The 113,803-nt window shown below is 61.6% G+C and carries 102 protein-coding genes, 2 tRNA genes and 2 pseudogenes (1 of these 106 cut by a window edge); 65 read left to right on the top strand and 41 right to left on the bottom strand.

The genetic code is table 11. From position 1 onward, the window contains the following. The 9 genes from MQW23_RS16400 to sthA all read left to right on the top strand — a co-directional run. Positions 1 to 197: the 3' portion of a glyceraldehyde-3-phosphate dehydrogenase gene (locus tag MQW23_RS16400; RefSeq protein WP_252109283.1), read on the top strand. The gene continues 1,261 nt to the left of window position 1, outside the view; the window shows 197 of its 1,458 coding nt (coding positions 1,262-1,458); its start codon lies off the left edge, out of view; it ends in the stop codon at positions 195 to 197. 280 nt (positions 198 to 477) lie between these two features. Then, positions 478 to 1,827: a Na(+)-translocating NADH-quinone reductase subunit A gene (locus tag MQW23_RS16395; protein ID WP_252109282.1), complete on the top strand. Its 1,350-nt coding sequence runs from the start codon at positions 478 to 480 to the stop codon at positions 1,825 to 1,827. Between the two features lies 1 nt (position 1,828). Beyond that, a complete protein-coding gene (locus MQW23_RS16390) occupies positions 1,829 to 3,052 on the top strand; it encodes an NADH:ubiquinone reductase (Na(+)-transporting) subunit B (protein WP_252109281.1) in 1,224 nt (407 codons plus the stop codon). Next, the gene (locus MQW23_RS16385) at positions 3,052 to 3,873 is read left to right on the top strand and encodes a Na(+)-translocating NADH-quinone reductase subunit C (RefSeq protein WP_252109280.1); all 822 of its coding nucleotides are present in this window, start codon (positions 3,052 to 3,054) and stop codon (positions 3,871 to 3,873) included. The genes MQW23_RS16390 and MQW23_RS16385 overlap by 1 nt, the downstream gene beginning before the upstream one ends. A gap of 2 nt (positions 3,874 to 3,875) precedes the next feature. Further along, on the top strand, positions 3,876 to 4,544 hold the full coding sequence (locus MQW23_RS16380) for an NADH:ubiquinone reductase (Na(+)-transporting) subunit D (protein WP_252109279.1): 669 nt from the start codon (positions 3,876 to 3,878) through the stop codon (positions 4,542 to 4,544). Between the two features lies 1 nt (position 4,545). Further along, a complete protein-coding gene (gene nqrE / locus MQW23_RS16375) occupies positions 4,546 to 5,163 on the top strand; it encodes an NADH:ubiquinone reductase (Na(+)-transporting) subunit E (protein WP_252109278.1) in 618 nt (205 codons plus the stop codon). 61 nt (positions 5,164 to 5,224) lie between these two features. After that, positions 5,225 to 6,457 (top strand): NADH:ubiquinone reductase (Na(+)-transporting) subunit F, encoded by a 1,233-nt coding sequence (gene nqrF / locus MQW23_RS16370; protein ID WP_252109277.1) that lies wholly within the window; start codon positions 5,225 to 5,227, stop codon positions 6,455 to 6,457. Between the two features lie 242 nt (positions 6,458 to 6,699). Beyond that, on the top strand, positions 6,700 to 6,954 hold the full coding sequence (nqrM, locus tag MQW23_RS16365) for a (Na+)-NQR maturation NqrM (RefSeq protein WP_252109276.1): 255 nt from the start codon (positions 6,700 to 6,702) through the stop codon (positions 6,952 to 6,954). A gap of 71 nt (positions 6,955 to 7,025) precedes the next feature. After that, the gene (gene sthA, locus MQW23_RS16360; protein ID WP_252109275.1) at positions 7,026 to 8,417 is read left to right on the top strand and encodes a Si-specific NAD(P)(+) transhydrogenase; all 1,392 of its coding nucleotides are present in this window, start codon (positions 7,026 to 7,028) and stop codon (positions 8,415 to 8,417) included. A 61-nt stretch (positions 8,418 to 8,478) separates the two neighbouring features. Here sthA and MQW23_RS16355 read toward each other — a convergent pair whose 3' ends face one another. The 5 genes from MQW23_RS16355 to leuS all read right to left on the bottom strand — a co-directional run bounded on the left by MQW23_RS16355 (position 8,479) and on the right by leuS (position 14,038). Continuing rightward, on the bottom strand, positions 8,479 to 9,405 hold the full coding sequence (locus MQW23_RS16355; RefSeq protein ID WP_252109274.1) for a PA2778 family cysteine peptidase: 927 nt from the start codon (positions 9,403 to 9,405) through the stop codon (positions 8,479 to 8,481). A gap of 7 nt (positions 9,406 to 9,412) precedes the next feature. Further along, a complete protein-coding gene (locus MQW23_RS16350; protein WP_252109273.1) occupies positions 9,413 to 9,811 on the bottom strand; it encodes a PA2779 family protein in 399 nt (132 codons plus the stop codon). 80 nt (positions 9,812 to 9,891) lie between these two features. Then, entirely contained in the window at positions 9,892 to 10,953 is a 1,062-nt protein-coding gene (gene holA, locus MQW23_RS16345) for a DNA polymerase III subunit delta (RefSeq protein ID WP_252109272.1), read from the bottom strand. Further along, positions 10,950 to 11,456, bottom strand: coding sequence for an LPS-assembly lipoprotein LptE (locus MQW23_RS16340; protein ID WP_252109271.1), 507 nt, complete (start codon positions 11,454 to 11,456; stop codon positions 10,950 to 10,952). The genes holA and MQW23_RS16340 overlap by 4 nt, the downstream gene beginning before the upstream one ends. Then, on the bottom strand, positions 11,453 to 14,038 hold the full coding sequence (gene leuS / locus MQW23_RS16335) for a leucine--tRNA ligase (RefSeq protein WP_252109270.1): 2,586 nt from the start codon (positions 14,036 to 14,038) through the stop codon (positions 11,453 to 11,455). Before leuS ends, MQW23_RS16340 begins: the two co-directional genes overlap by 4 nt. 183 nt (positions 14,039 to 14,221) lie before the next feature. On the opposite strand from leuS, the gene MQW23_RS16330 reads away from it, so the two are divergent. Beyond that, positions 14,222 to 14,740: a zinc ribbon-containing protein gene (locus tag MQW23_RS16330; protein ID WP_252109269.1), complete on the top strand. Its 519-nt coding sequence runs from the start codon at positions 14,222 to 14,224 to the stop codon at positions 14,738 to 14,740. Between the two features lie 21 nt (positions 14,741 to 14,761). Here MQW23_RS16330 and MQW23_RS16325 read toward each other — a convergent pair whose 3' ends face one another. Continuing rightward, positions 14,762 to 16,075, bottom strand: a complete 1,314-nt coding sequence (locus MQW23_RS16325) for a hypothetical protein (RefSeq protein ID WP_252109268.1) — start codon at positions 16,073 to 16,075, stop codon at positions 14,762 to 14,764. Between the two features lie 201 nt (positions 16,076 to 16,276). On the opposite strand from MQW23_RS16325, the gene MQW23_RS16320 reads away from it, so the two are divergent. Both MQW23_RS16320 and MQW23_RS16315 read left to right on the top strand, forming a co-directional pair. Then, a complete protein-coding gene (locus tag MQW23_RS16320; protein ID WP_252109267.1) occupies positions 16,277 to 16,693 on the top strand; it encodes a GFA family protein in 417 nt (138 codons plus the stop codon). 83 nt (positions 16,694 to 16,776) lie between these two features. After that, positions 16,777 to 17,235: a hypothetical protein gene (locus MQW23_RS16315; RefSeq protein WP_252109266.1), complete on the top strand. Its 459-nt coding sequence runs from the start codon at positions 16,777 to 16,779 to the stop codon at positions 17,233 to 17,235. Between the two features lie 147 nt (positions 17,236 to 17,382). Here MQW23_RS16315 and MQW23_RS16310 read toward each other — a convergent pair whose 3' ends face one another. The 5 genes from MQW23_RS16310 to MQW23_RS16290 all read right to left on the bottom strand — a co-directional run bounded on the left by MQW23_RS16310 (position 17,383) and on the right by MQW23_RS16290 (position 24,452). After that, positions 17,383 to 17,766 carry a PgaD family protein gene (locus tag MQW23_RS16310; RefSeq protein WP_252109265.1) on the bottom strand — a complete coding sequence of 128 codons (384 nt, stop codon included), beginning with the start codon at positions 17,764 to 17,766 and terminating at the stop codon, positions 17,383 to 17,385. After that, positions 17,732 to 19,006: a poly-beta-1,6-N-acetyl-D-glucosamine synthase gene (pgaC, locus tag MQW23_RS16305; protein WP_252109264.1), complete on the bottom strand. Its 1,275-nt coding sequence runs from the start codon at positions 19,004 to 19,006 to the stop codon at positions 17,732 to 17,734. The genes MQW23_RS16310 and pgaC overlap by 35 nt, the downstream gene beginning before the upstream one ends. After that, positions 19,003 to 20,955: a poly-beta-1,6-N-acetyl-D-glucosamine N-deacetylase PgaB gene (gene pgaB, locus MQW23_RS16300; protein ID WP_252109263.1), complete on the bottom strand. Its 1,953-nt coding sequence runs from the start codon at positions 20,953 to 20,955 to the stop codon at positions 19,003 to 19,005. Before pgaB ends, pgaC begins: the two co-directional genes overlap by 4 nt. Then, positions 20,955 to 23,381: a poly-beta-1,6 N-acetyl-D-glucosamine export porin PgaA gene (gene pgaA / locus MQW23_RS16295; protein WP_252109262.1), complete on the bottom strand. Its 2,427-nt coding sequence runs from the start codon at positions 23,379 to 23,381 to the stop codon at positions 20,955 to 20,957. The genes pgaB and pgaA overlap by 1 nt, the downstream gene beginning before the upstream one ends. 186 nt (positions 23,382 to 23,567) lie before the next feature. After that, positions 23,568 to 24,452, bottom strand: coding sequence for a LysR family transcriptional regulator (locus MQW23_RS16290; RefSeq protein WP_252109261.1), 885 nt, complete (start codon positions 24,450 to 24,452; stop codon positions 23,568 to 23,570). Positions 24,453 to 24,650: 198 nt separating this feature from the next. On the opposite strand from MQW23_RS16290, the gene leuC reads away from it, so the two are divergent. From leuC to MQW23_RS16200, 18 genes are all read left to right on the top strand, one after another. Further along, positions 24,651 to 26,120 (top strand): 3-isopropylmalate dehydratase large subunit, encoded by a 1,470-nt coding sequence (gene leuC / locus MQW23_RS16285; protein ID WP_252109260.1) that lies wholly within the window; start codon positions 24,651 to 24,653, stop codon positions 26,118 to 26,120. 3 nt (positions 26,121 to 26,123) lie between these two features. Continuing rightward, complete coding sequence (leuD, locus tag MQW23_RS16280; RefSeq protein WP_252109259.1) at positions 26,124 to 26,771, top strand: 3-isopropylmalate dehydratase small subunit; 648 nt, start codon at positions 26,124 to 26,126, stop codon at positions 26,769 to 26,771. A gap of 107 nt (positions 26,772 to 26,878) precedes the next feature. Beyond that, positions 26,879 to 27,961 carry a 3-isopropylmalate dehydrogenase gene (gene leuB, locus MQW23_RS16275; RefSeq protein ID WP_252109258.1) on the top strand — a complete coding sequence of 361 codons (1,083 nt, stop codon included), beginning with the start codon at positions 26,879 to 26,881 and terminating at the stop codon, positions 27,959 to 27,961. A gap of 101 nt (positions 27,962 to 28,062) precedes the next feature. Continuing rightward, positions 28,063 to 29,175 carry an aspartate-semialdehyde dehydrogenase gene (gene asd, locus MQW23_RS16270; protein WP_252109257.1) on the top strand — a complete coding sequence of 371 codons (1,113 nt, stop codon included), beginning with the start codon at positions 28,063 to 28,065 and terminating at the stop codon, positions 29,173 to 29,175. A gap of 175 nt (positions 29,176 to 29,350) precedes the next feature. Then, the gene (locus MQW23_RS16265; protein WP_252109256.1) at positions 29,351 to 31,507 is read left to right on the top strand and encodes a FimV/HubP family polar landmark protein; all 2,157 of its coding nucleotides are present in this window, start codon (positions 29,351 to 29,353) and stop codon (positions 31,505 to 31,507) included. Between the two features lie 33 nt (positions 31,508 to 31,540). Next, entirely contained in the window at positions 31,541 to 32,482 is a 942-nt protein-coding gene (gene truA / locus MQW23_RS16260; RefSeq protein WP_252109255.1) for a tRNA pseudouridine(38-40) synthase TruA, read from the top strand. A gap of 72 nt (positions 32,483 to 32,554) precedes the next feature. Beyond that, positions 32,555 to 33,184, top strand: a complete 630-nt coding sequence (locus tag MQW23_RS16255; protein WP_252109254.1) for a phosphoribosylanthranilate isomerase — start codon at positions 32,555 to 32,557, stop codon at positions 33,182 to 33,184. 145 nt (positions 33,185 to 33,329) lie between these two features. Then, on the top strand, positions 33,330 to 34,517 hold the full coding sequence (gene trpB / locus MQW23_RS16250; RefSeq protein ID WP_252109418.1) for a tryptophan synthase subunit beta: 1,188 nt from the start codon (positions 33,330 to 33,332) through the stop codon (positions 34,515 to 34,517). 8 nt (positions 34,518 to 34,525) lie between these two features. Continuing rightward, positions 34,526 to 35,329, top strand: a complete 804-nt coding sequence (gene trpA / locus MQW23_RS16245; protein ID WP_252109253.1) for a tryptophan synthase subunit alpha — start codon at positions 34,526 to 34,528, stop codon at positions 35,327 to 35,329. A 99-nt stretch (positions 35,330 to 35,428) separates the two neighbouring features. Further along, the gene (gene accD, locus MQW23_RS16240; RefSeq protein WP_252109252.1) at positions 35,429 to 36,424 is read left to right on the top strand and encodes an acetyl-CoA carboxylase, carboxyltransferase subunit beta; all 996 of its coding nucleotides are present in this window, start codon (positions 35,429 to 35,431) and stop codon (positions 36,422 to 36,424) included. After that, positions 36,417 to 37,706, top strand: coding sequence for a bifunctional tetrahydrofolate synthase/dihydrofolate synthase (gene folC, locus MQW23_RS16235; RefSeq protein ID WP_252109251.1), 1,290 nt, complete (start codon positions 36,417 to 36,419; stop codon positions 37,704 to 37,706). Before accD ends, folC begins: the two co-directional genes overlap by 8 nt. 58 nt (positions 37,707 to 37,764) lie before the next feature. Next, positions 37,765 to 38,436 (top strand): SPOR domain-containing protein, encoded by a 672-nt coding sequence (locus tag MQW23_RS16230; protein ID WP_252109250.1) that lies wholly within the window; start codon positions 37,765 to 37,767, stop codon positions 38,434 to 38,436. 2 nt (positions 38,437 to 38,438) lie between these two features. Then, complete coding sequence (locus MQW23_RS16225; RefSeq protein WP_252109249.1) at positions 38,439 to 39,029, top strand: CvpA family protein; 591 nt, start codon at positions 38,439 to 38,441, stop codon at positions 39,027 to 39,029. Between the two features lie 99 nt (positions 39,030 to 39,128). Then, complete coding sequence (purF, locus tag MQW23_RS16220; protein ID WP_252109248.1) at positions 39,129 to 40,649, top strand: amidophosphoribosyltransferase; 1,521 nt, start codon at positions 39,129 to 39,131, stop codon at positions 40,647 to 40,649. Between the two features lie 28 nt (positions 40,650 to 40,677). Then, entirely contained in the window at positions 40,678 to 41,886 is a 1,209-nt protein-coding gene (locus MQW23_RS16215; protein ID WP_252109247.1) for an O-succinylhomoserine sulfhydrylase, read from the top strand. Positions 41,887 to 42,151: 265 nt separating this feature from the next. Further along, positions 42,152 to 42,709, top strand: a complete 558-nt coding sequence (locus tag MQW23_RS16210) for a cytochrome b (RefSeq protein ID WP_252109246.1) — start codon at positions 42,152 to 42,154, stop codon at positions 42,707 to 42,709. 61 nt (positions 42,710 to 42,770) lie between these two features. Next, the gene (locus tag MQW23_RS16205) at positions 42,771 to 43,355 is read left to right on the top strand and encodes a YceI family protein (RefSeq protein ID WP_252109245.1); all 585 of its coding nucleotides are present in this window, start codon (positions 42,771 to 42,773) and stop codon (positions 43,353 to 43,355) included. A 148-nt stretch (positions 43,356 to 43,503) separates the two neighbouring features. Next, positions 43,504 to 44,826: an MATE family efflux transporter gene (locus MQW23_RS16200; protein ID WP_252109417.1), complete on the top strand. Its 1,323-nt coding sequence runs from the start codon at positions 43,504 to 43,506 to the stop codon at positions 44,824 to 44,826. Here the strand turns inward: MQW23_RS16200 and MQW23_RS16195 are convergent. The 3 genes from MQW23_RS16195 to MQW23_RS16185 all read right to left on the bottom strand — a co-directional run bounded on the left by MQW23_RS16195 (position 44,789) and on the right by MQW23_RS16185 (position 48,576). Continuing rightward, the gene (locus MQW23_RS16195) at positions 44,789 to 46,270 is read right to left on the bottom strand and encodes an NCS2 family permease (RefSeq protein WP_252109244.1); all 1,482 of its coding nucleotides are present in this window, start codon (positions 46,268 to 46,270) and stop codon (positions 44,789 to 44,791) included. The two genes, MQW23_RS16200 and MQW23_RS16195, sit on opposite strands and share 38 nt — an antisense overlap. 90 nt (positions 46,271 to 46,360) lie before the next feature. Next, a complete protein-coding gene (locus MQW23_RS16190; RefSeq protein ID WP_252109243.1) occupies positions 46,361 to 47,551 on the bottom strand; it encodes an amino acid aminotransferase in 1,191 nt (396 codons plus the stop codon). Positions 47,552 to 47,676: 125 nt separating this feature from the next. Beyond that, positions 47,677 to 48,576 carry a GGDEF domain-containing protein gene (locus tag MQW23_RS16185; RefSeq protein WP_252109242.1) on the bottom strand — a complete coding sequence of 300 codons (900 nt, stop codon included), beginning with the start codon at positions 48,574 to 48,576 and terminating at the stop codon, positions 47,677 to 47,679. A 281-nt stretch (positions 48,577 to 48,857) separates the two neighbouring features. Here MQW23_RS16185 and MQW23_RS16180 point away from each other — a divergent pair, with 281 nt between their 5' ends. From MQW23_RS16180 to dcd, 3 genes and pseudogenes are all read left to right on the top strand, one after another. Then, on the top strand, positions 48,858 to 50,084 hold the full coding sequence (locus MQW23_RS16180) for a coiled-coil domain-containing protein (protein WP_252109241.1): 1,227 nt from the start codon (positions 48,858 to 48,860) through the stop codon (positions 50,082 to 50,084). A gap of 130 nt (positions 50,085 to 50,214) precedes the next feature. Then, positions 50,215 to 51,030 (top strand): annotated as a pseudogene (apbC, locus tag MQW23_RS16175) (iron-sulfur cluster carrier protein ApbC); the annotation flags it as partial. 9 nt (positions 51,031 to 51,039) lie between these two features. Continuing rightward, entirely contained in the window at positions 51,040 to 51,606 is a 567-nt protein-coding gene (dcd, locus tag MQW23_RS16170; RefSeq protein ID WP_252109239.1) for a dCTP deaminase, read from the top strand. Positions 51,607 to 51,683: 77 nt separating this feature from the next. Here the strand turns inward: dcd and purN are convergent, their stop codons facing one another. Further along, on the bottom strand, positions 51,684 to 52,418 hold the full coding sequence (purN, locus tag MQW23_RS16165) for a phosphoribosylglycinamide formyltransferase (RefSeq protein ID WP_252109238.1): 735 nt from the start codon (positions 52,416 to 52,418) through the stop codon (positions 51,684 to 51,686). Beyond that, on the bottom strand, positions 52,415 to 53,497 hold the full coding sequence (gene purM, locus MQW23_RS16160) for a phosphoribosylformylglycinamidine cyclo-ligase (RefSeq protein WP_252109237.1): 1,083 nt from the start codon (positions 53,495 to 53,497) through the stop codon (positions 52,415 to 52,417). Before purM ends, purN begins: the two co-directional genes overlap by 4 nt. Before the next feature lie 195 nt (positions 53,498 to 53,692). On the opposite strand from purM, the gene MQW23_RS16155 reads away from it, so the two are divergent. Next, entirely contained in the window at positions 53,693 to 54,799 is a 1,107-nt protein-coding gene (locus MQW23_RS16155) for an AI-2E family transporter (RefSeq protein WP_252109236.1), read from the top strand. Then, positions 54,796 to 55,500: a DnaA regulatory inactivator Hda gene (hda, locus tag MQW23_RS16150; protein ID WP_252109235.1), complete on the top strand. Its 705-nt coding sequence runs from the start codon at positions 54,796 to 54,798 to the stop codon at positions 55,498 to 55,500. Before MQW23_RS16155 ends, hda begins: the two co-directional genes overlap by 4 nt. Before the next feature lie 29 nt (positions 55,501 to 55,529). Here hda and MQW23_RS16145 read toward each other — a convergent pair whose 3' ends face one another. Beyond that, positions 55,530 to 55,904: a phasin family protein gene (locus tag MQW23_RS16145; RefSeq protein ID WP_252109234.1), complete on the bottom strand. Its 375-nt coding sequence runs from the start codon at positions 55,902 to 55,904 to the stop codon at positions 55,530 to 55,532. Positions 55,905 to 56,212: 308 nt separating this feature from the next. Here MQW23_RS16145 and MQW23_RS16140 point away from each other — a divergent pair, with 308 nt between their 5' ends. Next, complete coding sequence (locus MQW23_RS16140) at positions 56,213 to 57,589, top strand: class II fumarate hydratase (RefSeq protein WP_252109233.1); 1,377 nt, start codon at positions 56,213 to 56,215, stop codon at positions 57,587 to 57,589. A gap of 18 nt (positions 57,590 to 57,607) precedes the next feature. Here MQW23_RS16140 and MQW23_RS16135 read toward each other — a convergent pair whose 3' ends face one another. Beyond that, positions 57,608 to 58,678 carry an endonuclease/exonuclease/phosphatase family protein gene (locus MQW23_RS16135; RefSeq protein WP_252109232.1) on the bottom strand — a complete coding sequence of 357 codons (1,071 nt, stop codon included), beginning with the start codon at positions 58,676 to 58,678 and terminating at the stop codon, positions 57,608 to 57,610. Positions 58,679 to 58,845: 167 nt separating this feature from the next. Here MQW23_RS16135 and MQW23_RS16130 point away from each other — a divergent pair. Together MQW23_RS16130 and MQW23_RS16125 are read left to right on the top strand one after the other, a co-directional pair. Further along, positions 58,846 to 58,922 (top strand) — tRNA-Val (locus MQW23_RS16130). 33 nt (positions 58,923 to 58,955) lie between these two features. Further along, positions 58,956 to 59,032 (top strand) — tRNA-Val (locus tag MQW23_RS16125). A gap of 60 nt (positions 59,033 to 59,092) precedes the next feature. On the opposite strand, the gene msrC is transcribed toward MQW23_RS16125, so the two are convergent. The 4 genes from msrC to MQW23_RS16105 all read right to left on the bottom strand — a co-directional run bounded on the left by msrC (position 59,093) and on the right by MQW23_RS16105 (position 62,328). Next, complete coding sequence (msrC, locus tag MQW23_RS16120; RefSeq protein ID WP_252109416.1) at positions 59,093 to 59,572, bottom strand: free L-methionine (R)-S-oxide reductase MsrC; 480 nt, start codon at positions 59,570 to 59,572, stop codon at positions 59,093 to 59,095. A gap of 126 nt (positions 59,573 to 59,698) precedes the next feature. Beyond that, entirely contained in the window at positions 59,699 to 60,493 is a 795-nt protein-coding gene (locus tag MQW23_RS16115; protein ID WP_252109231.1) for a MetQ/NlpA family ABC transporter substrate-binding protein, read from the bottom strand. A 157-nt stretch (positions 60,494 to 60,650) separates the two neighbouring features. Continuing rightward, a complete protein-coding gene (locus tag MQW23_RS16110) occupies positions 60,651 to 61,304 on the bottom strand; it encodes a methionine ABC transporter permease (protein WP_252109230.1) in 654 nt (217 codons plus the stop codon). Next, positions 61,285 to 62,328, bottom strand: a complete 1,044-nt coding sequence (locus MQW23_RS16105; RefSeq protein ID WP_252109229.1) for a methionine ABC transporter ATP-binding protein — start codon at positions 62,326 to 62,328, stop codon at positions 61,285 to 61,287. Before MQW23_RS16105 ends, MQW23_RS16110 begins: the two co-directional genes overlap by 20 nt. A 411-nt stretch (positions 62,329 to 62,739) precedes the next feature. Between MQW23_RS16105 and MQW23_RS16100 the strand changes: the two genes are divergently transcribed. The 10 genes and pseudogenes from MQW23_RS16100 (at position 62,740) to moaE (ending at position 70,603) form a co-directional block, all read left to right on the top strand. Then, positions 62,740 to 63,360 (top strand): riboflavin synthase subunit alpha, encoded by a 621-nt coding sequence (locus tag MQW23_RS16100; protein WP_252109228.1) that lies wholly within the window; start codon positions 62,740 to 62,742, stop codon positions 63,358 to 63,360. A 218-nt stretch (positions 63,361 to 63,578) separates the two neighbouring features. Beyond that, a complete protein-coding gene (locus MQW23_RS16095; protein WP_252109227.1) occupies positions 63,579 to 64,877 on the top strand; it encodes an NCS2 family permease in 1,299 nt (432 codons plus the stop codon). Between the two features lie 38 nt (positions 64,878 to 64,915). Continuing rightward, positions 64,916 to 65,461, top strand: coding sequence for an adenine phosphoribosyltransferase (locus MQW23_RS16090; RefSeq protein WP_252109226.1), 546 nt, complete (start codon positions 64,916 to 64,918; stop codon positions 65,459 to 65,461). Between the two features lie 7 nt (positions 65,462 to 65,468). Beyond that, the gene (gene gpt, locus MQW23_RS16085; RefSeq protein ID WP_252109225.1) at positions 65,469 to 65,948 is read left to right on the top strand and encodes a xanthine phosphoribosyltransferase; all 480 of its coding nucleotides are present in this window, start codon (positions 65,469 to 65,471) and stop codon (positions 65,946 to 65,948) included. A 6-nt stretch (positions 65,949 to 65,954) separates the two neighbouring features. Beyond that, positions 65,955 to 66,638: a uracil-DNA glycosylase gene (ung, locus tag MQW23_RS16080; RefSeq protein ID WP_252109224.1), complete on the top strand. Its 684-nt coding sequence runs from the start codon at positions 65,955 to 65,957 to the stop codon at positions 66,636 to 66,638. Between the two features lie 80 nt (positions 66,639 to 66,718). Then, complete coding sequence (upp, locus tag MQW23_RS16075; protein WP_252109223.1) at positions 66,719 to 67,348, top strand: uracil phosphoribosyltransferase; 630 nt, start codon at positions 66,719 to 66,721, stop codon at positions 67,346 to 67,348. Between the two features lie 132 nt (positions 67,349 to 67,480). Next, positions 67,481 to 68,710: a uracil-xanthine permease family protein gene (locus MQW23_RS16070; protein ID WP_252109222.1), complete on the top strand. Its 1,230-nt coding sequence runs from the start codon at positions 67,481 to 67,483 to the stop codon at positions 68,708 to 68,710. 6 nt (positions 68,711 to 68,716) lie between these two features. Further along, positions 68,717 to 69,247: pseudogene (gene mobB / locus MQW23_RS16065) on the top strand (molybdopterin-guanine dinucleotide biosynthesis protein B); the annotation flags it as partial. A gap of 60 nt (positions 69,248 to 69,307) precedes the next feature. Beyond that, positions 69,308 to 70,102, top strand: coding sequence for a cyclic pyranopterin monophosphate synthase MoaC (gene moaC, locus MQW23_RS16060; protein WP_252109415.1), 795 nt, complete (start codon positions 69,308 to 69,310; stop codon positions 70,100 to 70,102). Then, a complete protein-coding gene (gene moaE, locus MQW23_RS16055; RefSeq protein ID WP_252109221.1) occupies positions 70,103 to 70,603 on the top strand; it encodes a molybdopterin synthase catalytic subunit MoaE in 501 nt (166 codons plus the stop codon). Positions 70,604 to 70,627: 24 nt separating this feature from the next. Here the strand turns inward: moaE and MQW23_RS16050 are convergent, their stop codons facing one another. Next, positions 70,628 to 72,211 (bottom strand): ribonuclease J, encoded by a 1,584-nt coding sequence (locus MQW23_RS16050; RefSeq protein ID WP_252109414.1) that lies wholly within the window; start codon positions 72,209 to 72,211, stop codon positions 70,628 to 70,630. A 259-nt stretch (positions 72,212 to 72,470) separates the two neighbouring features. On the opposite strand from MQW23_RS16050, the gene purU reads away from it, so the two are divergent. Continuing rightward, entirely contained in the window at positions 72,471 to 73,325 is an 855-nt protein-coding gene (gene purU / locus MQW23_RS16045; RefSeq protein ID WP_252109220.1) for a formyltetrahydrofolate deformylase, read from the top strand. A 185-nt stretch (positions 73,326 to 73,510) separates the two neighbouring features. Here purU and lexA read toward each other — a convergent pair whose 3' ends face one another. Then, entirely contained in the window at positions 73,511 to 74,185 is a 675-nt protein-coding gene (gene lexA, locus MQW23_RS16040) for a transcriptional repressor LexA (RefSeq protein WP_252109219.1), read from the bottom strand. Between the two features lie 218 nt (positions 74,186 to 74,403). Between lexA and MQW23_RS16035 the strand changes: the two genes are divergently transcribed. The 4 genes from MQW23_RS16035 (at position 74,404) to MQW23_RS16020 (ending at position 77,337) form a co-directional block, all read left to right on the top strand. Then, the gene (locus MQW23_RS16035) at positions 74,404 to 75,081 is read left to right on the top strand and encodes a TetR/AcrR family transcriptional regulator (RefSeq protein ID WP_252109218.1); all 678 of its coding nucleotides are present in this window, start codon (positions 74,404 to 74,406) and stop codon (positions 75,079 to 75,081) included. Beyond that, positions 75,059 to 75,577: a L,D-transpeptidase gene (locus MQW23_RS16030; RefSeq protein WP_252109217.1), complete on the top strand. Its 519-nt coding sequence runs from the start codon at positions 75,059 to 75,061 to the stop codon at positions 75,575 to 75,577. Before MQW23_RS16035 ends, MQW23_RS16030 begins: the two co-directional genes overlap by 23 nt. Positions 75,578 to 75,650: 73 nt before the next feature. After that, positions 75,651 to 76,661, top strand: coding sequence for a beta-N-acetylhexosaminidase (nagZ, locus tag MQW23_RS16025; RefSeq protein WP_252109216.1), 1,011 nt, complete (start codon positions 75,651 to 75,653; stop codon positions 76,659 to 76,661). 97 nt (positions 76,662 to 76,758) lie between these two features. Continuing rightward, on the top strand, positions 76,759 to 77,337 hold the full coding sequence (locus MQW23_RS16020; protein ID WP_252109215.1) for a hypoxanthine-guanine phosphoribosyltransferase: 579 nt from the start codon (positions 76,759 to 76,761) through the stop codon (positions 77,335 to 77,337). A 20-nt stretch (positions 77,338 to 77,357) separates the two neighbouring features. Here the strand turns inward: MQW23_RS16020 and ppsR are convergent, their stop codons facing one another. Then, complete coding sequence (gene ppsR, locus MQW23_RS16015) at positions 77,358 to 78,191, bottom strand: posphoenolpyruvate synthetase regulatory kinase/phosphorylase PpsR (protein WP_252109214.1); 834 nt, start codon at positions 78,189 to 78,191, stop codon at positions 77,358 to 77,360. A gap of 294 nt (positions 78,192 to 78,485) precedes the next feature. On the opposite strand from ppsR, the gene ppsA reads away from it, so the two are divergent. Next, the gene (gene ppsA / locus MQW23_RS16010) at positions 78,486 to 80,864 is read left to right on the top strand and encodes a phosphoenolpyruvate synthase (protein ID WP_252109213.1); all 2,379 of its coding nucleotides are present in this window, start codon (positions 78,486 to 78,488) and stop codon (positions 80,862 to 80,864) included. A gap of 148 nt (positions 80,865 to 81,012) precedes the next feature. Further along, positions 81,013 to 82,803 carry a gamma-glutamyltransferase gene (ggt, locus tag MQW23_RS16005; RefSeq protein ID WP_252109212.1) on the top strand — a complete coding sequence of 597 codons (1,791 nt, stop codon included), beginning with the start codon at positions 81,013 to 81,015 and terminating at the stop codon, positions 82,801 to 82,803. A gap of 14 nt (positions 82,804 to 82,817) precedes the next feature. Here the strand turns inward: ggt and MQW23_RS16000 are convergent, their stop codons facing one another. The 3 genes from MQW23_RS16000 to acnB all read right to left on the bottom strand — a co-directional run bounded on the left by MQW23_RS16000 (position 82,818) and on the right by acnB (position 88,043). Beyond that, entirely contained in the window at positions 82,818 to 84,695 is a 1,878-nt protein-coding gene (locus MQW23_RS16000; RefSeq protein WP_252109211.1) for a glycerophosphodiester phosphodiesterase family protein, read from the bottom strand. 71 nt (positions 84,696 to 84,766) lie between these two features. After that, positions 84,767 to 85,273, bottom strand: coding sequence for a ribonuclease E activity regulator RraA (gene rraA / locus MQW23_RS15995; RefSeq protein ID WP_252109210.1), 507 nt, complete (start codon positions 85,271 to 85,273; stop codon positions 84,767 to 84,769). A gap of 166 nt (positions 85,274 to 85,439) precedes the next feature. Continuing rightward, positions 85,440 to 88,043, bottom strand: coding sequence for a bifunctional aconitate hydratase 2/2-methylisocitrate dehydratase (gene acnB, locus MQW23_RS15990; protein ID WP_252109209.1), 2,604 nt, complete (start codon positions 88,041 to 88,043; stop codon positions 85,440 to 85,442). A gap of 518 nt (positions 88,044 to 88,561) precedes the next feature. Here acnB and MQW23_RS15985 point away from each other — a divergent pair. Continuing rightward, on the top strand, positions 88,562 to 89,218 hold the full coding sequence (locus MQW23_RS15985; RefSeq protein ID WP_252109208.1) for a MiaE family protein: 657 nt from the start codon (positions 88,562 to 88,564) through the stop codon (positions 89,216 to 89,218). Positions 89,219 to 89,248: 30 nt separating this feature from the next. Then, a complete protein-coding gene (locus MQW23_RS15980) occupies positions 89,249 to 93,148 on the top strand; it encodes an ATP-binding protein (RefSeq protein WP_252109207.1) in 3,900 nt (1,299 codons plus the stop codon). Between the two features lie 19 nt (positions 93,149 to 93,167). Here the strand turns inward: MQW23_RS15980 and MQW23_RS15975 are convergent, their stop codons facing one another. From MQW23_RS15975 to queC, 4 genes are read right to left on the bottom strand one after another with little or no spacing between them, the layout of a single operon-like run. Continuing rightward, positions 93,168 to 93,452 carry a YkgJ family cysteine cluster protein gene (locus tag MQW23_RS15975; protein ID WP_252109206.1) on the bottom strand — a complete coding sequence of 95 codons (285 nt, stop codon included), beginning with the start codon at positions 93,450 to 93,452 and terminating at the stop codon, positions 93,168 to 93,170. A 2-nt stretch (positions 93,453 to 93,454) separates the two neighbouring features. Further along, positions 93,455 to 94,291: a 6-carboxytetrahydropterin synthase gene (locus MQW23_RS15970; protein WP_252109205.1), complete on the bottom strand. Its 837-nt coding sequence runs from the start codon at positions 94,289 to 94,291 to the stop codon at positions 93,455 to 93,457. Continuing rightward, complete coding sequence (gene queE, locus MQW23_RS15965) at positions 94,291 to 94,935, bottom strand: 7-carboxy-7-deazaguanine synthase (RefSeq protein WP_252109204.1); 645 nt, start codon at positions 94,933 to 94,935, stop codon at positions 94,291 to 94,293. Before queE ends, MQW23_RS15970 begins: the two co-directional genes overlap by 1 nt. Further along, positions 94,922 to 95,638, bottom strand: coding sequence for a 7-cyano-7-deazaguanine synthase QueC (gene queC / locus MQW23_RS15960; protein WP_252109203.1), 717 nt, complete (start codon positions 95,636 to 95,638; stop codon positions 94,922 to 94,924). The genes queE and queC overlap by 14 nt, the downstream gene beginning before the upstream one ends. Before the next feature lie 200 nt (positions 95,639 to 95,838). Between queC and MQW23_RS15955 the strand changes: the two genes are divergently transcribed. Both MQW23_RS15955 and MQW23_RS15950 read left to right on the top strand, forming a co-directional pair. Further along, complete coding sequence (locus tag MQW23_RS15955; RefSeq protein WP_252109202.1) at positions 95,839 to 96,255, top strand: SRPBCC family protein; 417 nt, start codon at positions 95,839 to 95,841, stop codon at positions 96,253 to 96,255. Then, complete coding sequence (locus MQW23_RS15950; protein ID WP_252109201.1) at positions 96,248 to 96,916, top strand: VTT domain-containing protein; 669 nt, start codon at positions 96,248 to 96,250, stop codon at positions 96,914 to 96,916. Before MQW23_RS15955 ends, MQW23_RS15950 begins: the two co-directional genes overlap by 8 nt. A gap of 12 nt (positions 96,917 to 96,928) precedes the next feature. On the opposite strand, the gene MQW23_RS15945 is transcribed toward MQW23_RS15950, so the two are convergent. The 8 genes from MQW23_RS15945 to MQW23_RS15910 form a co-directional block, all read right to left on the bottom strand. After that, positions 96,929 to 97,168, bottom strand: a complete 240-nt coding sequence (locus MQW23_RS15945; RefSeq protein WP_252109413.1) for a DUF2789 domain-containing protein — start codon at positions 97,166 to 97,168, stop codon at positions 96,929 to 96,931. Between the two features lie 83 nt (positions 97,169 to 97,251). After that, a complete protein-coding gene (locus tag MQW23_RS15940; protein WP_252109200.1) occupies positions 97,252 to 98,328 on the bottom strand; it encodes an asparaginase in 1,077 nt (358 codons plus the stop codon). After that, positions 98,325 to 99,533, bottom strand: coding sequence for an MFS transporter (locus MQW23_RS15935; protein WP_252109199.1), 1,209 nt, complete (start codon positions 99,531 to 99,533; stop codon positions 98,325 to 98,327). Before MQW23_RS15935 ends, MQW23_RS15940 begins: the two co-directional genes overlap by 4 nt. A 2-nt stretch (positions 99,534 to 99,535) precedes the next feature. Further along, positions 99,536 to 100,039: a hypothetical protein gene (locus MQW23_RS15930; protein WP_252109412.1), complete on the bottom strand. Its 504-nt coding sequence runs from the start codon at positions 100,037 to 100,039 to the stop codon at positions 99,536 to 99,538. A gap of 80 nt (positions 100,040 to 100,119) precedes the next feature. Beyond that, on the bottom strand, positions 100,120 to 101,397 hold the full coding sequence (locus MQW23_RS15925; protein ID WP_252109198.1) for a DEAD/DEAH box helicase: 1,278 nt from the start codon (positions 101,395 to 101,397) through the stop codon (positions 100,120 to 100,122). A gap of 220 nt (positions 101,398 to 101,617) precedes the next feature. Beyond that, entirely contained in the window at positions 101,618 to 102,205 is a 588-nt protein-coding gene (locus tag MQW23_RS15920; RefSeq protein WP_252109197.1) for a PqiC family protein, read from the bottom strand. Positions 102,206 to 102,217: 12 nt separating this feature from the next. Next, positions 102,218 to 103,900: an intermembrane transport protein PqiB gene (pqiB, locus tag MQW23_RS15915; protein WP_252109196.1), complete on the bottom strand. Its 1,683-nt coding sequence runs from the start codon at positions 103,898 to 103,900 to the stop codon at positions 102,218 to 102,220. Further along, on the bottom strand, positions 103,893 to 105,275 hold the full coding sequence (locus MQW23_RS15910; RefSeq protein ID WP_252109195.1) for a paraquat-inducible protein A: 1,383 nt from the start codon (positions 105,273 to 105,275) through the stop codon (positions 103,893 to 103,895). Before MQW23_RS15910 ends, pqiB begins: the two co-directional genes overlap by 8 nt. Before the next feature lie 183 nt (positions 105,276 to 105,458). Between MQW23_RS15910 and MQW23_RS15905 the strand changes: the two genes are divergently transcribed. The 6 genes from MQW23_RS15905 to MQW23_RS15880 all read left to right on the top strand — a co-directional run bounded on the left by MQW23_RS15905 (position 105,459) and on the right by MQW23_RS15880 (position 113,465). Further along, the gene (locus MQW23_RS15905) at positions 105,459 to 106,433 is read left to right on the top strand and encodes a calcium/sodium antiporter (protein ID WP_252109194.1); all 975 of its coding nucleotides are present in this window, start codon (positions 105,459 to 105,461) and stop codon (positions 106,431 to 106,433) included. Between the two features lie 203 nt (positions 106,434 to 106,636). Then, positions 106,637 to 108,052 carry a cytochrome ubiquinol oxidase subunit I gene (locus tag MQW23_RS15900; protein WP_252109193.1) on the top strand — a complete coding sequence of 472 codons (1,416 nt, stop codon included), beginning with the start codon at positions 106,637 to 106,639 and terminating at the stop codon, positions 108,050 to 108,052. Between the two features lie 2 nt (positions 108,053 to 108,054). Beyond that, entirely contained in the window at positions 108,055 to 109,056 is a 1,002-nt protein-coding gene (gene cydB, locus MQW23_RS15895; protein ID WP_252109192.1) for a cytochrome d ubiquinol oxidase subunit II, read from the top strand. 4 nt (positions 109,057 to 109,060) lie between these two features. Then, on the top strand, positions 109,061 to 110,734 hold the full coding sequence (gene cydD / locus MQW23_RS15890; protein WP_252109191.1) for a thiol reductant ABC exporter subunit CydD: 1,674 nt from the start codon (positions 109,061 to 109,063) through the stop codon (positions 110,732 to 110,734). Continuing rightward, positions 110,731 to 112,440, top strand: a complete 1,710-nt coding sequence (gene cydC / locus MQW23_RS15885) for a thiol reductant ABC exporter subunit CydC (RefSeq protein WP_252109190.1) — start codon at positions 110,731 to 110,733, stop codon at positions 112,438 to 112,440. The genes cydD and cydC overlap by 4 nt, the downstream gene beginning before the upstream one ends. A gap of 26 nt (positions 112,441 to 112,466) precedes the next feature. Next, a complete protein-coding gene (locus MQW23_RS15880; RefSeq protein ID WP_252109189.1) occupies positions 112,467 to 113,465 on the top strand; it encodes an adenosine deaminase in 999 nt (332 codons plus the stop codon). Positions 113,466 to 113,605: 140 nt separating this feature from the next. Here MQW23_RS15880 and MQW23_RS15875 read toward each other — a convergent pair. Beyond that, on the bottom strand, positions 113,606 to 113,803 hold a 198-nt coding region (locus tag MQW23_RS15875), incomplete at its 5' end, for a hypothetical protein (protein ID WP_252109188.1).

Raw genomic sequence — 113,803 nt, 5'->3', positions numbered from 1 at the left:
ACTCGGCAGAGGTGGTGTCGTCGGATTTCGTGGGTAATCGCCACGCTGGTATCGTCGATGCCAAGGCGACCATCGCCAACGGCAACCACGCGGTGGTCTACATGTGGTACGACAACGAGTTCGGCTACAGCTGCCAGGTGATCCGCATTCTGCAGCACATGTCCAACGTCGAGTTTTTGAAACTGCCGCGCCACTAGCGCACTCGCAGCGCTCAACGCCTCAAACGCCGCCGTAAGGTGGCGTTTTTTTATGGGTAAATAAACCTGAATGTATATGTATATAGCACTTTAGGCGACAGTGGTGGATGTGGTCATTGGCCGCGCTTATCTTTATAATACGGTAGATTTTTCGGGGTGGTTCAAGCTTGCTTGGGCCTGACTGGTAACAATCTGCACAGCCAACAAAAAATCTCTATGCAGAAAAGAAGCATTCGAACCCCTTACCTTCGTATATCCGATCCATCAACTGGGCGAGACTATGATCGAAGTCAAAAAAGGCCTGGATCTTCCCATCACGGGAGCGCCTGAGCAGCGTATCGACGATGCGCAGCCAGTGCGCCATGTGGCCATCCTGGGTACTGACTACGTTGGCATGAAGCCAACCATGGAAGTTCAGGAAGGGGATAAGGTCAAACTGGGCCAGCTACTGTTCACCGACAAGAAAACGGAAGGGGTGCGCTTTACCGCTCCGGCCGGCGGTGAAGTGGTAGCCATTAACCGTGGCGAAAAAAGACGTTTACTCTCTGTGGTCATCAAGGTCGACGAAACCGAAGAAGCGATGACCTTCGCTTCTCACGATCGCGATTCACTGGCCACTCTCGACCGCCAGTTGGTCGTCGACCAACTGGTCGAAACGGGGCTTTGGACGGCGCTGCGTACGCGACCCTTCTCGCGCACGCCGGCGCTCGATGCGATCCCTTCCGACATCTTCGTCACCGCTGTGGATACCCATCCGCTTAGCGCTGACCCCGGTGTCATCATTAACGAAAATACCCAGGCATTCGAAGACGGCCTCAAGGTGCTAACCCGCCTGACCGAGGGCAACGTTTTTCTGTGCACGGGTGAAAACGCCTCCATTCCCGGTGGCGATATCGACGGTGTTAAGACCGAAAGTTTCAAGGGTCCGCACCCGGCGGGGCTGGTCGGCACGCACATTCATTACCTGTCACCGGTCGCGCTGCATAAGAGCGTGTGGCACATCGGCTATCAGGACGTGATCGCTTTCGGCAAGTTGTTCTCTGAAGGCAAGCTCGATGTTAGCCGGATCGTAGCCGTGGGCGGCCCGCGCTCTGAAAAGCCGCGTCTGGTTCGTACGCGCATTGGCGCGAACCTTGACGAGCTTTTCGAAGGCGAGGTGATCGAGCCGCACGGCACGCGGATCATTTCCGGCTCCGTGTTCTCAGGGTTTGCCGCCGAAGGCAAGCTGACCTATCTCGGCCGCTTTCACAATCAGGTGAGTCTACTCGAAGAGGGTAACAAGCGTACCTTCATGGGATGGCTTTCGCCCGGCACGAACCGCCACTCGGTCATGGGCATTTATCTGTCCAAGTTCAAGGGGCTTAACAACTTCGCGCCGACCACCTCCACCAATGGCTCCGAGCGGGCGATGGTGCCGGTGGGCAACTACGAGCGGGTTATGCCGTTGGACATGATGCCGACCCAGCTTCTGCGGTCGCTGATCGTGGGTGACATCGAATCTGCCATGGACCTTGGGTGCCTGGAGCTCGACGAGGAAGACCTCGCGCTTTGCACCTACGCGTGTCCCGGCAAGTACGAGTATGGCCCTATCCTGCGTGACAACCTCACCATGATCGAGAAAGAGGCCTGATATGGGTATTCGACAGACACTCGACACGCTCGAGCCGCACTTCCACAAGGGCGGCAAATACGAGAAGTTCTACCCGCTTTATGAAGCGGTCGACACCATTTTCTATTCGCCGCCGAGCGTGGCCAAGACCACCGCTCATATCCGCGACGGTATCGATCTCAAGCGGATCATGATCACCGTTTGGATGTGTACGTTCCCGGCCATGTTCTTTGGCATGTGGAACGCCGGCTGGCAGGCCAACGTGGCCATCGATGCAGGCTACGCTTCCATGGGCGGCTGGCGCGAAGCGATCATGATGGCGGTGGCCGGCGGTCACGACCCGGGCAGTTTCTGGGCGAACTTCGTGCTCGGCGCGACCTACTTTTTGCCGATTTATCTCGTAACGTTCGCCGTGGGCGGTTTCTGGGAAGTGCTGTTCGCGATCAAGCGCGGCCACGAGGTGAACGAAGGCTTCTTCGTGACCTCAGTGCTCTACGCCTTGATTTTGCCGGCCACCATCCCGCTTTGGCAGGTGGCGCTGGGTATCACCTTCGGCGTCGTCATCGGTAAGGAGATCTTCGGCGGTACGGGCAAGAACTTCCTCAACCCGGCGCTGACCGGCCGTGCGTTTTTGTACTTCGCCTACCCGGCGCAGATCTCCGGTGACAGCGTTTGGGTCGCCGCCGACGGCTATACCGGTGCGACCGCGCTCTCCATGGCGTATCAGGACGGTATGGATACGCTTGCCAACACCTTCAGCTGGACGGACGCCTTCCTTGGCTTCATCCCGGGGTCGGTGGGCGAGGTATCGACGCTTGCGATATTTATCGGCGCAGCGGTGCTGCTCTGGACCAAGATCGCGAACTGGCGAATCATGCTCGGGGTGTTCCTCGGCATGGTGATCACCAGCACGCTGTTCAACCTGATCGGCTCTGACTCCAACCCGATGTTCGCCATGCCCTGGTACTGGCATCTGGTCATCGGCGGCTTCGCTTTCGGCATGGTGTTCATGGCGACCGATCCGGTATCGGCTTCGATGACCAACCAGGGCCGCTTGGTCTTTGGTGCACTGATCGGTGTAATGACGGTATTGATCCGCGTGGTGAACCCGGCCTTTCCGGAAGGCATCATGCTGGCGATCCTGTTCTCTAACCTGTTCGCACCCTTGATCGATTACTTCTTCGTCCAGGCCAATGTCAAACGGCGCAAGAAGCGCGTCGGTGCACCGGCCGAGGAGACTGCCTAATGGCACAAGGTAATAACTCCATCAAGAAAATTCTGATCGTGGCGTTTTCGCTATGTATCGTCTGTTCGGTGATCGTGTCGACGGCCGCGGTGGCGCTTCGCCCCACCCAGCAGCTCAACCAGGAGCTCGACCGTAAAACCAACATCCTCAACGTGGCCAAGCTTTACGAGCCGGGGATGGATGTCGAAGAGGCATTCAACGAGCAGATCACCGGGCGCGTCGTCGAGCTCGAAACCGGTGAGTACACCGATAAGTATGACGCCGACGAGTACGACGGTTTCGAAGCCTCGCGTGACCCGGCCACTGGCCGCACGCTCTCTGGTGATCGTGACATCGCCGGTCTTTCGCGGGTCGAAAACTATTCGACCGTCTATCTTGTAGGTGATCCCGACAGCCCTGAGCAGATCGTGCTGCCGATTCGCGGCCAGGGCCTGTGGGGCCGTATGCGCGGCTTTTTGTCCGTGGAAGGCGACGGCAACACCATCGTGAGTATCACCTACTACGAGCACAGCGAAACGCCCGGGCTCGGCGCGGAAGTGAACAACCCGCGCTGGCAGGCCCAGTGGGAAGGTAAAAAGATCTATGACGACGAGGGTGACCTGTCGCCGGAGATCCACCTGACCAAGGGCGGCGCCAGCAGCGAGTACGAAGTGGATGCGCTGTCCGGCGCCACGCTAACCAGTAACGGCGTGACCAACATGCTGCAATTCTGGCTCAGCGAAGAGGGCTTTGGCCCGTATCTGGCGCGTTTTCGTGAAAACGCCGAGCCAGATGACGCCGAAGATACCGACACCAACTTCAACGACGTTGAGGGGGCTTGATCATGGCGGATGTAAATGCAAAGGGCGTGTTGACCGCGCCCATATTCCAGAACAACCCCATCGCACTGCAAATTCTGGGGATCTGCTCGGCGCTGGCGGTCACTACCAGCATGAGCGTATCGCTGGTCATGGCGTTGGCGGTTATCTTCGTTACCTCGCTTTCGAATCTGTTCGTCTCGCTGATTCGTAATCACATCCCCTCCGCGATCCGGATCATCGTGCAGATGACGATCATCGCGTCGCTGGTCATCGTGGTCGATCAGATCCTCAAAGCCTACGCCTACGAGATGTCCAAGCAGCTCTCGGTGTTCGTTGGTCTGATCATCACCAACTGCATCGTGATGGGCCGCGCCGAAGGCTTCGCCATGTCCAACACGCCGGGCATGTCGTTTCTCGACGGTATTGGTAATGGCTTGGGTTACGGCTTCGTGCTGATGGTCGTGGGTTTCTTCCGCGAGCTTCTGGGTGCTGGCAGCGTGTTCGGTTTCACCGTGTTGCCGACCGTACAAGATGGGGGCTGGTATATCGGTAACGGCTTGCTGCTGCTGCCGCCGTCCGCGTTCTTCATCATCGGTCTTTTGATCTGGGTACTGCGCTCGATCAACCCGGAGCAGGTCGAGGAGAACGAGTTCAAGATGAAGGAAAACACCAAGCCGAAGGAGGCCGTGTAACATGGAACACTATCTAAGCCTTTTCGTCGCTTCGGTGTTCGTCGAAAACATGGCACTCGCTTTCTTTTTGGGCATGTGTACGTTTTTGGCGGTTTCGAAGAAGGTCTCCTCGGCCATTGGTCTGGGTATTGCGGTCATCGTCGTACTGACCGTCACCGTGCCGGTCAACAATCTGGTCTACACCTACCTGCTTCAGGAAGGCGCGCTGACCTGGACCGGTATTAGCGGTGCCGAGAACATCGACCTGTCGTTTTTGGGTCTGCTCTCTTATATTGGCGTCATCGCCGCACTGGTTCAGATCATGGAGATGTTTCTGGACAAGTACGTACCGTCGCTCTACAACGCGCTGGGCGTTTTCCTGCCGCTGATTACCGTAAACTGCGCCATCCTCGGTGGCGTCCTGTTCATGGTCGAGCGTAACTACAACTTCGGTGAGGCCGTGGTGTATGGCTTCGGCGCCGGTACCGGCTGGGCGTTGGCGATCGCCGCGCTTGCGGGTATCCGCGAAAAGCTGAAGTACAGCGACGTTCCCGGCGGCCTGCAGGGTCTGGGTATTACGTTCATCACCGTTGGCTTGATGTCCCTGGGCTTCATGTCCTTCTCAGGCATTCAGCTTTAATCGGCCGGTGACCTCGGCGGCGCCTCGTCGTCGAGGTCACCCTCAGCAATAGGAAACCGACATGGTTGATACATCCATCATCTTGCTCGGTGTTGTCATGTTCACGGTCATCGTCATCAGCTTGACGGCGATCATTCTGGCAGCGCGCAGCAAGCTCGTGAGTAGCGGGGACGTGACGATTGAAGTCAACGACGACCCCGAGAACACCCTGAAGACCCAGGCCGGCGGCAAGCTTTTGAACACTCTGGCGGCCAACGGCATTTTCCTCTCTTCCGCCTGTGGCGGCGGCGGCTCCTGCGCGCAGTGCAAATGTCGCGTGGAAGAGGGCGGTGGCTCGATTCTGCCGACCGAAGAGTCGCACTTCACCATGCGCGAGAAGAAGGAAGGCTGGCGTTTGTCCTGCCAGGTGCCGGTCAAGCAGGACATGAAGATCGAAGTACCCGAGGAAGTGTTCGGCGTCAAGAAGTGGGAGTGCGAAGTCACCGCGAACCCCAACGTTGCGACCTTCATCAAGGAGCTGAACCTGAAGCTTCCCGAAGGCGAAGAAGTAGCCTTCCGCGCCGGTGGCTACGTGCAGTTGGTGGCTCCGCCTTACGATATCAAGTTCTCGGATTTCGATATCGAAGAGGAGTATCGCGGCGACTGGGAGCAGTTCAATCTGTTCGACGTTCGGCACAAGAACAACGAAGAGGTCATCCGCGCCTACTCGATGGCGAACTACCCGGAAGAGAAAGGCCTTCTCAAGTTCAACATCCGTATCGCGACGCCGCCGCCCAAATCGGACCACCCGCCGGGCTTGATGTCGACCTACGTCTTCAGCTTAAAAGAGGGCGATAAGGTGGAAGTCATGGGGCCGTTTGGTGAGTTCTTTGCCAAGGACACCGACGCCGAAATGATTTTCATCGGCGGCGGTGCCGGCATGGCGCCGATGCGCAGCCATATCTTCGATCAGCTGAAGCGTTTGAAGACCGATCGTAAAATTTCGTTTTGGTACGGCGCGCGCTCCTGGCGCGAAACGTTCTACAACGAGGAGTACGATCAGCTGGCCGAGGAGTTCCCGAACTTCGAATGGCACCTGGCGCTTTCCGATCCGCTACCGGAAGATAACTGGGAAGGGGCAACGGGCTTCATTCATAACGTGCTCTACGAAGAGTACCTGAAGGATCACCCGGCGCCGGAGGACTGCGAGTACTACATGTGCGGTCCGCCCATGATGAACGCCTCGGTTATCAAGCTTCTGCTCGATATGGGCGTCGAGCCTGAGAACATCATGCTGGACGACTTCGGCGGTTAATAAGTCGATGTACGCAGAGCGGGGCTGGCCATGGGCCGGCCCCGCTCATTTTGTACCGTCTACACGCCCGCTTCTATCAGCTAGGTTCAACCAAGTGTCAGTAAAAGGCCTACCGCCTGATCATACCCCGCATTTACGGTATAATGAGGCCGTACACCTTGAGTAACGACGAACTAAAGCCCTCGAGGCACTTTTGCTTATCGCAACTGTCTCGAGAGCAGGTAACGTCCCAGGAGGTTTCAATGGCTATTTGGCTACTGGTATTTGGTTTCATGGCGCTGATCATGACCGCGATGGCGGTTGGCGTGCTGGTTGGGCGCAAGCCCATTGCAGGCTCCTGCGGTGGCTTGAATCAGATCGGCATGAAGGACGGCTGCGATATTTGCGGCGGAAAGGACAAGGTTTGCGAGGAAGAGAACCGCAAGCGCGGTAGCTTACGTCGTGCAAGCGACGAGAGCCGCGGCGCGGATCTTGGCTACGACGCTACGCGGCGCTAAGCGATACGCAAGAGATATGATCGCACACGTGTTAGCGTGCGCGACAATGGGATCGAGGAGACGCAGACGGTATGGCGGTTCACAATTACGATGTCGTGGTGATCGGGACGGGCCCCGCAGGTGAGAGCGCGGCCATCAACGCGGCAAAGAACGATCAGCGCGTGGCCATCATCGAAAAGCAGCCCCAAGTTGGCGGAAACTGCACCCACTGGGGGACCATCCCCTCCAAGGCGCTGCGTCATCAGGTCAAGCAGATCATGGCGTTCAATACTAACCGCATGTTTCGCGACATCGGCGAGCCGCGCATGTTCTCCTACCCACGCGTCATGGAGCGCTCCCGCGATACCATCGATAAACAGGTCGAAATGCGTACCACCTTTTACGCGCGTAACCGCATCGACCTGATTCACGGCACCGCGCGCTTCAAGGATGAGCACACGCTCATCGTGCGCGACCGACAGGAAGGCGTCGAGGAACTGGTGGCGAAGAAGTTCGTGATCGCGACCGGCTCGCGCCCGTATCGCCCGGGTGACATCGACTTTAGCCATCCGCGCATCTACTGCTCCGACACTATTCTTGCCATGGCGCACACGCCGCGCACCATGGTGATTTTCGGCGCCGGCGTCATTGGCTGCGAGTACGCGTCGATCTTCTCCGGGCTCGGTATCAAGGTCGACCTGATCAACAGTCGCGATAGTTTGCTGTCGTTTTTGGACGACGAGATCAGCGATGCGCTGTCGTACCATCTGCGAAAGCACGGCGTGCTGATTCGTCATAACGAGGAGTACGACCGGGTCGAGCCCGACGAGTCCGGCGTCGTAGTGTACCTGAAATCTGGCAAGAAGATTCGCGCCGACGCGTTCTTGTGGGCCAACGGGCGCACCGGTAATACCGACTCGCTGGGCCTCGAGAATATCGGGCTACAACCCAACGGCCGCGGCCAGCTCAGTGTGGACGACCACTACCGCACCGAGCTTCCGCATATTCACGCCGCCGGGGATGTAATCGGCTGGCCGAGCCTGGCCAGTGCCGCCTACGATCAGGGCCTGAACTCGAGTAACGAGCTGCTCGACAAGGAGTATCGCTTCGTCACCGATATTCCGACCGGCATTTACACCATCCCTGAAATCAGCTCCTTTGGACCCAACGAGCGCGAGCTGACCGAGGCGAAGGTGCCCTACGAAGTGGGCAAGGCGTTTTTCAAGGACACCGCCCGGGCGCAGATTACCGGCGATACCGTCGGCATGCTCAAGATTTTGTTCCATCAGGATACGCTGGAGATTCTTGGCATTCACTGCTTCGGTGACCAGGCCTCGGAAATTCTTCACATCGGTCAGGCGATCATGCAACAGGACGGCGAGGCGAATACGCTGCGCTACTTCGTGAGCACGACCTTTAACTACCCGACCATGGCTGAAGCCTATCGGGTGGCGGCGCAAAACGGATTGAATCGGGTGTTTTGATTAAACGCCTGTTATCGAAAAGGGCCCGCTGGGCCCTTTTTCGTTTTGGTGGGTGGCGGCGTCAGTCGTTCAACAGCTCGCTGGCCCGCGCCTGCCAAGGGCCCTCCAACCGCGCGGCGCGGCGCAGCGCCGCTTGTGAGGCCTGGCTTTCGTTATCGAGCGCCAACAGCAGCCCGAGATTTAGCCACGCCGCGCCCAGCTCCGGGTCGGCGCGGGTGGCGGCATCAAACGCGTGCCGGGCGCTGCCCGATTCGCCTTCGGCGTAAAAGGCGTTACCCAGCGCGAACCAGGCTAGGCCACTTTCAGGATAGCGCTCGACCAGCGCCTGCCAGCTGGGAAGCGCCGCACCCGCGCCATTGAGTGCCTCGAACGCGCTAATGGCGTTCAGCGCGCCGCGCGCCGAGACATCGACGGGCAGCTCTCCCGGCGCCTTGACCACGAATCCCCAGCGCTCGCTGCGCGCCCAGGTCGCGTCGAAACGGCTGAAAGCGAGCGAATGACGCTCGAGTTCACCGCTTCGCAGAAGCATCCGCTCGTTGGACAGGTCATAGCCGATCGCGACCGCGTAGTGCCACAGCGGGTAAACAGGAAGCGCCAGGTTCTGCATCACCACTACCGGCTCATTCGCGTCCAGGTGGCGCAGTAGCGCATCCAGGGTCGGGCGGATCACATAGGGGATCAAGTCGTGACGGCGGACGCTGGCGAGCATTTCCGGCTGAAGGCTGCCTTCGCGGCCAGGCAAATACACCTCGCGAATCAGTGTCTCCATGCGTATGTCAACGCCCTGGTGGTTGAGCACCATGGCCAGACTCGCCGGGCCGCACTGGTAGTCGCTCTGGGCAAAGAAGGGCACATCGACAAGCTCGATGCGGGGCGTGATGTTTTGATACGTACTTTCGAGCAGCACCGGGCTTCTCGCGCAGCCAGCGAGCCAAAGAGCGAGTACAAAAACGCCCGCAGTGCGGGCGTAGTAAGCAAGACGTTGCATTAGAGGCTTAGCGCGTGAACGGATAGACGTCGGTGAGGCCGAGAATATCGGTGATCAACAGGATGATGAACACGGCAAACAGCGCGCCGACCACGCCGCTGGCGCCGGCAGGAAGCTCGTCCAAACGCTGAGCCATCTCTTTAGCTTCGCTGTCGCTAAGCGCGGCCACGCGGGCCTGAACCTCGACCGGATCGACGCCCTGGCTTACAAGAGCCTGCTGGACATCGGCGCGGGCGAGCACGTCGCTGATACGCTGACGCTCGGCGCCGGCTTCGTCGCTGGCGAGCACCGACTGCGTGGAGATCAGGGCGCGGTCAGAGGCGTCGACGGAGGCCATGACCGGAAGGCTGGTGACAACCAGCGCCAGAATCAGCAGGGCAGACAGCGTAGCACGCAGGGTTTTCATGTTCTTCGATCCTTTAACAGTAGCGTTGAGCGCTTTTTTTAATGATGTTCGGTGTGAAAGCGTCACGCGCAGGCGGCGGACTAAACCCCAATGCGGTAGGTCCACGGGGTTTCGGCGAGTATACCTTTCGCGCCGCCCATCGTCATCGCCAAATCGTGAAGGCCCGGCCACAGAGGCACGCCACTGGCACCCTTGACTGCAAGATCCAGCCGTTGGGCCATCAGCAGAAGCTTGTGCAGACGTTTCATCGGCAGGCGGCTAATCGCCTTTTGATAGGCTGGGCGGCGCTTGTCGAAAATCATCGGCTTTTGCGTTTTGCAGGCGTGCTCGAAACTTTGTCCCTGATCCAAGTGCTGGTGCAGTGATAAAAGCGTTCGAAGCTCACGGGTCAGTGCCCAAAGCACGATAGGCGCTTCTACGCCTTCGCTTTTGAGCCCGGTAACGATACGGGAGACGCGCTGAGGCTCGCCTTTTAGACACGCATCGGCCAAGTTGAAGACATCGAAGCGGGCGCTATCCTCGACGCCTACGGCGATGCTATCTACATTGAGCCGCGTATTCGGCGGGTGGATCAGCGCGAGCTTTTGAAGCTCCTGGTCGGCGGCGAGCAAGTTACCCTCGGTGCGCTCGCCAAGAAGGCGCGCGGCGTCCAAATCGATCTGCACGCCGTGAAGCCCGGCGCGGTCACGCAGCCAATAGCCAAGCCGGGAGGCGTCCACCGGCCACACCGGTACGAACAGGCCGTGCTTGTCGAGCGCCTTGAACCAGGCGCTTTTCTGCTGTTTGGCGTCGAGCTTGCCCATGCTGATCAGCAGGATATCGTCGCTTTGCTCCATCAGCTCGGCGTACTGGGCGAGCGCCTTCGCGCCCTCCTGGCCGAGCTTCTGATGGCCAAGGCGCAGCTCCAAAAGCTTGCTGGTGGCGAACAGCGACAGGTTGCTGGCGGTTTCTAGAAGCCGCCCCCAGGCAAAGTTGGGCTCGACATCAAGCACTTCGCGCTCTTCGATACCTGCGGCGCGCGCAGCCAAACGCACCGCGTCGCAAGCGTCACGGTGCTGAAGCGGCTCGTCGCCGGCGACGATCACCGCCCGAGGCAATTTTTTGGCGAGCTGGCCGCCAAGCTGGTCGGCAAAGACCTTCAAGGCGTCGCCTCGAGCGTCGCCAGGCGCTCGACAATGCGCTGGGCAAGCTGACGCGATAGCGTTTGTTTCGCCTCGTCCAGCAGCAATTCGCGGTTCAAAAGATCGTCCTCGTTGATGCGAAGGCGCGTGGCCGTCGAGACGCTATGGTTATTGAGCGCGTAGGCGCCGTTTTCACGCCGCTGCACCGAAAGCGTCACGCGCATGGTCAGCTCGTGGTCGCGGTTGGCGCGGCCTTCGCTTCCCAGCGCCCGGTTCTCGACCACCGGTGTGCCCAGGGTGACCCGCCAGGGGGCGTCGCGGGCCACGTCGGTGCCCTGACGGATGAGCAGGGTTTCGAGCTCGCGGGCAAGCGATGTGGACGTATCGCCTTCAAGACTCAGTGGCGGCAGGCTGGTCAATGTGCCTTCACGGCGCAGCCGAAAGCCGCAGCCTGCCAGTAGCGCCGCCGACGCGGCGACGCCCCCCAAAGCGAGTAAACGTCGGCGCGTATAAAGTGTGCTCATCCGCCCACCACGATGTTGACCAGCTTACCCGGGACCACGATGACTTTGCGCACCGTTTGGCCCTCGAGGTGGCGCTGTACGTTGTCATTCTCCATCGCCAGACGCTCGATGGAGGCTTTATCCGCATCCGCCGGTACCTCGAGACGGGCGCGCAATTTGCCGTTGACCTGCACCACGAGCTCGAGACTGTCGCGGGTCAGCGCCGCTTCGTCCACCGCGGGCCAGGTCGCCTCGATCGCCGGCTCCTGGTGGCCCAGCGCCTGCCAGAGCGTATGGCACAGGTGCGGGGTGATCGGCGAGAGAATCAGCACGCAGGCCTCGAGCGCTTCGCGCGCCACGGCCAAGCCTTGGCCTGCGGTTGCATCGAACTTGCCGACGGCGTTGGAAAGCTCCATCACCGCGGCGATGGCGGTGTTGAAGGTGGTGCGCCGGCCGATATCGTCGCTCGCCTTTTTGATTGTCTCGTGGATCTTACGCCGCAGGGCTTTCTCGTCGTCATTGAGCGAGCCCTTATCGAGCGGCTGGGGCTCGCCGGACTCCAAGTGCTCGCTGACCTGGCGCCAGATGCGCTTCAAAAAGCGGTGCGCGCCTTCGACGCCGGAGTCGGACCACTCGAGTGACTGCTCTGGCGGGGCGGCGAACATCATGAACAGACGCACCGTGTCGGCGCCGAAGCGGTCGATCATCGACTGCGGGTCGACGCCGTTGTTTTTCGACTTGGACATCTTCTCGATGCCGCCCATCTCGACCGGCTCGCCGTCGCTCATCAGCACCGCGCTGATCGGGCGGCCCTTGTCGTCGCGCGTCACCTCGACGTCCGCCGGGTTGAACCACTGCTTGCCGCCGTTATCGAGCGTGCGGTAGTAGGTCTCGGCGATCACCATGCCTTGGGTCAGAAGCTGCTGGAACGGCTCATCACTCTCGACCAAACCGAAATCGCGCATCAGTTTGTGGAAGAAGCGCGCGTAAAGCAGGTGCAAAATCGCGTGTTCGATGCCGCCAATGTAGAGATCCACCGGCAGCCAGTAGTTGGCGCGCTCGTCGAGCATCGCCTCATGGTTATCGGCACAGGCGAAGCGGGCGAAGTACCAGGAGGACTCCATGAAGGTGTCGAAGGTGTCGGTTTCCCGCGTCCAGCCATCGCCCAGGTCATAAAATTCCGGCATTTTCTTGAGCGGCGAGCCCGAAGCGTCGACGGTGACCTCCATGGGAAGCTCGACGGGTAGCTCATCGTCGGTAAGCGCCACGGTCTGGCCTTCAGGGCCGTACTTGACCGGAATCGGCGCGCCCCAGTAGCGCTGGCGGGCCACGCCCCAGTCGCGAATACGGAAGTTGGTTTTGGTCTCGCCGCGGCCAAGCTCGGCAAGTTTGCCGGCAATCGCGTCAAAAGCGGCCTCGAATTCGAGCCCGTCGAACTCGCCGGAGTTGATCAGCGTGCCGTGCTCGACAAAGGCTTGCTGGCTTAGATCCGGGGTGTTGCCGTTTTCATCGGCAATCACCGGCTTGATCTCGACACCGTATTTAGTGGCAAACTCCCAGTCGCGCTGGTCGTGGGCCGGTACGGCCATGACCGCGCCGGTACCGAACTCCATGAGCACGAAGTTGGCAACGAAAACTGGTACGCGCTCGCCGGTGATCGGGTGCACGGCCTGGTGGCCGGTGGCCATGCCGAGCTTCTCCTTGGTTGCCATCTCGGCTTCCGAGGTGCCGCCTTTGGCGCACTCCTCGCAAAACGTCGCAAGCTCCGCGTTGTTTGCGGCGGCCGCTTTGGCAAGCGGGTGGCCGGCGGCAACTGCCACGTAGGTCACGCCCATCAGCGTGTCCGGGCGGGTGGTGTAAACCGACAGCGGCTCACACGCCTCGCCGCCCTGGGCTTCGATATCGAAGCTAAGCTCGACGCCCCTGGACTTGCCGATCCAGTTGCGCTGCATGGTCTTGACCTGCTCGGGCCATTCGACCTTGTCCAAATCCGCCAGCAGTTCGTCGGCGTAGTCGGTGATCTTCAAAAACCACAGCGGAATTTCCTTACGCTCGACGAGCGCCCCGGAGCGCCAGCCGCGGCCTTCGATCACCTGCTCGTTGGCCAGCACCGTTTGATCGACCGGGTCCCAGTTGACCGTGGACATCTTCTTGTAGACCAGGCCCTTTTCGATCAGCTTGCCAAAGAACCACTGCTCCCAGCGGTAGTAGCTCGAGTCGCAGGTGGCGAATTCGCGGCTCCAGTCGTAGGCAAACCCAAGCGCCTTGAGCTGGGTGCGCATATAATCGATATTCTGGTAGGTCCATTCACCCGGCGGTACCTGGTTTTGAATGGCGGCGTTTTCCGCCGGCATGCCGAAGGCGTCCCAGCCCATGGGCTGCATGACGTTTTTGCCCTGCATCCGATGAAAGCGCGAGACCACATCGCCAATGGTGTAGTTGCGCACATGGCCCATGTGGAGCTTACCGCTAGGGTAGGGGAACATGGAAAGACAGTAGAACTTTTCGCGATTGGCGTCTTCTACCGCCTTGAAGCACTGGTTCTTGTCCCAGTACTGCTGGGCGTCACGTTCGATCTCGCGAGGGCTATAATGTGCATCCATCGGTTTTTTCAATGCCTTGGCGTAGTTCGCCCGACTCGGGCGCGGTATGAATGAGAATGACGGCTGTCAGATCAGTAGTGCCGATTGTATCCTATGCTGGTGTAACCTTGAACGGTTAGCCGGCGATAGCGGCCAGGCAGTCGAGCGCGGTATTTAAAGCGGTACCAAGAAAGGAGAACATCCATGGAACGAGATAACGACCACCGTTTACGCGAAGGCTACGAGCGTCTTTTAGAGCGCATGAAAAATGGCGCGGGCGAATTAACCTGGACGAACCTGCAAAAGGATCTGGACGACGCCGTCGCTTTCGAAGCCGAGTTCGAGGAGTACACCAAGGACGAGCTGGCGCTGTTGCGCGCCTGGGTCGAGCGCGACTTGAAAGACATGCGCAACTACATGGCGGACTCCGGCAAGCAGGTGGCCCAGTGGCTGGGGATCGACGTCGATACCCTATCGCGGCGAGTGGTGGAATCGCTTCTATCCATCGCCGATCGCAGCGTGGTCGAGCGCGAGCGCTTCGAGGATGACCTGGAAGCCGCCCGGGCGGACTACTGCGAAGGCGAAATGGCCGCGCCCGGGCTCATGGCCTGCGTGCACTGTGACACCCAAGTGATGCTCGAGCGCGTCTCGCGTATCGAACCTTGCCACCAGTGCGGCCACCGCTACTTCTACCGTTTCCCCACGAAAATCGTCGAAACCTGATACTCGGCTCGAAAGCCTGGCTCAGTGTCCTGATGCTCCAATGCCTGCGATCGCCGCAAGCGAAAGCAGGCTCATGACCGCCGCGTACGTCAGGTTATCGCGCATCATCTGATAGCCGCTGATCCCGTAACGCCCCTGAAGCGACAGATTGATGCCGGAAAGCGGCCCGACACTGGTGCCTACCGCCCAGCCGCTGAGCGCCACGAAGGCGAACAGCGTCTGCTCGTTGGCGTCGAGATTCAATACCGAGGCCAGTATCGACACGCCGATGATCGGGTGAAGCCCGATCAGTGCGCTTATCGTAATGGCAGCGAAACTGACCATCGCCTGAACGATCCCGAAGTGCTGGAAAAGCGTCCAGTCCTCACCCGCCGCTGCGCTGACCAGCGTCGAAAGCCCAATGGTCAAAAGCCCCGCCGCCAGAAATAGTGAAAGCTCGCCGCGCATCGCGGGTAAGCGATTGAAAGCGTGCTGGCGAATCCGCCTGGCCGTGAATACCGACCCTTCGCGTAGATTCGCCACCACCGCCACCGCGGGAATCAGAAAGGTAATAATGCTGACGATCGAAAGTGCCGGCGTTAGCACGAAGTGAAACAGCATGACGCCCAGGGCCATGCCCAGCGGCATGAACAGGCTTTTAGGCGACAGCGAGAACCCATCGACCTCGCGCAAATCGAAGCGCCGATTAAGCTCGATGGTAGTGATTACCCCGGAGAGCATCGCAATCGGAAAGCCCACCAGCGCGATCTGGCTATACTCGACCGCCGGTGCCAAGGCGATCACCACGCCCATCGAGGCGAAAAATGGCGACCAAAGTGCAGCGCTCGATAGACCGCGGTTCAGTGCCAGAAACTGAGGCGCGGTGAGCGGCGCACGCCGCGCGATCCGGTCGCCCACCATGAAAATCGTTGAGAGATTCAAAATCGTACCGAGAAAATGCACCCCAAGCCAAGTGCGCAGTACGCCCCCGCTGCCGGTGAGCCGCTTGCCCGCCGCGGGCCGGTTGCCCTGGCGCCCCACCAGCGAAATAAAGCTCACGCCGATCAGCATCGCGACCACGAATACGTTGCCTTCGAGCACGTGCGGCCAATCAATGGGTGCGTCATACACCAGGTGGGCGACCAAAAGCATCGAAGCGCCCGCCGCGATCAGCACGCCCGCCTGAATCCGCGAGCGGCGTGGAATATCGTTCCATAGCAGCACCACCGCCGCCCACAGCAGGTAGCTCACCAGCGGATGGGTATCGATCCAGGGCGTGAAGCCGGCGATTTGCGCCGCCAAACCCGAAAGCGCCAGCGTTCCTGCCAAGCGCCGCCGCGCGGTGGTTCTGTCCATGAAGACTCCTTTAAAACGTGACTCGCAGGCTAATCAAATCGGCCTGTAAAGACCAGCGCGGTCTGCCGCTTGGCAAAAAGGTGGCGCCCGCGTTTAACGGCTATCCTTTGATTATCGTTAAGAAACTTGCGTACCATCGAGTGTCGGTAACGGCTGGCTGTTTTAACAGCAATTTTTCAATAACAACGAAGGGAGAGTTTCATGGAAACATTGTCAGAGCATCAGGGCCGCTGCGTTTGCGGCGCCGTTAGCATCACCGCCTGTCCGGAAAGCCTGAACGTCGACGTGTGCCACTGCGCTACGTGCCGTCAGTGGAGCGGGGGGCCGCTGATGGTGGCCAGCTGCGGTACCCACGTCGATTTCAAAGGGGAAGAGCGGATCTCGACGTTCGCTTCTTCCGAGTGGGCGCAGCGCGGCTTCTGCAACGGCTGCGGTACGCACCTGTTCTTTCGCCTCAATGAGTCCGGCGAGTATCTGGTTCCGGTTGGGCTTTTACAGGACGGCGCCGCATGGCGGCTCAAAAGCCAGGTCTTCATCGACCAGAAGCCGGCGTTCTACTCGTTTTGTGAACGAACCCACGACCTGACCGGCGAAGAGCTTTTTGCCACTCACGCCTGAGGCAAGCGAGAAGATGCAAGGGTTGGTCGCTTTTCAGGATGGTTTTCTCGGGGCCGGGAAGCTCCATCAATGAGGGCGTTCTTGTGAACACGTTTCGCCCGCAACGTTTGAGCTCAGCTCAACGAATAGCCGGCGCGATCATTGCGCTGGTGGGGCTGATCACGCTTTTACTGGGTCTGCTGATGGGCTATGCGCTTATCGGTGAGCTGGGCAAGCCGCTTTCGGACGGGGCGCTGAACCTTGCCATATTCTTCGCCCTGTTGACCGGGCTCGGCACGATCGCGCTGGCCGCCGGCTGGGGGCTGGCGCGAGGAAAGCGCCAGAGGCCTTGCGAGGTGTGGGTGCCTTGGCAGGCGCTGATACTTGCCGGGGTGCTGATCACGGCCGCGATGCTTGACTTTATGGGCCACGCCCTTTGGCACGATAGCCCAATGGGGGGAGCCGCGGCCAAAGGGATTAGCATGTTGACGGGGCTGGGGCTTGCGTTTTTGGTGTCCGGTTTTTATCGGCGCAAAAAGCGCGGACGTAACCTGTTTCGTTAACTCACTGTCTGGAGGGGGCGCCTGGGTAAAACGCTTGAAAGCGGTACGTTCTCCCGATCAACGGAGCGTTGGCAATGGCCCTAAAGAAAAACGCCCGGACGATGCAAGTCGACCCGGACGTTTTACGTAGTACTTTTTTGAAAACGATTAGCGAACCGCTTCCTTCTCCGGCTTAAAGATCGTGCCCAGATCGGTCGAGAAGGGCGCGGCATACTCATTCTCGATTAACGGGGTAGCCGCGGCGCGCTCGGCGCGACGTAGAAGATTTTTGTAGAGGTAGCGGTTGTACATCGCCCAAAAGTGAAAGGTCAAAAACGTGACGATGAAGCCCACCGCCAGCAGCTTAAGCATCGTCGAGCTGTAGAGCTGTTCGATGATGGCGTCCTCAACGGTGTAGAACGTATGCAGCCTTGAAAGCACCACCAGCCACAAGCCGAGCGTTGCCAGCGCCATCACGGTATCGCGCGTGCGATACTGCCAGCATTTTTGGCAAGGGTTATCGATGATCACGGGCATCAGCTTGTTGCTCATTGAAGGGCTCTCCTCTGTCGGGGCTTTGCCAGGTGGCTAGCCGTCCTTTTTGGCGCGTCATCGCTTTGGGGAAGGCGATGATCACGGTGACCAGGTTGAGGATCCAGTACGCGAAGGGGTACCAGATGCTCCAGTAAACGCATTTGAGAATGTCGCGGTCGTAGCGGCTATCGATGTAAAAACTCACCGAAAACTGAATGAAGCTGATGAAGATCAGGATGCTGCTGAAGTAGGAGAGCACGCTGCCGGTCACCGGCCATTCACCCGGCGTCAGCGCCTTGCCGACCAACCATGCAACGATCAGTGCAAGCACCGAGTAGCACCACACGACACTGACGATGTATTCGAGCATCAAAATCCAGAAGCGGCGGTTCTTCCAGCGCATGGTCTGGGTGAAGTAGCGCAGAAACACTTCGCCACCGCCCTGGGCCCAGCGCAGGCGTTGCTTGAAAAGCCCACGCAGGGTTTCCGGCATCAGCACCCAGCACATGGCGCGGGGCTCGTAGCGTACCTGGCCGCCGTCGAGCTGAAGACGCCAGCTGACGTCGATGTCCTCGGTAATCATGTCGGTGCTCCAGCCGCCGATCTTCTCGATCGCTTGGCGGCGAAACGCGCAGATAACGCCAGAGATGGTGAACACCATGCCGTAGATGCGCTGGGCGCGTTTGATCAAGCCGATGATCGCCGAGAACTCGCCGGTTTGAATCTTGCCGATTGCCGTCGAGCGGGTTCTCACCCGGGGGTTGCCGGTGACGCCGCTCACCCGAGGGCTTGCGACGAAGTGGCTGACCATGAAGCCAACGGCGTCGTAATCGAGAATCGCGTCGCCATCGATACCCACGATGATGTCGCCGCTGGCGTGAGCCAGTCCGTTGTTCATGGCGCTGGCCTTGCCCTGGTTGAGCTGATCCAGCACCGTCAGTTTGGGGTAGCGCGCGGCGAGCGCCTGCAGGCGAGCCAGCGTATCGTCGCGGCTACCGTCGTTGATCGCCACGACGTCCATGTTCGGGTAGTTCTGCTTGAACAGGTGCTGCACCGTCTCGTCGACGTTCAAGCCCTCGTTGTAGCAGGGCAGCAGTACCGTCACCGCCGGCGCTGTTGGGTCGAACTGAAACGGGGTTGTCTTTGGCTGCTTGCGCTCCCAGTGCAGGTAGAAATAAACGCCGCCGCATATCCAGATGGTGGCCATGACGCTTGGATAGCCAAGCGTAAACGTCGCTAAAAGGTCGAGTAGGTTCATGGCAGTTTTCTAAAGCGTTGGCCCTGGGAAAAGTACGGTCTAATCACGTCGATGTTGGGATGGTTCTCATGGAAATCGTCCGGGTAGTAGCCAATGTGTTGGATACCTTCCTCTCGTAGAATGCGGATCCACTCGGCGATCTCTTCACTCGGGATCGGTGTCTGGGTACGCCAATCCTGGGTTTGAAGCTCGAACACCAACTGCTGGGCGCTAACGCTTGCAAGCGATCGCCGTGCAAGCTCTCTTAGCCAGCCGTCAGGGTCGTCGTCCGCCTCTTCCATGTAGGGCATCGCCATGACCGCCACGTAGTCGTAGGCGCGAGCGAAGCCCTCGGGGCTTTGCGAAAACCACTGCTGGCTTTCCGGGTTCATGATCGTGGTCGCGTAAATGTTGCGCGAGCTGGTGAACGCCTTGTTGTCCGACTGGCGGTAGTAGTTGGCCGAGTTAAAAAGATCCTGGGTGAAGTCCGCCAGGTACTGCTCCTTGAAGTCGGTCCAGCGGGTTATCAAAGCGTCCTGCTGGAGCGCGTCGATGTCACCGGGCAGGCCGGCGTTTTGATAGGCGCTAAGCGCTGCCGGACTTGCGTCTTCGTGGTCGGTCAGGAAAGCGTCGTCGTGGAAGAGCACGCCGTCGAACTTGGTCATGCGCCCCAGATCTTCGTAAATCTCGTTGATGATGCGACGGTTGTCGGCATCGAAAGGGGTAAGCCTGCGGTAGTGCTCCGGCGCCTCGCCCCCGGTACGGTCGTTGAGAACGTAGCGATGGTCGTCACCGAGGTCAAAGGAGAGTACCGGCATCCAGGCGTACACTTTCACACCGGCGCGCTTTTTGAGCTGCCAGGACACGCGGTTGAACAGATCGGCACGTACCGGCAGATGGCGGTTGGGAAAGTAAAGCTCGTTGGCGACGCCGTCACCGTCCGGGTCGGCGAAAGCCTGGAGGTAAACCGTGGTGATACCGTAGCTGTAGATACGCTGAATCAAGCGATCCAGGTTTTGCTCCTGCTGAGCCGGGTCCGGATCAAAAACGTAGTCCAGATCCACATGTACGATGCGCAGGGACTCTTTCTCCCACACGTTGTTGGCGAGAATCTCGCCCAGGGTTTCCAGGCTGGTCTCCTGATCGATCAGGTAGCGGTGAATGCTTGCAAGCGACTCGCCGGAGCGGTTGGGCGAGCTCAAAAGGCTGAAGGTGTAGCGCATGCCCACCTCGGCGGCCAGATCAAGAGACGCCTGGCTGTAGGCGCCGTAGGGCCAAACCATCATGCGCGGCTCGCGCTCCAAGTGCTCTTCGAACTGCTCATGGGTGCGGGCCATGTCTTCGCGAATGCGCGCGGTATAGGCGGCTTCGCTTTCGTATCCGGTCTGACGGTTCCAGATTGTGGTGACCGCCGCACCTTGTTCGTTTCCTTGGGGGTTGCCAATCACGCCCTGGTGAAGATCGAAGGTGTGCGAGGCGATCTCGACCAGCGGCGACTCGTCGAGCTCGCGCACTTGGTCCCAACTCAAAAAGCGGCTGCGGGGCAGGGTGATACTGCCGTAGGGCACCTGGCCGCCGGCGGGCACGTCGAGCCAGCTGCCCACCACGGCCTGCACGGCGGGGAAGCCGTAGAGTTTCAACAGCGGAAAGACGATGTCGTAAAAGCTTGAGTAACCGTCATCGAAAGTAAGCAGCACCGCCTTGTCTGGCAGCGGTTCGCCGCCGTTACGAGCATCGAGGATCTGCTGGAAGCTGACCGGCTGATAGCCTTCGGCATCGATCAAGTTGAAGTGCTCGACCAGCCGGGCGCGGGTGATGGTCTGGGGGTAGATCGGCAGATTCGGCGTGACCTGACGGTCGACCACGTCGTGATAGCTGATGACAACGAAATCGTCAGGGGTGCGTTCGGCGTGAGCCTGAACGCTCAACAAGAGCAACACCAGTCCGGTAATGAGCGTGCGCCAGTGCATTACAAGAATCTCCAGATAAAGCCAGCGGTGAAGGTGTTGTCGTATTCCGGAATGCCGTCATACACCGCGCGCTCGCGGGTGATGCCGTATTCGAGACTGAAGCTCGGTGCGAGCTCGAAGCGATGGCCGTAGCCGATCGACCAGGTGTTCTCGTCATCGAACGCTTTTTGCCAGTAGCGTCCGGCGCCGAGCGACAGCGTTTGAATGAAGCTTTGGCGGTAGTCCAGCGGGATTTCATAGTTAACCGACAGGACGCCGGCCAGGTTCGCGTCACGCTCGGGGTTGAAGTAGCTCGCCTCGACCTCGTCGTTGGCCGACGCCGCGATTTGGGCCTCGCCGTTCACCTGCCAGCGGTCCAGATGATAAAGCGTCTCGCGCCAGTAGCCGTAGGCCGAGCGGCGCAGGTTGCCGTCATCGAAATCCACCGCCGAGACGCCAAGCGCTCCAGCGCCACGCTCGTCACGGTAAAGGGCGATTTCGCCGCGGTAGCGGTCGGCGCTAACGCCGTCGTTGAGGGCGCGAAGCGGGGTATCGATGGTGTTGTGCTCCGCCGCGACGGTGGCCGTCACGTGATCGCTAACGGCGTATCTGAGCTCGGCCTGGGCCAGGAAGTCATTGCCCAGCTGAGCGCCGTGGCCTGCCGACAGCACGACCGTTACCGGGTGCAAATTGAGCTCGTAGCCTGCAACGGTGGTGGCTGCACGCAGATCCTGGTCGTCGAACTCGCCGTACTGATTGGTTTGAGTGATGAACGGGCGCGACCCTTGAGCATTGCGCGGGCCGTCCAGGCGCACTTCAGAGCGCCACTCTTTGGAGGCCTGGGTGCTCACGCCTTCGCCGCTACTACGAGTAAACGTGGCGCTTAGCTGCGGGGCACGGGCTTCGCGCCACTCGCGAGCCAGCTCATCGCGGGACGGGCTGGGGCGGGCCTGGGCCACCTCACGGGCGATTGCCTCTGTCGTTCCGGCCCACTGGCCGCGCTGAAGCCGTGCCAACAGCACGCCGTGCTCGGCCTGATAGCGCTGATCCGGCGCAAGCATGGGCTCGGCGCTTTGGTAAGTGGCCTCGGCTTGGCGCGGCAAGCCTCGAATACGCTCGAGATCGCCTTGGGTGATCGTCAGGTAGGGGTCGCCAGGCGCCTGGTCCTGATAGGCCGCCAGCCGCTCGCTTGCTTCCCCCATCCGACCGCGCCAGGCCGTCAGCAGCACCTCGAGCAGCAGCACCTTTTGGTAGTTGGCGTTGGGAAGTTGCGTGGTGCGGGTAAAGTCCCAGCGATACTCCGGCTCCTGAGTTAGCCAGCTCTGTAACAGCCGGTCGGCTTCCTTGAAGCGCTGCGCATCGGTGTAGCTAAAGAAAAGCCCTTCGTTGAGCGGGTCGTCCGGGTTGATCGCCATTGCCGGCGAGCGCGCGATGAGCCCACGATATAGCGTGGTGGCCTCATCGGGTTGGCCAAGACCGCCCAGTGCCTGGGCGCGGGCGCGCAGCACGTAGTCGGGCAGGGTGCCGTTTTGGAGCTCAAGGCGTTTGGATAGCGCTTCGGCTTCACTAAAATGTCGAAGCTCGGCAAGCGCTACTACCTTGTCGTACTCGGCCAGCGTCTTGAGCTGATCGGGAAGCTCGGCGTTAGCAAGCACGGTTTCGAGCTGCGTGAGTCCGCTTGCGGTACGTGACGGCGTGTCGGTATGAATCCCCAAGCGAATGTCGGTGACCGCTTCGTAGTAGGCCAGCCAAAGCCGGTCGCTGGCACTGAAGACGTCCGGATTCTGACTCATCAGATCGCGGGCCGCGCTACTCGCTCCCAAACCTACCGCCAATCGGTAAATCGCCTGCAGCTCGCTTGTATTGTTCGGGTCGCGCTCGATCAGCGACTGGCGCGCGGCGAGCTCCTGGGTGGCGTTTTGCGTGCGCGAGGCAAGATAGCCGCGCGCCTCCAACCCTTGTGCCGTCGTACCCGCGACCTGCTCGTAGTTCTCGAGGTTGATTTGGGCTTGGGGGTAGCGCTCCAGGTCGGTATTGACCAGCGCTTGGCCCAGATACCCTTGCCCGTTTTGCGGGTCGCGCCGCGCCAGCGTCTGATAGAATGCCAGCGCCTGCTCATAGGCCTGCACGCGCCGCGCCGCGCCGCCCAGGTTTTCGAGTTCATTGGGTCGGTACTGCTCCAAAGAGCAGCCGGCGCAAACGGCCAGCGCCTCGTCGAAGCGTTCGGCGCGTAGTAGAAGCGCGATCAAATCGGCGCGCACCCACTCATCGCCGGTCTGTCGATAGAGCGTTTCGAGGCCGCTGATCGAGGAGGTCAGATTGCCCTCCCGTGCGTCAAGAACCAGTGCTTCACGGGTGAGATCCGTGGTGCTTTGGGCATGAGCCGCTCCCGCCATCAGGCTTGCGAGCAGGCCAATGGGCCAAAAGCGGCGAAGAGGGCTTTGCATGGGGGTATCCTGCACAGGCTAAAGTGATCACATTTGTGTAAGTAAATGTAACTTTTAGTGTATAGGAGTTTACAAACAGTGAAATAAGAAAAAAAGATGAACGGCGTGATGGGTGGTGTCGTACTTGTCGAAATTTAATCTAATTCTTTTGCAAGAATGCATTGTGTTTATAGAGTACGAAGGTTTTCATTTCTTTTTTCGATAGTTTGTTATCAGGGCTTCGATCATTTGTCTCGCCGCATTGGAGAGCGTTCGGTCGGTATGAACCAAATAGCCCAGAGGACGCTCGATAAGCGGCGTTTGGACGTTTAGTTCTACGAGACTGTCGTCGAGCATTTTTTCTGGCAGTACGCTCCATCCAAGACCGACACTGCACATCATTTTGAGCGTCTCTAGATAGTTAGTCGCCATTCCAACGGACAGCGTAAGACCCGCGCCGATAAAGCGCGTTTCGATCAGCGTATGGGTGAAGGTTTTGAGCCCGGGCATGACGCAGGTAAAGGTGCTGAGCGTGTCGAGGGTGAGCGGCGTTTTCTGGCGCGCAAGCGGATGATCCGGCGCGCAGACGAAGCAAAGTCTGTCACGCCAGAGTTCGACTGTTTCGAGACGTTCAATCGGTGTCGGTGCCAGAGTGACCACGGCGATTTCGAGCGTGCCATCGATGACGCCCTGGTAGGCGAGCTCCGAGTCCTGAAAGCGAAGGTCCAGCGCCACGTCCGGGTGGCACTCGGTGTAGTGCTTCAAAATCGGTGGCAGACGATGAAGCCCGATGTGGTGGCTCGTGCCGAGCGTCAGCGTCCCGCCGACCTGCCCGGAAAGATTGGCCAGCGCCCGGCGACTATCCTCGACCGATTGCATGATATGCAGCGCGCGAGGGCGCAGCAGACGGCCCGCCTCGGTCAGCGAGATGCGCCGGCCGATGCGATCGAAAAGCCGCGCGCCCACTTGAGTCTCGAGCGTGGCGATGCGCTTGCTGATGGCCGGCTGGGTCAGATGCAGCTGCTCGGCGGCCCGCGAAAAGCTCTGTGTATCGGCCACTGCGATAAAGGCCTGCAGACTTTGAGTATCCATGGCGTTCTCACTCGCTGAGCTATTATTCCTATATGGAATTCATTGCATAAATAACATGAATTGCTTTTATGTGCGAGGCGCGTAACACTGGTGCTATTCATAACGATCAAAGCCATAACGGCTTAAGCCATAACGCCCGAAGAGGCGGCTTGAAAGAGCACCGGACCGAACCAGCAGGGCACCGCCCGGGAGAGCAGCATGTCAGATCAACACGCCACGTCAGGTCAAACCCTTTACGACAAACTCTGGAACCAGCATCTGGTCAAGCAGCGCGATGACGGTACCGCGCTCATTTACATCGACCGCCAGCTACTCCATGAAGTGACCTCGCCCCAGGCCTTCGAAGGCCTGCGCCTGGCCAAGCGCCGTCCTTGGCGATTGGACGCCAATTTGGCGACGCCGGATCACAACGTGCCGACCACGCTCAAGGAGCGCGCCGCCGGCAACAGCGGCATCGAGGACCCGGTGTCGCTGATCCAGGTACAGACACTCGATGACAACTGCGGCGAGTACGGCATCGAAGAGTTCAAGATCAACGACCCGCGCCAGGGCATCGTCCACGTGGTGGGTCCGGAGCAGGGCGCCACGCTTCCCGGCATGACCGTGGTATGCGGCGACTCCCATACCGCGACCCACGGCGCTTTCGCCGCGCTCGCCCACGGCATCGGCACCTCGGAAGTCGAGCACGTGTTGGCGACCCAGTGTCTGCTGGCGCAAAAAATGAAAAACATGCAGGTGCGCGTGGAAGGCGAGCTTGGCCTTGGCGTGACCGCCAAGGACGTGGTGCTGGCGATCATCGGTGAGATCGGCACCGCCGGCGGCACCGGCTACGCCATCGAGTTCGCCGGCAGCGCCATCGGTTCGCTGTCGATGGAAGGGCGCATGACCGTTTGCAACATGGCGATCGAAGCCGGCGCCCGAGTGGGTCTGATCGGCGTCGACGACACCACCATCGATTATCTGGCCAAGCGCCCCTTCGCCCCGACAGAAGCGCAGTGGGAAGCCGCGGTCGCCGACTGGCGCGCGCTGGTTTCCGATGCCGATGCCGAGTTCGACAAGGTCGTGACCCTCAAAGCCGAGGAGATCGAACCTCAGGTAAGCTGGGGCACGAGCCCTGAAATGGTTACTGGCATCACAGGCCAGGTGCCGGACCCGCTGGCCGCCGGCGATGAGACGCTCAAACGCAGCCACACCCGGGCGCTTGAGTACATGGGCCTGCAGGCGAACCAGAAGATCACCGATATCAAGCTCGACAAGGTGTTCATTGGCTCCTGCACTAACTCGCGCATCGAGGATCTCCGCGAAGCCGCGAAGGTCGCCAAGGGCAAGAAAGTGGCGGACTCGATCAAGCTCGCCATGGTGGTGCCGGGCTCCGGGCTCGTAAAGCGCCAGGCGGAAGCCGAAGGCCTCGACAGGATCTTTATCGACGCGGGCTTCGAGTGGCGTGAGCCCGGCTGCTCGATGTGTCTGGCTATGAACGCCGATAAGCTCGGCGCCGGCGAGCACTGCGCTTCGACGTCCAACCGTAACTTCGAGGGCCGCCAGGGGTACGGCGGGCGCACGCACCTGGTGAGCCCGGCGATGGCCGCCGCCGCCGCGATCGCCGGCCACTTCGTTGACGTACGCACGCTCCCCGCCAATGATGCCAACCACGCTCAGGAGGCCTAAGCCATGAAAAAGTTCGAACGCATCGAGGGCCTGGTGGCACCGCTGGACCGCGCCAACGTCGACACCGACTTGATCATTCCCAAGCAGTTTCTCAAATCCATCAAGCGCACCGGCTTTGGCGTGAATCTGTTCGACGAGCTGCGCTACCTCGACGAGGGCCAGCCCGGCCAGGACTGCTCTCAGCGCCCGCTCAACGACGGCTTCGTGCTCAACCAGCCGCGCTACCAGGGCGCCCAGGTGCTGCTCGCCCGGCGCAACTTCGGCTGCGGCAGCTCCCGCGAGCACGCTCCCTGGGCGCTGGAGGACTTCGGCTTTCGCGTGGTTATCGCACCGAGCTTCGCCGATATCTTCTACAACAACGCGTTCAAGAACGGCATTTTGCTGATCACTCTGCCGGAGGAGCAGGTCGAGCAGCTGTTTCAGGAAGTGGAGGCGCAGGAAGGCTATCGCCTCGACGTGGACCTGGAAAACCAGCGCGTGCTCACCCCCGGCGGCGATACGTTCACCTTCGACGTCGATGCTTTTCGCAAGCACTGCCTGTTAAACGGCCTGGACGATATCGGCATCACGCTCCAGGACGAAGACGCCATTCGCGCCTTCGAGCAAAAGCACAAGGCTGCTCGCCCCTGGCTTTTCCGTCAGTCCGCCTGAAAGCGTTCACCTCGCCGCCAAGCGTCGCAAGATACTCACTAGCGCGTTGCAATGGGGTTGCAACGCGCTGGCAGGCTTAACGCCAAAGAATATGCAAAGGATTTAAAATGACTCAGAAAGTGCTTCTGTTACCCGGCGACGGTATCGGCCCGGAAATTGCTGCCCAGGCGGCGCGCTTGTTAAAAGCCTGTCAGGACGCAGGGCTCGATATCGAGGTCGAAGAGGCGCTGGTAGGTGGCTCGGCGTTCGATGTTCACGGCGAGCCGCTGCCCGCCGAGACTCTCGAGAATGCCAAAGCGGCCAGCGCCATTCTGCTTGGCGCCGTTGGCGGGCCGAAGTGGGACAAGATCGAGGATCTCTCCAAGCGCCCGGAAAAGGGCCTTTTAGGGCTTCGCAAGAACCTCGGGCTTTTCGGCAACCTGCGCCCGGCGCTTTTGTACCCGCAGCTGGCCAGCGCCTCGAGTTTGAAGGCCGAGCTGGTGGCCGGGCTCGACATCATGATCGTGCGCGAGCTCACCGGCGGTATCTACTTCGGCCAGCCTCGCGGTATCGAAGAGCGGAACGGCGAGCGCGTGGGCTTCAACACCTACGTCTATTCGGAAAGCGAGATCGAGCGCATCGGTCGCGTGGCTTTCGAGATGGCCCAAAAGCGTGGCAAGAAACTCTGCTCGGTGGACAAGGCCAACGTGCTGGAAGTCACCATCCTGTGGCGTGAAGTCATGGAGCGCCTGGCGCCGGAGTATCCGGACGTCGAGCTTTCGCACATGTACGTGGATAACGCCGCCATGCAGCTGGTGCGCGCGCCCAAGCAGTTCGACGTGGTGGTTACCGGCAACATGTTCGGCGATATTTTGTCCGACGCCGCGGCCATGCTCACCGGCTCCATCGGCATGCTGCCCTCGGCCTCGCTCAACGAAACCGGCCAGGGTATGTATGAGCCCTGTCACGGCAGCGCCCCTGACATCGCCGGACAGAACATTGCCAACCCGCTGGCGATGATGCTGTCGGTGGCCATGATGCTGCGCTATTCGCTCAACGAAGCCGGTCTTGCCGAGCGCATCGAGACCGCGGTGGGCAACGTGCTCGACCAGGGCCTTCGCACCGCGGATATCGTGCAGGAAGGCGAGGTCAGCGTTTCCACCGTCGAGATGGGTGACGCGGTGATCGAGGCGTTCAACGCGTTGGCCTGAGTGTCGCTGCGTTTTCCCTCGCCGTCGGCCGCTGTACGCAGCGGCCGACGTCTTTTGTTATAGTGGGTGTTACAAGATTCTACTCTACGGGAGATCAAAGCATGTTGAAGGTCGGTTTTGTCGGTTGGCGGGGCATGGTGGGCTCGGTACTCATGAACCGCATGCAGGAAGACGGTGACTTCAACGGCATCGAGCCGGTGTTCTTCACCACGTCTCAAGTCGGCCAGTCAGGCCCCGACATCGGCGTCGACGTGCCCGCGCTTAAGGACGCTTTCGATAAGGAGGCGCTCAAGGCGCTGGACGTGATCATTACCTGCCAGGGCGGCGACTACACCAAAAAGGTGTACGGCGACCTGCGCAAAAGTGGCTGGAACGGCTACTGGATCGACGCCGCAAGCACCCTGCGCATGGAAGACGAAGCGACCATCGTACTCGACCCGGTCAACCGCCGCGTCATCGACGAGCAGCTGGCCAAGGGCGCCAAAACCTTCGTCGGCGGCAACTGTACCGTCAGCCTGATGTTGATGGGCCTCGGCGGGCTTTTCGAGGCCAACATGATCGAGTGGATGACCTCGATGACCTATCAGGCCGCCTCCGGCTCCGGCGCCAAGCACATGCGCGAGCTTCTGAACCAGATGGGCGATCTGCGTGAAAGCGTGGCGTCGGATCTTTCCGATCCGGCCAGCGCCATTCTTGAGATCGACCGCCAGGTGACCGCCAAAATGCGCGGTAGCGACTTCCCCACCGAGAACTTTACCGCGCCGCTCGCCGGCAGCCTTATTCCCTGGATCGACAGCAAGCTCGACAGCGGCCAGAGCCGGGAAGAGTGGAAGGGCTTCGTCGAGACCAACAAGATTCTGGGCCTTGGCGACAACCCGATTCCCATCGACGGACTTTGCGTGCGCATTGGCGCCATGCGCTCGCATAGCCAGGCCTTCACCATCAAGCTCAAGCAGGACGTGCCGCTAGATGAGATCGAGGACCGTATCGCCAAGCACAACGACTGGGTCAAGCTGATTCCCAACGATAAGGAAGCGACCATCGCCGGGCTGACCCCGACTGCGGTAACCGGGACGCTGGACGTACCGGTTGGGCGTCTACGCAAGCTCAACATGGGCGGCGAATACCTCTCCGCCTTTAGCGTGGGCGACCAGCTTCTGTGGGGCGCGGCGGAGCCGCTCAAGCGCATGCTGAAGATTCTGCGCGAGCACTGATCGCTCGCGCATTCATCGTTCGAAAAAGGGAGGCCCAGGCGGCCTCCCTTTTTATTTGCCCCGCTCAAAAACCGCTACACTCGCGTAGGAAGGTCGTACCAACTGAGGTATGGTCATAAAGCATGAAGTGGCGCCCGCGCAGTGGGCGCTGACTAATCAACCTCGAGGGGCCTGGATGAAAAAAACGCTCGCCGGGGGCGTCTGGTGCGCTCTTGCAACGCTCAGCCCAGCCGCGCTTGCCGTAGAGTTCGGGCCGGCCACTACGCTTTCGCCACTACAGGCACCGCTGGATGCTAGGGTCAGCCTTCTGGCTGCGGATAACGTTCGCGTCGAGGATATCAGCGCGGCCGTGGCCGAGCCCGACGCGTTTAGCGCCCTGGGCCTTGCCTGGTCGCCGCTGCTCTCCGGCGTTGACATCGTGCCAGTGCGACAGAACGGACGCACGTTCTTGCGCCTGAGCGGCGCCCGCGCCGTCGATACGCCCTGGCTCGATGTGCTGATTACGCTGACCACCCCGAGCGGTCGCCAGACGCAGATGGTCACGCTGCTGTTCGACCCGGTGGATTATCTGCCCGGCACGACGGACACTCGGCTTGCCGCCACGCCCGCGCCGGTTTCCTCACCTTCGCAACCGGCGCTGGCATCTGCCTTATCATCCAGCGCGCCGCGGCCAGCGCCTACGGCGTCTCAGCCAAACACGCTTTCAACAGCCGGCTCCTATGCCACGGTCGCCCGCGGCGATACGCTGTGGGACATCGCGCTTCGCACCCGTCCGCCCGGCGTCGACGTGCAGCAGATGATCATCGCACTGGCCGACGCCAACCCGGCGGCATTCGAAGATGGCGGCATCGACCGTCTCAGCGTGGGCCAGCGCCTCAAGGTGCCCGGGCGTGAGCAGGCGCTACGCCTGAGCCCGCAGCAGGCGGCGCTTGCCGTCACTGCGCGAAGCGCGGCAACGCCAGCCACCAATATCGAGGCCGACCCGACGGCATCCCGCCCGCAGCTGGCGCAAAACGCCTCGTCTGATGAACCCGCGAACCCCGCCGAGCCCTCACCTGCAGCCGACGCACCGCTGCTGGCAGAAAGCGCCGGAGAGGGCGGCGATGTCGCAGATGAATTGAGCGATGGCGGGGTGGTCGAGGCGCTAGCGCTGATGAACGATCTGGCCATTGAGGCGCCTGAACAAAGCGTCGAGATCACGCCACAAAGTATCGAAGCGGCGCTTGCGATCAGCGGCGAGCCGATTCCCGACGGCCGGGCCTGGGCCAACAGCCCGCTTTCCACCGACGTGCTGGGTCAGGTACTGGCGTCGCTTTCGCCCTTCGCTACGGTCGAGGCCGCCCCGACGGAGAGCGAGTATCGTGCGATGCTCGACGAGCAGGCGCGCCAGGCCGCCGAGATCGAGTCGCTCACGCTTGAAGTGGCCGAGTTACGTCAGGCACTCGACGAGGTACGCGCGCTGGCCGCGACCCCCGCCCAAGCGCCAACGACCCAAACGCTTCCCGTTACGGCGGCGCCCGAGGCGACGGCGCCCAGCACAGCTGGGCCGGGAAGTAGCGCACAAGACGCCTCTCCCGGGCCGCTGGCGCTGTTGCGCGAGCACTGGGTATGGCCGGTGGGGCTTGGGTTGGCGCTGTTGCTGGCCGCAATGGTGATCAGCCGTAAACGCCGCGAGCGCCAGTGGGAGCCCGCCCCGGCCGCCACGCCGCCGCCGCCCGCAAGCTCCAGCACGCCCACGCCGCCCGCTCGAGCCCGCACCAAAGCCGAACCTAGCGCCACGCCTGTCGCACCGGCCAGTGCTAAACCCGTAGAGACGCCCAAAGCACCTGCACCCGAAAGCGAGACCGCTCACACGCCCGAACCGCCCGCCGCGGTGCCGACCGCCCCGGTCGAGGAACCTGCGCCGACAAAAACACCGCTCGAGGAGCAAGAGCGCGCCCCACAGGCAGAAGAAACCCCGACGTTTCACGCCGTAACCGAGGCGCCCGCGCCGCAGACCCTGACGCTCGAGCGCCGCGCCCTGAGCGGCCAGACTCGCGTTCGCCCAGCGGCTGACGAGTGGGAAGAGCGCGAGCCCTTGATGGCGTCGAGCGTTGAGGAGCCTGCCCCCGCCCCGGCAGAGGAAGAACAAGCGCTGTCGCTGGCGTCCCAGAAGCCGGTCCGGCCGTCCAATTACACCATCGACTACCGGCCTGAAAGTCTAGCGGGTAACGATGCGGCACCGTCCATCTCGAGTGACTACTCGCCGCCCGTGATTGATATGCCGGCGTCGAGCCCGGAGTGGGAAATCGAGGAGGTAGCATTTAAACCGCGACGTCGGGATAATGGCTGACCCTTTTCTCTGATTTTCAATACGGCGTGGCTGATGACGCTTTTTTACCATTTCGATGAAACCACGCCGCTCGACGGGCGGCTGGCGCTCGGTATCGAATACGACGGCACGCGCTTTTGCGGCTTTCAACGCTTGAAGCACGCCGCCTCCGTTCAGGCGGCGGTGGAGGAGGCGCTGGCTAAAGTGGCCGGCGCGCCGGTGCAGATTCACGCAAGTGGTCGCACTGACTCCGGCGTCCATGCGACCCGCCAGATCGTTCACTTCGACCCGCCAGCGGCGCGCAGTGAAAAGGCCTGGATCTTTGGCACCAATACCAATTTGCCCAAGGATGTCGCCATTCGCTGGGTCAAACCGGTCGGCGACGATTTCCATTCTCGCTTGGGCGCGCTGGCACGGCGCTACCGCTATGTTTTTTTGAACCAGCCCAGCCGCCCGGTGCTCGAGCGCCATCAGGTCACCTGGTGTCGCGACCCGCTGGATGCGCCCGCCATGCACCGCGCCGCCCAAGCGTTGGTGGGCGAGCACGACTTCTCGAGCTTTCGTGCGGCGGGGTGCCAGTCCAAAACGCCCTGGCGGCAGATGCACTTTTGCGAAGTGAGCCGCCACGGGCAGCTGGTGGTGATCGACATTCAGGGCAACGCCTTTTTGCACCACATGATCCGTAACATCGCCGGCGCTCTGGCAAGCGTGGGGCGCGGCGCGCAGGACGAAAGCTACATCGCGGCGCTGCTGGCAAAGAAAAGCCGCCGGGACGGAGACGTTACCGCGCCGGCCTGCGGGCTTCACTTCGTCGACTCGGTCTTTGACGAGCGCTTCGCGCTTCCCCGGGAGCCGCTAGGCCCCCATCTTCTGGCGTTCACCGGCGAGTGGACCGGTGATCGAACGCTTCCGGAAAATCCGCGCATCGCCGCTCGCCGCAAGCTCTCTTTTGCCAAAAAAACACCTTCGCCTGTCGTTAAGAATCCAGTCGGCTAGAACCCTGCAGGCTGAGCCTTGCCGGCCAACGGCTTTGCAAGGCCGTCAAGCCTCACTACCCGGAGACGCGCCATGCGCACGCGCATCAAGTTTTGTGGAATGACCCGAGAAGCGGATATCGACGCTGCTGTGGGCCTTGGCGTTGACGCGCTGGGGTTTGTCATGTGGCCGGGCAGCAAGCGCGCCGTTTCTACGGAGAATCTCGAAGCGTTGAGCGCCCGAGTGCCGGCCTTCGTGACCCGGATCGGGCTCTTCGTCGACCAGCCGGCCGAGGTCATCGAGCGGTGTCTGCCGTATCTCGATCTTTTGCAGTTTCACGGCAGCGAACCGGCGGCGTTTTGCGAGCAGTTCGGGCGGTCCTGGATCAAGGCGCTGCGCATGCGTGACGACGTGGACCTTCACCGCGCCGCACGAGAGTATTCAGGTGCCCGGGCGCTGCTGCTGGACGCCTACCGCCCCGGCGTTCCCGGCGGAACCGGGGAGACTTTCGACTGGTCCAGAATTCCCGCAGATCTCGAAAAACCTGTTATCCTCGCCGGTGGACTGACCCCGGCTAACGCCTGCGATGCGGTGGCGCGCGTAGCGCCCTTTGCGTTGGATGTTTCCGGCGGAATCGAGGCGACGCCGGGCGTCAAGGACTCGGCCGCAATGAGTGATTTCGTGCGCCAAGTGGCACTCGGCGACGCGAAGAGTTTCCACTGAGTCGAGGCCGTCAGGTTTTATTCACTCAATAACCACGTTCATTTACCGTTTGCCTGCTCGGGCGATCTTGTGAGGTACCTCTGTGACTGTTTCAGCGACTGGTGATACCGAAACTGTGAAGACCCGGTTCAGCGATTTGACCAAAATGCCGGACGCGCGCGGCCACTACGGCCCTTACGGCGGTCGCTTCGTGTCTGAAACCCTGAGCTTCGCTCTGGAAGACCTGGAGAAGATCTACACCAGCCTGCGCGACGACCCGGACTTTCAGGCCGAATTCGATCATGACCTGGCCCACTACGTTGGCCGGCCATCGCCGCTTTATCATGCCAAGCGCTGGTCAGAGTCGCTCGGCGGGGCGCAAATCTGGCTCAAGCGCGAAGATTTGAACCACACCGGCGCGCACAAGGTGAACAACACCATCGGCCAGGCGCTGCTGGCGAAAAAGACCGGCAAACCCCGGGTGATCGCCGAAACCGGCGCCGGCCAGCACGGCGTGGCCACCGCCACGGTCGCGGCGCGGCTAGGGCTCGAGTGCGACGTATACATGGGCGCTCAGGACGTCGAGCGCCAAAAGCTCAACGTTTACCGCATGCACCTGCTCGGCGCGCGGGTCATTCCGGTCGAATCCGGCACCCGCACCCTGAAGGACGCCATGAACGAAGCGCTGCGTGACTGGGTCACCAACGTCGATAACACCTTCTACATCATCGGCACCGTGGCCGGGCCGCACCCGTACCCACAGCTGGTGCGCGATTTCAACGCCGTCACCGGACGCGAGGCACGCAGACAGTCGCTCGAGCAGATCGGCCGACTACCGGATGCGCTCGTCGCCTGCGTCGGCGGTGGCTCCAACGCCATCGGGCTGTTTTACCCGTTTTTGGAAGATGACGACGTCGCCATGTACGGCGTCGAAGCCGGCGGCGACGGCGTCGAAACCGGCCGCCACGCAGCCCCCCTGGCCTCCAATGCCCCACGAGGCGTGCTGCACGGCAACCGCACCTATTTGATGTCGGACGAAGCGGGACAGGTGTCGGACACCCACTCGATCTCCGCCGGACTCGACTACCCGGGCGTGGGCCCGGAGCACTCGCTCTGGAAGGACGCGGGGCGCGTTAACTACGTTGCCGCCAACGATAAAGAGGTGCTCGAGGCGTTTCGCGAGCTGACCCGCATGGAAGGCATCATGCCAGCGCTGGAGTCCGCCCACGCGCTGGCGCACGCCAAGGTGTTGGCGCCGACCATGCGTGCTGACCAGCACATCGTGGTGAACCTTTCGGGTCGTGGCGACAAGGACATCATGACCGTTGCCGACATTGATGGTCTCAAGTTTTAAGGGTAAGCATGAACCGTATCGATCAACGCTTCGACGAACTTAAACGCCAGGGCCGCAAGGCCTTGATCCCCTACATCACCGCCGGCGACCCGGGCCCCGAGCACACCGTGGGCTTCATGCACGCCCTCGTGGAGGCCGGCGCCGATGTGATCGAACTGGGCGTGCCGTTTTCGGACCCCATGGCCGATGGCCCGGTGATTCAAAAGGCCTGCGAGCGCGCGCTCTCCAAAGGCACCCGGTTGGTGGACCTTTTGGACATGGTCGCCGAGTTTCGCCAAACCGACAGCGAAACGCCGGTGGTGCTGATGGGCTACCTGAACCCGATCGAGCGCATTGGCTACGCAAATTTCGCCGACCGGGCGTCAAGCGTGGGCGTTGACGGCGTACTCGTCGTCGACATGCCGCCGGAAGAGGCCGAGGAGTTTGGGCCGCTGTTGAAAGCGCGTGATTTGGCGGCAATTTTCCTGGTTGCACCTACCACTTCCCGTACCCGAGCCGCTACAATATGCGCCCACGGTGAAGGGTACCTTTATTACGTGTCGCTCAAGGGCGTCACCGGCGCCGCCACGCTCAATGCCCAGGACGTGGCCGAGCATCTTGCGCCGCTGCGTGAAATGACAACGCTTCCGCTCTGTGTGGGCTTTGGCATTCGCGACGGCGTTACCGCCGCCGAGGTCTCGAAGGTCGCCGATGGCGTCATCGTCGGCAGCGCGCTTGTGAACCGCATTGCCGAGAACGTCGAGTCGCCGGAAGTGATCGCTGGCGAGCTTAGAAGCGTGCTTGGAGAAATGCGCGCCGCGATGGACGCCTGAATCCCTTCATCGTCTAAACTGTTTTAATGATGCACTTTGATCGACGACACTCACAGCCTGGCGAGGCCGGGCGTTGACGACTACGGAAGCCTTTTTGATATGAGCTGGTTAGACAAAATCGTACCCTCCATGGGCCGTATCCAGCGTAAGGACCGTCGTGCCAGCGTGCCCGACGGTCTTTGGCGTAAATGCCCCAAGTGTGAAGCGGTTCTCTACCTGCCGGAACTGGAAAAACACCAAAACGTTTGCCCCAAGTGCGACCACCACTTGAGGCTGACCGCGCGCAAACGCCTTGACTGGTTTTTGGACAAGCAAGGGCGCGAGGAGATCGCCGCCGATCTCGAACCCGTCGACCGGCTCAAGTTCAAGGACTCCAAAAAGTACAAGGATCGCTTAAGCGCCGCTCAAAAGGAGACCGGCGAGAAGGATGCGCTGATCGCCATGCGCGGTGAGCTTGACGGTCTGCCGATCGTCGCCGTTTCGTTTGAGTTCACCTTCATGGGTGGCTCGATGGGTGCGATCGTGGGTGAGAAATTCGTCCGCGCGGCGACCGTCGCCCTCGACGAGGGGATTCCGCTGGTCTGCTTTGGTGCCTCCGGCGGGGCGCGCATGCAGGAGGCGCTGTTCTCGCTCATGCAGATGGCGAAAACCTCCGCGGCGCTTGAAAAGCTCAAGCAGGCCGGCGTGCCCTATGTCTCCGTGCTGACCGACCCGGTCTTCGGCGGCGTGTCGGCGTCGCTTGCGATGCTTGGGGATCTCAATATCGCCGAGCCCAACGCGCTGATCGGCTTTGCCGGCCCGCGGGTCATCGAGCAGACGGTGCGCGAAACGCTGCCGGAAGGGTTCCAGCGCAGCGAGTTCTTGCTCGAGCATGGCACCGTCGACATGATCGTTCATCGCCACGAAATGCGCGACCGGGTCGGCGGCGTACTACGCAAGCTCACCCACCAGAGCGCGCGCCCTGTAGTACAGGAAAGCGTCGAGATGGCTGAGGTCAAAGAGCCGGTGGTTGACGAAGAGGCGCTGGCAAACGAGGCCGAAGCCAAAACGACCTCGACCGACTCCTCAAGCGATGAAGCCAACCGCAATGCCTGACACGTTAGCCGGCTGGCTCGAACACCTTGAAACCCTGCACCCGTTGGGTATCGACCTGGGGCTTGAGCGCGTCTCGAACGTGGCCGAGCGAATGGGTCTGTTGGAGCGCCCGGTCGCCACTCGTGTAGTCATGGTGGCAGGCACCAACGGCAAGGGCTCGACGCTTGCCATGATGGAAGCGGTAGCCCGTGCTCATGGCTACCGCACCGGCACCTATACCTCGCCACATCTGGTGCGCTATAACGAGCGCGTGACGGTCAACGGTCAGCTTGCAGGTGACGCCGAGCTGATCGAAGGCTTCGAGCGAGTCGAAAAGGCGCGCACCCAGGAGCCGGCGATCAGCCTGACCTATTTCGAGGCGGGAACGCTCTGTGCACTGTGGTGTCTTTCCCAGCAGGCGCTGGACTTGGCGTTTTTGGAAGTGGGATTGGGCGGGCGCTTGGATGCGGTCAATATTTTCGAGCCGGACGTGAGCGTCGTCACGACCGTCGCTCTCGATCACGCCGACTACCTAGGCACCGACATCGAACAGATCGGCCGCGAAAAAGCGGGTATTTTCCGGCCGCTGAAGCCCGCCGTATTAGGCAGCCGGTCGCTGCCGGTAAGCGTTGCGGAGACCGCCATCGAAATGGCCTCGACGCTTCACGCGCTGGGTGTGGCCTTCAAGCATAGCGCCGACGCGAAGGCGAGCAACGACCTGATCACCCGCTGGTGCTGGCACGGTTTGACCGATGAAGGCGATACCGTTTCCCTTGACGCGCTCATCGACCCGGGCCTTCCCATCGACAACGCCGCCACGGCGCTGCAGGCGTTGGCACTGGTCGGCGTGAGCTTCGATACCGCGCTGGTCAATCAGGCGTTTCGCTCGCTGATCGTAGCGGGGCGGATGCAGTGGATCGGGCAGTGGTGCCTGGACGTGGGCCACAACCCCCACGCCGCGCGCTACGTCGCGAGCCGTTTGCCAACGCTTGAAGAGGGCGCTCGCCAGTGGGGGCTAATAGGCATGCTCAAGGACAAGGATGCCGATGGCGTGCTGGAGGCCTTGATGCCGTGTATCAGTGACTGGGTATGCGTAAGCCTTGACGGCGAGCGCGGGCGGCCCGCCGCGGATCTTGCAGAGCGCATTAAAGCGAAGGGCGGGGTGGTTCGCGCCCTGGCCGATTCTCCCGAGCAGGGCGTTGATATCATTGGTGCCGAGTTCGACAGCCGTGATCGCGTCCTCGCCATGGGGTCGTTCAAAACCGTTGCCGCGCTTTTGGAGTACCCGCTGCCGCAGGCCTGACACAGCCAACGCGATACACCTGGCGCTCGAGCCGGCCTCACGCTGTAAGGAGAGGGATATGAAATACGGTAAAGCGGAACGCATTAGCGGAATCGTGATACTCCTGGCGCTGCTGGCGATTTTCGTGCCGTGGCTGATGGGCGACCCGGCTCCTCGTGAGGAGCGCCCTCAGCCGACGTTCGTCATCGAACAGCCCGAGAGCGTGGCGCGTCGTGACGTTCCCGAGCCTCAGGCACCGGCAAGCGTCGAGGCGCTGGCCAACGGTGAGTCGGCCCAGGGCGCCGGCGGCCAGGAGGGCGTCGACGCCGTGCCGGCCGAGCCTCGTGCGCCGCTTACCGATCGCGTCGCCGCCGCTCAGAGCGGCTCCAACGCCTCAGAAGCGCCAAGAGAGGCGCCGGGCCAGGCGGACCCGATCGCCGAGATCGTGGCGGCCAACACGGCAACGTCGAACACGTCATCGAGCGCGAACCAAACATCTTCGGCCCCCACGACCGCCGCGCAAGGCGAGTGGGCGGTTCAGGTGGGCAGTTTCGGCGATATCTCCAACGCCGAGCGCCTTTCCGAGCAGCTTTCGAATCAGGGCTTCAGCGCATTTCGTCGCGCGCGGGACAACAACCTCACCTCGGTCTATGTCGGCCCTTACGCCACCTCGGAAGAGGGCGAGTCGGCGATGACGCTGATCAAACAGCGTGCCAACGTTCAGGGGCTGCTGGTGCGGGTTAGAGATTGACGATGGCGCTAACGTGGCTCGACGCGCTGTTCTTGGCCGTGATGGCGCTGTCCATGATGATGGGGTTTTTGCGTGGCTTCGTCCGTGAAGCGCTGGGGCTGAGCGCCTGGATCGTGGCGCTCATGGTGGCTCGGGTGCTCGCCGACCCGGTCGCCGAGCTCTTGAGCGGCATGATCGACAGCTACGATGCGCGCTTGGTGGTGGCCTTTGCGCTAGTGATCTTTGCGGTGATTCTTCTTTGCGGCATCGTGATTCGGCTGGTACACGCCGCGGTCGTCTGGGTCGGTATGGGGCTTTTGAACCGCTTCGCCGGCGCCGCCTTCGGCTTGGCTCGCGGCGTGGTGGTGCTTCTTATCGCTACGGTGGTGATCACGCTTACGCCGCTTTCGGATCTCAATGCCTGGCAGCAGGCGAGCCTTCGTCCCACCTTCATCGAACTAAGAGACTGGGCCGTCAGCCAGCTTAATCAATGGGAGCGCGAGCTCCCCCGAGCGCCCGAATCGCTTCGCGATATCAGCCTGCCCGAGCTTCGCTCGATCCGGCCGTCGGACGACTCCTCGAGTGCGCCTTTGCCCTCCTCGAACGCGCGTTGACGCGGCGGGGGAAAAGGGATGGCGGACAAGTAACATTCAGGTTTGAACACGCTCGAGCTTGCCTTCGGGTAAGCCTCAGCACAAAGAGAGGTAACGGGAATGTGCGGTATTGTGGGCCTTCTGGCCGGGCAAGCGGTGAATCAGGGCATTTACGATGCGCTGACCGTACTTCAGCACCGAGGGCAGGACGCCGCGGGCATGATGACGTGGAGCGAGGGACGCTTTCTACTGCGCAAGAGCAACGGCCTGGTGCGCGATGTCTTCCACACCCGCCACATGGCGCGCTTGAAAGGCCATCTGGGTATCGGTCACGTGCGCTACCCCACGGCGGGCTCCTCGAGCGAAGCCGAATCCCAGCCGTTTTACGTCAACTCGCCCTACGGCATTGCGCTGGCGCACAACGGTAACCTGACCAACTCCGAGCAGTTGAAGCAGGAGCTTTTTTCGACCGACCTTCGCCACATCAATACGAGTTCCGACTCGGAAGTGCTGCTCAACGTGTTTGCCCATGAGCTTGGCAAGCAGGGCCTGCATTTGACCGCCGAGGACATTTTCGATGCGGTGCGCCGGGTGCATCGTCGCTGCAAGGGCGGCTACGCGGCGGTGGCGATCATCAACGGCTTCGGTATGGTCGCGTTTCGCGACCCGCACGGCATTCGCCCGGTGGTGTTCGGCACCCGTAAGGAGGGCGGCACTCAAGAGGTCATGATCGCTTCTGAATCCGTAGCGCTGGACGTCGGCGGCTTCGAGCTCGAGCGTGACCTGGGGCCTGGCGAGGCGATCTTCGTCGACATGCAGGGCAACTACCACACCCAGGTATGCGCGGACCGCCCCGAGCTTTACTCCTGCATTTTCGAGCACGTTTACCTTGCACGCCCGGACTCGCTGCTCGACGGCGCCTACGTTTACGGCACACGCATGCAGATGGGCCGCAAGCTGGGTGATCGCATTCTCAACGAGTGGCCGGATCACGATATCGACGTGGTCATCCCGATTCCGGATACCTCGCGCACCTCGGCGCTGGAGATGGCGCAGCACTTGGGCGTGACCTATCGCGAAGGGTTTATGAAGAACCGCTACATCGGGCGGACCTTCATCATGCCGGGCCAGACCCAGCGCAAAAAGTCCGTGCGGCAAAAGCTCAACGCGATCGACGTCGAGTTTCGCGGCAAGAACGTGCTGCTGGTGGACGACTCCATCGTGCGTGGTACGACCTGTAAGCAGATCATCCAGATGGCTCGTGACGCCGGCGCGCGCAACGTTTATTTCGCCTCCGCCGCGCCGCCGGTTCGCTACCCGAACGTCTACGGCATCGACATGCCGGTCGCCTCGGAGCTGATCGCTCACGGGCGAACGGAAGCGGAAGTGGGCGAACTGATCGGCGCCGATCGCATCTTCTACCAGGATCTTGACGACCTGAAAGAGGCGTGCCGCGAAGTGAACCCCGATATGAAAGAGTTCGACTGCTCGGTCTTCGACGGACAGTACGTGACCGGCGATATCGACGAGGCGTACCTGGCCGTACTGGAAACCAACCGCAACGACGCCGCCAAGGATCAAAGCGCCGGCGATCACGCGCTGGTCGACATGCACAACCAGGACGACGATCTGGACGACTAACACGCCCACGGAGTGCAAAGGTAGCCTTATGCAGGACGATTTCGATCATTCAAACGATGTGCCAGAGTACGCGCTGGACACGCTGGCCATTCGCGCCGGCCACCACCGCACCTTCGAGCAGGAGCACTCCGAGCCGATCTTTCCGACCTCGAGCTTCGTCTACGAAAGCGCCGCCGAGGCGGCGCGCAAGTTCGGCGGCAAGGAATCCGGCAACGTCTATTCCCGCTTTACCAATCCGACGGTGCATACTTTCGAGCGTCGCCTGGCCGCACTCGAAGGCGCCGAGCGCTGTGTAGCGACCAGCTCCGGCATGGCGGCAATTCTCTCGACGGCGCTGGCGCTGCTCTCCCAGGGTGATGAAATCGTCGCCTCGCGCTCGCTGTTTGGCTCCACGGTCAGCCTGTTCGACAAGTATCTAGGCAAGTTCGGTATTACCACGCGTTACGTCGAGCTGTCCGATCTCGACGCCTGGGAACGTGCGATTACCCCGGCCACCAAGCTGCTGTTTGCCGAAACGCCCTCGAACCCGCTGTCCGAGGTGGCGGATATCGCGGCACTTTCGAAGCTCGCTAAAGAGCACGGTGCTCTGCTCGCCATCGATAACTGCTTTTTGACCCCGGCGCTTCAGCAGCCCATCGCTTTGGGGGCGGATCTCGTGATCCACTCGGCGACCAAGTACCTTGACGGGCAGGGGCGCGCGATTGGCGGCGCCGTGGTCGGGCGCTTTGATCTGCTCGAAGAAGTGTTCGGCGTGGTGCGCACCTGCGGGCCTTGCCTGAGCCCCTTCAATGCCTGGATTTTCACCAAGGGGCTCGAAACGCTGTCGCTGCGCATGAAGGCTCACAGTGAAAATGCCTTAGCGCTGGCCAGGTGGCTCGCTGAGCACCGGGCGGTCGAGCGCGTGCACTACAGCGGCCTTGAGCACCACGCCCAGCACGCGCTTGCTAAAAAGCAGCAGCGCGGTTTTGGCGCCGTGCTGGGGGTCGAGGTCATCAACGGTCAGCAGGGCGCCTGGCAGGTGATCGACGCCACTCGACTGTTGTCGATTACCGGCAACCTGGGCGATGTCAAAACCACCATTACCCACCCGGGTACGACCACCCACGGCCGGCTGTCTGATGCCCAGCGCGAGGCGGCGGGGATTGCACCGGGGCTCATCCGCATCGCGGTGGGGCTGGAGGACCAGCAGGATATCCGTACTGACCTTGCACGTGGGCTCGATGCGCTGGCAGGCTAATGCCAAAGCACTTTCTGGCTTCTTCAAACCCCGCTCCGGCGGGGTTTTTTATGCTTGAGCGACGTGATTAAACGTTGTTGTTCGAAAATATTGGCGCCTATTTAAATGTTAGCGTGGTAATAAACGGTTTTTACGAACGAACTGTCTCGCTTTTTTCAGCGGTGCTCCAACCGGTAAACCGTTATGCTCTGCACACTTTCCAAATCAAAACCTTATCTACCGCTTAGGCGATAAAAGACGGTAGCTCTTCATCGGGGATTAGGGCATGTGGCGCAATACGAGAAGCGGTTGGGGGCTTGTCAGCATTTCGTTTCATTGGCTCAGCGCCTTGGCCGTGATCGGTCTTTTTATACTAGGCTGGTGGATGACCGGCCTTGGCTACTACGACCCCTGGTACAACCAGGGGCCCTGGGTACACCGCTCGATCGGTATCCTGCTGTTAATGGTCACCACCGCGCGTATTGTCTGGAGGCTTGTGCAACCTACTCCAAAGGGTGAGGGCAGCCGATTCGAGCGTCTTGCCGCCCATGTAGGGCATATCGGTCTGTACGTGCTGCTGCTTCTGGTCATGTTGAGCGGCTATCTGATTTCGACGGCGAACGGGCGAGGCGTAAGCGTCTTCGACTGGTTCGAGATGCCGGCGGTGCTTTCGAATCTTCCCAATCAGGCGTCCATAGCTGGCGACATTCACTGGTACAGCGCGGTGACGCTCATCGTCATTGCCGCAGGCCACGAGCTGGCCGCGCTCAAACATCACTTCGTCAGCCGTCACGCGACGCTTTCGCGGATGCTCAGCCCGGCTTATAGCCGCCGACGCGCTTAACGATTTCACCCGGGTCGCCCCAGCGCCCCGACTCTACCAAGGAAAGAAAGGAGACGTTTCGATGTTGAAAAAGAGCCTTGTTGCAACTGCGGTTGCCGCCGCTGCGCTGGTGCCGCTAAGCCAGGCCCAGGCCGCCGACTACGTGGTGGATACCGAAGGCCAGCACGCCTTCGTACAGTTCAAGATCAGCCACCTGGGCATGTCCTACATTCTGGGCAGCTTCGAGGAGTTCTCCGGCGAATTCACCTATGACGAAGACGATCTGGACGCGTCTTCCATCGAGATGGAAGTGCAGGTCGATAGCCTGAACTCCAACCACGCCGAGCGCGACCGTCATATCCTGAGCGAAGACTTCCTCAACGCCAGCGAATTCCCGACGGCCACGTTCACTTCGACCGGTTTCGAATCCGATGGCGACAATGAAGGCACGCTAACCGGCGAGCTGACGCTGCACGGCGAAACCCAGCAGCTTGAAATGCCGGTAACCCTGATCGGTGAAGGCGACGACCCTTGGGGCAACTACCGCGCCGGTTTCGAAGGTAGCACCATGATCACGCTGAGCGATTACGGTATCGACATGAGCGACTTCCCGGAAGCCATGCACGAGCTTGAGCTCTACGTGGTGTTCGAAGGTATCCGCCAGTAAGTCCGGCGTGTTAAAAAGCGCCATCGCCCCGGCCGGGGCGGTGGCGCTTTTGCGTTTTGAGTAGCAAAAAATTTTCGATAGGAGTTTCGACTTGGCCACTTCGCGTCAGCATACTCTGGGCGTCACCCTGTGGCGACAAACCTGGCCGATGGCCATCGGCGTTCTCGCGCTGCTGGGCTTTCAACTGGTCGATAGCGCCTTCATTGCGCGCTTGGGCACGGCGCCGCTGGCGGCGCAGTCGTTCACCTTTCCGCTCTCGTTTTTGATCATCGGCGTGCAGGTCGGCATGGGAATTGCCATCGCCGCGCTGGTCTCGCGGGCGCTGGGGGCGGGCGAAGAAGAGCGTGCACGGCGCTTGGGAAGTCTCGTACTGCTCGCCGGTGGCGGCGTCATCGGCGCGCTGTGCATTCTGCTTTGGCTCCTGCAGGCACCTATTTTTACGCTTCTGGGCGCCGATGATACTGCCCTTGGCTATATTCGAACCTACTGGGGCCCGCAGCTTTTCTCCGCCTGGTTGGCCGCGCTTTTATACTTCGTCTATAGCCTTTTTCGCGCCCACGGCGATACTTATCTGCCCGGCAAGATGATGGTGCTGAGCAGCGCGGTGAATTTGGCGCTCGACCCCCTGCTGATCTTTGGCGCGGGCGACTGGCCCGGGCTCGGGCTTCCCGGTGCGGCCTGGGCGAGCGTCGTCGCCTTTGGCGTTGGGCTTGCGGTAATTAGCCGCAAACTGGCACGCCATCGGTGGCTGGCGTTCGACGGCATTTATTCTGAAGCGCGAGCCTCCTGGCGACGTTTTATCGGTATCGCCGGGCCGGCGATGATCAGTCAGCTGATGCCGCCGCTGGCCGCGATGCTCGCGATCACCGCGGTCGCCGGGCTTGGCGACGTTCAGGTGGCGGCCTGGGGGTTGGCGAATCGGCTGGAAACCATGTCGCTGATGGTGATTCTCGCCATGACCATGTCGCTGCCGCCCTGGCTTGGCCGCTGCTATGGCGCGGGCGACTGGGGGCAGATCCATCGGCTGATGCGCCTGGCGCTTAAGGTGGCGCTGGTGTGGCAACTCGCTCTCGGCATCGTGCTGGCGCTCGTTGCGCCTTGGGTGGCAGCGGCGCTGGCGGGTAACCCGGAGGTGCGCGAGGCGCTGACGCTGTTGATCCGCTTCATGCTGCCAAGCTATGCGCTGCTCGGTGTATGCATGCTGGTCGTGTCGGCAGGCAACGCGCTGGGCTGGCCGCTTCGCGCGATGCTCTTGTCCAGCGCTCGGCTGTTCGTGTTCTACCTGCCGTCTTTATGGCTCGGGGCATTGCTCTTTGGCTGGGTGGGTCTGGCCGCCGGCGCTGCGATCGGCAACGTGATGGCCGGGCTTACCGCCTGGGTCGTGCTGCGGCGCATACTGTCGCGCCCGCACCGCCAGGCGGCCCCTGATGATGCTAGGGACGACGCGCTTTCTGAAACGCGAAGTAGCTGAACAGTAGCGCCATGGCGAGATAGCCCATGACGAAGTCCGGGGCGGCGTTGAGCGCAAGTTTCGGTGCGTGCATCAAGCCCACGAACGAGAAGCCCGCCGCGACCAGCGCGAAGACCGCCGCCTTGCGAAAACGGTGGTCGATGGCGCACACCGTCATCGCGCCGAGCAAAATGGCCATGAACATGGCGCCCTGACCCATCACCACGATGGCCGAGGAGATCCCGCTGACCACCTCTTCGGCGCCGCGGTTGAAGCGGGTCGACACGTAGTTGGCGAAATAAGGCAGCATGGCCAGCGCCACCGCCGGGTAATAGCGGGTATCGTTGGCTTGGAACGCGGTGGCAATCATCGAAATGCCCACAAAGACCAGTATGGGGGCGACCACGGAAACGGGAATGATCGCCGCGAGCGCGGCAATCAGCCCGAGCATGGTCGCCAAGCCATACACCGCGCCGTTGGCAATGCTATAGCCGCGCCCGGCGCCCATCCACTTGGCGCCGACCGTGGCGATGTACACCGTGGTGGGAAACACGCCGCCGAACAGCGCGCCGATCATGGTGCCCACACCGTCCACCGCCTGACACTCGCGCACATCGTATTTATCGCCGGCGGCCTCCATCGCCTCGACGTTGTTCATCGTCTCGATGGCGTTGTAGAGCGTGATCGGCAGCACCACGGTTAGCACCGCCAGCATACCGCCGAACAATAAGCCAAGCCCTTCCCACCAGGCCAGGTTCGGCAGCAGCGGATAAAAGCCGAGATGCGTGAAGGCGTCGCTAAAGCGCTCGCCGCCGGCATCACCGATCAGGTACGCCATCACCGTCCCCAGCACGATGGCAAATAGTGACGTGGGAAGCTTGAACGGCATACTCACCCGGGCGATCAGCCCAACGATGGTAATGCCCAGCACAAGAAGCCCGATGACTGGCATCTCCAACGTCTTGAACAGCATTTCGCCGGCGATGAACGTGAGCGCCACGCCCGCCACCGCGCCGAGCATGGCCGCCCGTGGCAAGTGGTGCTGCACGAAGCGCCCGACCAGGCTCACCAGCGCCTCTATGGCGCCGCTGATGAAGCAGGCCGCCACCGCCACCTTCCAGGCAAGCGTTGCGTCGCCGGTCAGCTGTTTGGCCGGCAGCAGCACGCCGAACAGAAAGACGAACATGACCGGCGTCGAGATGCCGTAGGAGAGCGCGGTCACGTCGCTTCGTTGCTCCCGATGGGCCAGGCGCGTCGCACTCCAGGCGTAGTAGAAATTGCCCGCCATGACCGCTACCGCAGCCCCAGGCAGCACCTGCCCGAAGACGATCTCCGCGGGAAAGTCCATACCCAGCATGGTGATCGCGATGATCACGAAGTTGGCGATGTTGTTTTGAAACAGCGCGAAAAACGCGTCGGTGTCTTCTTTTTTGTACCAGGGGTAGTGAAAGCCTTGGGCCGCCATGAAAGCCTCAAAATGTGACTGATCGATCAGTTTTGGTGGGCGAAAACAAAAGCGCCCAGACGATTGTCTGGGCGCTTTTAGAGGGTCATGTTACTCGTTGACGGCGGCGATCGCCTTGGCCAGATATGGCAGGTTTTCCTGGGAGAAACCGGCCACGTTGGCCCGGCCCGAGCGCACCATGTAGATGCCGAACTCGTCGCGCAGACGGTCGACCTGCTCCGGCGTCAGGCCGGTGTAGGAGAACATGCCGCGCTGCTCGGCAACGCAGGCGTACTTGTCAGCAAGGCCATAAGGCTTGAGCGCTTCGACGAAGTCGCGGCGCAGCGTATTGATGCGATCGCGCATTTCGGTCAGCTCTTCACGCCACATCGCCTTGAGCTCCGGGTCGTGGAGAATTTCGCTGACGATGGCGCCGCCGTGGGCCGGCGGATTGGAGTAGTTTTCCCGCGCGACAATGGCAACCTGGGAGCGCACGTTCTCCATCTGCTCTTCGTCCTTCGCCACCAGAATCAGGGCGCCGGTGCGCTCACAGTAGATGCCGAAGTTCTTGGAGCAGGAGCTGGTGATGATGACTTCGTCCAGGTTCTCTGCGAGAAGGCGTACGCCGTAAGCGTCTTCTTCCAGCCCTTCACCGAAGCCCTGGTAGGCGAAATCGACCAGCGGCAGAAGCTTGCGCTCTTTCAAAATCTCGAGCACTTCCTGCCACTGCGCTTGGGAGAGATCGAAGCCGGTCGGGTTGTGGCAGCAGGCGTGTAGCACGACCACATCACCTTCGGGAATCTTTTTGAGCGCGCTGACCATGCCCTCGAAGTCCAGACGGTTGTCCGGATCGACGTAGGGGTATTTATGAAGTTCGATGCCTGCCGAGGTGAAGATACCGTGGTGGTTCGGCCAGGTCGGGTCGCTGACCCAGATGCCCTTGCCCGGCATCTGACCGGCGATGAAGTCCGCCGCCAGGCGCAGCGCGCCGGTACCGCCGGGAGACTGGGTAGCGCTGGCACGTTTCTGGCTCAGTACGCTCGAGTTTTCACCCAGTACGATGGGCAGCACGGCCTCGCCGTAGGCGGGCGCGCCGTGAGAGCCAATATAGGTTTTGGTCGTTTCGTTATTGAGCAGACGAGCCTCTGCTTCCTTGACGGCGCGCATGATCGGCGTATTGCCGTTGGCATCGCGATAAACGCCGACGCCCAAATCCACTTTCTGTGGGTTGGTGTCTTTTTTGAAAGCGTCGATCAGTCCAAGAATGGCATCACCCGGGACCCGCTCAATATGCTCGAACATTGAAATGACTACCTCGTTAAGCGATGAATAATATGCAGCGCTTTATGATGCCATCGCGTTCAGGGAACTGCCACACCGCTGGCCGGGTAATCGCTAAAAGAGTCGCCGTCTTGAGGGTCTTGGCTTCACTGGATGGCGTAAACGCAGTCGCGCCCGGTATCCTTGGCGCGATAAAGCGCCTTGTCCGCGCGCTTTAAAAGCGTGGCGAGTATCTCCTGCGGTCGGTGCTCGGCGATTCCGATGCTGATGGTGACCTCCCCGGTGCCGGCGCCCAGGTCGAGCTTCGCGACACTGTCGCGCACGCGCTCGGCGACGCTGTAACAGTGGCCAAGCGTGGTGCGTGGCGCTACCGCCACGAACTCTTCACCACCGAGCCTTGCCAGCATGTCGCTGTCGCGAAGAAGTGCTCTGATGCGCTCGGCTAGCGCGCGCAGAATCTCATCGCCGTAGGCGTGGCCAAAACGGTCGTTGAAGCGTTTGAAGTGGTCGACATCGATCATCATGATCGAAAAGGGGGTCAAGTCGTGCTGGCTCACCATGCTTAAGCGGTTGAGCTCCAGCATCAGCTTGCGACGGTTGGGAAGCCCCGTCAGCACGTCGGTATGGCAGCGTTTCTCGAGACGCTGTTCATTCACCACCTGGCCTGTGATGTTCATCATCATGCCGTTGAAGCGAACGCCGTCGCCACAGCGCACTGGTGACGCGCTGACGCCGATCCAGTAAGCCTTGTGCGAGGGGTGGCAAAGCCGAAAACGGGTGGCCAGCGGGACGAGCCAGCGTGCAGAGCGCTCGATGGCGGCGCTCACCATCGGCCAGTGTTCGCCGGTGAGCTGTGCGATGCCCTTATTGGCGCTGTCGGCCAGCGCCGCGCGGTCAAGGTGATCGAGGATGTCGCGATCGCCTTCCAGATAGGTAAACCTTAGGGTGCCATTTGGCGAGCGGTCGAGCTGAAATATGACGCCCGGAAGATTGGGAAGAAGCGCCTCGGTGGTGGGCGCCGTCAAGGATGAATTGATTACGTGCATGCGGTGTACCACATGGTAAACGTTGAAAAAATGAAAAACGATCCGACAGGGTAGCGTGTTAACGACCGGGTTTCTGTAAGCCTTTGCTGACAGCGATCGTGGGTCTTTATATTTTATCTTCATAACCATGGCTGTTTTTAGTCACATGGTTGTTCAAAGGCTGGATAACGTTGACTGCGTTGAAACGATGTTCCGGGAGAATAACTGGCGGGTGTCGGGCAAGTTAACTACTGTTTTTAAATACCAACTTTGACTATCAACAGATTCTTCAGGGACGCACCATGGCAGATGACAACAAGCTGGACCAACAACCCACCGGTCAGCCTCACGGCCGTAAGCTCAGCACCAGCGAGCTGTTCAAACACAACCGCGTTCGGGCCATTGCCGGCATCGCCGCCGTGGCCGTCGTGTGGGCCATCATGGCGCAGTCTAACGCCAATACCCATCGCGATCGTATCGACGTGCTGGAAAACGATTTGGCGACGTCCGAGCAGCAAAATCAGCGTCTGAGCCAGCGCGTTAGCGAAATCGAACAGGCGGAAACCGATCTTGGCGCGATGCGTGAAGAGATCGCTTCGCTCGATCAGCGCCAGGCAGATGCTAAGCAAAACGTGCAGCAGGCCGAGGAAGAGGCCCAGACGATTCAGTCACGTCTGGAAGAGCTTCAAAACCAGCGCGATTCGCTGCAGCAGGAAGTCGAGGGCCTCGAGCAGGAGCTTCAAAACGCCCAGGACAACATGCAGTCGCTGCGCGACGAGCGTGACGAGATCACATCGACGCGGGACGAAGCGCAGTCGAATCTGGATCAGATCGAGCAGGCGCGTGAAAGCGCCGAAGAGGCCCGCCAGGAAGCGGAAACCGCTCGCCAGCAGGCCGAAGAGCAGCGCCAGGAGGTGCTCGACGCGCAAAACGAAGCCCAGCAGCAGCTCGAGGAGCTCGAAAGCCAGGTCAGCGACGCAGAAGAGCGCCTTGCATCGCTACAAGAAGAGATCGATAGCGCCCAGAAGGAGGTCGACCAGCTTGAAAGCGAGCGTGAAAGCGCCAGCAGCGAGCGAGATGATCTTCAGTCGGAAATCGATTCGCTCACTGAGCAGCGCGACGAGCAGGCGCAGAGCCTGACCCAGGTCCGCTCGGAAATGGACGATCTCATGGTGGCCCTCGATATGGGCCGCGAAGAACTCTCAAACGTCGAAAGCGATATTGAAACGCGTGAGCAGCAGCTCGAGCGGCTGGAAAGCCAGCTCAGCGACTGGCGCGAAGAGCTATCCGCGCTCGACGCTCGCTTGGAAGTCGATGACGCTAGTGAAGACGAGGTGCCCAACCTGGCTCCTAACGGCCAGCAGTCGAACCAGGCCGGCCAGGGCGAACAGAGCCAATCGTCTCAAGGGCAGTCCGGTCAAGGTCAGAACAATCAGAGTCAGAGTTCAAGCCCGTCCGGCCAATCCAACGGGGCATCCTCGCAAGATGAAGACGAGGAGGAGGTTGAGGAGCAGAGTAGCGCTCAGTAAAGCGTTTTCTCTTGAAAGGGCATCGCTGAGGATTCGTTACGCGGGTACGGCAAACGCCGTACCCGCTTTTTATCGTTTCGAGTTTATGAACCGGGCGCCAGCGCGTATGATTTAGCCACTTAAACGCTGTGCTAAGGAGCGTACAATGGATGGGATCAAGCACATCATTGCGGTGGCGTCCGGTAAAGGGGGCGTGGGTAAATCCACCGTCACCGTGAATTTGGCGCTGGCGCTGGCCGCCCAAGGGTATCGCGTCGGGGTGCTCGACGCCGATATCTATGGCCCAAGCCAGGCTCAAATGCTCGGTGTTGAAGAGGGGACGCGCCCCCAGCCCGCCGGCGAAAACGCATTTATGCCGCTTCAGGCCCACGGGCTCAAGGCGATGTCGATGGCGTTTCTGGTCAACTCGCGCGATGCGATGGTGTGGCGCGGGCCGATGGTCGTCGGCGCTTTTCAGCAGATGCTCAATCAGACCCAGTGGGGCGAGCTCGACTTTCTGCTGATCGATATGCCGCCAGGCACCGGCGACATCCAGTTGACACTTGCCCAGAAAGTGCCGGTATCTGGCGCGGTGATCGTCACGACTCCCCAGGACATCGCGCTGCTGGATGCGCGCAAGGGCATCGAGATGTTTCGCAAGGTCAACGTGCCGGTGGTTGGCGTGGTCGAGAACATGAGTCTTTACAAGTGCGAAAGCTGTGGCCACGAGGCGGCCATTTTCGGCACCGGCGGCGGCGAGCGCATCGCCCAAGAGTACGCCACGAAAGTGTTGGGGCGCCTGCCGCTGGCGATGTCCATTCGCGAGCTGGCGGACTCCGGCAAGCCCACGGTAGTCTCGAGCCCCGAAAGCGACGAGAGCCAAACCTTTGCCGAAATCGCCCGCCAGGTGGCGGATTCGGTGATGGGAACGCAACAAAGCGGCCCCACGATTTCCTTTAGCGAGTGATGAGCAGCAATGAGTATTCAGTCTGACAAGTGGATTCGCCGGATGGCGCAAAGTGACGCCATGATCGAGCCCTTCGAGCCCGGTCAGGTGCGCCACGTCAACGACCAGCGGGTCATCTCCTACGGCACCTCGAGCTACGGCTACGACGTGCGCTGCTCCGACGAGTTTAAGGTGTTTACTAACATCCACTCGGCGATCGTCGACCCCAAGGCTTTTGATGACAAGAGCTTCGTCGACGTGAAGGGCGATGTCTGCATCATTCCGCCCAACTCCTTTGCGCTGGCGCGCACCGTGGAGTACTTTCGTATTCCGCGTAACGTGCTCACCATTTGCCTGGGCAAATCGACCTACGCGCGCTGCGGTATCATCGTCAACGTCACGCCGCTGGAGCCGGAGTGGGAGGGCCACGTGACGCTGGAATTCTCCAACACCACGAATCTTCCGGCGAAGATTTACGCCCACGAAGGCGTGGCGCAGATGCTCTTTCTCGCCGCCGACGAGGAGTGTGAAACCTCCTACAAGGATCGGGGTGGTAAGTACATGGGCCAGCGCGGCGTGACGCTGCCACGTACCTGACCCCTTTGGTCATTGCATCGAAAGCCGTATAAAAAAGCGCGCCTGCAAAGGCGCGCTTTTTGCCGTCGAGGGAGCGGTCAAACGTCTTCGTCGAGCTCTTCGGCGGCGTCGTCGTGAGACAGCCGCATCCCCTGGGGCGGTAACGGCTGGCCGTCGATGGTGACCTTGTCGCTCGAGTAGTTGAGCCGGCCCTGCAAAAACCACTGCACGGCGATGGGCAGGATCAGGTGCTCGCGGGCGTGCACCTTCTCCTTCAGGCTCTGCTCGTCGTCGCCTTCGTCGATGCGACACTCGGCCTGGATCACGACCGGACCGCCGTCGAGCTCTTCGGTGACGAAGTGCACGCTACAGCCGTGCAGATTGCGACCATCGGCGAGCGCCCGGGCGTGGGTGTTGAGCCCCTGATAGTCCGGCAGAAGCGACGGGTGGATATTGAGCATCTTGCCCAGAAAGCGCTGGACGAAGCGCGACGTCAGGATGCGCATGAAGCCTGCCAGCACGATCAGGTCCGGCTCATGGCGCTCGATCACCTTGATCAGAGCGCCGTCGTAAGCCTCACGGCTTTCGTACTCGCGATGGGGCAGGGCAACGGCTTCGATGCCGGCTTCGTGAGCCCGCTTGAGCCCGAACGCGGCGGGCTCGTTGGAGATCACCGCGACGATGTCGCCGCCCAACCGGTCGTGGCTCTGAGCTTCGATCAGCGCGGCCAGGTTGCTGCCGCTGCCGGAAATCAGTACCACGATGCGGCGCTGATCGACCGGTTCCGGCGTCATGTCGTTGAGCGTGTCGCTGCCGTACTCGTTATCGCTCACTGCTGAGCCTCTCCCACGGCGAGGTTCTCGAGTACCACCGCTTGCTCTTCACGCGTGACGATCTCGCCGATGCGATAGACGGTTTCGCCCTGATCCTTTAGATAGCTCATGGCCTCATCGGCTTGCGCTTGGGGCACGACGACCACCATGCCAATGCCGCAGTTGAGCACTCGGTGCATCTCCACTTCGCTGACATTGCCCTTGGCCTGCAGCCAGTTGAAGACTTCCGGACGCTGCCAGCTGCTGACGTCGACGCGCGCGGCCAAGTGCTCCGGCAGCACGCGGGGAATGTTTTCCAGCAGGCCGCCGCCGGTGATGTGCGACAGCGCGTGAATCGAAAGCTCGCTGTCGCGCAGCATGGAAAGAAGCGGCTTGACGTAGATGCGCGTCGGCGCCATCAGCGCATCGCCCAGCGGCTGACCGTCCAGGGGCTCGTCGAGTGAAGCGCTGCTGACGTCCAGAATCTTGCGGATCAGCGAGTAGCCGTTGGAGTGGGGCCCGGATGAGGCCAGACCCAGCAGCACGTCGCCTTCACCGACCTTGCTTCCATCGAGAATCTCGGATTTTTCGACCACGCCGACACAGAAGCCAGCCAGGTCGTAGTCGTTGCCTTCGTACATGCCCGGCATTTCCGCGGTTTCACCGCCGACCAGTGCGCAGCCCGCCTGCTCGCAGCCGGCGCCGATGCCGGTCACCACGTCGGCGGCAATGTCGACATCGAGCTTGCCAGTGGCGTAGTAGTCGAGAAACAGAAACGGCTCGGCGCCGGCGACGACCAGGTCGTTGACGCACATGGCGACAAGATCGATGCCAATGGTGTCGTGCTTGCCAAGATCCATCGCCAGGCGCAGCTTGGTGCCCACGCCGTCGGTGCCGGTGACCAGCACCGGTTGACGGTAGCCCTCGGGGAGCTCGCAAAGCGCGCCGAAGCCCCCCAGACCGCCCATGACCTCGGGGCGCGTCGTGCGCTTGGCCACGTGCTTGATGCGCTCTACCAGGGCGTTGCCGGCATCGATATCGACTCCGGCATCCTTGTAGCTAAGTGACGGGGAAGCCTGAGGAGGGGTTGTCTGGGTCATGACAGGTCCTTTGGAGCCTATGGCAGTACGGGATAGGAAGGGTCTAGGCCGCAGGCGGCCGATAATTCGGCGGATTGTACCATTTGGCATCGATTGCCGCATTGTCCTGTCGAGTTATCGTGCAAGACACGTTATCTTACAACGATAACATGACGTTATGTCGCGACTGGCGACCCTCCAAGGAGCGATTCGAGTATGCGCCACTCTACCTGGGCCGCGGTGTTTATCCTGCTACTGGTGGGGCTTGTCTACCTGCTGGATTCGGTGCTCATGCCGTTCGTGGCAGGGATGATCCTCGCTTATCTGGTCGACCCCATCGCCAACAAGCTACAGCAGTGGGGCATGAAGCGCCCGCTGGCGGTGGCCAGCGTCTTCGTTGTGCTCTTTTTACTGCTGGCTGCGGCGCTGTTGATCCTGATTCCGCTGATCGTCTCGCAAATCAAGCAGCTTGGCGAGGTGCTGCCCGACATCTTCACTTGGGTCGAAAATCGCCTGGCGCCCCAGGTGCTTGAGTGGACCGGCTACGACGTGCGCGCCGAACTTGGCAACATGAAAACCACGCTGTTGGAGAACTGGCGCGACGCCGGCGGCTATCTGGCTCAGGCACTTACGAGCATCGGCCGTTCCAGCGCGGCGTTCGTCACCTGGATCACCTACGTCGCTCTGATTCCCGTGGTCACCTTCTATCTGCTGCTCGACTGGGACCGCCTGCTGGCCAACCTGGCGGATCTGGTGCCGCGCCACTACGCCCGTGATACGGCCAGACTCGCCAAGCGCTGCGATGCGGTGCTGGCTGCGTTCTTGAGAGGCCAGCTACTGGTCATGCTAAGTCTTGGCGTGATTTACGCCCTGGGGCTGACGCTGATCGGGCTCAATTTTGGGCTTTTGATCGGCGTGGTGTCGGGGCTTGTCAGCATCGTGCCTTTTTTGGGCTTCATCGTCGGGCTGGGGGTGGCGCTGGTGGTCGCGTTTTTCCAGTTCGAAAGCTGGTGGGGGCTGGTTGGGGTGCTGGGCGTGTTCAGCGTGGGGCAGGTGATGGAGAGCGTGGTGCTTCAGCCAAAGCTTCTGGGCGACAAGATTGGCCTGCACCCGGTGGCGGTGATTTTCGCCGTGCTGGCCGGGGGCAGTCTTTTTGGGTTGACTGGCGTACTATTGGCGCTACCCGCCGCCGCGGTCATCATGGTGCTTTTGCGCGAGGTGATCGAGCGGTATAAAAATAGCGAGCTGTACGGCGAGGCGAAGCTTACCGGCGCCGAGCCGCCTAACCGGCTCGATCACGACAGGGACAGGGAGATTCCATGAGCAGAGTGCCGGCTCAGCTGCCGCTGGGCGTCGGGCTTCGCGACGACGCCACCTTCGATAACTACTTCGCCTCCAGTGCCAACGCCTCGCTTTTGACCTCGCTTGGCCGCCAGCTCGAGCCGGACGCGGAGCCCTTCGTTTATCTATGGGGCTCGCCGGGCAGCGGGCGAAGCCACCTGTTGCAGGCCGCTTGCCATGCCGCTTCGGATCGTGACAAGCGCGCGCTCTATCTGCCGCTAGAGGATTTGGGCCACTTCCCGCCGCTGATGCTCGAGGATATCGAACGCCTCGACCTGGTGGCGATCGATGATCTTGAGTGCGTGATCGGACGCAAACGCTGGGAAGAGGCGCTTTTTCACGCCTTCAACCGGCTGCGTGACGCCAATAAAGGGCTGATCATCGCCGCCAGCGCACCGCCGCGCCAGCTCAACGTGGCGCTGTCGGATTTAGCCTCGCGGCTAAGCTTCGGGGTGACTTATCACCTGCATTCGCTGGACGACGCGGACCGTTTGCAGGCGTTGAAGCTGCGCGCCGGGGCAAGGGGAATGGAGCTTCCCGACGACGTGGCCCGCTATATTCTGCACCGCGGCCCGCGGGAGCTTGGTGAACTTTGCATGGCGATCGAAACCCTCGATCAGGCATCGCTATCGGCCAAGCGCAAACTGACCATTCCTTTCGTTAAATCGGCGCTTGGCTGGTAGCCGCCCGCGGGCGGCCGGGCGGTTTCCCGTTAGGCGGTTTGGCGCATTTTGCTGGCCAGCTGCTGCGCCTTTTGCACATTCTCTTCGGTCAGTTTTTGGCTTTGTCGAAAGAAGTCGCGCTGAATCGATGTCATCTGATCGGCATTGCCCTTGAGGCGCTCGGCCAGCGTTTTAGCCACGCGCTGCTGGCCTTCCATGTAATCGCGAAGCTCGGCGGTGTCCTTTACCTGCATTAAATGGCGCGCCTGCTCCAGTCCCAGGTCGACGTAGGCCTTATGCGCGTCGAGCTGGGCATTGACCAGTTTTTCAGACGTCTCCACGCCGAGCGACAAGAATGCCTGCAGGGGGCCGAGAAAAAGCGAATGGAACTGCTCGTTGGTCGGCGAGTGTTTGAATGTTGCCATGGTGTTTCTCCTTGAAGTCGAGTGACGAGAGCAAGCCCCGTCCTTGAGGCCGTGTCCTCGCTCGTATCGCATCAGGTTTTATCCCGCTGCCTGCCTTTTTGCTGCTATGCAGCATAGCAATCGTTTTTGTGCGCTGCAATATAGTGGCGTAGTGGGCAGCATGTGTACGGTTCATTTGAATGCTCGATTGGCGCTAAGGGGCGGCTCGACGTTGTCGATAGCCGATCCAGTGGCTAGGGTAAAGTGGGTAGTTTGCTAAACGCGTCAACGGCGGCCGAACGAGCGGCTCGCTTTAAAGGAGAAAACGTATGGAAACACGTATCGAGCGCGACAGCATGGGGGAGCTTGAGGTACCGGCAAGCGCGCTGTATGGCGCTCAGACCCAGCGGGCGATCAATAACTTTCCGGTATCGAATACGCCGATGCCCACCGCTTTCGTACATGCAGTGGCCCGCATCAAGCTTGCTGCGGCGCGCAGTAACCTGGCTCTAGGGCACCTCGACGAGCCGCGCGCCCGCGCCATCGAAAAAGCCGCCCAGGCGGTGATCGACGGCGAGCACGACGACCAGTTCCCGATCGATGTCTACCAGACCGGCTCCGGCACCTCGACCAACATGAACGTCAACGAAGTGCTCGCAACGCTTGCCTCGCGGGAAGGCGTCGAGGTCACTCCCAACGATCACGTCAACATGGGCCAGTCGAGCAACGACGTCATCCCCAGCGCCATCCACGTCGCCGCCGCAATCGCCGTCAAGGAGTCGCTTCGCCCGGCGCTTTTGACCCTGCGCGATGCGATCGACCAGCGCGCCGAGGAGCTCAAGGATGTCGTCAAGACCGGGCGCACCCATCTGATGGACGCGATGCCGCTGCGTATGGATCAAGAGCTTGGCGCGTGGTCGAGCCAGGTCGGTCAGGCCATCGAGCGTTTCGACAGCGCCATGACCCGCCTGCAGCGTCTGGCTCAGGGCGGTACCGCGGTAGGCACCGGAATCAACGCCCCTGAAGGGTTTGCCGAGAAGATGGCCGAAGAGCTCAGCCGCCAGACCGGGCTTTCATTCACGCCCAACGACAGCTTTTTCGCCAGCCTTTCGAGCCAGGACGCCGCCGTCGAACTCTCCGGCCAGCTCAAGGGGTTTGCCTGCGTGGTGATGAAGATCGCCAATGACCTTCGCTGGATGAACTCCGGGCCGCTGGCCGGGCTGGGTGAGATCGAGCTCGAGGCGCTGCAGCCGGGCAGCTCTATCATGCCGGGTAAGGTGAATCCGGTGATTCCCGAATCCGCCGCCCAGGCCGCCGCTCAGGTGATCGGCCTCGATAGCGCCATTACCGTGGCCGGGCAAAGCGGTAACTTCCAGCTCAACGTCATGTTGCCGCTGGTGGCTTCGAATCTTCTAAGCGCCATCACGCTGATGAGCAATACCGCCAGCCTTCTGGCCACCCGCGCTATCGCCACCTTCAAAGTGCGCGAGGATCATCTCCAGGAGCCGCTGGCGCGAAATCCTATCCTCGTAACCGCGCTCAACAGCACCATCGGCTACAACGCCGCCGCCGCGGTCGCCAAGAAGGCGTACCAGGCGGGGCGGCCGATCATCGATGTGGCTGAAGAAGAAACCGATCTGGATCGCGAAACGCTCGAGCGCCTTTTGGATCCTGCCGTGCTGACCAAGGGCGGCGTTCCGGAGTAAGCGAACGGGCAGGGCGGGTTACTTCTCCTGTTTCTCCGTCTTGCCCTCCTGGATCGTCTCGTTCGCCTCTTCACGCTCCTCTTCGCTTGCATCCGGTGTCGGCTGCTCGTCCTGACGCGAGGGGCGGTAGCAGAAGGTGGCGAGAATCGGGAAGTGATCCGAGCCAAACCCTTCTAGGCGATGCATGTCGACCAGGGTGAAGTGCTCGGTGACGAAAATATGATCCAGCGGCCAGCGCATAAACGGATAGTTGGCGTGGAAGGTGCTGAACATGCCGCGCCCGCGGCGTGGGTCGAGCATGCCGCCCACGCGGCAGAAGCGCCGCGTGGTACGCGACCAGGCCACGTCGTTGAGATCCCCCGCAACCAGAGAGGGTTTCGGGTCTTCGTGGATGTGTTTGCCAACCCATAAAAGCTCGGCATCGCGCCATAGCGACTTGTCACTTTCGCTGGGGGCCGGCGGGCGCGGGTGAACCGCGTAGAGACGTACTCGCGCGCCGCTGTCGAGCGTCACATAGGTGTGTACCGACGGGATATCGTCCTGTATGAGCCATTTGACTTCGGTGTCGGTCAATTCCAGGCGCGAATAAAGGTGCATGCCGTAAAGATTGTCCAGCGGTATGCGAACGCTGTGCGGCCACCTATCGTTGAGCGCGGCGTCGAGCTGATCGCCCCACCACTGATCCGACTCCAGCGTCAGCACGATGTCCGGCTGATTTGCCTCGATCATCTCGATCAAGCCCTTGGCATTGCGATTGGGCGTGAGCACGTTGGAGACCAAAAGCTTGAGGGTTTGATCTTCGGGCGGGTTTTGAGCGTTTTGAACCTCGATGGGCCAGAGCTTCGTCCAGGGCAGTATGTAGCCTACCTGCACGAACAGGGTGATTAGCGAGAAGATGCCGGCGACGGAGCGCCAGTGGCCGGGGTCGAGCAGGAAATAAACGGCCAGGGCGTTCAGTAGGGCGACAACGGCGATTTGAACACGGGGAAATTCGAAGCTGCGAACGAGCCACCAGCGAAGACGAATGTGCGGAACCGCCGTGACCAGCAGTAAGAGCAGCGAAATGCCGCCCAACAAGAGCTCAGGCAAATCAGTCTCCTTAACATGGGATAAACAATACACGACTAAGCTTAGCTGCCTCGCGAAAGACGTGTCGATGTAAAAGAGAACTTTCTTTTCAACACTCTATAAAAAAGCGTTCGACAAAAAAACGGTTGCAATTACGTCATGAAAAGATAGAATACGCACCGCACTGAAGGACCATAGCTCAGTTGGTTAGAGCGCCACGTTGACATCGTGGAGGTCGGCGGTTCAAATCCGCCTGGTCCTACCATTTGCTCTTAAGCAGTGGATCAGTGGCTATTGAAGGACCATAGCTCAGTTGGTTAGAGCGCCACGTTGACATCGTGGAGGTCGGCGGTTCAAATCCGCCTGGTCCTACCAGAATTCAAAAACGCCCCGGCCTTTAGGTCGGGGCGTTTTGCGTTGCGAGAAATAAATCCGTCAAGCCACGCCGCTGGGAAGGTGTAGGTCGGTGCGGGCAATGAACGTAGCGACCAGCGCCTCGATGCCAGCCTGATCCTCCTGGCTAAAGCGCGCGGGCTCAGGGCTGTCGATATCGAGTACGCCCCACACTTTGCCATCGACCACGATAGGGACGACCAGCTCCGCGTTCGAAGCCGCGTCGCAGGCGATATGATCGGCCACGGCGTGCACGTCGTCGACCCGTTGAGTCGTTTGAGTGCGCGCCGCCGCCCCGCATACGCCCTTGTCGAAAGGAATCGGATGACAGGCGGGTTTGCCCTGGAAAGCGCCCAGATGCAGTACCTGTGGCGAGCGCTGCTGGTAAAAGCCCACCCAGTTGAGAGAGGCGAGCGACTGCATGAGAAACGCGCTGGTTTGGGCGCTGTTGGTCAGCCAGTCGCGCGTATCGAGCAGCGCCTCGAGCTGGCGATTCAAAAGGGCGTAGTCGACGTTTGGCATGGTTCCAGCGTTTGGCGTTGCTTCAGCGTTAGACATGGTCACCTCGTAAGAACCAGAAACAGAAAAGCCGGCCATAGGGCCGGCCTGTCAGACCCGGCGATGTCGCCGGGCGCCTTGAGATAAGCGTTACTCGGTCCAGCCGGGTACCGCACCGCCCTGGAAGAGCTCCTCGGCTTTTTCGATCACTTCGTCGCGCTGGTAGGCATCGACGATCTGCTGGATCTCCTCGCGCTCTTCGTCGCCGCTGCGTACCGCGATCAGGTTGACGTAGGGCGACTCTGCGCCTTCACGCACTAGCGCGTCGTCCAGGTTAAGGCCTGCCGGCTGGGCGAACGTGTTGTTGATGAACGCCATGTCGACGTCCGGCAGGATGCGCGGCAGCTGGGCGGCTTCGATCTCGCGGAAGCGGAAGTCGCGCGGGTTTTCGGCGATGTCGATCGGCGTCGCTTCCAGGTTTTCCGGATCGTTGAGCGTGATCAGGCCTTCGTTATGCATCAGGATCAGCGCGCGACCTTCGTTGGTCGGATCGTTGGGCAGCGCGATCTGGGCACCGTCCGGCAGCTCGTCTAGGCTATCGTACTTCTCCGAGTAGGCGCCGATCGGGTAGACGAAGGTGTAGCCGGCGGCGACCAGATCGTAGCCGCGGTCGCTGTTCATCGTTTCCAGGTAGGGCTCGTGTTGGTAGGCGTTGGCGTCGAGGCTGCCATCGGCCAGCGCCACGTTCGGGGTGACGAAATCGGTGAACTCGACGATTTCGACGTCCAGGTTGTACTCTTCCTTGGCGATGCGCGCGGCGACCTGCATCACTTCGGTTTCCGGGCCGGCCACGGTACCCATCTTGATGCTTTTGGCTTCTTCTGCATGGGCAACGTTGATTGCCAGGGCCAGCGCGGTCAAACCGCCGAGTAGCTGCTTTTGCATGATGTCTCTCCTGTGAATGGTCGTATCGGTGTCGACGTGACCGGTATTATAGCAATAAAAAGCCGGCCCATAATGCTTTCGAGTTATATATGTGCCGCGCCGGCGGATTTCAAGGTGCTGTTTAAAAGTGCTGTTTCAAAGTGCTATTTACAGCCCGTTATTTACGGTCGCTCTTGCGCACCAGATAGTCGCCCAGACTCTGAAAGCCCTGCACCATGACCACCAGCACCACCACCGTGATCAGCATGATGGTGGGGTTGAAGCGATTGTAGCCGTAGCGAATGCCCAAATCCCCCAGCCCGCCGCCGCCGACCGCGCCGGCCATGGCGGAGTAGCTCACCAGCGTCACCACGGTAATGGTGAGACCAGTGATGATGCCGCCGCGCGCCTCGGGGATCAGCACCTTGCAGATGATCTGCCAGGGCGTGGCGCCCATCGCCTGGGCAGATTCGACCAGCCCAGGTGAGATTTCGTTGAGTGCGCCTTCGATCAGGCGTGCCACGAACGGGATCGCCGCGATGGTCAGCGGCACCGAGGCGGCGTTGATGCCGATCGAAGTGCCCACCAGCATCCGCGTGAAAGGAATGATGGCGACCATCAAAATGATGAATGGAATCGAGCGGCCGATGTTGGTGACAAGGCTCAACACCTGGTTGAGTACCGGCATTGCCAGTATCTGGCGCGGGCGGGTCACGTAGAGCAGCACGCCCAGCGGCAGGCCTAAAAGCGTGGCGATGACCCCGGAGACCGCGACCATATAGAGCGTATCGAGGGTGGCCTGCAGAACAAGATCAAACATCGCGCTGGACATAGCCTAGTACCTCTACCTGTAGTTGATGCGCCTGAAGATACGCCATGGCTTGCTGGGTCTGCTCGGGGCTTCCTAAAAGCTCGGCGATCATCAGCCCTAGCGTGCGCTCCTGAATGGATTCGACCTTGGCCTGCAGAATACTGACGTCGACGCTGCACTCGCGGGCGAGGCGTGAAATGAGCGGCGTGGAAACCGCATCACCCGAGAATGTCAGTCGCACGACCGGATGGCTCTGCGGCCCCTGGGTGTCGGAGAGCCTGGCGATCAGCTCCTTGGGTGGGCTGAGCTGCAAGAAGTCGTTGAGAAACTCGCGCCCGAGCTGGGTAGTTGGGGCGGTGAAGAAGTCGCCGACGTCGGCGTCCTCGACCAGCTCGCCGCCGGAAATCAGGCTGACCCGGTGGCAGATCGACTTCACCACCTCCATCTCGTGGGTGATCAGCAAAATCGTGATGCCGAGCGTTTGGTTGATGTCGCGCAGAAGCTCGAGAATCGAGCTGGTGGTTTGCGGGTCGAGCGCCGATGTCGCCTCGTCGCACAAAAGTACCTGGGGGTTGCTCGCAAGCGCTCGGGCGATCGCCACGCGCTGCTTCTGGCCGCCGGAGAGTTGGGCGGGGTACATGCGAGCCTTATCGGCCAGACCCACCATGTCCAAAAGCGGCGTCACGCGGGCTTTGATATCGGCGCGCTTTTGGCCCATCAGCTCCAGCGGCAAGGCGACGTTGTCGAAGACCGTGCGCGTGGTCAGCAGGTTGAAGTGCTGAAAAATCATGCCGATGCGGTGGCGGGTCCGGTTGAGCTCGCGCCGATTGAGCGTGGTAATCTCGCGGCCATCGAGCGAAACGCGGCCTTCGCTGGGGCGCTCGAGCAGGTTGACGCAGCGAATCAGCGTCGATTTGCCGGCGCCGGAAAGCCCGATCACGCCGTGAATGGCGCCCTTGGGAACGGTGAGATTGACGTTTTTGAGGGCGTGGACCGCGCGGGGTCCGCTGCCAAAGGTTTTACTGACGTTACTAAGTTCGATCATGGCGTCTGCCTTTACGTGAGGCCGAAGACGGGAAGGGGCGGGGCTAAAACAAAAAAGCCACCCCGGACGGGTGGCCATCAACGCTGGACACTCCCTTTTAGCTGCACTTCACCGCCGTTGGCTGGTGGACGCCCGCAATCCGGGTATAAATCGGCGTCTATCGTCGTTGCGGCGAAAGTCTAAATAGGCCCCGACAGGTTGTCAATGTAGACCGGGTACCGGGCGATGACCGACAAAATCGGTTGCGATCGACGCACCGACAAGCGTTTTGAGTGCCTTTATCGCGCATTCTGGAGAAAGGACGCTATCGCCAACAATCGATGCAATCGCACTTTGGCCTTGCCGGCTTAAAAAGCGATAATGACGCTTTGATCCCGACCCTTGATGGTCGGGCGCCAATCAGGGGGAGTGATGTTTACAGGTATCGTGCAGGGAGTCGCTCGCGTGGTCGAAGTGCGCGAGCTCGAGGAGTTTCGAACCCACGTGGTAACGCTCGAAGCGCCGCTCAATGAGGGGCTCGAACTCGGGGCATCGGTATCGCACAACGGCGTGTGTTTGACCGTGACCGCGATCGACGGCGAGCGGGTCAGCTTCGATCTGATGCGCGAGACGCTCAGGCTGACCAATCTTGGTGCGCTCGAGGTGGGCGACTGCGTTAATATAGAGCGCGCCGCGCGCTTTGGTGATGAGATTGGCGGTCATTCGATGTCCGGCCACATCATTAGCATGGCGGATGTGGTCGCCATCGATGAAGCGCCCAATAACCGCCGACTCTGGTTTTCGCTGCCCGTAGCGCTTGGCCGTTTCGTCTTCGAGAAGGGCTATATCGGCGTCGACGGTATCAGTCTCACCGTGGGCGACGTGCGTCCGGCCGGCGACCGCGTCGAGTTCAGCGTCAACCTGATTCCCGAAACCCTTGAGCGCACGGTATTGGGTGAGCGCCTGCCGGGGTCTTGGGTGAACATCGAAATCGACCCGCAAACCCAGGTGATCGTCGAAACCGTCGAGCGGGTGCTGGCAGCGCGGACGTAAGGCCGTAGTGGCTCAGGGCGCGCAATAGAGTGGTCGTATCGAAGGCCGGGTTTGACCGAACGGTTAATGGATGGCCTGAAGCTTGCTAGACAGTGAGTGACAACATAATGGCGGGCTTGCCCGCACTCATGAGCGGCGCACTACCGGCTCGCATCGGTTTGGGGCTTTCGGTAGACTGTGCGGCTTTTCTTGGCAAAGGGCGCAGGGAACATAACGATATGAAGGGTCTGGATAACTATTTCAAGCTCACTGAGCAAAACACCAGTGTCAAAACCGAGGTGATTGCGGGCATCACCACGTTTTTGACCATGGCCTACATTATCTTCGTCAACCCGAGCATTCTGTCGGAAGCGGGGATGGACTACGGCGCGGTGTTCGTGGCGACCTGTATTGCCGCTGCCATCGGCTGTTTCGTGATGGGGCTCTGGGCCAATTACCCCATTGCGCAAGCGCCGGGCATGGGCCTTAACGCCTTCTTTACCTACGGCGTGGTGCTGGGAATGGGCTACACCTGGGAGGCGGCGCTCGGCGCGGTGTTCCTGTCGGGCTTGACCTTCTTTTTGCTGAGTATCTTCAAAATTCGCGAGTGGATCATCAACTCCATTCCCATGTCGTTGCGCCTGGGCATCGCGGCGGGGATCGGGCTGTTTTTGGCCATGATCGCGCTGAAAAACGCTGGTATCGTCGTGGAGAACCCGGCAACGCTGGTGTCGCTGGGCGATTTGACTCAGCCGCCGGCCATTTACGCGATGGTGGGCTTTTTCGTCATCACCGCACTTGCGTACCGAAACGTCACCGGCGCGGTGATGATCGGTATTCTCGGCGTGACCGTGGTGTCGATGCTGCTGGGCCATAACCAGTACGGTGGGCTGATGTCGATGCCGCCGTCCATCGCGCCAACCTTTATGGCGATGGATCTTGCGGGCGCGCTGGACGTGGCGATGCTCAGCGTTATCTTCGCCTTTCTGTTCGTCGATTTGTTCGACACCTCCGGCACCTTGGTCGGCGTTGCCCACCGCGGCAAGCTGTTGGACAAGGACGGCAAGCTTCCGCGCATTGGACGCGCGATGATGGCGGACAGCACCGCCTCCATGTCCGGCGCTGTGCTCGGCACCTCGACCACCACGAGCTACATCGAATCCACCGCGGGCATCGCCTCCGGCGGGCGCACGGGCCTCACCGCCGTGGTGGTCGGCGTGCTGTTTTTGATCAGCCTGTTCTTCGCCCCGCTTGCTGGCTCCATTCCGGCCTATGCTACCGCTGGCGCGCTTTTGTACGTAGCGGTGCTGATGGCGGGAAGCCTGGCCCACGCCAACTGGGAAGACGCCACCGACGCCGCCCCGGTGCTGATCGCCGCGCTCGCCATGCCGCTGACGTTCTCCATCGCCGACGGGATCGCCCTTGGGTTCATCAGCTTCGTTGGCATCAAAACGCTCTCCGGGCGCTTTGCGGATCTCAATCCGGCGGTGGTCGTGCTGGGGCTTCTGTTCGCAGTTAAATTCTTCTTTTTCGGCTAGGCTCGCGCCTGGCCTTTTACCAACCCATGAGAGACGCGATGAGCATCTACGGCGACTACATCAAGTCCGTTATTCGCACGGTTCCCGACTGGCCTGAACAGGGCGTCAATTTTCGCGACATTACCCCTTTGCTGCAAAACAGCTCGGCCTTTCGTAAACTGATCGATAGCTTCGTACACCGCTATCAGGACATGGATCTGGATGCCATCGCGGCGATCGATGCGCGCGGCTTCATCATCGGCGCGCCGCTGGCCTACGAGCTTGGCTGCAGCTTCGTACCGGTGCGCAAGAAGGGCAAACTGCCGTTCAAGACCATTAGTGAAACCTACACGCTGGAGTACGGTCACTCCGAAGTAGAGCTTCACGCCGATGCCTTCGAACAGCAGGATCGCATTTTGCTGATGGACGATCTGATCGCCACCGGTGGCACCATGCTTGCCGCCGCCAATTTGATCCAAAGAAGCGGCGGTCAGGTCGTTGAAACCTCGACCATCATCGATCTGCCGGAGCTTGGCGGCTCGCAAAAGATTCGCGACGCGGGCTTTAGCGTGTTCGCAGTATGTTCCTTCAACGAAGACGAGTGACGCCCCCATGAGCAGCGAACGCTACCATCAGCATTTTACGGTGTCCTGGGATCAGCTTCACCGCGACGTGCGCGCCCTGTGCCACCAGCTCATCGAGCGCGACTTCAAGGGCATCGTTGCGATTACTCGGGGCGGGCTGATTCCGGCCGCGCTGATCGCCCGCGAGCTCAACATCCGACTGATCGATACGGTCTGCATCAAAAGCTATGACCACATGGATCAGGGCGGACTTGGCGTATTGAAAGGCGTCGATCATGACGGCGACGGCTGGCTTCTGGTCGACGACCTGGTCGATACCGGCAAGACCGCTCGCGCGGTGCGCGAAATGCTCCCCAAGGCGCACTTCGTCACCATTTACGCCAAGCCTGACGGACGCCCGCTGGTCGATCAATACCTGACCGAAGTCGGCCAAAACTGCTGGATCCAGTTTCCTTGGGACATGGGCGTTGCCTATGTCGAGCCGCTCGCCGACCAAATCAAAAAGTGAGATGAGATGACCGACCCTTTACCGAAAGAGTGGAGTCAGTGGCTGGGCCAGGAGTTCCAGGCCGATTACATGGCCTCGCTCAAGGCGTTTTTGGCCGAAGAGAAAGCGGCGAAAAAGGTGATCTACCCGCACTCGTCGAACTGGTTTCGCGCCTTCGAGCTTACGCCGCTTTCTCAGGTAAAGGTCGTCATTTTGGGTCAGGACCCGTATCACGGGCCCAACCAGGCCCACGGGCTCTGCTTTTCGGTCATGCCCGGGGTGCCGGCGCCGCCATCGCTGGTCAATATCTATAAAGAGCTTGAAAGCGATGTCGGCTTCACCCCGGTCAATCACGGGTTTCTCGAGGCCTGGGCCAAACAGGGCGTGCTGCTTTTGAACACTGCGCTGACCGTCGAGCGCGGAAACGCCGCCTCGCACCGCGGCAAGGGGTGGGAAGGCTTTACTGACGCGGCGATCAAAACGGTGAGTGAACACGCCGAGCCTTGCGTTTTCCTGCTGTGGGGTAGCCACGCGCGGCAGAAGAAAGCGCTGATAGATCAGTCGCGGCATTTGATTCTGGAATCGCCGCACCCGTCGCCGCTGTCGGCCCATCGTGGCTTTCTGGGTAATCGGCACTTTTCCCAAGCCAACCGTTTTCTGGAAGAGCAGGGGCGCGCGCCGATCACCTGGCAATTGCCCGCGACCCCTTAACCTTGTTCCCGGTTGCGGGTAGAATAGCGCGCAATTTTGCGCCGGCCGGGCGCTTTTAAACCCTGCAGTGAGGTAGTTCCATGAGTGTTTACGCCATTAATCATCCGCTCGTCCAGCACAAGTTGGGCCTCATGCGGGAAGGGGGTCTGAGCACCAAGAGCTTTCGCGAACTGGCAGGGGAAGTAGCCAAACTGCTGACCTACGAAGCGACCAAGGATCTCGAGATCGAGGACCACGAGATCGAGGGCTGGAACGGCGAGCGCATCAAGACCCAGCGCTTGAAAGGAAAGAAGGTCACCGTCGTGCCGATTCTTCGCGCAGGCCTTGGCATGCTCGAAGGCGTCACCGACCTGATCCCCAGCGCTCGTGTCAGCGTGGTCGGGCTTTATCGCGATGAAGAGACGCTCCAGCCGGTGCCCTATTTTTCCAAGTTCGCCAACGACATCGAAGAGCGCATGGCGATCGTCATCGACCCGATGCTCGCCACCGGCGGCTCGATGATCGCCACGCTCGACATGCTGCGCGAGCGCGGCTGTGAAAGCATGAAAGTGATCGTGCTGGTCGCTGCACCGGAAGGGATCGAGCGCGTGCGCGAGGCGCACCCGGATATCGATATCTACACCGCCTCCGTCGATGAGCGCCTGGACGAGAACGGCTATATCGTGCCTGGGCTGGGCGACGCCGGCGACAAGATCTTCGGAACGCGCTGATCGCGTTTCATACCATGCCCCTTGCGCTTTGCGCCGGGGGCTTTTTTTTGGATGGCGACCGCACGCCGCCCTACGCTGCACACGAAAACGCCGGTGCCCGTCGGGTGCCACGAGTACCTTAAGGAACGTGATATGAGTACCGCTTCATCCCGTGAGTCCTGGCCCAGAACGCTTCTGACCGGCGCGCAGATGCTCTTCGTTGCCTTTGGCGCGCTGGTGCTGGTGCCGCTTTTGACAGGCCTGGATCCGAGCGTGGCGCTGTTTACCGCTGGCGTCGGCACGCTGGTTTTTCACGGCGTGACCCGTCAAAGCGTGCCGGTATTTCTGGCGTCATCCTTTGCCTTCATTGCGCCGATTCAGGGCTCGATTGCCCACTTTGGCGTACCGGCGACGCTGGGGGGGCTGATTGCTGCGGGCCTGGTTTATACCGTTATCTCGCAAATCGTTCGATTAAAAGGGGTGGGGTGGCTGAATCGATTGCTGCCGCCGGTCGTGGTGGGGCCGGTAATCATGGTGATCGGCCTTGCTCTGGCGCCAACGGCGGTCAGTATGGCAGTGGGGGATACCAGCGATAACATTGGCTACGGTCAGGCGATCTTTCTCTCCATGGCGAGCCTTTTCGTCACCCTGATGCTGGCGGTATTCGGCCGCGGGCTTCTGCGCCTGGTGCCGATCATGGGCGGGGTCGTCACCGGCTATACGCTGGCGCTGATCATGGGTCTGGTCGATTTCACGCCCATCCGCGAGGCGGCTTGGCTGTCGGTGCCGGCCTTCACCGCGCCGAGCTTTCATTGGGCAGCGATTCTGTTCATGATTCCTGTCGCGATCGCCCCGGCGGTCGAGCATATCGGCGACATGGTGGCGATCGGCTCGGTCACGCGGCAAAACTATCTGGAAAAGCCCGGCCTGCACCGCACGCTATTGGGTGACGGCCTGGCCACCATGGTAGCAGCGCTGTTTGGTGGCCCGCCCAACACGACCTACTCGGAAGTCACCGGCGCCGTGACGCTCACCCGCGCGTTCAACCCGATCTACATGATCGTCGCCGCGGTGTTGGCGATTGTGCTGGCTTTCATCAGCAAGCTCGGCGCGCTGTTGCTGACCATTCCCGGCCCGGTCATGGGCGGTATAATGACGCTGCTGTTCGGCTCGATCGCGGTGGTGGGCATGAACACCCTGGTGCGCGCCGGGCAGTCGCTGACTGAGCCGCGCAATCTGGTCGTTGTGTCGTTGATCCTGGTCTTCGGCATCGGCGGTATGCAGTTTGGTGGCGGGCAGTTCACCCTTCAGGGCGTTAGCCTGGCCGCGCTGGTCGGCATCGTGCTCAACGCCATTCTTCCCCCGGAAAAAGAGCTCGCCTAGGCGGGCATGGAGAGGCTCTTGCAACCCAACGATGCGCCGTTTCCGGTGTTGGGCGTGGCGGCCTGGAGCGGAACGGGCAAGACGACGCTTCTGACCGAGCTCTTGCCGCGGCTCAAACAGGCCGGTTTGAGCGTGGGCGTGATCAAGCACGCCCATCACGCCTTCGATATCGACAAGCCCGGCAAGGATAGCTACCGGCTTCGCGAAGCCGGCGCCGCGCCGATGCTGGTGGCATCAAACCAGCGCTTCGCGCTGATGCAGGAGACGCCGGCGCAGGCACTAGACGACCAGGAGGGGCCGGATCTTGCCCACCTGCTGTCACTGATGGCGGCGCACGCCCCGGACCTGGTGATCGTCGAAGGCTTCAAGGCCTGGCCGCTTTCAAAGCTCGTGCTCTACCGCGATGGCATTGGCGAGTCGTCGATTTTGCAAAGCGATAACGTGGCGGCGGTGGCGCTCAAGGGCGAGGCCGACGGGGGCCTTGACGCTTCTATCCCGCGGCTAAACCTTGATAACATCGACGAGATCGCGCGCTGGGTGCTCGAATGGACCCGCGCGCACCGTGACGAGGGCACCGCAATGACCAAGGGTAACGACATGCAGCTGACGCATCTGAACGCCCAGGGCGAAGCCAATATGGTGGATATCGCCGATAAAGAGGAGTCCCGCCGGGAAGCGGTGGCGTCGGGGCGCATCGTCATGGCGCCGGCTACGCTCAAACTCTTGAGCGACGGCGAGCTTCCCAAGGGAGACGTGCTGGCCACGGCGCGCATTGCCGGTATTCAGGCGGCCAAGCGCACCGCTGAGCTGATTCCGCTGTGTCACTCGCTTTCGCTTAGCAAGGTGAGCGTCGACTTTTCGCTCGATTTCGAAAACGGTGCGGTCAACGTCGAGGCACTTTGCCGGCTCAGCGGGCGTACCGGTGTCGAAATGGAGGCGCTGACCGCCGTGTCGGTGGCGTGCCTGACGCTTTACGACATGTGCAAGGCGGTCGACAAGGAAATGCGCATCGAAGCAATCCAGCTCGAAAGCAAGCAGGGTGGGGTGCGCGGCGACTACCGGCGCCAGCAGGGGCCGATCGTCACCGGCGAGGGCAACCCGGGCGAGGTGAGCGTAGGCGAGCGCTGCGCCGTATCGCCCTGCGTGCGGGTCAAGTTTCTGGCCGAGCTGCGCGAGCAGGTCGGCGAAAGCGATCTATCGCTGTCGCTGACCGAGCTTGATAGCCGCGACGTGGACGGGCTCAAGGCGTACTTGAAGGCTCGCGATGCGCGGTTTTCCGCACTGGCGGACAAGCGCACGCTCTGCGCCGTCAATCAGGTGATGGCCAACGATAGCGCGCCGATCACCGATAAGGATGAGATCGCCTTTTTCCCGCCGGTCACCGGAGGCTGAATGCAGACGCCATCACGGGATCAAGCGCTAGCGCCAGGCCCGGAGACACCGCCTATTCACATTCGCGTGCAGCACGAGGCCTTCGCCCTCAATGAGGGCTACGAAGCGCTCATCGAGCATCGACAGGATGTGGGGGCGCTGGTGAGCTTCACCGGGCTCGTGCGCGACTTCAACGAAACGCCGGAGGTCACGGGGCTAACCCTGGAGCACTATCCGGGCATGACCGAACAAGCGCTCACCGATATCGCGGTGGAGGCCGCTTCGCGCTGGGTGCTCCAAGGCGTGGTAATCGTGCACCGGGTTGGGCAGCTGCTCCCGGGGGATCCGATCGTACGGGTGGTGGTTGCAAGCGCCCATCGGCGCGACGCCTTCAACGCCTGCGACTTCATTATGGATATTCTCAAGACTCGCGCGCCTTTCTGGAAAAAGGAGCATTCGCGCCAGGGCGATTACTGGGTGAAGGAGCGCACAAGCGACGTTGACGACGCCGCGCGCTGGTAGAAGGTGGAAGATGGGCTACCCGGCTCAGGCGCCGGGCGGCTCGGTCGCCATGATCTGAAGGTGCACCTCCGGCAGGTGCTGGCAGTGGTTGCCCAGCCAGTGAACCAGCCCCGGCGTCAGCGCTTCTCTGAGCTCGGCGAGGGTGTCGACTTCGATCTCGTCGAGCCGCTCGTCGAGCCAGTCGCTAAAGCTCTCTTCGTCGATGGGGCTGGCGCCGCTGGCGTCGAGCATCAAACGGCCGATACGCTGCCAGCCGGTCTCAGAAGCGCACACCGGTAGCGCCAGAAACAGCGTGCCGCGCCGCGCGCCGCTCGAGTGGCCATCCGCAAGGCCTGGGTGGGGCGTGACGCTGTTTTGATCCACCACCTGGGGCAGCTGCGGATGGCGCGCCTCGACGCGTAACCCTTCGTTGTCCAGGCACAGCATATCGCCGTTGACCGGCGCCAGCGGCGCCTTGATACCGAGCTCTTCCGCAAGCGCCTGGTGCGCCTGCTGGTGCACCGTTTCGCCGTGAACTGGCAAGAGTGCGGCGGGCCGGACCCAACGATAAAGCGTTTTGAGCTCCTCCTGGGCGGGGTGGCCGGTGGCGTGAAGCTCCGGGTGGTTGTTCTCGTCGAAAAGCTGTACGCCGAGCTGGGTGAAGCGCTTTTTGAGCGCCGCGATCGGGCGCTCGTTGCCGGGAATCGCCTTGGCGGAGAAAATCACGTTATCTCCAGCTTCCAGGTCCATGAACGGGTGGCGCCCCTGGGCCAAGCGCTGCAGCGCGGCGCGCGGCTCGCCCTGGCTACCGGTGGCGATCACCACGACTTCGTCTGGCGGCAGATAGCCCAGATCCTGAGGCGGCACCAGCGGCGGGAAGTCGTCGAGATAGCCAAGGCCGCGGGCCACGCCCACCATGCGCTCCATCGAGCGTCCCATCAGGCTCACCCGGCGCCCGCTTTGGGCCGCCGCTTGGCCGATCGCCCACACCCTGGCCAGGTTGCTGGCAAAGCAGGAGACCACCACACGCCCGCGGCACGCCTTTAGCGTTTGCGTCAGCGCGTTGGCGACCGCGCCTTCGCTGCCGGCACTTCCCGGAAGCGGCGCGTTGGTCGAATCACCCACCACCAGATCCAGCGGCGCCAGCGCCTGAAAGTGCGCCGGGTTGACGCTCGGGCCGATCAGCGGCGTCGGGTCGAGCTTCCAGTCGCCGGTGTGCAATACCCGGTAGCCGCCGGCGAGCATCATGATCGCGCAGCTCTCGGGAATCGAGTGGGTCATCAGCAGATAGCGTAGCGTGAACGGGCCTTCTTCCAGGGCATCGTTGGGCTCGATCACGCGAATCGCGGCGCTGGAAAGATTGTGTTCGGCAAACTTGTGGCGGAGTAACCCGGCGGCCAAGGGGGTGGCGTAGATCGGGCACTGCCATTTGGGCCAAAGCCAGGCGACCGCACCGATATGATCCTCGTGGCCGTGCGTAATGTAGAGCGCTTTAGGCGTAATCTCGAGTTCGGCCAACGTAGCGGTGCTGGGTACCTGCAGCGGGGCGCTGGGAAGGTCCTGGCGAATCATCATGCCGCAATCAATGGCGATCCAGTGACCATCGAAACCATAAAGCGTCAGGTTCATTCCTATTTCACCGCAGCCGCCAAGCGGCAAGATGCGCAGGGGCGGGCGGCGGCGGGGTCGAAGTTGAACGCGAGATGGATCCATTGATTTTGAACAGCCTGAAAAGTAAGACTTTAACTATACGGTAAGGCGGGGGCGGCTAACAATCCTGACAGTGTTCCCGATCGTCGCTTGCGCTACACTAACGCCCCCAAGGCCTAAACGGCCCTTGACGACCCCGTCGGGTCGCGTCTTCAAAACGCGTATCAAGAGTGTATTCATGTCGCATTATTACCGTTTAGTAGTTTCCTGCCCCGATCAGGTGGGCATCGTGGCGCGCGTATCGAGCTTCATCGCTCAGCACGGCGGCTCCATCACCGAGGCGAGCCAGCACTCGGATCTGCAAACGGGCCGGTTTTTCATGCGCTACGAAATTCTCGCCGACTCCATCGGCATGAGCGCGGTTGAGCTCGAACAGGCGTTTACGCCCATCGCCAACGCGTTTTCGATGCAGTGGGCGCTGGTCGATACCCAAAAGCGGCGCCGGGTCGTGATCATGGTATCGAAAGAGTCCCACTGCCTGGTCGATCTGCTTTACCGCTGGCAGGCCGGCGAGCTCGACTGCGACATCGTGGGAATCATCTCCAACCATCCGGACATGCGCGCGCTGAGCGAATGGTACGGCATCGATTACCATCACATTGCGGTCGACCCAAGCGACAAGCAGCCGGCGTTCGATGCGGTGCAGTGTCAGGTCGAGACGCTGGAAGCGGACTGCATCGTACTGGCGCGCTACATGCAGATTCTGCCGCCGGCGCTATGTAGCCACTACGCTGGGCAGATCATCAACATCCACCACAGCTTTCTGCCGTCGTTCGCGGGTGCCAAGCCTTACCATCAGGCCTTCGAGCGCGGCGTAAAGCTGATCGGCGCGACCTGCCACTACGTGACCGAAGAGCTAGACGCCGGCCCGATCATCGAGCAGGATATCCATCGCGTGAGTCACTGCCACACGCCGACGGATCTGGTGCGCTTTGGCCGCGACGTGGAGAAGTCCGTGCTCGCCCGAGGGCTCAGGTGGCATCTGGAGGATCGCGTTCTGATCGATGGCAACAAGACGGTCGTCTTCAACTAAAAAAACGGGGCACTAAAAGGTGCCCCGTTTTTTTGGCGAACGTGCGGCACGCCACCGCTACCGGCGTGTCGGGCAGCCCGTAGCGAGGGTCTTTCGCCAGGGAAGGCGAAAGTAGCGCCCAAGGATGGGTTTACAGCGCCCTCGCGTAGGGTTGCCCGACACAGCACAACAGCCTTAAGAACGTATCAGCCAAGCGCTTGGCCGCTTCCGCCACGAATCACGCCGACGCCGACGCCTTCGATATCGAGCTGCTGAGTGCGAAGGTCGATTTCGATCGGCGCGAAATCGCTGTTCTCGGCGTGCAGCGTGACTTGGTGGCCGTCGCGGCGAAAGCGCTTGACGGTGACTTCGTCTTCCAAACGCGCTACGACGATCTGGCCGTCGCGCACCCGCTCGGTGCGGTGTACCGCTAGCAGATCTCCTTCCAGAATGCCGATATCCTTCATCGATAGCCCGCGAACCCGCAGCAGGTAATCCGCCTTGGGCGTGAAGTACTCCGCCGGCAGCGGGCAGTAGCGGTCGATATGCTCGGCGGCCAGAATCGGGCTGCCCGCGGCGACTTCACCGATGATCGGAAGGCCCATGGTCGAGGATTCGATGCTTTCGCTGGCATAAGCGGTGGATTCCGGCGCCTCGACGCCTTCCTGATTGGGCAGGCGGATGCCGCGCGAGGTGTGGCGAATAATGCGGATGGCGCCCTTGCGCTCCAGCGCGCGCAGGTGCTCTTCGGCGGCGTTGGGCGAGCGAAAACCCAGCGCCTTGGCGATTTCAGCGCGGGTGGGTGGGTAGCCGTACTCGTTCATGGTCTTCACGATAAAATCGAATACGTGCTGCTGACGTACGGTAAGAGGACGAGGCATGGCTGACTCCGGGGTAAAAGGTAACTATGAAAAATGACTAAAATATATGTGTTTAAGTATACAGTATGTTCCTCTGTCCAGTATATGACTCAAGCCAAGGATTATAAAGCCGTTCGCCTTTAAAAGAGGGCATATCAGGGGTTTGGGCGATTGAGCCCGGGGTTTTAATGGCCTACTATTTCGCGATGTTTTAAACACTCGTTTTTCTGGAGGGCGCCATGGCGCAGTCTGATACCGTCACGCGTATTCTGGATACGGCGGAGGTGCTGTTCGCTGAGCGCGGCTTTGCGGAAACCTCTCTACGTAATATCACCAGCAAAGCGCGGGTGAACCTCGCCGCGGTGAACTACCACTTCGGCTCGAAAAAAGCGCTGATCCAGGCGGTATTCGCGCGCTATCTCGACCCCTTCAGCCAACGCTTTCACGAAGCGCTGGACGAGCTACACGCCCGCTACGGCGATGACGAGATTCCCCTCGAAGTGCTGCTCGAAACCATGGCTACAACTGTGTTGACCGTGCCGGCCGAGCGTAATAGCTTGAAAGTGTTCATGCGCTTGTTGGGGCTCGCTTACAGCCAGGCCCAGGGCCATCTTCGCCGCTATATCCATGAGCAGTACGGCGACGTTTTCACTCGCTTTGTCGAGCTCGTTCGCCGCGCAACGCCAGGTTTGCCCGATGCTGAGCGCTTTTGGCGGCTGCACTTCATGCTCGGCACGGTGATCTTTACGCTCTCCGGGCTCGATGCGCTGCGCGACATCGCCGCCAAGGAGTACAACGAGCAGGTGTCGGTGCGCGATCTGGTGCGCCGGCTGCGCCCGGTGGTCGTTTCCGCCATGAACGCGCCGTTGCCCCCGGCGCTCGAGGAGGCCCATCATGATCACGCCCATTCTGGCTGAGCTGCCGCCCGCAGAGGCGCCATGGCTTGAAATCGACCTCACCGAGCAGTGCCTTCGCGCCTGGCAGGGCACGTGCGTGGTGCACGAGTGCGCGGTGTCGACTGGCGAAAACGGCGTGGGGCAAAACGAGGGCAGCGGCCAAACGCCCGGCGGCTGGCACTACGTGCGCGCCTCGATTGGAGCGGGGCTTGCCGAGAACGCGGTGTTTCGCGGGCGCCGCTTTACCGGTGAAGTCTTCACGCCCGCTTTGGGCGAACAACACCCGGAGCGCGACTGGATTTTGACGCGTATTCTTTGGCTCTGTGGGCTCGAGCGCGGAGTCAACCGTGGCGGATCAGTCGACTCTCAGCGCCGCTATATCTATCTACACGGCACGCCGCCGGATGAGCCAATGGGCGTTGCGGCGTCCCACGGCTGCGTTCGCCTGAGAAATCGGGACCTGCTTTGGGTGTTTGACGTTGCCGTGCCGGGTACACCGGTTTGGCTCCATAGCTGAGACGCGAGCCGCCAGTTTTGTTTGAGCGCGGCGATCGACTAGAATGAGCGCCCGTTTTGCTGGATAGATGCCGATGACGCAACCGCTTGGCCCGGTCATGCTCGACCTCGAAGGGCCCTTTATCACGCGCGCCGAAAAAGCGCTTCTGGCCGATACCGCCGTTGGCGGGGTGATCCTGTTTGCACGCAACGTCGAAAGCGCCGAGCAGGTCCGCGCGTTGTGCCAGGACATCCGCCGCATTCGACCCGACCTGCTGCTGGGTATCGACCAGGAGGGCGGGCGCGTTCAGCGCATCAAAACCGGCGTGACGCGCCTGCCCGCCATGGCGCGCATCGGCGAGCTTTACGCCGAAGACCCGGAGCAGGGCGGGCAGCTGGCAAGCGACACCGGCTGGCTGTTGGGCATGGAGATGGCGGCCTGCGGGCTCGACGTGAGCTTCGCGCCGGTGCTCGATGTCGAAAGCGGGGTGTCGAGCGTGATTGGCGATCGCAGCTTCAGCATTGATCCCGAACACGTCGCCGCGCTCGGCGCCCGCTTCATCCAGGGGCTACACGAGGCGGGTATGGCTGCCATCGGCAAGCACTTTCCAGGCCACGGCGGTATCGAAGCCGACACCCACCTCACGCTTGCCGAAGATGCCCGCCCGCTCGCCGACCTCAAGGCCCGCGATCTGGTGCCGTTTACCCGCCTGGCGTCCCAGCTCGATGGCGTCATGCCTGCCCACGTGGTCTATTCGGCGTTCGATTCGCGCCCGGCCGGGTTCTCTCCCGCCTGGCTTGGGATGCTCAGAGAATCGCTCGGTTTCAAGGGCGCGATTTTTTCTGATGATCTCACCATGGCCGGGGCCCACGTAGCGGGCGGCCCCGTTGATCGCGCCCAAGCGGCGCTGGCGGCGGGCTGCGACATGCTGCTGGTATGTAATGATCGCGACGCTGCGCTCGAGGTGGTGGGCAATTGCCAGGCGCTCGAAAACAAGCGCATTGGTAAGCTGCGCTACGCGCGTGCACGACCGGATCTTCAGGCGCTCTCTGCGCTCAAGCGCTGGCGCCGCACCAATGCAAGGCTTGGCGAGCTCGTCGATTAACGCACTTCGCTCCAGATTCAACTTTTCCATTTAACTCTTGAAGCGCGGATGGCTGATCGCGCTTCGTTTTTTTGCTACCAATCGCCGGAGCCCCACGATGGCCAAACTCGATAAAGAAGCCCTCGAATCGCTGGATTCGATGCGCGAACTGATGGATAACGCCGACTGCCTGATCACCCAGGCGCAGGTCGAAGAAGCGCTGGACCGCATGGCAGAGGCCATCACTGCGGATCTGGGCGACAAGCTGCCGGTGTTTTACTGCGTGATGAACGGCGGACTGATCACCACCGGGCATCTGCTGACGCGGCTGGGCTTTCCGCTGGAAGTGGATTACCTGCACGCCACGCGCTATCGCAACGAGCTGCGCGGCGGTGAGCTTTTCTGGCGCGTCTCGCCGGAGGTGCCCATGGCCGGGCGCCACGTAGTGATCATCGACGACATTCTCGACGAAGGCGCCACGCTCGCCGCGATATTGAAGTATTGCGAAGAGGCCCAGGCGGCCAGCGTCACGACTGCGGTGCTGGTCGACAAGCAGCACGACCGCAAGGCCGCGCCCGGCCTCAAGGCCGACTACTGCGGCCTCGAAGTGGCGGATCGCTACGTGTTCGGCTTCGGCATGGACTACAAGGGCTACTGGCGCAATGCCCCGGGCATCTTTGCGCCCAAGGGGCTGTAGGGCGTTTTCGATCGCGCTGTTTAACGCGGTGAGAAGCGCCGCGCCAGCCCCGTTTCGGCGATCATGCGCGTCGAGATCTCCTCGATCGAGAAGCGCGTGGTGTCGATGAACGGAATGCTCATCGCCCGGTAGAGCGAGGCCGCCTGTTCGACTTCCTGCACACACTGATCGATCGAGCTATAGCGGCTGTTGGGGCGGCGCTCGTTGCGAATCGCCGAGAGCCGTCGCGGGTCGATGGTCAGCCCGAACAGCTTGTGGCGGTGCGGGGCGAGTACCTTGGGTAGCTTGAGGCTTCCGTCCTCGTCCAGGTCGTCTTCGGTCAGCGGGTAGTTAGCCGCACGGATGCCGAACTGCAGCGCCAAATAGAGCGACGTGGGGGTCTTGCCGCAGCGCGACACGCCCACAAGAATGACGTCCGCCTGATCATACTGGTGGGTGCGCGCGCCGTCGTCGTTATCGAGGGCAAAGTGCACCGAATGGATGCGATCCATGTAGACGTCGTCGCTGCCGATGGCGTGGGTGCGGCCCACGCTGTAGGAGGAGTGGGTCGCAAGCTCCTGCTCCAGCGGCTCGAGAAAGGTCGAAAAGACGTCGACCTTGAAGCCCTCAGCGCGGCGGATCACATCACGAATGTCCTGGTCGACGATGGTGTCGATGATGATCGGGCGCTGGCCGTCACGGTTGGCGGTGGCATCGATGATGTCCGCCAGCGCCTGGGCCTTCTCGATGGTATCGATATAGGGCTTGGTCAGCATCGTGATTTCGACGCCGCTGAACTGCGCCAGAAGGCTTCGCCCCAGACTCTCGGCGGTGATGCCCGTCCCGTCGGAAATGAAAAACGCCGTGCGTTTCATGTCGTTCTCCTGCCTGTGAAGTTAAACGCTATTCTTACCGCTTCACCGCGCCAGCACAACGTGTCGCAAACGCGAAGCCAAAGGCCGCTCGCAGGCGATCGACTACAGGAAAGCCCTTTAACGCCGGTATGTTGTAAAAAACCTTCAGTGACTTGTTACTTAGACTAATGGCGAATACGAGGGGCGGGTGATAGGGTGACACGCTCGATGACAGTGACCGACATGGCGGGGTTGCCCCGTCACCTGGTTCAAGGCGCGGTGGACATTCGCCGTTGACGAAAAAAGGGGTGTTGCGTGCAAGAGTACATTGTGTGGTTCGAGCAGTTGGGCATGAACGACGTCGAGCGCGTAGGCGGCAAGAACGCCTCGCTCGGCGAGATGATCTCCAACCTGGCGGAAGCCGGTGTCACCGTCCCCGGCGGCTTTGCCACCACCGCTCACGCCTATCGCGAATTTCTCGCCCATGAAGGCTTGAACGACCGTATCAACGCGCTGCTGGCGCGTCTGGACGTCGACGACGTCAAGGCGCTTGCCGAGGCGGGTAGCACCATCCGCCAGTGGATCATCGATACGCCGCTGCCGCCGAGCTTCGAAGCCGCGCTGCGCGATGCCTACTCGGCACTTCAGGAGCGCCATCCGAATCTCAAGGCCGCGGTGCGAAGCTCGGCCACCGCGGAAGACCTGCCGGACGCCTCTTTCGCGGGCCAGCAGGAGACCTTTCTCAACATCGAAGGGTTTGAGAACGTCAAGCGCGCTGTGCACGAAGTGTTCGCCTCATTGTTCAATGACCGCGCGATCTCCTATCGCGTACACCGCGGCTACGCCCACGAAAACGTCGCGCTCTCCGCCGGCGTGCAGAAAATGGTGCGCTCGGAAACCGGCGCTTCCGGCGTCATGTTCACCCTCGATACCGAGTCCGGCTACCGCGACGCGGTGTTCGTCACCGCCTCCTGGGGGCTGGGTGAAACCGTGGTGCAGGGCGCGGTCAACCCGGACGAGTTCTACGTTCACAAGCCGACGCTCGCGGCCGGTCGCCCGGCGGTACTGCGCCGCACGCTCGGCTCCAAGCTGATCAAAATGGTGTACGGCGAAAGCGCCAGTGCCGGCAAATCCGTGGCCACCGTTGACGTGCCGCTTGCCGATCGCGGGCGCTTTTGTATCAACGACGAGCAGGTCATGGATCTTGCCCGCCAGGCGATGATCATCGAGAAGCACTACCAGCGGCCGATGGACATCGAGTGGGCGCTGGACGGCGACGACGGCAAGCTCTACATCGTGCAGGCGCGTCCGGAAACCGTGGTCTCCCAGCAGGAAGGCGGCAAGCTCGAGCGCTTCCACCTCAAGGAGAAGGGCCGCAAGCTGATTACCGGGCGCGCCATCGGTCAGCGGATCGGCAGCGGTACGGTCAAGATCGTGATGACGCCGGACGAAATGGACAAGATCCAGGACGGCGACATCCTGGTGACCGACATGACCGACCCGGACTGGGAGCCGATCATGAAGCGCGCCTCGGCGATTGTCACCAATCGCGGCGGGCGCACCTGTCACGCGGCGATCATCGCCCGCGAACTCGGTATTCCAGCGGTCGTCGGCTGTGGCGATGCCACCACGGCGCTGCGCGAGGGCGTGGATGTCACGGTATCGTGCTCTGAAGGCGATACCGGCAACGTCTACGAAGGGCTGCTGGATTACGAGTGCAAGGTGTCGAGCGTCGATGCCATGCCGGAAATTCCGTTCAAGATCATGATGAACGTCGGTAACCCGGACCGCGCTTTTGGCTTTGCCGGGCTACCGAGCGCCGGTGTGGGCCTTGCGCGTCTCGAGTTCATCATCAACCGCATGATCGGTGTTCACCCCAAGGCACTCTTGGAGTACGACCGTCAGACGCCGGATCTCAAGCAGGTGATCGATGCGCGCACCGCCGGCTACGATGACCCGGTCAGCTTCTACGTCGATAAGCTCGTTGAAGGCATTTCGACGCTGGCGGCGGCGTTCTACCCGCAGCGGGTGATCGTGCGCCTGTCGGACTTCAAGTCCAACGAGTACGAGAACCTGATCGGCGGAAAGCTCTATGAGCCTGGCGAAGAGAACCCGATGCTTGGCTTCCGCGGCGCCTCGCGCTACGTATCCGAGTCGTTTCGGCCCTGCTTCGAGCTCGAGTGCAAAGCGCTCAAGCGGGTGCGCGACGAAATGGGGTTTTCCAACGTCGAAATCATGGTGCCCTTCGTGCGCACACCCGGCGAGGCGAAACAGGTCGTCGAGCTGCTCGCCGCCAACGGCCTCGAGCGCAGCGCCGGCGCGGACGGCCTGAAAGTGATCATGATGTGCGAGCTGCCCGCCAACGCGCTGCTGGCCGACGAGTTTCTGGAGTACTTCGACGGCTTCTCGATCGGCTCTAACGATTTGACCCAGCTCACCCTGGGGCTCGATCGCGACTCCGGTATCGTCGCGCACCTCTTCGACGAGCGTAACGAGGCAGTCAAAAAGCTGCTCTCCATGGCGATCCAGGCGTGCAAGGCGAAAGGCAAGTACGTCGGCATCTGCGGCCAGGGGCCCTCGGATCACCCGGAGCTTGCCAAGTGGCTGATGGAGCAGGGCATCGACTCGGTTTCGCTCAACCCGGACGCGGTGCTGGAAACCTGGTTCATGCTGGCCGGTGAAACCATCGCCTAAATCAATACGTTTTTTAGAGCCTCTATCCGCCCGGCCATTGTGCCGGGCGGATGCGTTTTATAGGCTATCTTGTTGAGTGAGTGTCGAACCCCGTTTTTTCCGTTCAGATGTGCCGGCGTTTACGCGTTGAGACGTCAAAGGAGTGATCATGCAGTTACTACGGGCAACGCTGCCCCTGACCGGCCTGCTGCTGGTACCGCTTTACAGCTTTGGCTTCACCTACGAAACGCCATCGGTGACGCCGGAAGTAGGGTCGGGCTATGAAGAAAAGCCCGGCTGGGCAAATGAGAAATTCGCCGTGGCTGCCGCCAACCCGCTGGCGACCGACGCGGGCTATCAAATCCTCAAGGCCGGCGGTAACGCCTTGGACGCCGCCATCGCGGTGCAGATGGTGCTAACCCTGGTCGAGCCGCAGTCCAGCGGCATCGGCGGCGGCGCGTTTTTGATGTATTACGACGGCGAAAACGTTAGCGCCTTCGATGGCCGCGAAACCGCACCGCAGGCGGTGGATGAAAACCTCTTCATGGATGATGGCGAGCCGATGGCCTTCATGGACGCGGTGGCAAGCGGACGCTCGGTGGGCGTACCCGGCACTCTACGGATGCTGGAAACCGCCCACGCCGCTCATGGCCAGCTCGACTGGGCCTCGCTGTTCGTGCCTGCGATCACACTGGCCGAAGAGGGATTCGAAGTCAGCCAGCGCCTGCACACGAGCCTGGCCGATGACCCGGCGCTGCGCGATGATCCGCTGGCGGCGCGCTTTTACTATGACGAGGCGGGCGAGGCGCTCGCGGTCGGCGAGACGCTGACCAACCCGGCGCTCGCCGCGGTGCTGCGCCGTATTGCCGATGAAGGCAGCCGCGCGTTTTACGAAGGCGATGTCGCCGAGGATCTGGTAACGCGCGTGCAAAACCACCCAAAGCGCCCCGGCGCGATCACGCTCGAGGATCTAAGCGGCTACGAAAGCGTCAACCGGGAGGCGATCTGTACGCCCTGGCAGCAGTGGCGTGTGTGCGGCTTCCCGCCGCCGTCCTCGGGGCATTTAACGGTGATGCAGATTCTCGGCATGCTCGAAAGCCAGCCGATGGTCGAAGCGCCGCTGGACAACGGGGCGGCCAGCAGCGGCTGGCTCCACCAGTTTCTCGAAGCGTCACGGCTCGCCTTTGCCGACCGTAATCGCTATATCGGCGACCCGGACTTCGTCGAGGCGCCGGGCGGCGACTGGACCACGATGCTGGCACCCGCCTATCTGGAAAGCCGCAGCCAGTTGATCGAAGAGTCGAGCATGGGTGAGAACGCCGAGCCCGGGAACCCCGGCGAGTTCGAGGTGAGCTACGCAAGCCAGCCGACCCAGCCCGAGTACGGCACCAGCCACATCAGCATCGTCGATGAAGAGGGCAACGCCCTGGCCATGACCACCACCATCGAGCAGGCGTTTGGCTCGCGCATCATGGCCGACGGCGGCACCGAGCTTGCCGGCGGTTATATGCTCAACAATGAATTGACCGATTTTTCGTTCACGCCCGAGGTCGACGGTGAGCCGGTGGCCAACCGGGTCGAGCCCGGCAAGCGCCCGCGCTCGAGCATGAGCCCGACGCTGGTGTTCGACCAGGAGAGCGGTGATTTCGTGGCGAGCCTGGGCTCCCCCGGCGGCGCCGCGATCATCTCTTACACCGCGCGTACGCTTTTGGCCATGCGCGATTGGGGGCTGAGCGCTCAGGAGGCGCTGAACCTGCCCCACGCGGTGACGCTGGGCGGCGACGTCTGGCTCGAAGAAGGGCGCTTTCCCGAGGCCACCATCGGCTCGCTCATGGAGCGCGGGCACAACGTTAGCGAGCGCGAGCTGACCAGCGGCCTTCAGGCGATTCGCCGGCTGGAAGACGGTACGCTCTTCGGCGGCGCCGATCCCCGTCGTGAAGGTGTCGTGATGGGCGAATAGCCTTTTACAGCTGGCTACTCGCGTAGCCAGTTGCGCAGCTTCACCAGCATCAGACCGCCATCGCTCAAGCGTTGGCGGTCTTTTTTGAGCGCGTTGAGCCGCTCCGGGTAGTCGGTGATGATCGCATCGACCCCCAAGTCGATCAGCGTCGACATCCGAGCGCGGTCGTTCACCGTCCATGCATGAATTTCGTAGCCGTAGCGCGCGGCGAGCTCGATCTCCTGGTGGGTGATGCGGTTGTGTCGAAGCCCCAGAGCGTCGAACTGGCGCCGGTCAAGGGTGCCCGGCAGGATGAGCTGAGCAAGCAGCGTCACTCTGAGTGACGGCGCCTGCTCCTTGATGAAGCGCGCAATCGCGGGGGTCATGGTTGCCACGCGCATCTCCAAAAGCGCGTTGGGAAAGCCGCATTCACTCATGGCGTTCAGCGCCCTTGGCTGACGCGCCCAGCAGCGATAGCGAATATCCGACTCCCGATGCAGCGCCGCCAGCACCGCCTCGGCCAAGCGCTGCTGGTTTTCCGGGGCGGCTTTCATATCGATCATCAGCCCCGCCCGCCCGCGCACCGTTTCCAGCGTCTCGTCGAGCCCGGCAATGGTCTCGCCAGCGAAGGCGTCGCCGAACCAGCTGCCCACATCGAAGCCGGAGAGCTCCTCGCGGGTCAGCTCATCGAAGTCGCGCGGGTCGCCGGTCAGGCGCGTAAGGCTTCGGTCGTGGTACAACAGCACCGCATCGTCGGCGGTGAGGCGCACGTCGAGCTCCACGTAGTCGGCGCGATCCTCCAGCGCTTGGCGCACCGCGGAGAGCGTATTCTCCGGCGCCACCATGGAGCTTCCGCGGTGGGCGATCACCTTGACGTTGTCGCCCAGCTCGAAGCTGTTGAGAATCCACCAGGCCTGCAGTCCGGCAAGTGACAGCACCGCAAGCTCCAGCGCCCAAGTGAAGCGGCCAGAACTCGCGCTGGGCGCAGGCGCCGGTTCGCCCCGACCAAGCTGCTGGTAAAGGCAGGCCGAGAGCAGCGCATTCAGCGCAATGCCGAGAAAGGTGATGGTCAGCGTGATCAGCACAAAGCCGGTGAGGTAGGCGAGCATCGCCGGAATCAGCACCACGCTTCGCTCCGGCAGCCACCAAAGAAGCGGAGTGACGACCAAGTCAAAAAGCCAGGTGACCAGCACCGGCAGCGCCACTATCAGCGCCAGCAGCGTAAGCACCACCACGCCGATCGAGCGGCGCCAGCCTCGCGTGAGCGGCACGCTCTGTTTGAGCGCCGATAAAGGCGAGCAGCGGGTGAGGGCGACCAAAGGGAGTGCCAGCATCCAGCGCAGATAAAGCCAAGCGGCCAAGCTCATCCAGGCAAGCACCAGCGGCAGCGCGCAGGCCAGAAAGTACCAGAGCACCGGCGGGCGAATGCGCTGAAGGTAGTAAAGGTCGATGCCGCCGAGCAGCGCGTCAAAAAGCCAGGCGAGCGCGACCATGAACGGCGCCAGCAGCAACAGGTGCGTGCCCACCTGAATGACGACCAGCCCGGCCAGTGAAGGCAGACGCCGGGTGCTTTGCCACAGCGCCTCGAAGGCCAGTTGGTAGTGGTTGTTGCGCGCCCGGGTCGCCACGACCAGCATGCCGGCCTGCTGCCAGTAGATCAGCAGAAAGGCGAACCAGAGCCCCACCGACAGCGTCAAAAGTCCAAGCGGGCTAAAGAGCAGTGCGGTCAGCGCCTCGGTGGTGATGACGGTGCGGTTGAGCGTTGCCAAAAGCCTCTGCGACAGCCAACCGATGGCCGGCAGCAAAAGCGCCGAGGCCAGTAGCGTATAGAGCAGATGAAAAGCGATCAGCGGTCTCAAGTGGTCCTTGAGCGTTCGGTAAAGGGCACGGCCCAGCGGTTTCAGCGGCTGCATGGCAAATACGTTCAAAGTGATGGGGCGCGCGGCGAGGGCGCCGCGCCCGTTCGTCGATGAGCGGACATCGACTAGTCCAGAGCAAGCTCGGTGTCGGAAACGAGGATGCCGTTGTTATCGGCGTAGAGCCACTGGCCGGGTTTAAGGGTCACGCCACCAAAAGAGACGGGAAGGTCGCGCTGGCCTTCGCCGTTTTTCTCGCTCCTACGCGGATGGCTGCCCAGCGCCATCACCCCGAGCGGCAGCGTGGCCAGAATATCTACGTCACGCACGCAGCCAAACATGACCACCCCCGCCCAGCCGTTTTCCGCCGCCTTGAGCGCCAGCATGTCGCCAAGCATCGCGCAGCGGTAGGAGCCGCCGGCATCGACCACCAGCACCGCGCCGTTGCCGGGTTCAGCCACCGCTTCCTTGACCCGCGAGTTGTCCTCGAAGCACTTGATCGTGCGCACGGGGCCGAAAAAGGCGTCGACGCCGCCCAGATTCACGAACAGCGGGTCGAGCACGGCTACCTCCGGGTGCGCATCGCATAAATCCGGGGTTACAAGGCCTGAGGGAGAGGCGGGCAGGGTCGTCATGGGGCAGCACTCCTTGGCAAAAAACGAAACGGGTGAAAGCGGGCGATAAAAAACGCCCCGCCCTCAAAAGAGGAGCGGGGCGTTCGGTCATCGACTCAGAGAGGAAAACGGATAACCCCTCTGCGATGGTGCGAGCATCGGCGATGGGTCGGTTACCAAAAAGCTGTTAGGCTTCCTGAGCAACCGGAATCACGTTCGAGGCGATCTTCTGATACTCCTCGATTTCGTGGAAGTTCATGTAACGATAGATCTCGCCGGCCATGGCGTCAAATTCGCCCATGTAGCGCTGATACTCTTCAACGCTTGGCAGGCGGCCTTCGACGGCGGCAACCGCCGCCAGCTCCGCCGAGGCGAGGTACACGTTGGCACCATCACCCAAGCGGTTCGGGAAGTTACGTGTAGACGTAGACACCACGGTGCTTTTCGCTTCGACGCGGGCCTGGTTACCCATACACAGTGAACATCCCGGCATCTCCATCCGCGCACCGGCGCGACCGTAGATGCCGTAGTACCCTTCTTCAGTCAGCTGATGCTGATCCATCTTGGTCGGCGGGGCCAGCCATAACCGCGTTTTCAGGCTGCCCGCCGGCTGTTTCTCGAGCAGTTTACCCGCCGCACGGAAGTGCCCGATGTTGGTCATGCACGAGCCGATGAAGACTTCATCGATCTTCTCACCGGCAACGTCGGACAGAAGCCGCGCATCGTCCGGGTCGTTCGGCGCACACAGCACCGGCTCCTTGATTTCTTCGAGATCGATTTCAATGATCTCGGCGTACTCGGCGTCCTTGTCCGCGCGCATCAAACTCGGGTTGGCAAGCCAGGCTTCCATCCCTTCGATGCGGCGGCTAATGGTGCGCTCATCACCGTATCCGTTGGCGATCATCCACTTCAAAAGCGTAATGTTCGACTTCAGGTATTCACTCACGCTCTCGTCGGACAGCGTGATGGTGCAGCCCGCCGCACTACGCTCGGCAGAGGCATCGGAAAGCTCGAAGGCCTGCTCGACGGTCAAATCCTCGAGACCTTCGATTTCGAGAATACGGCCGGAGAAAGCGTTCTTCTTGCCGGATTTGGCAACAGTCAGAAGGCCCTGCTTGATGCCGTAAAGCGGAATCGCGTGGACCAGATCGCGCAGCGTGACGCCGGGCTGGCGCTTGCCCTTGAAGCGCACTAGCACCGATTCCGGCATGTCCAGCGGCATGACGCCGGTGGCGGCGGCAAACGCGACCAGACCAGAGCCCGCCGGGAAGGAGATGCCCATCGGGAAGCGGGTGTGCGAGTCACCGCCGGTGCCGACGGTATCCGGCAGCAGCATGCGGTTGAGCCAGCTGTGGATGATGCCGTCACCCGGGCGCAGCGAGACGCCGCCGCGGTTCATGATGAAGTCGGGCAGGGTGTGGTGGGTGTCCACGTCCACCGGCTTGGGGTAGGCCGCGGTGTGGCAGAACGACTGCATCACCAGATCCGCCTGGAAGCCCAGGCACGCCAGGTCCTTGAGCTCGTCGCGCGTCATCGGGCCGGTGGTGTCTTGCGAGCCAACGGTGGTCATCTTCGGCTCGCAGTACATGCCCGGGCGCACGCCAGGAAGATCGCAGGCCTTGCCGACCATCTTCTGGGCCAGGGTAAAGCCCTTGCCGGTATCTTTGGGCTGCTCGGAGAGACGGAACACGTCGGAGGCTTCAAGTCCCAAGGACTCACGCGCCTTGCCGGTCAAACCGCGGCCGATGATCAGCGGAATACGGCCACCGGCGCGTACTTCGTCCAGAATCAGCTGGGTCTTTAGCTCAAAAGTGGTAAGGACGTCGTCGGTACCGTGCTTACACACCTTGCCTTCATACGGGTAGATATCGATTACATCGCCCATTTCGAGCTTCTCGACATCCATTTCGACGGGCAGGGCGCCTGAGTCTTCCATGGTGTTGAAGAAGATCGGCGCAATCTTGCCGCCAAAGCAGAAGCCGCCGGCGCGCTTGTTGGGAACAAAGGGAATGTCGTCACCGAAGAACCACAGCACCGAGTTGGTGGCAGATTTGCGCGAGGAGCCGGTACCCACGACGTCGCCCACGTAGGCGACCGGGAAGCCTTTTTCCTTGATCTCGTTGATCTGGTCGAGCGGGCCGCGGGTGCCGGGCACTTCGGGCTTGATGCCTTCGCGCTCGTTTTTGAGCATGGCGTTGGCGTGCAGCGGGATGTCCGGGCGCGACCAGGCGTCAGGGGCCGGGGAGAGGTCATCGGTGTTGGTTTCGCCGGGCACCTTGAACACGGTCAGGGTGATTTTTTCCTCGAGCGCGGGCTTGGAGAGGAACCACTCCGCCTCGGCCCAGGAGGTGATGACGTCTTTTGCCACGGCGTTGCCGTTTTTGGCACGCTCTTCCACGTCGTGGAAGGCATCGAACATCAGGATGGTGTGCTTGAGCTGCTCACCGGCTTCTTTAGCAAGCTCGTCGCTGTCGAGAAGCTCTACCAGTGAAACGATGTTGTAGCCGCCCTGCATGGTGCCCAGAAGCTTGACCGCATGCGTTTTGTCGACCAGCGGTGACTCGGTTTCGCCCTTGGCAACGGCGGTCAGAAAGCCGGCCTTGACGTAGGCGGCTTCGTCGACGCCCGGCGGGATGCGGTTGGTGAGCAGCTCTAGAACGAACTCCTCTTCTCCGGCCGGCGGATTTTTCAAAAGCTCGATCAAGGCCGCGGTCTGTTCGGCGTTCAGGGGCTTGGGTGGTACGCCCTCGGCGGCGCGTTCCTCGACATGTTGGCGATAAGCTTCAAGCACGTTGGGGCCCTCTCGTTTTCTTGATGGTACCCGGCCAGCCCGCACGGTTTCGGGCATGCCTGGGCACGTGATAGTCGCTTGATAGGCAGCGTCTAATGGATGGCGGCGATTCTACGTGAAACTGTCGACAATGTTAAGCGAGCAACCGTCACTGACCATTTAGCGGGCTATCCAGTGTGCCAAACGCTCGTTTAAACTGGCTTTTCTCGATACGTGGAGACCTCAACGCTGACGCGCACTCGCGTATCACGTTAAAAGCCGTTTGCAATCACACCGCTATAGACCATTTAATAATGTGAGCGTTAAAGGCGCGGGCCGCTGTCAACGCTTGAGATCTCAGGGCGGCTTTAAACCTTGCGCGAAGCTGAGCCAAAGTTGAGTTAAACACGTGTTATGGTGTTGACGTTATAGAGGGTATTGCCGTTAAAGGTTGCAAAAGGGCGATGCCCCCCAGGACACGGACGCCGCGCCAGGGCGTTGTACCGTATTTCATTAGTAAGGGCGCTTGGTAACCGTATATGTCGATAGAGTTAGCCGAATTGAAGTCACAGGATCACGCGCTTGGCGCCGAGGACCTGCTGCCGGAAAGCCTTAGCGCCTTTTTGGCATGCCCAACGCCGGATGCGTGGCTGGGCTGGGCGCTGGCCAACCCCGAAACGCTGCTGATCGATCACGCTCAGTGCGAGAAAAAGGCCGCCTCAACGGCGATGCATCTTCTGTATCGCCACGTCGATCAGCCGCTGCTGCTTGCCAAAATGTCGCAGCTCGCCCGCGAGGAGCTTCTCCATTTCGAGCAGGTGGTCGGGTTGATGGAGCGTCGCGGCGTCACCTATACCCACTTAAGCGCCTCGCGCTACGCCGAAGGACTCAGACAGCACCTGCGGCCCAACGAACCCGAGCGGCTGATCGATATCTTGATTATTGGCGCGTTGATCGAGGCGCGCAGCTGCGAGCGCTTCGCGCGGCTGATCCCCTACCTCGATGAAGAGCTTGCCCGGTTCTATCGCACGCTGGTCAAGTCGGAAGGGCGCCACTTCGAGGATTACTTGCTGCTGGCGCGGCAGCAAACGGCGGAGCCGATCGATGATCGCATCGCCTTTTTTGTAGCGCGTGAAGCCAAGCTGATTACTTCGCCCGATACAGCATTTCGTTTTCATAGCGGTGTGCCGGCCTAAGTCGAGCCCCGTCCAGCCAGGATGAGTCTCATGCGCGATGCCAAGCAGATCGACAAGCTGACCCTTTTTGGACACTTCTCTCTAACGCTTGGAGAGGACGTACTGACCCATTTCAGCTACGACAAAGTCAAGGCGCTGCTGATTTATTTGTGTCTGCATCGCCAGCCCGTCAATCGCGCCGCGCTCGCCGAGCTGCTTTGGCCGGATCAGGGACTCTCTTCCGGGCGCACCAACCTGCGCCACGCGCTTCACTGTCTGCGCCAGTCGCTTGGCGACAACGCCGACACGGTGCTCAACGTCTCGCGTCAGACCATCGCCTTCAACCTGCCGGCCCACTGGCAGGTTGATCTACACGAGCTGCAAACGCTGCTCGAAGGCCCGGCGGATCTCGACACGCTCGAGGCGGTGATGGCCTGCTATCAGGGCGATCTGGTCGAGGAACTACAGCTTGCCAACTGCAGCGAGTTCCAGCGCTGGCTGGTGCAGGCGCGCAACGAGTGGCGCCAGCGGGTGATCCGCTTTGCCGAGCAGGTGCTCGAGACGCAAAGTGACGTGCCGGACGCGGTGATCGAGGAGCTGGTCAGCAGCTTCTCTGGTTACGGCCCGTTTCACGAGCGGCTGGTGCGCCAGTTGGCTGAAAACAACCACATGGCCGCGGCCCACGAGCAGTACCAAAGCTACCTCCAGTTGCTGGCGCTCTCGGGTCAGCAGCCCGAGCCAGGCTTTCTACAGCTGGCAAGCTACTGGTCCGACGGCCAGGTCGACCCGCAGATCGTCAGCCCCCAGGGCGCCTACTCCCGGGCGCTGGCCGCCGACAGCAAACCGCTACGCGAGGATGAAATCGAGCTGCGCCAGCTCTCGGTCATGGCCATTCGCCTGACGCTCCAGGGCGACTGGCAGGAGCGCGGCGCCATGCGCCACTGCCTGACGCTCCAGCTCGAGCTCTTGCGCTGGCTCGAGCAGCAGTGCCATCACCTGGGCGGCTTTTGGCTGCCTGGCGCGACCGGCGGGGTGGGGCTTGCCTGCTTCGGCACCCACGGACCGGCCCATCAGCTCGCCGAGCTGGTGGCGCTGTTCGAACACTGCCGCCAGGCGCTGCCTCAGGAGATAACGCGGCGCTGGAGTATCGATCAGCAGGCGCCGAGTTTCGAGCTCGCCGCCGGACTCAACAGCGGCCGAGTCGTCTATCTGCCGGAGCGCCAGCTCGCCGATCCGCTGGGCCAAGTGGCTCAGCTGTCGCTATCGCTGATGAGCGCCGCCGAAGGCAGCGAGCTGGTGATCTCGCAAGAGGCGAGCCAGCACATGCCGCCGGCGCTCGATCTGCAGCCCAGGCTTTCGTCGCGGCTGGTGGCAAGCGATGGCCGCGTGCGCCTGCGCGCGCTGGTGCTGGGGCAGAACGAGGGCGGGCGCGATGCCACCCCGCCAAGTCTCATCGGCCGTGAAACCGCGCTTAGAACGCTGCGCGACGGCCAGGCCCGGGCGAGCATCGGGCTACGCCAGAGCATTCTGGTGCGCGGCGGCACGGGCATGGGTAAGTCCGCGCTGATGGTCGGCTTTCGCCAGCTCGAGCTCAGCCGCGACGCGGCGGTGTGCTGGCTGCCCACCACGCGCCTTTCGGTGCTGGAGCCCTACGGCGTCGCCCGCCAGCTGCTTGCCTGGCACTGCCAAAAAACGATTGATCTGGAGGCGCTTCACGCGCTGCAGCAAACCCTCGAGATCATGTCTCTTGATGACGGGCGCCAGGAGCTTTTGGAGCAGGCGCTGGGCGCGCGGGAGGTCGAGGATAGCGCCCAGCTCACCCAAAACGGCGACGCCGTAGAGCTGGTCGCGCGGCTTCTACACCGGCTGATCGAGCGCGAGGCGCAAAGCCGCACGCTGCTTCTGATGATCGATGATCTTCAGTGGCTCGATGAACCCTCTTTCAAGGTGCTGACCGGGCTACAGGCCAGGCTCCCCATCAACACCGCTTTCATGCTGGTGGCCAGTCACCACGGCCGCGAGTCGCTTCCGGTCAAGCTGCACTGGGACCAGCAGATAACGCTTGGCAAACTCGACGCTGGCCAGTCAGGGCGGCTTTTGACCCAGCTCGCCAAACGCTACCAGATCCACCTGAGCCCCAGACTCAAAAATCAGATCGTCGAGCGTTGCGACGGCGTGCCGCTCTACCTGCAAGAGATTTGCCGGCGCCTCGATTTGGATCGCCGCGAGGGGCGCAGCGTTCAGTTCAACGAGCTGCCCAAGGGGCTTTTGGGCCTTTTGACCAGCCGGGTCGACCAGCTCGAGCGCGACCGCGACATCGCTCACGTGGCGGCGGTGCTCGGCCGGCGTTTTCGCCTGGATATGCTGCTTGCCGCCACTCAGACCGACAAGGGCCGTCTCTTGAAGGCGCTAGAACACATGCGCCAGCTCGAAATCATCGATGCCTTCGAGCAGCCCGGCATTGAGAGCGAGTATCAGTTCAGCCATCAGCTTCTGCACGAAGCGGCGTACCTCTCTTGCCCGAAGGACGTGCGCACTGCGCTTCACCAGCAGGTCGTCACGCTGATCGAAGAGCGCTTTCCGATGTGGATCAGCCGCCACCCCGGCGACTTTGCCAATCACCTGCGCCGCAGCGGCCACCAAACCCGCGCCGCACGCTATTTCGAGCTCGCCGCCCGCGAGGCGCTCAAGGTCAGCGCCAACCGCACTGCACTCAAGATGGCGGATTTCGGCCTGGGCTGCCTGGGGGAGGCGGCGGAGCACCTCGAACGCGAAGTGAGTCTTCTCACCGTCAAGGGGCAGGCCGCCTTCGCCCTCGAAGGCCACGGCTCGCCGACCGCCCAGGAGTGTTTCGTCAGCGCCCGGGAGCTTTTGCGCAAGGCCGGGGGCGACCCGCTCGAGGATCCGGAGGACCTCGAGCAGATCTTTCTGGTCAAGTGGGGGCTCTGGCTCAGCCGCAGCCAGCGCTATGCCCACGCCGACGCCTTTGCGCTGGCCGCCACGCTTTCCAACATCGCCAAGCGACTGGACGACCCGCGCTATGGCCGGCTCGCCGACTACGCCGGCGCCCAGTGCGAGTACTGGGCCGGGCGTATCGCCCAGGCGTTCGACCACTTCAACGAGATCGACCCGCTCAACGCGCCGATGATGATCGAGTGGCTGCCGTTCTCGGAGCACCCCCAGGTGAGCGCGGCCTGCTTTCAGGGCTGGACGCTGTGCCTTCGCGGCGATTACCAGCGCGCCGAGCGCCATATCGCCGCGGCGATTCGTCTGGCCGAAAAAATTGGCCACCCGGGGACGCTGGCCATCGCCCTGATGTTCGCCACCGCGCTCTACCGTCAGCTCGGTCACGTTCATTTGGCCGCGCGCCACGCCGAACGCGCCGCGGCGATGACCGCCACGCCGGATCTGCAGCTATGGCAGATCTCCGCCCAAGGCGTGCTTGGCTGGCAGTTGGCTCTCAGCGGTGACCCTGCGGGGCTTTCAAGGCTCATGGAGAGCCTGGATCAAATGGCGGAGCTTAATGGCCGCGACCGCTTCCAGCGCCCGGTACTTTGGTACGCCGACGCCTGTATCGAGCTTGGGGAGCTCTCTTCCGCCGAGGAGTATCTGGATCAGTGCCTGACCATCGCCCGTGAGCGCAGCAGCCTGTTTTTACCGGAGATCGCCACCCAGCTTGCCAAAGTGCGCCACCTGCTGGGCTATTCGAAAAACGAGGTGACCGCACTGGCCGAACTTGCCATCGACCACGCTCGCGAGCAGGGCAATCGCCACCACGAGCTCGCTGCGCTCGAGTTCTGGCTGACCCATATTGCCCCGGAAGATAGAAAGACGCGCGAGCTCTTCCGCGAAAAGCTGGCAAGCGTTAGCCATAGCGATGCGCCGGTGCTGGTGCGCTGGATCAACCTGTTGGAGCGGCGCCTGCCGCAGCCTGCCGGGGTTGAAAGCTAGAAGGAGGGGGAGAGGCGAGTCAGGTGCTCGCCTCGAGCCAGGCCAGGGTGGCGAGCGCCTGGTCGCGGCGCTCGCCACATACGTCGTGATCGAACTCGAACCGCGCGCAGACCGCGGGCCGGGTCGGATCACCGAAAAGCCGGCACAGGTTGTCGTCATCGAGTTGCACGCAGCGAACGCCGGCGGGCTTGCCGCCGGGCATCCCCGGAATGGCGGAGCTGATTGACGGCGCAATACAGCACGCCCCGCAGCCGGCCCGGCAGCCAGGCTCGGTACTCTCTTGCTTGGCAATCAGCGCTGCCATGTTCACACTCCCTCGCTTTCGCCGGTCGCGCCCTTGTTGAAGCCCTCGAAGGCGTGCACCCGCGTCGGCGTACCCGTTTCGCTTGCGATCTCTTTGGCAAGCCAGCGGGCGATGTTCTCGACCGTGGTTGGGTAGGGCAGCACCGCGCAGCGCTCCAACGGCAGGGTAAGCGCGAACGCTCCTTCGCCGGCCACATAGCGACACGTCAGCTGCGCCTCGCCTTGCGTCTCGATATCGGCGCGCTCGAGCAGGTAGCGCTGGTCGAGCCAGCTTGCCCAGCGACGCTCGATTGCCGGTTGGCGCTCGCCGTGCTGGTAAATCTCGAGGCGTGAACGGTGGCCGTGGGCGATACGCTGGCAGTTACCGTCGTGGCGCTTGAGTCCGTGGCTGTAGCCGTAGGCCGCGCCGTCGATCGCCTCGTCAAAAAACGCAAGCGTCACCCGCTCGACGTTCTCCGGGCAGGTCCGGGTCAGCGTTTGGCTGATCGAGTCGGCGAGTGCGGCGCGCTCGACGGTGGCCGCATCGATCAGCGTAAAGGCTTGTTTTGGGCCGCGCACTTCAAACGCGTAGGGTGTGGTGGCGCGCACGCAAAGGCCCTCATCGCAGGGCTCGACGCTCACGCCCGGCGCCTGCATCGGTACCAGCAGGGTGTGGTCGACTCCGGCGTCGAGTGTCTTCTTGATGAAGGGTTTGACGCGGCCGAAATCGAACAGCATGCCGTCCTCGCCCAGCTCGCCTTCAAGCGTGGCGTCTACCCGCCAGCTCACGCCGGTCAGGCCGTTTTGCGGGCACCAGACCGAGACATCGATATGACTGAGTTCTTTAACGAAAAGGGCCATTAAGCGAATCCTGCGATCTTGTGCGTCTGAAGCGACAGCCGCCAGCGTGGGTGGGCCATACAATACGCGGTGGTGGCACGGATGCGGGCCTGGTTGTCCGCGGGCGTGCCCTGGTCCATCGGCTGAAGAAAGAAGTGGGTGAAGTCGAGCGCCTCGAAGCGCTCCGGGGCGGCCTCACGCTGCGGGTAGACGAGCTTTAACTCATCGCCTGCCAGCGCCTTGAGCGTAGTGGCCCCCTTGGGGCTGACGCAGAGCCAGTCGATGCCCGCGGGCACGCTGACGGTACCGTTAGTTTCCACTCCGATCTCGAAGCCTTGCGCCTTGATGGCCTCGATCAGCGCGGTATCGAGCTGTAAAAGCGGCTCGCCGCCGGTAAACACCACGTAGGGCACAGCAGTGCTGGCCGCGTCAGGCCACAGCGCCTTGAGATGCTCGGCAAGTGCTGCGGTATCGGTAAAGCGCCCGCCGCCTTCACCGTCCACACCGATAAAGTCGGTATCGCAGAAGGTGCATGCGGCAGTGGCGCGGTCTACTTCGCGGCCGGACCACAGATTGCAGCCGGTAAAGCGGCAAAAAACGCTGGCTCGGCCCGCCTGAGCACCTTCGCCCTGCAGGGTGTAGAACGCTTCCTTAACGTGATACATCGCTCGCCTCCGGCTCATTGGCGGCAGCGTACTCGATTGGGTCGGTCACACCGTTTTCGGCAAAGGCGGCCAGGCGCTCACGGCAGCTGCCGCAGCGCCCGCAGGCGAGTTCGCGGCCTTCGTAGCAGGTCCAGGTATCGCGGTAGTCGAGCCCCATGGCCAGGCCTTCGCGCAGAATCTCGGCCTTGGTGGCGCCAAGGTAGGGCGCGTGCACCTCGACGGGTTCGAAGTTGGCGATAGCGGCGGCGTGGCGCATCGCGTCGACGAACGCCGGACGGCAATCCGGGTAGAGCACGTGGTCGCCGCCGTGAGCGCCGTAGTCGACGCGCCCGGCGCCGATGTTCACCGCCTTGGCGATGGCCAGCGACAAAAGGATCATGTTGCGATTGGGCACCACCGTCGCCTGAAGATTCTCTTCGGCGTAGTCGGCATCGGGCATGGTCGCGGCGGCGTCAGTCAGCGCGGAGTTATCGATCAGCCCGTGGATGGCGCGAATGTCCACCACCTGGTGAGGAATTGCGAGCGTTTCACAAACCTTGCGAGCGGTGTCGAGCTCGCGGCGGTGGCGCTGGCCGTAGTCGAAGGAGAGCGCGTGTACGCTAAGCTCTTCTTTTAACGCGCGGTGTAGAACGGTAAAGGAGTCCATGCCGCCGGAGTAGATCACCACAGTGGCGGGGGAGTGTGTACAGGAAGGGGATGACATGCTAATACTCGCTGGCCGGAGAATTTATTGAGCCTTGACGGCAAGAGTCCGGGGTCCGGTCCGGAACGCAGCGCAGTTTACGCACTCAGGGCGCGCTTGGCTAGCGCCCACGTCCGGGCTACCCTGCGCCAGCGCTTGGGTTCGCTTGCGTCAGGCGGCGCGGCGCCCGGCACGTTCATTCAGCTTTTCGAGACGCACTCATGGCGACCATAGAACACAGCGAAATCGTCCACGCTCCGCCGGAGCAGGTATTTGAACTGCTCCGGCGCGTCGAGGATTTCGCCGACTACTCCGATATGATCCACTCGATCGACACGCTCGGGGATAACCGCTACCGCTGGCACGTCCGCGCCGTCGGCATGGACTGGGCCTTCGATGTAGAGGTCACCGAGATAGAGCCCCCGCATACGCTTGCCTGGGAGTCGCTTGACGGGGTAAAAAACCAGGGGCGCTACCGGCTCGAGCCAGTCGAGCAGGGCACTCGCGTTTCGCTCACCCTGACCTACGACATTCGCAACCGCTTGATGGAAAAAGCTGTCAACAAGGCCGCCAAACCCATGGTCGGCAAGGTGAGTCGGCAGATCCTCGAGCGGGTCGAAGCCCGGCTCAATGGCTAGGCACGGGCACGCCTGCTGGCGCTGGGTGGCCCTGTTTGCCCTGCTGGCAATGCTTGGCTACGTCTGGCTCTGGTACTCGCCGAACTTATCGGCCCTCAAGCGCTGGGCTGCCGAGACGTCCCATCACCCGGCCATCATCGCAAGCGTCATGCTGATCATGGCGGCCACGCTTGCCGTCGGGCTTCCCGGCAGTATCGGCCTTTGGCTGATCGCGCCGTTCTATCCGCCGCTCGCCGCGACCCTGATGCTCACTTTGAGTAGCGTCGCCGGTGCCTGGGCGGCCTACCTGCTGGCCGCGCGGTTTCGCACACGAATTAATCCCGGCGGACTTACCGCGCGCGTGATGCAAACGCTCGAGCGGCGAAGCGATCTGCTGACCCAGTGCGCGCTCAGGATTTTGCCGGGGTTTCCTCATTCGGTGATCAACTACGCCGCCGGTCTTGGCGGGCTTGCGCTTGGGCCTTACCTCGCCGCGGCGGCGCTGGGCCTTTCGATCAAGTGGGGCGTTTACAGTAGCGCGATTTATAAGACGCTCGAAGCGATCGAGCAGGAGAGCGCGCTGCAGTTCGACGTATTGCTGCCGCTTCTGGCGTTAACGCTTCTGCTGCTGGCCGGGGCCTGGTATCGGCGCCGCGTAGACGCGGCGCGCGAGGGGCATTGAAAAGCGGGGGTGTCAGTGCGGCTGGTGCATGGCGGCGTCGAGATGGCCTACGACTTCGGCCCAATCCGCATCATCGGCAATCGCTTCGCGCAAGAACGCGGCCTGAGCGTCGTTCCAGCAGCTCGCCTCGGCAATCGGCGTGGATGCGGGAAGCTCCCCGTGCTCTTCGATGAACGCCTCGATGGAGGCCTTGTCCGAGGCAAGCCCCAGCTGTTCGAAAAGATCGCTGAATTCGTGTACGGGTTGATCCATCATTTTCATCCTTTCCTTGGGTTGTCATCGACAAGGCGAAGCCTTGCCTTAAAAAAATAGTCCGAATATCGCACGGCGCCAGCCTAACCCTGGCGCTCACCAACCAGCGGCGTCAAAAAGCGCCGGCGGCGGTCCGCTTCAGCGATCGGCTGAGCCAACAGGTGCACGAGTTTGGTGAGCGCCGCCTCCGGCGTCATGTTCGCCCCCGAAAGCACGCCGGCATCGAAAAGCCCCGCGCCCGCGGCGTAGGTGCTGAAACGAACGCTTCCCTGGGGGCAGGTGCTCACCGCAGCTAGCAGCTTGCCCTCGCCGCAGGCCTTGGCCAGCACGGCTAAAAGCGCCGGGTCATTAGGCAGGTTGCCCGCTCCCCAAAGCTGAAGCAGCGCGCCTTTCACTCGCGCATCTCCCAGCAGCGCTTCCAACTGCCAAGCGCTGATGCCAGGCCACAGCGCGATGCGCGCCACCTCGCCCTGGGCGAGCGTCGCGTAGCTTGCAAGCTCGAAACGGGGCGCGCCGCGCTGGCTTCTACCGAGCCCGCGGCTTGGGTACTCGATGAAATCCTCGTCGACGCGCTCGCCTAGAAGCGGGTAGTTGGGGCTTTCGAACGCTTTGGGGGCTTCGCTGTGCTGTTTGACGCTTCGCACGCCGCGCAGAAGCGTTCCCGCGAAGTAGACCGCCACCTCCTTGAGGGTCGCGCTTGCGGCGTAGCGAAGCGCGCCATAGGCGTTGGCGAGTGCGTCGCTGTTGGGTGCTTCCAGCGGCTGCATGGCGCCGGTCACGACCACGGGCCGGTCGAGCCCCTGTAGCTGGTAGGCAAGGCTCGAGGCGGTGAGGCTCAGCGTATCGGTGCCGTGAAGTACCACGAAGCCCCGGTAATCGGCAAACCGCTCGGCGATTAGCGCGCCGATGCGCTGCCAAGTGAGCGGGGTGGCCGCGCTGGAATCGATCAGCGGCTCGAGGCTTTCGACCTCGAAGGCCGGAAGCTGGCTTTGCTGATCGATCGAGAGCGTTTCAAGCGCCCGCGCCAGACGTGTTTCGAACCCACTGCCGGGCGCCAAGCCAGCGGCACTGGCGTGCATGCCGATCGTGCCGCCGGTGTAGATCACGAGTACGCGCTCGCCGCTTTGGGCGTCGTCACGAAGCCTGGGAGCCCTATTCATGCCATGTCCTGTCGAGTAACGTGAAGCCTTCCGGCAGCGTCGTCGAGCTGGCGGTTGCGCCCGGCCAGGTGGGCGAAAACGAAGCAGACCCCGATTAGCGCCAACAAGAGCCAGGCAATGTGCTCGATACGCGCGCCCACCTGAAGCAGCAGGCCCACGCCAAAAGGCCCGGCGGCGGCGATGGTATAGCCGCCGCCCTGAACCAGCCCGGAGAGCTTTCCGGCAAGCCCCGCATTAGCGGTTCGCAGCACCAAAAGCCCGAGCGCCAGGCTGAAACAGCCGCCCTGGCCCACGCCGAGAGAAAGCGCCCCTAGCCAGCGCCAACCGAGCGGGGCGATCATCAAAAGGAAAAGCCCCAGGGCGGTCGCGGCGAGCATGATGAAAAGCGCCGGGCGCTGGTCACGACCGAGACGTGCAAGCCAGGGCGCGCAGAGCGCCGAACCAAGCTGACACACGATCGAAACCGCCATGATGAAGCCTGCCTCGCTCTCCCCGTAGCCCCGGTAAATCAAAAGCGACGGCAGCCAGCCAAAAACGATATAGGCCATGGAGGACTGAAGCCCCATGTAGAGCATGATCTGCCAGGTCAACGGCTGGCGCAAAAGCGCGGACAGCGACGCGCTGGCGGTGGCTGTCTGAACGCTCGCGGTTGGTTTGGGCGCAAAGGAGACCCATAGCATCAGCGAGATAAACGCAAGCAGTCCCCAGCTTGCCAGGCTCAAGGGCCAGCCGCCCAGCGCGTTGGCCAGGGGAACGGAGAGCCCAGCCCCCAGCGCGCCGCCAAGGCAGAGCGCCATGGTGTAAAGCCCGGTCAAAAGGTCCGCACTTTGAGGCAGCTCGCGTTTAACGAGCCCCGGAAGCAATGTGCCGGCGATGCCGATGGAGGCACCCGCTAGGGCGGTGGCGACGAACAGCACCCCATCGAGCGGCAAGGGGCGAAGCAGCAGCGCCGCGGTCAAAAGCGCTAAGGCCGCGCTCAGCGCCCGCTCGGCGCCCAGCCGGCGCGAGAGCAGAGGGGCCAAGGGCGCGGCAAGGCCTAGTGAGAGTACCGGCAGGGTGGTCAGCAGGCCCGCCGCCGCCGGGCTGAGCCCGGCGTTTTCCTGAAGGCGGTTTAGAAGCGGCGCCACCGATGAAAGCGCAGGACGCAGATTCAGTCCCACCACGAACATCAAGACGATAAACGATAGCGTTCGCTTCGAAGCCATGGCTATTTGAGATGCGGTCTCAGGTCGCCCCGAGCGACGTCCATCAGGGTGATGAAGTGATAATCTTCCGGCGTTTCCAGGCAGTCGACGCGAACGTCGGTACGCATACCCTTGTTGATGTCGAGCTTCTCGAAAATCTCGAGCGTGACCTTGCGCGCAGGCTTGTCGCCGGGCGAAAGAATTCCATCGTCGAGGGTGAAGATTTCCAGCAGCGTGGCGCGCACGCGGGTGGTGTTGCCTTCACTGAGTACGCGGCGAATGAACAGCCACCCTTCACACACCAGCGCCGAGGTTTCATCGCTTTCACGCATAAACAGCGTGCGGTAGCAGGCGCCTTCGGTGGCCGCCTTGTCCGCCATGCTGCGGTAGGCCTGAATAACCTGATTGGGCGTTACCTTCGCATCCTCGAGACGCTGAGCAATGCCCTGATGTTCACGGCTTAGCTGCTCCTGGCGTTGAAAGACCAGCCACTGCCGATAATCATTGATACGTTGAGACGCCATAATCACTCCCTGAACAGGTTCTGCTGGGCGCGAAAGGCGCGCGCCCGAAAACGCACGACTTTCGCATATTCACCGACGACGCGCTAGCGGCGGGCGCGCCGACGCGGCGCCTTGTCCGATTTCTCGCCCTGGCGCTGGTTCTGGCTCGAGCGTTGGCCCTGGCCGCGCCCACCGCCGGGTTGACGCTGGCCGCGACGGCCGTTTTCGATCGGCTGGGGCTTGGCGTTGGGGTCGGGCTCGAAGCCGGGCTCGATCTTTTTCGGCAGAGTTTGTTTGATCAACTTCTCGATGCCGGCCAGCAGCGCGTGCTCATCGACGCACACCAGCGATACCGCCTCGCCGTTGCTGCCGGCGCGGCCGGTACGCCCGATGCGGTGGACGTAATCCTCGGCGACGTTGGGCAAGTCGAAGTTGACCACGAAGGGCAGCTCGTCGATATCGAGCCCGCGGGCTGCGATATCGGTGGCCACCAGCACCTGCAAATCGCCGCTTTTGAACGCGCCCAGCGCCCGCGTACGCGCGCCTTGGCTCTTGTTGCCGTGGATCGCCATGGCCGGAATTTCCTGCTTGGATAGCTGCTCGGCCAGGCGGTTGGCGCCGTGTTTGGTACGGGTGAAAACTAGTACCTGGAACCAGCCGTGCTGGCTGATCAGGTGCGCCAAAAGCTCACGCTTTTTCTCACGATCGACGCGATACACGCTCTGCTCGATCTTTTCGGCGGTGGTGTTACGCGGAGCGACTTCAACCAGCGCCGGATTATCCAGCAGTTGGGTGGCCAGCGTCTGGATCTCGTTGGAGAAGGTAGCGGAGAAGAGCAGGTTTTGCCGCTTGTTCGGCAAAAGCTTCAAAATACGCTTGATGTCGTGAATGAAGCCCATATCGAGCATGCGGTCGGCTTCGTCGAGCACCAGGATTTCGACCTGGGAGAGGTCGACGTGGCCCTGCTGCTGCAGATCCATCAGCCGCCCCGGGGTGGCGATCAGAACGTCGAGGCCGTTCTTAAGCGCTTGGACCTGCGGGTTCTGGCCTACGCCGCCGAAAATAATGTGCGACTTGAGCGACAGATACTTGCCGTAATCGGTCACGCTTTCACCGACCTGAGCGGCCAGCTCGCGAGTGGGCGTCAGCACCAGCGCGCGCACCTGGCGCTTACCCGGGCGTTTGCCGTTGTTTAAAAGCTGTAAAAGCGGAAGCGTAAACCCGGCGGTCTTGCCCGTGCCGGTCTGGGCGCTGGCCAGCAAATCGCGCCCGGCCAATACCAGCGGAATGGCTTTTTGCTGGATGGGCGTTGGCTGGGTATAGCCCTGGGTGCTAATGGCGCGTAGTAAGTCGTCCTGCAGACCAAGTTCGGTAAAGCTCATGCGTTCTCCGCCATCGCACAGCGAAGGCGCTCGTGCGCGCTTGCTGGGCCAGGTTCGTAATGAATAAAAACGCGCGGGTAGCCCCGCGCGGCAGCGAAGTTTGCCAGATAGCGCGCCTGGCTGCGAGGGGCATTTGAGATCGACGCTTTTTTAGCGCCCCGCAAAGACCCCGCGCGCGGCGCAAAACACCGAGCGCGAGAGGGGCGTTGTGAGAAGGGGATTAGAAGTAGTTACCGGTACGAATTTCCAAAGCGATATCGCTTGCGACTTGATCCAGGCTCTGGCCTAGGGCGCGCACCAGCGCCGGGTAGCCGTCCTCTCGAAGCTCGGTTTCGGCGTGGAAGCTCTCGAAAGCCAAAAGTTCGTTGCCCGCGCCTCGAAGCTGCCACTGGCCGCTGGCAACGGCGTTGCCATCGTAGCGCCCTTGGAACTGATCCACTTCGAGCGAGAGCGTCAGCGCCTCGTTTTGGCGGCCCTGGGCACCCACCACCTGCACAAGCGGAAGCTCTTGAGAGAGCCGCGCGCGCAGGCCGCGCTCGAGTTGGCGGCCAAGCTCTTCCGCCCACTGGTGCTCGCGCGCCGCGTTAAGCGTAATGTCGTCGAGCTGCATGACGATGCCGTCGACGTCCAGGTAGTGCGAAATCCTGGGTGCGCCCACCTGCAGCGTATGCGTCGTTGCGGTGGCTGGCGTGGAGATCGGCGTGGCGGGCAGCATATAGCGCGCCGGCGGCGTCACGCTCGAGGCGCAGCCGCCGAGAAAAATGCCAAGCCCCATGATGGCGGCGAATGTCAGCGTTGGGTTGCGCATGGCGTCATCCTTTTATCGCGGGGCGCGCGGAATCGGGTCTTCCGCATCCAGATTATCGAAAAGCAGCGCTCGCGGATTCTCGTTGAGGGTGCGCGTCAGCGGCTGCAGATCGCGCATCAACCGGTCGAGGCGCTCGATGGCCGACGTCAGATCCTGATAGGCCGGCGACGAGGGTGAAAGCCCTTCGATCGTCGTGCGCAGCTCTTCGAGCGTGGCGTTGACGTTGCCGCCAAGTGACCGGGTGTCCGGGTCGCTTAGAATTGCGTTGAGCGACGAGCTCACTTCGCGCACCTCGTCGAGCACGCTTTCGGAGGCCTGCAGGTTGCGATCGAGCCCGGCCAGTAGCGGCTCCACTTCGAGCGCGTTGAGCTTGTCCAGAAGGCTCGTTACCTGGGCCTGAATCTGGGCGAAGCCGCCGGCGACGGTGGGGAAAATGGTGCGCTCGGAGAAGGTCTCGTTGACGTATTCACCGGCCAAGTCGCGCTGGAAATTGAGGTCGACGAACAGCGCCCCGGTCAACAGGCTGCCGTTTTTGAGCGAGGCGCGAAGCCCCAGATCGAACATGCGATTAAAGCGCGCCTCCCATTCGTCGAGGTCGATATCCTCGCTTTCGATGCCCAAACGTTGGGGTTCGATGCGGATCAGCACCGGAATAGCGAACTGTGCCCGGGAGTTGGGTTGCGGTGCGGTGAAGTTCCAGGGCACCGCGGCCACGGTGCCCATGCGTACGCCGCGAAACTCCACCGGCGCGCCGCGGGAAAGCCCGCGCACGGTGTCGTCCACCAGCAGCACGTACTCCAGATAGCGGTTGAATGTACCTTCCCGGGCGTCGTCCTCGTCGGCGTAGAGCGTAAAGCGGGCGTTGTTGGCCACCGGCCTTCCCATCGGCAGCTCCTCCGGCACGCCGAAGGTGACGCCGCCGCCTAAAAGCGCTTCGAGGGATTCTACGTTCACCCGCACGCCGTCGGCGTCGAGGCGAAAATCGATGCCGCTGGCGCTCCAAAAGCGCGTGCTGTCGGTGACGAGCTGCGCGTAGGGCTCCTCGATAAAGATCTGGTGCTGCATGGTGCGCGACTCCGCATCGAAGCGGTTGTCCTCGACGCGGCCTACGGTATACCCCTGGTAGGATACCGGGTCGCCTACACGTAGGGAGTTGCCAAGCTGGCTGACCAGGCTAATTTGTAGCCCCGCCTGGCCGGCCACCGCCACTGGCGGCACGTCGCTTAGCTCGAATTCGCGGCGCGGCTCTTCGGAGCGGCCGGGCTGAAGCTGGATGTAGGCGCCGGAAAGCACCGTGCCGAGCCCGCTGATGCCTTCGCGGCCGATACGCGGCTTGACCACCCAAAAGCGGCTGTCCTCGCGCAGCATCGCCTCGGCTTCGGGCTGGATGCGCGCGCTCATCACCGCGTGGGATAGGTCGTCGGAAAGCCGCACGCTCTGCACGATCCCGATCTCCACGTTGCGGCTTCGAATCAGAGTGCTGCCGGCCTCGATGCCTTCGGCATTGTTGGTGGTCAGGGTAATTAGCGTCCCGCGGCTGGTGTAGTTGTCGTAAACCAGCCAAAGCCCGATCACCAGCGCGACGATCGGCACGATCCAAATGGGCGACAGGCGTGTCTGACGAGATGATTTGGCCCGATGCTGCTCGTTCTCTTCGGGTGGGGGTGTATCGAGTTGCGGTGAATCCTCAGCCATCCACTGATTCCTTGGTCGCTAGTTTAAACCTGGTGTTGAGCCTGTGCCTGATAGGGCGCGGGGGTGGGGTGTCCCACAGAAGGCGCGGGTCGAAGGCCATCGCGGCGAGCATGGTTAGCACGACCACCGAGCCAAAGGCAAGCGCGGCGGGGCCTGGGGTGATCGACATCAGCGAGCCCGCGCGAATTAGCGCCACCAAAATGGCGACGACGAAGACATCGACCATCGACCAGCGGCCGATGAACTCGGTCAGCCGGTAGAGCCGGGTGCGGCTTTGCGCCTTGAGCTCGTCACTTCGCTTGGCAATCAGGCAAAGCCAGGCCAGCGCGAACAGCTTGCCCACCGGAACGATGACACTGGCAATGAAAATCACCGCCGCCACCGGCCAGGAGCCCATCTGAATGAGCTGCACTACGCCGCCGATAATGGTCGATGGCGAGCTCGAGCCGAGGCTGGTAGTAGTCATGATAGGGTAAAGGTTGGCAGGAATATACATGACCGTGGCGGCGAACAGCAGCGCCCAGGTGCGCTGCAAACTGTGCGGCACGCGCCGGTGAAGCGTCTCGTGACAGCGCTGGCAGCGCACCTTGCCTGTTGCGGGCAGGCGATTGATCAGCCCGCAGGTCGGGCAGCCCGTCACGCCCTGGACGGCGGCGGTCGTGCCGGTCAGCGTGCCTTCCGGGGCCAGCGGCTCGCCTTCCAGTGAAAACCACATCCAGTCGGCATCCAGCGACTGGCTGGTTTTAAGCAAAAGGATGGCGAAGATGCAAAAGGCCCAGAAGGAGATGCCCAAATGAATCTGGGCGAGCCCGGCGACCTTGATCAGGCTCACCAGCGCGCCGATGATGAAGACATCGGCCATCATCCAGGGAAGAAAGTGGGCGAGCGAGCGGGCGATATCGCGGCTATAAGGCATGTGGCGGCCGCGCAGAAGCCCGTACTGCAGCCACATGACGCCAAACAGGTAGAGCGCCGGCAGTACGGCGATGGTCATGATCACCGCGATGGCCACTAATGGCTGGTGAAAGTTGATCAGCGTGGTGGCGGTCTGGGTCAGCTCGATGCGGTTACTCACGCCGCTGACGTTGAAGCTAACGAAGGGAAACGACACCGCCACTAGTAGCGCCACGAACGCCGCGATCGCCAGCGCCATACTGCGCTGGGCAGGGTAGCGGTGGCGTTTGACTAAAGTGTGCAAGCAGCGCGGGCAGGAGGCTTTTTCACCGGAGCCCAGCGGCGGTAGGGCGCTGACCCAGTCGCATTCGTGGCAGGCGCGCAGGCGCCGGCGCGTCAGCCGCGTCTCCGGCGGCAGCGTATCGACTAGCGGCGGTAAAAGCGCCACGGTAGGCCGTTTCTTGAACTGGTAGTAGCGCAATTCGATCGTCTCGACAATGCTTTGGGTTCGATTAATACGTTGAGCGCTCAGGGCTGTCAAACGCCGCTGACCGCTTCCCAAACAAAATAGCTCAAACGGTCGATGTGCACTTGACCCGCGGCACTGGCTGAATAACGATGCGGGCGCTTTTGCCTCTTTTATACTCCTGACGAAGGACTTCGTATGCTGCTCGCTGCTTTGGCGGTCGTGATTGGTTTGGTGCTGCTCATTTGGAGCGCGGAAAAATTCATCGAGGGGGCCGCGGCGACCTCGCGCTGGCTCGGGCTTTCGCCGTTGTTGATCGGGATGCTGGTCATCGGGTTCGGCACCTCAGCCCCGGAAATGATGGTGTCGGTGCTGGCGGCGCTTCAGGGCAACCCGGGCCTTGCCGTCGGTAACGCCTACGGATCCAATATTGCCAACATCGGCCTGGTGCTGGGGTTCATTGCGCTGCTGGCGCCGTTGGCCGTGCATTCGAGCGTGATTCGCAAGGAGATGCCGCTGCTGGTCATCGTCATGGCGCTGACCGGCTACATGCTGTTCGACGGCTGGGTATCGCGGCTCGAGGCGGTGGTGTTGCTCGTGGCGCTGGTACTGTTCATCGGCTACAGCATCTGGCATTCACGCACTCAGCAGCAGGACCCGCTGGTAGAGGAGGTGACCCAAAACCTCGATGCCCAGCCCATGTCCAAAGGCAAGTCGGTGGCCTGGACGCTGATCGGGCTGGTGCTTTTGATCGCAAGCTCGCGGATGCTGGTGTGGGGTGCGGTCGAAATCGCCCAGGCTTTCGGTGTCAGCGATTTGATCATCGGCCTGACCGTGGTGGCGGTGGGTACTTCACTTCCCGAACTCGCCTCGTCGATCAGCGCGCTGCGCCGGCGCGAACACGACATGGTGCTGGGCAACGTCGTGGGCTCGAACCTTTTCAATAGCCTGGCGGTGGTGGGGCTTGCCGGCGTGATCACCCCGATCGAGGCCGGGCGCGAGGTGCTGGTGCGCGACTGGAGTGTAATGACCTGCATGACGCTTTTGATGGTGCTGTTCGCGTTTTCCTGGCGCGGACGCCCGCGGCGAATCAACCGGTTGGAAGGCGGCGTGCTGTTCGCGGCCTTTGTTGGCTACACCGCGTACATGGTCAGCGTAGTGGTCATGAGCTGAGCAATATCACGATAAATTGATGTGCGTCATTGCGACACATCATTGGCACCGAGCAGCCCGTGTAACCCGGGCGTTGACGCAGTAAGATGACAGCGTGAGTAAAAATTAGCCTGGCCAAGGCAACGGTCAACACCTTCCTGACACGACCAGGCTTTTGTTACCCATGGGCGCGCCTTACTTTTCCCCGGTTTCAGGAGAGTGTCATGGAACTCGACCCCTTGATGTTGTCGCGAATACAGTTCGCCTTCGTCGTCTGTTTTCACACGATCTTCCCCGTCTTCACCATAGGGCTTGCGTCCTACATTGCGCTGCTCCACGGACTCTTTTTCAAGACACAGAATCCGGCCTGGGATCGGCTGGCGCTGTTCTGGACAAGAGTCTTCGCCGTGGTGTTCGCCATGGGTGTGGTGTCGGGCATCGTGATGTCCTTTCAGTTTGGCACCAACTGGAGCAACTTCTCGCTGGCGGCGTCCAACTTCATCGGCCCGGTGCTGAGCTACGAAGTCGTGACCGCCTTCTTTCTCGAAGCGGCTTTTCTCGGCATTTTGCTCTTTGGGCGAGGCAAGGTGCCGGAGGGAGTTCACCTGTTTGCGGCCACGATGGTCGCGGTGGGCACCTTCATTTCCGCGTTCTGGATTCTCGCCGCCAATAGCTGGATGCATACGCCGGCCGGCGTGGAGTTGATCGATAACCGCTTCCACGTCACCTCCTGGAGCGCAGCGATCTTCAACCCCTCCTTCCCGTACCGCTTCGCCCATATGGCGGTGGCCTCGTTCATTACCGGTGGGTTCGTGGTGGCCGGCGTGAGCGCCTGGTTCCTGCTGCGCGGCCGTGACGTGACGGCGAACCGCCGGGCGCTTTCCATGTGTTTGTGGCTTTTGATGGTGCTAACGCCGGCTCAGGCGGTAATCGGTGATTACCACGGCCTCAACACCCTCGAGCACCAGCCGACCAAAGTGGCGGCGATGGAGGGGCACTGGGAAACTAGTGGCAACGTACCGCTGTTGCTGTTCGCGATCCCGGATCAGCAGGCCCAGGAAAACCACTTCGAAGTGGGTATTCCCAATCTTGCCAGCATGATTTTGACCCACACTCTCGACGGCGAGATCCCCGGCATCAGCGAAGTGTCGCCCGAGGAGCAGCCGCCGGTGGCGCTGGTGTTCTGGTCGTTTCGCGTGATGGTGGGCATTGGTCTTGTCATGATCGCCGTTGCCTTCGCCGGGCTGCTTCTGCGCCGTCGGGCCCGGGTCTATGAGAACACGCTTTATTTGAAAGTGCTGGTCGGCATGATCGCCACGCCGTTTCTCGCGGTGCTGGCTGGCTGGATCGTCACTGAATCTGGCCGTGCCCCTTGGCTCGTGTACGGCATGATGACCCACGCCGAAGGTCTGACGCCCTCGCTGACCGGCGGCATGGCGCTGTTCTCGCTCACCGGGTACGTGCTGGTCTACGCCATGGTGTTCTACGCCGGCATTTATTATCTCACCCGCGTGGTGCGCAACGGCATGCTGCCCCATGAGGCCCGTGCAGAGGTCGACCCGGACGCCGACCGTCCCAAGCGCCCGCTTTCTGCCGCGCATACCCCCTTTGACGACGACGTTGAGCCGGTCAGGAGCTAACCATGGAAATGTTCGATTTATCTATCATATGGGCTGTGATCATCGGGTTTGGCGTCATCATGTACGTGCTGATGGACGGCTTCGATCTGGGGATAGGCATTCTCTTTCCCTTCGCCCCGGACGAGGATGCCCGGGACGTCATGATGAACTCCGTTGCCCCGGTTTGGGACGGCAACGAAACCTGGCTGGTGCTGGGCGGGGCGGGGCTTTTAGGCGCCTTTCCGCTGGTCTACTCCGTCTTTTTGCCCGCGCTCTATATCGGCGTGTTCCTGCTACTGGCGGGGCTGATCTTCCGCGGTATCGCCTTTGAGTTTCGTTTCAAGTCGAGGCGCAACCGCCGCTGGTGGAACCGTGCGTTCTGCTGGGGCTCGGCGGTGGCGGCGTTCGCCCAGGGCGCGGTGGTCGGCGCCTATATTCAGGGCTTCTCAGTCGAGAATTTCGTCTACACCGGTGGTGCACTCGACTGGCTGACGCCGTTCTCCGTTCTCACCGGGCTTGGGCTGATGGCAGGCTATGCACTGTTGGGCGCGACCTGGCTGATCATGAAATCCGAAGGTTATATTCAAGAGTGGGCCTACAAGATCACGCCGATGCTGCTGGCGGCGGTTCTGATCGTATTCGCGATCATCAGCCTCTGGACACCGTTCATCGACGAACTCGTGTGGGAGCGCTGGTTCGGCCAGCTGCGCTTTATCTGGATCTTCCCGGCGCTGGCGCTGCTGTGCGCGTTCATCGTTTTTCGAAGTGTTCAGCACAAGCGCGAAGGCGTTCCGTTCGTGGCCACCGTAGGAATCTATGTGTTTACCTATCTTGGCCTGATTTTCAGCAAGTGGCCGGTGATCGTGCCGCCGAACTACACGCTGTGGGACGCCGCCTCGGCGCCGGAGTCGCAGCTTTTCTTGCTGATCGGCGTGCTCTTCGTCATTCCTGTCGTGCTGACCTACACTGCCTGGACCTACTGGGTGTTCCGCGGCAAGGTTCGCGTTGGCGAGGGGTATCACTAAACCCATGAGACCGGCACCCCATCCCCCTGCGACCCTGACGCCGCGCCAGTGGCTCAAGCAACTGGCACAGGTAGAGAAAAAAAGGCTTTTGGGCGCGGCGGTGTGCGGGGTGCTGGCCGGGGCCAGCACCACCGGCCTGCTGGTGGGGCTGGCTTGGCTCGTCGATCAGATCCTCGTACACGCCCGGCCGCTCTCAGAGCTTTCGGGCGTGTTTTTAATACTCTTAGCGTTAGTGGGCCTGCGCGCCGCACTCCAGTGGGGTCAGGAAGCACTGGCGTTCGAGGCGAGCCTTCGCATTCGCCAGCGAGTGAGAGTATCGCTTCTAGACAAGCTCGCCACGCTCGGCCCGCAGTGGTTGACACATCATCAAAGCGGGGCGCTGGCTACTCAGCTCGTCGAGCATGTCGACGCGCTTGAAGGCTATTTCGCGCGCTTTCACCCCCAACTTCGCATCGTACTGATACTGCCATTATTGATCGCGGCGGTCGTCGGTACGCTCGATTACGTCGTCGTCATCTTTTTGCTCTTGTCGGCCCCGCTGATTCCGCTGTTTATGGCGCTGGTAGGCATGGGCGCCGAACGGATGAATCGCGAGCAGTTCAGCGCCGTCTCCCGGCTCTCTGCCCACTTCGTCGACCGGGTACGCGGCATGAGTACGCTGCAGCTGTTCGGGCGCACGGCGAAAGCGCGCCGGGATGTCTGGTACGCCACCGACGAATATCGGCGGCTTTCGATGAAGACCCTGCGCCTGGCATTTCTCTCCTCGGCGGTGCTCGAGTTCTTTGCTTCTGTTGCCATCGCGGTGGTGGCGATGTACGTGGGCTTTGGGCTGCTTGGCTATCTCGATTTCGGCCCAGCGTCGTCGCTTTCGCTCTTTTCCGGGCTTGCCGTACTGCTGCTGGCGCCAGAGTTTTTCCAGCCGCTGCGCACGCTTTCTCAGCACTATCACGACCGAGCAACGGCGCTGGGCGCGGCGGAAAGCCTGGTGTTCATTCTCAACGAGCCCGATTGGATCGTCCATGAGCATTCCTCGCCTGAGCACTACCAGGCGCTTTGCGAGTTAAAGGGCGTGTCGATTGGCTACCCCCAGCGCGGAGCTATTTTATCCCACGTCGATCTAACGATTGCGCGAGGCGATATACTGGCGCTTACCGGCGCCTCCGGCAGTGGCAAGTCATCGCTTTTAGCGCTACTGGCGGGCTTCATGGCGCCGCAAAAGGGCGTGCGCTCGCGCCGCTCGGGACAGATTGCCTGGCTCGACCAAAGCCCTTGCCTGATTCAGGGAAGCCTTGCGGAGAATTTAAGGCTCGCCAACCCCGAGGCGAGTGAGGGGATGCTCCATCAAGCGCTCGCTCGGGCAGGCCTTGGTGAGCTCCTGGCCTCGCTGCCTTACGGGCTGGAAACGCCGCTTGGCGAGCGCGGCGTGGGGCTTTCCGGCGGGCAGGCGCAGCGGCTGGCGCTGGCACGGGTGTATCTAAGCGATGCGCCGCTGGTGCTGCTCGATGAGCCGACCTCGAATCTCGACGCCGCCACCGAGGCGCTGGTGATCGAGGCGCTCAACGCTTGGGCCAGGGATGGGCGCACGCTGGTGATCGCGACCCACCACCCTCAGGTGCTGACGATCGCTACCCGCCATCTTCACTGTGAAGGCGGCCGCGTTTTGGAGGTCACGCCATGAAAGAGCTCGTTTGTGCTTTCCGCCCCTGGATTTTTCTGCTGACAAGGCGTCGGCGCGTGTTTTTGATCGGCGCGGCGCTGGCACTAACCACGATAGTAGCAGGGCTTGCGCTGTTGGGGCTCTCGGGCTGGTTCATCACCGCCTGCGCCTTCGCCGGTATTGCGTTGGCGGCGGGGCTGCCTTCGACGCTGGATATCTACGTGCCCGGTGGCGGCATCCGTTTTTTTGCACTGCTTCGCACCGTTGCGCGCTACGTCGAGCGTCTTTATAACCACAACGCGGTGCTGACGCTGCTGGCGGATCTGCGCTTTAAGGTGTTCGGCTATCTCACCCACCTCGACCCGGCCACCTTGAGCCGGCGCCGGGCAGGCGACTGGCTGACTCGGCTGACCGCCGATATCGACATCCTCGATAACTTCTACCTGCGCTTGCTCATGCCGCCGCTAGTGGCACTATTGGCGATCGGTTTGCTTTCGCTTTTCATCGCGCTTTGGCTGCCGGGGCTTGCGGTGATTGTGGGGATTAGTCTTGGCGCGCTGTGGGCGGTGTTAACGCTTGGCTTCGCTTGGCTTGGATTTCGCCAGAGCTATCAACAGGTGCGCGATCAGAGCGCGCTGCGTAACCGGGTGCTCGACCAGATCCAGGCCAGCGCCGAGCTTGAAAGCTACCAAACCAGGCGTTGGCACCAGACGCATATCGAGGCGCTGGAGGCCCGTGCTGGCGCCAACCAGCGTCGGCTGGCGGCGAAGTCGGCGCTGGGTAACGCGCTGATCCTGCTCGTTACCGGCGTGCTTTTAATCGGGGCGCTCTGGCTTGTAAGTCAGGCCGCACTCGTCGGTGACATTACATCGCCGGTGGCAATCATGCTGCTACTGGTCGTGCTCGGCGCCGGTGAGCTTTTCACGGCGCTGCCGTCCGCGTTCATTAAACTCGGGGCGAGCTATGCAAGCGTTCAGCGCCTCAATCAGTTAACGCCGAAGGCCGTTTCTGACGAGCAGCTTTGCGCGGTATTTCCAGAAGGCGCTCCTGGTGTCAGCGTGACGCTGAATGACGCCGGCTATACCTATCCGGCCATGCTGGCGCCGGCGCTATCAGGAATTTCACTGGAAGTACCTGCCGGCGCGCGCGTGGCGATTACCGGCGTATCCGGGGCGGGCAAATCGACGCTCGCTCATCTGATTCTCGGGCGACTGGCGCCGAGTAGCGGGAGTGTGATGGTGGGGGTGCAAGCGCCTTACGCGCTTTCAAACGATGAGCGCGCCAACGGCTTCGCTTTTCTTTCCCAGCAGGTCGATCTTTTTGATGCCACTCTTGCCGATAATCTTCGTCTGGCCAATGAGTCCGCCGACGACGAAGCGCTTTGGCAGGCGCTCGAGCGCGTGGCGCTGGCCGACTGGGTGCGCCGCGAGCCCCAGGGGCTTCAAACGCCGGTAGGGGAGAAGGGGCGTAAGCTCTCCGGTGGGCAGGCCCGGCGCGTTGCGTTGGCACGCCTTTTTCTGCGCAACCCAAGCGTTGTCCTGCTGGATGAGCCTTTTGCCGGCGTGGATAGTGACACCGCGCGCCACTTGGCGGCGTCGCTCGATCAGTGGCTCGAGGGTCGAACGGCGATCTACTTCGTCCACCAGATCGACGATGTATCGCTGCTTCCCGGGCTCACGTATAGTCACTCTCTGCGCCACGGCCAGCTGGATTTGTCCAGCGTTTGATGCCGTATCTGTTAAAGGGAGAAACCATGCACGACTACCTGCGCCAACTGCCCAAAACCGAGCTTCACCTGCATATCGAGGGGTCGCTCGAGCCGGAGCTGATGTTTCGTCTCGCCCAACGCAACGGTATCGTGCTCGATTACGCGAGCGTCGAGGACGTCAAGGCGGCGTACCGGTTCGATAACCTGCAGGGGTTTCTGGATCTCTACTACCAGGGCATGAACGTGCTGCGCACTCGCGAGGATTTTTACGATCTCGCGATCGACTATTTCAAGCGCGCAAGCGATGAAGGCGTGGTGCATATCGATATGCACTTCGACCCCCAGGCGCACCTGGTTCGCGGCGTGGCGCTTTCCGAGGTAATGGAGGGGCTCTTTCGGGCGAAAGAGGAAGCCGAGACGTCGCTGGATCTTTCAGTCGGCATGATCATGGCGTTTCTGCGCGACCGCACCGAGGAGGAGGCGATCGATGTGTTCGAGCAGGCCGCTCCCTACTGGTCGCGGCTCGACGCCATTGGCCTCGATAGCGCCGAGCGGAACAATCCGCCGGTCAAGTTCAAGGCGCTGTTCGAGCGTGCCGCTAAAGAAGGGTTGGCGCTGGTCGCCCACGCCGGCGAAGAGGGGCCAGCAGACTACATCCGCCAGGCGCTCGACGAGCTTAAGATAACGCGAGTGGATCATGGTGTGCGCTGCCTGGAAGATAGCGAGCTGGTCGAGCGTCTGCGAAACGATCAAACCGTGCTGACCGTTTGCCCACTTTCGAACGTTTGCCTGAAAGTGATCGATGAGCTTGGGGAGCATCCGCTTCCCGCGCTCATCGAAAAGGGGCTGAAAGTCACCATCAGCTCGGATGACCCGGCCTATTTCGGCGGCGGTTTGCTGGCCAATCACATCGCCTGTCGCGATGCCTTTGGGTGGGATGAAAACGTGTTTACAGTGCTCAACCGTAACGCATTGGAAGAAGCCTTCATTGCCGAGCCGCGCCGTAAAGAGCTGCTCCAGCGCCTCGATTCAATGGGAAAGTGATAAAAGTTGCGCTATAGGGTTGACGTATAACCATAAGTGGGTAGAATACGCACCACATCGAACGGGCAGCGCCCTTCGGTAAGCTCTTTAACAATTTGATCAGGCAATTCATGTGGGCGTTTGCCGATGAGGGTGACAAGTCACCTTATATCAAGGCAGACGAACACAGCGATACCTTTCAAGGTATCACGGTAAATTCGTTTGAACCTTGAGCCAAGATTGATTCGCCTCTGCGTCACGTCTTCGTATGTGGGGCAGGCAAGAATCACACTGATTTTAAACTGAAGAGTTTGATCATGGCTCAGATTGAACGCTGGCGGCAGGCTTAACACATGCAA

The sequence above is a fragment of the Halomonas sp. S3-1-1 genome (genome assembly GCF_023757625.1).
Lineage (GTDB): Bacteria > Pseudomonadota > Gammaproteobacteria > Pseudomonadales > Halomonadaceae > Vreelandella.
This window is presented reverse-complemented; position numbering and strand designations above follow the sequence as displayed.

Bases quoted from the DNA above. Each gene is read 5' to 3' on its own strand.
- MQW23_RS16395 (WP_252109282.1), top strand. From the start codon at position 478: ATGATCGAAGTCAAAAAAGGCCTGGATCTTCCCATCACGGGAGCGCCT.
- MQW23_RS16390 (WP_252109281.1), top strand. From the start codon at position 1,829: ATGGGTATTCGACAGACACTCGACACGCTCGAGCCGCACTTCCACAAG.
- MQW23_RS16385 (WP_252109280.1), top strand. From the start codon at position 3,052: ATGGCACAAGGTAATAACTCCATCAAGAAAATTCTGATCGTGGCGTTT.
- MQW23_RS16380 (WP_252109279.1), top strand. From the start codon at position 3,876: ATGGCGGATGTAAATGCAAAGGGCGTGTTGACCGCGCCCATATTCCAG.
- nqrE (WP_252109278.1), top strand. From the start codon at position 4,546: ATGGAACACTATCTAAGCCTTTTCGTCGCTTCGGTGTTCGTCGAAAAC.
- nqrF (WP_252109277.1), top strand. From the start codon at position 5,225: ATGGTTGATACATCCATCATCTTGCTCGGTGTTGTCATGTTCACGGTC.
- nqrM (WP_252109276.1), top strand. From the start codon at position 6,700: ATGGCTATTTGGCTACTGGTATTTGGTTTCATGGCGCTGATCATGACC.
- sthA (WP_252109275.1), top strand. From the start codon at position 7,026: ATGGCGGTTCACAATTACGATGTCGTGGTGATCGGGACGGGCCCCGCA.
- MQW23_RS16355 (WP_252109274.1), bottom strand. From the start codon at position 9,405: ATGCAACGTCTTGCTTACTACGCCCGCACTGCGGGCGTTTTTGTACTC.
- MQW23_RS16350 (WP_252109273.1), bottom strand. From the start codon at position 9,811: ATGAAAACCCTGCGTGCTACGCTGTCTGCCCTGCTGATTCTGGCGCTG.
- MQW23_RS16340 (WP_252109271.1), bottom strand. From the start codon at position 11,456: ATGAGCACACTTTATACGCGCCGACGTTTACTCGCTTTGGGGGGCGTC.
- leuS (WP_252109270.1), bottom strand. From the start codon at position 14,038: ATGGATGCACATTATAGCCCTCGCGAGATCGAACGTGACGCCCAGCAG.
- MQW23_RS16330 (WP_252109269.1), top strand. From the start codon at position 14,222: ATGGAACGAGATAACGACCACCGTTTACGCGAAGGCTACGAGCGTCTT.
- MQW23_RS16325 (WP_252109268.1), bottom strand. From the start codon at position 16,075: ATGGACAGAACCACCGCGCGGCGGCGCTTGGCAGGAACGCTGGCGCTT.
- MQW23_RS16320 (WP_252109267.1), top strand. From the start codon at position 16,277: ATGGAAACATTGTCAGAGCATCAGGGCCGCTGCGTTTGCGGCGCCGTT.
- MQW23_RS16310 (WP_252109265.1), bottom strand. From the start codon at position 17,766: ATGAGCAACAAGCTGATGCCCGTGATCATCGATAACCCTTGCCAAAAA.
- pgaC (WP_252109264.1), bottom strand. From the start codon at position 19,006: ATGAACCTACTCGACCTTTTAGCGACGTTTACGCTTGGCTATCCAAGC.
- pgaB (WP_252109263.1), bottom strand. From the start codon at position 20,955: ATGCACTGGCGCACGCTCATTACCGGACTGGTGTTGCTCTTGTTGAGC.
- pgaA (WP_252109262.1), bottom strand. From the start codon at position 23,381: ATGCAAAGCCCTCTTCGCCGCTTTTGGCCCATTGGCCTGCTCGCAAGC.
- MQW23_RS16290 (WP_252109261.1), bottom strand. From the start codon at position 24,452: ATGGATACTCAAAGTCTGCAGGCCTTTATCGCAGTGGCCGATACACAG.
- leuC (WP_252109260.1), top strand. From the start codon at position 24,651: ATGTCAGATCAACACGCCACGTCAGGTCAAACCCTTTACGACAAACTC.
- leuD (WP_252109259.1), top strand. From the start codon at position 26,124: ATGAAAAAGTTCGAACGCATCGAGGGCCTGGTGGCACCGCTGGACCGC.
- leuB (WP_252109258.1), top strand. From the start codon at position 26,879: ATGACTCAGAAAGTGCTTCTGTTACCCGGCGACGGTATCGGCCCGGAA.
- asd (WP_252109257.1), top strand. From the start codon at position 28,063: ATGTTGAAGGTCGGTTTTGTCGGTTGGCGGGGCATGGTGGGCTCGGTA.
- MQW23_RS16265 (WP_252109256.1), top strand. From the start codon at position 29,351: ATGAAAAAAACGCTCGCCGGGGGCGTCTGGTGCGCTCTTGCAACGCTC.
- truA (WP_252109255.1), top strand. From the start codon at position 31,541: ATGACGCTTTTTTACCATTTCGATGAAACCACGCCGCTCGACGGGCGG.
- MQW23_RS16255 (WP_252109254.1), top strand. From the start codon at position 32,555: ATGCGCACGCGCATCAAGTTTTGTGGAATGACCCGAGAAGCGGATATC.
- trpB (WP_252109418.1), top strand. From the start codon at position 33,330: ATGCCGGACGCGCGCGGCCACTACGGCCCTTACGGCGGTCGCTTCGTG.
- trpA (WP_252109253.1), top strand. From the start codon at position 34,526: ATGAACCGTATCGATCAACGCTTCGACGAACTTAAACGCCAGGGCCGC.
- accD (WP_252109252.1), top strand. From the start codon at position 35,429: ATGAGCTGGTTAGACAAAATCGTACCCTCCATGGGCCGTATCCAGCGT.
- folC (WP_252109251.1), top strand. From the start codon at position 36,417: ATGCCTGACACGTTAGCCGGCTGGCTCGAACACCTTGAAACCCTGCAC.
- MQW23_RS16230 (WP_252109250.1), top strand. From the start codon at position 37,765: ATGAAATACGGTAAAGCGGAACGCATTAGCGGAATCGTGATACTCCTG.
- MQW23_RS16225 (WP_252109249.1), top strand. From the start codon at position 38,439: ATGGCGCTAACGTGGCTCGACGCGCTGTTCTTGGCCGTGATGGCGCTG.
- purF (WP_252109248.1), top strand. From the start codon at position 39,129: ATGTGCGGTATTGTGGGCCTTCTGGCCGGGCAAGCGGTGAATCAGGGC.
- MQW23_RS16215 (WP_252109247.1), top strand. From the start codon at position 40,678: ATGCAGGACGATTTCGATCATTCAAACGATGTGCCAGAGTACGCGCTG.
- MQW23_RS16210 (WP_252109246.1), top strand. From the start codon at position 42,152: ATGTGGCGCAATACGAGAAGCGGTTGGGGGCTTGTCAGCATTTCGTTT.
- MQW23_RS16205 (WP_252109245.1), top strand. From the start codon at position 42,771: ATGTTGAAAAAGAGCCTTGTTGCAACTGCGGTTGCCGCCGCTGCGCTG.
- MQW23_RS16200 (WP_252109417.1), top strand. From the start codon at position 43,504: ATGGCCATCGGCGTTCTCGCGCTGCTGGGCTTTCAACTGGTCGATAGC.
- MQW23_RS16195 (WP_252109244.1), bottom strand. From the start codon at position 46,270: ATGGCGGCCCAAGGCTTTCACTACCCCTGGTACAAAAAAGAAGACACC.
- MQW23_RS16190 (WP_252109243.1), bottom strand. From the start codon at position 47,551: ATGTTCGAGCATATTGAGCGGGTCCCGGGTGATGCCATTCTTGGACTG.
- MQW23_RS16185 (WP_252109242.1), bottom strand. From the start codon at position 48,576: ATGCACGTAATCAATTCATCCTTGACGGCGCCCACCACCGAGGCGCTT.
- MQW23_RS16180 (WP_252109241.1), top strand. From the start codon at position 48,858: ATGGCAGATGACAACAAGCTGGACCAACAACCCACCGGTCAGCCTCAC.
- dcd (WP_252109239.1), top strand. From the start codon at position 51,040: ATGAGTATTCAGTCTGACAAGTGGATTCGCCGGATGGCGCAAAGTGAC.
- purM (WP_252109237.1), bottom strand. From the start codon at position 53,497: ATGACCCAGACAACCCCTCCTCAGGCTTCCCCGTCACTTAGCTACAAG.
- MQW23_RS16155 (WP_252109236.1), top strand. From the start codon at position 53,693: ATGCGCCACTCTACCTGGGCCGCGGTGTTTATCCTGCTACTGGTGGGG.
- hda (WP_252109235.1), top strand. From the start codon at position 54,796: ATGAGCAGAGTGCCGGCTCAGCTGCCGCTGGGCGTCGGGCTTCGCGAC.
- MQW23_RS16145 (WP_252109234.1), bottom strand. From the start codon at position 55,904: ATGGCAACATTCAAACACTCGCCGACCAACGAGCAGTTCCATTCGCTT.
- MQW23_RS16140 (WP_252109233.1), top strand. From the start codon at position 56,213: ATGGAAACACGTATCGAGCGCGACAGCATGGGGGAGCTTGAGGTACCG.
- msrC (WP_252109416.1), bottom strand. From the start codon at position 59,572: ATGCCAAACGTCGACTACGCCCTTTTGAATCGCCAGCTCGAGGCGCTG.
- MQW23_RS16115 (WP_252109231.1), bottom strand. From the start codon at position 60,493: ATGCAAAAGCAGCTACTCGGCGGTTTGACCGCGCTGGCCCTGGCAATC.
- MQW23_RS16110 (WP_252109230.1), bottom strand. From the start codon at position 61,304: ATGTCCAGCGCGATGTTTGATCTTGTTCTGCAGGCCACCCTCGATACG.
- MQW23_RS16105 (WP_252109229.1), bottom strand. From the start codon at position 62,328: ATGATCGAACTTAGTAACGTCAGTAAAACCTTTGGCAGCGGACCCCGC.
- MQW23_RS16100 (WP_252109228.1), top strand. From the start codon at position 62,740: ATGTTTACAGGTATCGTGCAGGGAGTCGCTCGCGTGGTCGAAGTGCGC.
- MQW23_RS16095 (WP_252109227.1), top strand. From the start codon at position 63,579: ATGAAGGGTCTGGATAACTATTTCAAGCTCACTGAGCAAAACACCAGT.
- MQW23_RS16090 (WP_252109226.1), top strand. From the start codon at position 64,916: ATGAGCATCTACGGCGACTACATCAAGTCCGTTATTCGCACGGTTCCC.
- gpt (WP_252109225.1), top strand. From the start codon at position 65,469: ATGAGCAGCGAACGCTACCATCAGCATTTTACGGTGTCCTGGGATCAG.
- ung (WP_252109224.1), top strand. From the start codon at position 65,955: ATGACCGACCCTTTACCGAAAGAGTGGAGTCAGTGGCTGGGCCAGGAG.
- upp (WP_252109223.1), top strand. From the start codon at position 66,719: ATGAGTGTTTACGCCATTAATCATCCGCTCGTCCAGCACAAGTTGGGC.
- MQW23_RS16070 (WP_252109222.1), top strand. From the start codon at position 67,481: ATGAGTACCGCTTCATCCCGTGAGTCCTGGCCCAGAACGCTTCTGACC.
- moaC (WP_252109415.1), top strand. From the start codon at position 69,308: ATGCAGCTGACGCATCTGAACGCCCAGGGCGAAGCCAATATGGTGGAT.
- moaE (WP_252109221.1), top strand. From the start codon at position 70,103: ATGCAGACGCCATCACGGGATCAAGCGCTAGCGCCAGGCCCGGAGACA.
- MQW23_RS16050 (WP_252109414.1), bottom strand. From the start codon at position 72,211: ATGAACCTGACGCTTTATGGTTTCGATGGTCACTGGATCGCCATTGAT.
- purU (WP_252109220.1), top strand. From the start codon at position 72,471: ATGTCGCATTATTACCGTTTAGTAGTTTCCTGCCCCGATCAGGTGGGC.
- lexA (WP_252109219.1), bottom strand. From the start codon at position 74,185: ATGCCTCGTCCTCTTACCGTACGTCAGCAGCACGTATTCGATTTTATC.
- MQW23_RS16035 (WP_252109218.1), top strand. From the start codon at position 74,404: ATGGCGCAGTCTGATACCGTCACGCGTATTCTGGATACGGCGGAGGTG.
- MQW23_RS16030 (WP_252109217.1), top strand. From the start codon at position 75,059: ATGATCACGCCCATTCTGGCTGAGCTGCCGCCCGCAGAGGCGCCATGG.
- nagZ (WP_252109216.1), top strand. From the start codon at position 75,651: ATGACGCAACCGCTTGGCCCGGTCATGCTCGACCTCGAAGGGCCCTTT.
- MQW23_RS16020 (WP_252109215.1), top strand. From the start codon at position 76,759: ATGGCCAAACTCGATAAAGAAGCCCTCGAATCGCTGGATTCGATGCGC.
- ppsR (WP_252109214.1), bottom strand. From the start codon at position 78,191: ATGAAACGCACGGCGTTTTTCATTTCCGACGGGACGGGCATCACCGCC.
- ggt (WP_252109212.1), top strand. From the start codon at position 81,013: ATGCAGTTACTACGGGCAACGCTGCCCCTGACCGGCCTGCTGCTGGTA.
- MQW23_RS16000 (WP_252109211.1), bottom strand. From the start codon at position 84,695: ATGCAGCCGCTGAAACCGCTGGGCCGTGCCCTTTACCGAACGCTCAAG.
- rraA (WP_252109210.1), bottom strand. From the start codon at position 85,273: ATGACGACCCTGCCCGCCTCTCCCTCAGGCCTTGTAACCCCGGATTTA.
- MQW23_RS15985 (WP_252109208.1), top strand. From the start codon at position 88,562: ATGTCGATAGAGTTAGCCGAATTGAAGTCACAGGATCACGCGCTTGGC.
- MQW23_RS15980 (WP_252109207.1), top strand. From the start codon at position 89,249: ATGCGCGATGCCAAGCAGATCGACAAGCTGACCCTTTTTGGACACTTC.
- MQW23_RS15975 (WP_252109206.1), bottom strand. From the start codon at position 93,452: ATGGCAGCGCTGATTGCCAAGCAAGAGAGTACCGAGCCTGGCTGCCGG.
- MQW23_RS15970 (WP_252109205.1), bottom strand. From the start codon at position 94,291: ATGGCCCTTTTCGTTAAAGAACTCAGTCATATCGATGTCTCGGTCTGG.
- queE (WP_252109204.1), bottom strand. From the start codon at position 94,935: ATGTATCACGTTAAGGAAGCGTTCTACACCCTGCAGGGCGAAGGTGCT.
- queC (WP_252109203.1), bottom strand. From the start codon at position 95,638: ATGTCATCCCCTTCCTGTACACACTCCCCCGCCACTGTGGTGATCTAC.
- MQW23_RS15955 (WP_252109202.1), top strand. From the start codon at position 95,839: ATGGCGACCATAGAACACAGCGAAATCGTCCACGCTCCGCCGGAGCAG.
- MQW23_RS15950 (WP_252109201.1), top strand. From the start codon at position 96,248: ATGGCTAGGCACGGGCACGCCTGCTGGCGCTGGGTGGCCCTGTTTGCC.
- MQW23_RS15945 (WP_252109413.1), bottom strand. From the start codon at position 97,168: ATGGATCAACCCGTACACGAATTCAGCGATCTTTTCGAACAGCTGGGG.
- MQW23_RS15940 (WP_252109200.1), bottom strand. From the start codon at position 98,328: ATGAATAGGGCTCCCAGGCTTCGTGACGACGCCCAAAGCGGCGAGCGC.
- MQW23_RS15935 (WP_252109199.1), bottom strand. From the start codon at position 99,533: ATGGCTTCGAAGCGAACGCTATCGTTTATCGTCTTGATGTTCGTGGTG.
- MQW23_RS15925 (WP_252109198.1), bottom strand. From the start codon at position 101,397: ATGAGCTTTACCGAACTTGGTCTGCAGGACGACTTACTACGCGCCATT.
- MQW23_RS15920 (WP_252109197.1), bottom strand. From the start codon at position 102,205: ATGCGCAACCCAACGCTGACATTCGCCGCCATCATGGGGCTTGGCATT.
- pqiB (WP_252109196.1), bottom strand. From the start codon at position 103,900: ATGGCTGAGGATTCACCGCAACTCGATACACCCCCACCCGAAGAGAAC.
- MQW23_RS15905 (WP_252109194.1), top strand. From the start codon at position 105,459: ATGCTGCTCGCTGCTTTGGCGGTCGTGATTGGTTTGGTGCTGCTCATT.
- MQW23_RS15900 (WP_252109193.1), top strand. From the start codon at position 106,637: ATGGAACTCGACCCCTTGATGTTGTCGCGAATACAGTTCGCCTTCGTC.
- cydB (WP_252109192.1), top strand. From the start codon at position 108,055: ATGGAAATGTTCGATTTATCTATCATATGGGCTGTGATCATCGGGTTT.
- cydD (WP_252109191.1), top strand. From the start codon at position 109,061: ATGAGACCGGCACCCCATCCCCCTGCGACCCTGACGCCGCGCCAGTGG.
- cydC (WP_252109190.1), top strand. From the start codon at position 110,731: ATGAAAGAGCTCGTTTGTGCTTTCCGCCCCTGGATTTTTCTGCTGACA.
- MQW23_RS15880 (WP_252109189.1), top strand. From the start codon at position 112,467: ATGCACGACTACCTGCGCCAACTGCCCAAAACCGAGCTTCACCTGCAT.